This window comes from Microbacterium testaceum StLB037 (genome assembly GCF_900104345.1).
GTDB classification, from domain to species: Bacteria; Actinomycetota; Actinomycetes; order Actinomycetales; family Microbacteriaceae; genus Microbacterium; species Microbacterium testaceum_A.
In genome coordinates this window covers 1-115,343 of record NZ_FNJN01000005.1, presented here as the reverse complement: position 1 = coordinate 115,343, position 115,343 = coordinate 1, and the positions used below count along the sequence as shown (strand labels likewise).

The 115,343-nt window shown below is 67.6% G+C and carries 97 protein-coding genes, 4 tRNA genes and 1 pseudogene (1 of these 102 running past the window's edge); 59 read left to right on the top strand and 43 right to left on the bottom strand.

Annotated elements, in window-relative coordinates; all coding sequences use genetic code 11:
• Nucleotides 1–605: the end of an FHA domain-containing protein gene (locus tag BLS25_RS11940; protein WP_074696006.1), read on the top strand. The gene continues 802 nt to the left of window position 1, outside the view; the window shows 605 of its 1,407 coding nt (coding positions 803–1,407); its start codon lies beyond the left edge, outside the window; its stop codon occupies nt 603–605.
• 110 nt (nt 606–715) lie between these two features.
• On the opposite strand, the gene BLS25_RS11935 is transcribed toward BLS25_RS11940, so the two are convergent.
• The 11 genes from BLS25_RS11935 to BLS25_RS11885 all read right to left on the bottom strand — a co-directional run bounded on the left by BLS25_RS11935 (nt 716) and on the right by BLS25_RS11885 (nt 10,806).
• Nucleotides 716–2,044, bottom strand: coding sequence for a S8 family serine peptidase (locus BLS25_RS11935; RefSeq protein ID WP_081349810.1), 1,329 nt, complete (start codon nt 2,042–2,044; stop codon nt 716–718).
• Nucleotides 2,041–3,369, bottom strand: a complete 1,329-nt coding sequence (gene eccB / locus BLS25_RS11930) for a type VII secretion protein EccB (protein ID WP_074696001.1) — start codon at nt 3,367–3,369, stop codon at nt 2,041–2,043. Before eccB ends, BLS25_RS11935 begins: the two co-directional genes overlap by 4 nt.
• 3 nt (nt 3,370–3,372) lie before the next feature.
• Nucleotides 3,373–4,707: a type VII secretion integral membrane protein EccD gene (gene eccD / locus BLS25_RS11925; protein ID WP_056225862.1), complete on the bottom strand. Its 1,335-nt coding sequence runs from the start codon at nt 4,705–4,707 to the stop codon at nt 3,373–3,375.
• 77 nt (nt 4,708–4,784) lie between these two features.
• Nucleotides 4,785–5,072, bottom strand: coding sequence for a WXG100 family type VII secretion target (locus BLS25_RS11920; protein ID WP_056225865.1), 288 nt, complete (start codon nt 5,070–5,072; stop codon nt 4,785–4,787).
• Nucleotides 5,069–5,389 (bottom strand): WXG100 family type VII secretion target, encoded by a 321-nt coding sequence (locus BLS25_RS11915; protein ID WP_074695998.1) that lies wholly within the window; start codon nt 5,387–5,389, stop codon nt 5,069–5,071. The genes BLS25_RS11920 and BLS25_RS11915 overlap by 4 nt, the downstream gene beginning before the upstream one ends.
• 224 nt (nt 5,390–5,613) lie before the next feature.
• Nucleotides 5,614–6,864, bottom strand: a complete 1,251-nt coding sequence (locus BLS25_RS11910; protein ID WP_176786367.1) for a S8 family serine peptidase — start codon at nt 6,862–6,864, stop codon at nt 5,614–5,616.
• An 86-nt stretch (nt 6,865–6,950) separates the two neighbouring features.
• Nucleotides 6,951–8,360, bottom strand: a complete 1,410-nt coding sequence (locus tag BLS25_RS11905; protein WP_143017938.1) for a hypothetical protein — start codon at nt 8,358–8,360, stop codon at nt 6,951–6,953.
• The gene (locus tag BLS25_RS11900) at nt 8,357–9,643 is read right to left on the bottom strand and encodes a S8 family peptidase (RefSeq protein WP_074695993.1); all 1,287 of its coding nucleotides are present in this window, start codon (nt 9,641–9,643) and stop codon (nt 8,357–8,359) included. Before BLS25_RS11900 ends, BLS25_RS11905 begins: the two co-directional genes overlap by 4 nt.
• 5 nt (nt 9,644–9,648) lie before the next feature.
• Nucleotides 9,649–10,047 carry a hypothetical protein gene (locus BLS25_RS11895; protein ID WP_143017937.1) on the bottom strand — a complete coding sequence of 133 codons (399 nt, stop codon included), beginning with the start codon at nt 10,045–10,047 and terminating at the stop codon, nt 9,649–9,651.
• 130 nt (nt 10,048–10,177) lie between these two features.
• Nucleotides 10,178–10,465, bottom strand: coding sequence for a WXG100 family type VII secretion target (locus tag BLS25_RS11890; protein ID WP_225310219.1), 288 nt, complete (start codon nt 10,463–10,465; stop codon nt 10,178–10,180).
• Nucleotides 10,466–10,494: 29 nt separating this feature from the next.
• A complete protein-coding gene (locus BLS25_RS11885; protein ID WP_055831852.1) occupies nt 10,495–10,806 on the bottom strand; it encodes a WXG100 family type VII secretion target in 312 nt (103 codons plus the stop codon).
• A gap of 291 nt (nt 10,807–11,097) precedes the next feature.
• Between BLS25_RS11885 and BLS25_RS11880 the strand changes: the two genes are divergently transcribed.
• From BLS25_RS11880 to BLS25_RS11845, 8 genes are all read left to right on the top strand, one after another.
• Complete coding sequence (locus BLS25_RS11880; RefSeq protein WP_176786366.1) at nt 11,098–12,462, top strand: hypothetical protein; 1,365 nt, start codon at nt 11,098–11,100, stop codon at nt 12,460–12,462.
• The gene (locus tag BLS25_RS16960) at nt 12,459–13,466 is read left to right on the top strand and encodes an RDD family protein (RefSeq protein WP_074695988.1); all 1,008 of its coding nucleotides are present in this window, start codon (nt 12,459–12,461) and stop codon (nt 13,464–13,466) included. Before BLS25_RS11880 ends, BLS25_RS16960 begins: the two co-directional genes overlap by 4 nt.
• A 47-nt stretch (nt 13,467–13,513) precedes the next feature.
• Nucleotides 13,514–17,467 (top strand): type VII secretion protein EccCa, encoded by a 3,954-nt coding sequence (gene eccCa / locus BLS25_RS11870; protein ID WP_256335583.1) that lies wholly within the window; start codon nt 13,514–13,516, stop codon nt 17,465–17,467.
• A gap of 95 nt (nt 17,468–17,562) precedes the next feature.
• Nucleotides 17,563–19,602 carry a DNA helicase RecQ gene (gene recQ, locus BLS25_RS11865; RefSeq protein ID WP_074695983.1) on the top strand — a complete coding sequence of 680 codons (2,040 nt, stop codon included), beginning with the start codon at nt 17,563–17,565 and terminating at the stop codon, nt 19,600–19,602.
• A gap of 223 nt (nt 19,603–19,825) precedes the next feature.
• Complete coding sequence (locus tag BLS25_RS11860) at nt 19,826–21,928, top strand: acyl-CoA dehydrogenase family protein (protein ID WP_056225898.1); 2,103 nt, start codon at nt 19,826–19,828, stop codon at nt 21,926–21,928.
• A gap of 99 nt (nt 21,929–22,027) precedes the next feature.
• Complete coding sequence (locus tag BLS25_RS11855) at nt 22,028–22,600, top strand: DNA-3-methyladenine glycosylase I (protein ID WP_074695981.1); 573 nt, start codon at nt 22,028–22,030, stop codon at nt 22,598–22,600.
• Nucleotides 22,601–22,786: 186 nt separating this feature from the next.
• Complete coding sequence (locus BLS25_RS11850) at nt 22,787–24,334, top strand: DEAD/DEAH box helicase (RefSeq protein ID WP_074695979.1); 1,548 nt, start codon at nt 22,787–22,789, stop codon at nt 24,332–24,334.
• A 161-nt stretch (nt 24,335–24,495) separates the two neighbouring features.
• On the top strand, nt 24,496–26,835 hold the full coding sequence (locus tag BLS25_RS11845; RefSeq protein WP_074695976.1) for an ATP-binding cassette domain-containing protein: 2,340 nt from the start codon (nt 24,496–24,498) through the stop codon (nt 26,833–26,835).
• 190 nt (nt 26,836–27,025) lie between these two features.
• On the opposite strand, the gene BLS25_RS11840 is transcribed toward BLS25_RS11845, so the two are convergent.
• The 8 genes from BLS25_RS11840 to BLS25_RS11805 all read right to left on the bottom strand — a co-directional run bounded on the left by BLS25_RS11840 (nt 27,026) and on the right by BLS25_RS11805 (nt 35,696).
• Nucleotides 27,026–27,502 carry a dehydrogenase gene (locus tag BLS25_RS11840; protein WP_074695974.1) on the bottom strand — a complete coding sequence of 159 codons (477 nt, stop codon included), beginning with the start codon at nt 27,500–27,502 and terminating at the stop codon, nt 27,026–27,028.
• 528 nt (nt 27,503–28,030) lie between these two features.
• Nucleotides 28,031–28,783 carry an SDR family NAD(P)-dependent oxidoreductase gene (locus BLS25_RS11835; protein ID WP_056225915.1) on the bottom strand — a complete coding sequence of 251 codons (753 nt, stop codon included), beginning with the start codon at nt 28,781–28,783 and terminating at the stop codon, nt 28,031–28,033.
• Between the two features lie 94 nt (nt 28,784–28,877).
• Nucleotides 28,878–30,632 (bottom strand): cation:proton antiporter, encoded by a 1,755-nt coding sequence (locus BLS25_RS11830; RefSeq protein WP_081349808.1) that lies wholly within the window; start codon nt 30,630–30,632, stop codon nt 28,878–28,880.
• A gap of 83 nt (nt 30,633–30,715) precedes the next feature.
• The gene (locus BLS25_RS11825) at nt 30,716–31,969 is read right to left on the bottom strand and encodes a kynureninase (protein ID WP_056228213.1); all 1,254 of its coding nucleotides are present in this window, start codon (nt 31,967–31,969) and stop codon (nt 30,716–30,718) included.
• A gap of 22 nt (nt 31,970–31,991) precedes the next feature.
• Nucleotides 31,992–32,930, bottom strand: coding sequence for an amidohydrolase family protein (locus tag BLS25_RS11820; protein WP_056225918.1), 939 nt, complete (start codon nt 32,928–32,930; stop codon nt 31,992–31,994).
• Nucleotides 32,931–32,940: 10 nt separating this feature from the next.
• Entirely contained in the window at nt 32,941–33,198 is a 258-nt protein-coding gene (locus tag BLS25_RS11815; protein WP_056225922.1) for a glutaredoxin family protein, read from the bottom strand.
• 41 nt (nt 33,199–33,239) lie between these two features.
• The gene (locus tag BLS25_RS11810) at nt 33,240–34,367 is read right to left on the bottom strand and encodes a glycosyltransferase (RefSeq protein ID WP_056225925.1); all 1,128 of its coding nucleotides are present in this window, start codon (nt 34,365–34,367) and stop codon (nt 33,240–33,242) included.
• Between the two features lie 174 nt (nt 34,368–34,541).
• Entirely contained in the window at nt 34,542–35,696 is a 1,155-nt protein-coding gene (locus BLS25_RS11805) for a polysaccharide deacetylase family protein (protein WP_074695972.1), read from the bottom strand.
• Nucleotides 35,697–35,804: 108 nt separating this feature from the next.
• On the opposite strand from BLS25_RS11805, the gene BLS25_RS11800 reads away from it, so the two are divergent.
• The 3 genes from BLS25_RS11800 (at nt 35,805) to BLS25_RS11790 (ending at nt 39,683) form a co-directional block, all read left to right on the top strand.
• Nucleotides 35,805–36,761, top strand: a complete 957-nt coding sequence (locus tag BLS25_RS11800; RefSeq protein WP_074695970.1) for a Gfo/Idh/MocA family protein — start codon at nt 35,805–35,807, stop codon at nt 36,759–36,761.
• 41 nt (nt 36,762–36,802) lie between these two features.
• On the top strand, nt 36,803–37,996 hold the full coding sequence (chrA, locus tag BLS25_RS11795; protein ID WP_081349807.1) for a chromate efflux transporter: 1,194 nt from the start codon (nt 36,803–36,805) through the stop codon (nt 37,994–37,996).
• 103 nt (nt 37,997–38,099) lie between these two features.
• Nucleotides 38,100–39,683 carry an AMP-binding protein gene (locus BLS25_RS11790; protein ID WP_074695967.1) on the top strand — a complete coding sequence of 528 codons (1,584 nt, stop codon included), beginning with the start codon at nt 38,100–38,102 and terminating at the stop codon, nt 39,681–39,683.
• 82 nt (nt 39,684–39,765) lie between these two features.
• Here BLS25_RS11790 and BLS25_RS11785 read toward each other — a convergent pair whose 3' ends face one another.
• From BLS25_RS11785 to BLS25_RS11770, 4 genes are all read right to left on the bottom strand, one after another.
• Nucleotides 39,766–41,772 carry an MDR family MFS transporter gene (locus BLS25_RS11785; RefSeq protein ID WP_074695964.1) on the bottom strand — a complete coding sequence of 669 codons (2,007 nt, stop codon included), beginning with the start codon at nt 41,770–41,772 and terminating at the stop codon, nt 39,766–39,768.
• 485 nt (nt 41,773–42,257) lie between these two features.
• Nucleotides 42,258–42,330, bottom strand: a tRNA-Phe gene (locus BLS25_RS11780).
• Between the two features lie 64 nt (nt 42,331–42,394).
• Nucleotides 42,395–42,468, bottom strand: a tRNA-Asp gene (locus tag BLS25_RS11775).
• A 30-nt stretch (nt 42,469–42,498) separates the two neighbouring features.
• Nucleotides 42,499–42,571 (bottom strand) — tRNA-Glu (locus tag BLS25_RS11770).
• Nucleotides 42,572–42,785: 214 nt separating this feature from the next.
• Here BLS25_RS11770 and BLS25_RS11765 point away from each other — a divergent pair.
• Nucleotides 42,786–44,219: a peptidoglycan DD-metalloendopeptidase family protein gene (locus tag BLS25_RS11765; RefSeq protein ID WP_074695962.1), complete on the top strand. Its 1,434-nt coding sequence runs from the start codon at nt 42,786–42,788 to the stop codon at nt 44,217–44,219.
• 58 nt (nt 44,220–44,277) lie between these two features.
• On the opposite strand, the gene BLS25_RS11760 is transcribed toward BLS25_RS11765, so the two are convergent.
• Nucleotides 44,278–44,811: an inorganic diphosphatase gene (locus BLS25_RS11760; protein WP_056225941.1), complete on the bottom strand. Its 534-nt coding sequence runs from the start codon at nt 44,809–44,811 to the stop codon at nt 44,278–44,280.
• A gap of 203 nt (nt 44,812–45,014) precedes the next feature.
• Between BLS25_RS11760 and tilS the strand changes: the two genes are divergently transcribed.
• The 13 genes from tilS (at nt 45,015) to lysS (ending at nt 56,804) form a co-directional block, all read left to right on the top strand.
• Complete coding sequence (gene tilS, locus BLS25_RS11755; protein ID WP_074695959.1) at nt 45,015–46,013, top strand: tRNA lysidine(34) synthetase TilS; 999 nt, start codon at nt 45,015–45,017, stop codon at nt 46,011–46,013.
• A gap of 22 nt (nt 46,014–46,035) precedes the next feature.
• On the top strand, nt 46,036–46,587 hold the full coding sequence (gene hpt / locus BLS25_RS11750; RefSeq protein ID WP_056225947.1) for a hypoxanthine phosphoribosyltransferase: 552 nt from the start codon (nt 46,036–46,038) through the stop codon (nt 46,585–46,587).
• Nucleotides 46,588–46,736: 149 nt separating this feature from the next.
• The gene (ftsH, locus tag BLS25_RS11745) at nt 46,737–48,740 is read left to right on the top strand and encodes an ATP-dependent zinc metalloprotease FtsH (protein ID WP_056225950.1); all 2,004 of its coding nucleotides are present in this window, start codon (nt 46,737–46,739) and stop codon (nt 48,738–48,740) included.
• 6 nt (nt 48,741–48,746) lie between these two features.
• Nucleotides 48,747–49,334: a GTP cyclohydrolase I gene (gene folE, locus BLS25_RS11740; protein ID WP_074695956.1), complete on the top strand. Its 588-nt coding sequence runs from the start codon at nt 48,747–48,749 to the stop codon at nt 49,332–49,334.
• Entirely contained in the window at nt 49,331–50,122 is a 792-nt protein-coding gene (gene folP / locus BLS25_RS11735) for a dihydropteroate synthase (protein ID WP_056225957.1), read from the top strand. Before folE ends, folP begins: the two co-directional genes overlap by 4 nt.
• Nucleotides 50,122–50,487, top strand: a complete 366-nt coding sequence (gene folB / locus BLS25_RS11730) for a dihydroneopterin aldolase (RefSeq protein WP_056225960.1) — start codon at nt 50,122–50,124, stop codon at nt 50,485–50,487. Before folP ends, folB begins: the two co-directional genes overlap by 1 nt.
• Nucleotides 50,484–51,011: a 2-amino-4-hydroxy-6-hydroxymethyldihydropteridine diphosphokinase gene (gene folK / locus BLS25_RS11725; protein WP_074695954.1), complete on the top strand. Its 528-nt coding sequence runs from the start codon at nt 50,484–50,486 to the stop codon at nt 51,009–51,011. The genes folB and folK overlap by 4 nt, the downstream gene beginning before the upstream one ends.
• Nucleotides 51,008–51,493, top strand: coding sequence for a DUF3180 family protein (locus tag BLS25_RS11720; RefSeq protein ID WP_056225966.1), 486 nt, complete (start codon nt 51,008–51,010; stop codon nt 51,491–51,493). The genes folK and BLS25_RS11720 overlap by 4 nt, the downstream gene beginning before the upstream one ends.
• The gene (locus BLS25_RS11715; RefSeq protein ID WP_081349806.1) at nt 51,447–52,052 is read left to right on the top strand and encodes a PH domain-containing protein; all 606 of its coding nucleotides are present in this window, start codon (nt 51,447–51,449) and stop codon (nt 52,050–52,052) included. Before BLS25_RS11720 ends, BLS25_RS11715 begins: the two co-directional genes overlap by 47 nt.
• A complete protein-coding gene (locus BLS25_RS11710) occupies nt 52,049–53,635 on the top strand; it encodes a PH domain-containing protein (RefSeq protein ID WP_074695952.1) in 1,587 nt (528 codons plus the stop codon). Before BLS25_RS11715 ends, BLS25_RS11710 begins: the two co-directional genes overlap by 4 nt.
• Nucleotides 53,632–54,354 carry a DUF2520 domain-containing protein gene (locus tag BLS25_RS11705; protein ID WP_056225974.1) on the top strand — a complete coding sequence of 241 codons (723 nt, stop codon included), beginning with the start codon at nt 53,632–53,634 and terminating at the stop codon, nt 54,352–54,354. The genes BLS25_RS11710 and BLS25_RS11705 overlap by 4 nt, the downstream gene beginning before the upstream one ends.
• Nucleotides 54,351–55,205, top strand: coding sequence for a pantoate--beta-alanine ligase (gene panC, locus BLS25_RS11700; protein WP_074695950.1), 855 nt, complete (start codon nt 54,351–54,353; stop codon nt 55,203–55,205). The genes BLS25_RS11705 and panC overlap by 4 nt, the downstream gene beginning before the upstream one ends.
• A gap of 78 nt (nt 55,206–55,283) precedes the next feature.
• On the top strand, nt 55,284–56,804 hold the full coding sequence (gene lysS / locus BLS25_RS11695; protein WP_074695948.1) for a lysine--tRNA ligase: 1,521 nt from the start codon (nt 55,284–55,286) through the stop codon (nt 56,802–56,804).
• On the opposite strand, the gene BLS25_RS11690 is transcribed toward lysS, so the two are convergent.
• Entirely contained in the window at nt 56,755–57,918 is a 1,164-nt protein-coding gene (locus tag BLS25_RS11690) for a DUF4192 family protein (RefSeq protein WP_074695945.1), read from the bottom strand. The genes lysS and BLS25_RS11690 overlap by 50 nt on opposite strands.
• A gap of 133 nt (nt 57,919–58,051) precedes the next feature.
• On the opposite strand from BLS25_RS11690, the gene BLS25_RS11685 reads away from it, so the two are divergent.
• The 3 genes from BLS25_RS11685 to BLS25_RS11675 all read left to right on the top strand — a co-directional run bounded on the left by BLS25_RS11685 (nt 58,052) and on the right by BLS25_RS11675 (nt 60,576).
• Entirely contained in the window at nt 58,052–58,249 is a 198-nt protein-coding gene (locus tag BLS25_RS11685) for a hypothetical protein (RefSeq protein ID WP_056225986.1), read from the top strand.
• Nucleotides 58,250–58,313: 64 nt separating this feature from the next.
• Nucleotides 58,314–59,780, top strand: a complete 1,467-nt coding sequence (gene cls / locus BLS25_RS11680) for a cardiolipin synthase (protein WP_056225989.1) — start codon at nt 58,314–58,316, stop codon at nt 59,778–59,780.
• A 73-nt stretch (nt 59,781–59,853) separates the two neighbouring features.
• Nucleotides 59,854–60,576 (top strand): hypothetical protein, encoded by a 723-nt coding sequence (locus tag BLS25_RS11675; RefSeq protein WP_074695943.1) that lies wholly within the window; start codon nt 59,854–59,856, stop codon nt 60,574–60,576.
• Between the two features lie 39 nt (nt 60,577–60,615).
• Here the strand turns inward: BLS25_RS11675 and BLS25_RS11670 are convergent, their stop codons facing one another.
• Complete coding sequence (locus BLS25_RS11670) at nt 60,616–60,849, bottom strand: helix-turn-helix domain-containing protein (RefSeq protein ID WP_074695941.1); 234 nt, start codon at nt 60,847–60,849, stop codon at nt 60,616–60,618.
• The gene (locus BLS25_RS11665; protein ID WP_074695939.1) at nt 60,846–61,469 is read right to left on the bottom strand and encodes a hypothetical protein; all 624 of its coding nucleotides are present in this window, start codon (nt 61,467–61,469) and stop codon (nt 60,846–60,848) included. Before BLS25_RS11665 ends, BLS25_RS11670 begins: the two co-directional genes overlap by 4 nt.
• 190 nt (nt 61,470–61,659) lie before the next feature.
• On the opposite strand from BLS25_RS11665, the gene BLS25_RS11660 reads away from it, so the two are divergent.
• From BLS25_RS11660 to BLS25_RS11650, 3 genes are all read left to right on the top strand, one after another.
• Entirely contained in the window at nt 61,660–64,185 is a 2,526-nt protein-coding gene (locus BLS25_RS11660; protein WP_074695936.1) for an ATP-dependent Clp protease ATP-binding subunit, read from the top strand.
• A gap of 71 nt (nt 64,186–64,256) precedes the next feature.
• Nucleotides 64,257–64,766, top strand: coding sequence for an amino-acid N-acetyltransferase (locus BLS25_RS11655; RefSeq protein ID WP_056226007.1), 510 nt, complete (start codon nt 64,257–64,259; stop codon nt 64,764–64,766).
• A 60-nt stretch (nt 64,767–64,826) separates the two neighbouring features.
• Nucleotides 64,827–65,501 (top strand): hypothetical protein, encoded by a 675-nt coding sequence (locus BLS25_RS11650; RefSeq protein ID WP_176786365.1) that lies wholly within the window; start codon nt 64,827–64,829, stop codon nt 65,499–65,501.
• A 51-nt stretch (nt 65,502–65,552) separates the two neighbouring features.
• Here the strand turns inward: BLS25_RS11650 and BLS25_RS11645 are convergent, their stop codons facing one another.
• Nucleotides 65,553–67,091: an amino acid permease gene (locus BLS25_RS11645; RefSeq protein ID WP_074695933.1), complete on the bottom strand. Its 1,539-nt coding sequence runs from the start codon at nt 67,089–67,091 to the stop codon at nt 65,553–65,555.
• 146 nt (nt 67,092–67,237) lie between these two features.
• Here BLS25_RS11645 and BLS25_RS11640 point away from each other — a divergent pair, with 146 nt between their 5' ends.
• The 6 genes from BLS25_RS11640 (at nt 67,238) to BLS25_RS11615 (ending at nt 72,946) form a co-directional block, all read left to right on the top strand.
• Nucleotides 67,238–68,593, top strand: coding sequence for a glutamine synthetase family protein (locus tag BLS25_RS11640; RefSeq protein WP_074695930.1), 1,356 nt, complete (start codon nt 67,238–67,240; stop codon nt 68,591–68,593).
• A complete protein-coding gene (locus BLS25_RS11635) occupies nt 68,574–69,365 on the top strand; it encodes a gamma-glutamyl-gamma-aminobutyrate hydrolase family protein (protein WP_074695928.1) in 792 nt (263 codons plus the stop codon). Before BLS25_RS11640 ends, BLS25_RS11635 begins: the two co-directional genes overlap by 20 nt.
• Nucleotides 69,362–70,717, top strand: coding sequence for an aldehyde dehydrogenase family protein (locus BLS25_RS11630; RefSeq protein ID WP_056226019.1), 1,356 nt, complete (start codon nt 69,362–69,364; stop codon nt 70,715–70,717). The genes BLS25_RS11635 and BLS25_RS11630 overlap by 4 nt, the downstream gene beginning before the upstream one ends.
• 137 nt (nt 70,718–70,854) lie before the next feature.
• Nucleotides 70,855–71,634, top strand: a complete 780-nt coding sequence (locus BLS25_RS11625; protein WP_074695925.1) for a 3-oxoacyl-ACP reductase — start codon at nt 70,855–70,857, stop codon at nt 71,632–71,634.
• A 25-nt stretch (nt 71,635–71,659) separates the two neighbouring features.
• On the top strand, nt 71,660–72,376 hold the full coding sequence (locus BLS25_RS11620; protein WP_056226024.1) for a FadR/GntR family transcriptional regulator: 717 nt from the start codon (nt 71,660–71,662) through the stop codon (nt 72,374–72,376).
• Between the two features lie 159 nt (nt 72,377–72,535).
• Complete coding sequence (locus tag BLS25_RS11615) at nt 72,536–72,946, top strand: hypothetical protein (RefSeq protein ID WP_056226026.1); 411 nt, start codon at nt 72,536–72,538, stop codon at nt 72,944–72,946.
• 278 nt (nt 72,947–73,224) lie between these two features.
• On the opposite strand, the gene radA is transcribed toward BLS25_RS11615, so the two are convergent.
• Both radA and BLS25_RS11605 read right to left on the bottom strand, forming a co-directional pair.
• Nucleotides 73,225–74,592, bottom strand: coding sequence for a DNA repair protein RadA (gene radA, locus BLS25_RS11610; protein WP_074695923.1), 1,368 nt, complete (start codon nt 74,590–74,592; stop codon nt 73,225–73,227).
• Nucleotides 74,593–74,764: 172 nt separating this feature from the next.
• Nucleotides 74,765–75,718, bottom strand: a complete 954-nt coding sequence (locus BLS25_RS11605) for an L-lactate dehydrogenase (protein ID WP_074695920.1) — start codon at nt 75,716–75,718, stop codon at nt 74,765–74,767.
• 127 nt (nt 75,719–75,845) lie between these two features.
• On the opposite strand from BLS25_RS11605, the gene BLS25_RS11600 reads away from it, so the two are divergent.
• The 4 genes from BLS25_RS11600 (at nt 75,846) to BLS25_RS11585 (ending at nt 80,155) form a co-directional block, all read left to right on the top strand.
• Nucleotides 75,846–75,935: transfer RNA gene (locus BLS25_RS11600), tRNA-Ser, on the top strand.
• 447 nt (nt 75,936–76,382) lie between these two features.
• Entirely contained in the window at nt 76,383–77,429 is a 1,047-nt protein-coding gene (locus tag BLS25_RS16695) for an HNH endonuclease (protein ID WP_143017936.1), read from the top strand.
• A 1,169-nt stretch (nt 77,430–78,598) separates the two neighbouring features.
• Nucleotides 78,599–78,928 carry a hypothetical protein gene (locus BLS25_RS11590; RefSeq protein WP_074695916.1) on the top strand — a complete coding sequence of 110 codons (330 nt, stop codon included), beginning with the start codon at nt 78,599–78,601 and terminating at the stop codon, nt 78,926–78,928.
• A 24-nt stretch (nt 78,929–78,952) separates the two neighbouring features.
• Nucleotides 78,953–80,155 carry a helix-turn-helix domain-containing protein gene (locus BLS25_RS11585; RefSeq protein ID WP_074695913.1) on the top strand — a complete coding sequence of 401 codons (1,203 nt, stop codon included), beginning with the start codon at nt 78,953–78,955 and terminating at the stop codon, nt 80,153–80,155.
• Between the two features lie 100 nt (nt 80,156–80,255).
• Here the strand turns inward: BLS25_RS11585 and BLS25_RS11580 are convergent, their stop codons facing one another.
• Complete coding sequence (locus BLS25_RS11580) at nt 80,256–81,743, bottom strand: amino acid permease (RefSeq protein ID WP_143017935.1); 1,488 nt, start codon at nt 81,741–81,743, stop codon at nt 80,256–80,258.
• 37 nt (nt 81,744–81,780) lie between these two features.
• Complete coding sequence (locus BLS25_RS11575) at nt 81,781–83,274, bottom strand: aminotransferase class I/II-fold pyridoxal phosphate-dependent enzyme (RefSeq protein WP_074695908.1); 1,494 nt, start codon at nt 83,272–83,274, stop codon at nt 81,781–81,783.
• Between the two features lie 73 nt (nt 83,275–83,347).
• Here BLS25_RS11575 and BLS25_RS11570 point away from each other — a divergent pair, with 73 nt between their 5' ends.
• Complete coding sequence (locus tag BLS25_RS11570; protein WP_074695906.1) at nt 83,348–84,277, top strand: LysR family transcriptional regulator; 930 nt, start codon at nt 83,348–83,350, stop codon at nt 84,275–84,277.
• Here BLS25_RS11570 and BLS25_RS11565 read toward each other — a convergent pair.
• Nucleotides 84,257–85,969, bottom strand: a complete 1,713-nt coding sequence (locus tag BLS25_RS11565; protein ID WP_074695903.1) for an amidase — start codon at nt 85,967–85,969, stop codon at nt 84,257–84,259. The genes BLS25_RS11570 and BLS25_RS11565 overlap by 21 nt on opposite strands.
• A gap of 100 nt (nt 85,970–86,069) precedes the next feature.
• Here BLS25_RS11565 and BLS25_RS11560 point away from each other — a divergent pair, with 100 nt between their 5' ends.
• Nucleotides 86,070–86,645: a TetR/AcrR family transcriptional regulator gene (locus BLS25_RS11560; protein WP_256335582.1), complete on the top strand. Its 576-nt coding sequence runs from the start codon at nt 86,070–86,072 to the stop codon at nt 86,643–86,645.
• A gap of 96 nt (nt 86,646–86,741) precedes the next feature.
• Here BLS25_RS11560 and BLS25_RS11555 read toward each other — a convergent pair whose 3' ends face one another.
• Entirely contained in the window at nt 86,742–88,064 is a 1,323-nt protein-coding gene (locus BLS25_RS11555) for an ArgE/DapE family deacylase (protein ID WP_074695898.1), read from the bottom strand.
• Nucleotides 88,061–89,410, bottom strand: a complete 1,350-nt coding sequence (locus BLS25_RS11550) for an MFS transporter (protein ID WP_074695895.1) — start codon at nt 89,408–89,410, stop codon at nt 88,061–88,063. The genes BLS25_RS11555 and BLS25_RS11550 overlap by 4 nt, the downstream gene beginning before the upstream one ends.
• A gap of 105 nt (nt 89,411–89,515) precedes the next feature.
• Here BLS25_RS11550 and BLS25_RS11545 point away from each other — a divergent pair, with 105 nt between their 5' ends.
• Complete coding sequence (locus tag BLS25_RS11545; RefSeq protein WP_074695892.1) at nt 89,516–90,637, top strand: PucR family transcriptional regulator; 1,122 nt, start codon at nt 89,516–89,518, stop codon at nt 90,635–90,637.
• A gap of 30 nt (nt 90,638–90,667) precedes the next feature.
• Here the strand turns inward: BLS25_RS11545 and BLS25_RS11540 are convergent, their stop codons facing one another.
• A complete protein-coding gene (locus tag BLS25_RS11540; RefSeq protein WP_074695890.1) occupies nt 90,668–91,240 on the bottom strand; it encodes a hypothetical protein in 573 nt (190 codons plus the stop codon).
• 810 nt (nt 91,241–92,050) lie between these two features.
• Between BLS25_RS11540 and BLS25_RS11530 the strand changes: the two genes are divergently transcribed.
• From BLS25_RS11530 to BLS25_RS11495, 8 genes are all read left to right on the top strand, one after another.
• Complete coding sequence (locus BLS25_RS11530) at nt 92,051–92,830, top strand: hypothetical protein (RefSeq protein ID WP_143017934.1); 780 nt, start codon at nt 92,051–92,053, stop codon at nt 92,828–92,830.
• 514 nt (nt 92,831–93,344) lie between these two features.
• Nucleotides 93,345–94,397: a LacI family DNA-binding transcriptional regulator gene (locus BLS25_RS11525; protein ID WP_074695882.1), complete on the top strand. Its 1,053-nt coding sequence runs from the start codon at nt 93,345–93,347 to the stop codon at nt 94,395–94,397.
• Nucleotides 94,394–95,992 carry an FAD-dependent oxidoreductase gene (locus BLS25_RS11520; RefSeq protein ID WP_176786363.1) on the top strand — a complete coding sequence of 533 codons (1,599 nt, stop codon included), beginning with the start codon at nt 94,394–94,396 and terminating at the stop codon, nt 95,990–95,992. The genes BLS25_RS11525 and BLS25_RS11520 overlap by 4 nt, the downstream gene beginning before the upstream one ends.
• A gap of 11 nt (nt 95,993–96,003) precedes the next feature.
• On the top strand, nt 96,004–97,290 hold the full coding sequence (locus tag BLS25_RS11515) for an ABC transporter substrate-binding protein (RefSeq protein ID WP_074695881.1): 1,287 nt from the start codon (nt 96,004–96,006) through the stop codon (nt 97,288–97,290).
• Nucleotides 97,287–98,255 carry a carbohydrate ABC transporter permease gene (locus tag BLS25_RS11510; RefSeq protein WP_218128178.1) on the top strand — a complete coding sequence of 323 codons (969 nt, stop codon included), beginning with the start codon at nt 97,287–97,289 and terminating at the stop codon, nt 98,253–98,255. Before BLS25_RS11515 ends, BLS25_RS11510 begins: the two co-directional genes overlap by 4 nt.
• Nucleotides 98,245–99,087, top strand: a complete 843-nt coding sequence (locus BLS25_RS11505) for a carbohydrate ABC transporter permease (protein ID WP_074695879.1) — start codon at nt 98,245–98,247, stop codon at nt 99,085–99,087. Before BLS25_RS11510 ends, BLS25_RS11505 begins: the two co-directional genes overlap by 11 nt.
• Before the next feature lie 214 nt (nt 99,088–99,301).
• A complete protein-coding gene (locus tag BLS25_RS11500; RefSeq protein WP_081349804.1) occupies nt 99,302–100,261 on the top strand; it encodes an ROK family protein in 960 nt (319 codons plus the stop codon).
• A 332-nt stretch (nt 100,262–100,593) separates the two neighbouring features.
• Complete coding sequence (locus BLS25_RS11495) at nt 100,594–103,437, top strand: polysaccharide lyase family 8 super-sandwich domain-containing protein (protein ID WP_074695877.1); 2,844 nt, start codon at nt 100,594–100,596, stop codon at nt 103,435–103,437.
• A 178-nt stretch (nt 103,438–103,615) separates the two neighbouring features.
• Here BLS25_RS11495 and bioB read toward each other — a convergent pair whose 3' ends face one another.
• The 5 genes from bioB to BLS25_RS11470 form a co-directional block, all read right to left on the bottom strand.
• On the bottom strand, nt 103,616–104,680 hold the full coding sequence (bioB, locus tag BLS25_RS11490; RefSeq protein WP_074695875.1) for a biotin synthase BioB: 1,065 nt from the start codon (nt 104,678–104,680) through the stop codon (nt 103,616–103,618).
• Nucleotides 104,677–105,273, bottom strand: a complete 597-nt coding sequence (locus tag BLS25_RS11485; protein ID WP_074695870.1) for a biotin transporter BioY — start codon at nt 105,271–105,273, stop codon at nt 104,677–104,679. Before BLS25_RS11485 ends, bioB begins: the two co-directional genes overlap by 4 nt.
• 531 nt (nt 105,274–105,804) lie before the next feature.
• Nucleotides 105,805–106,458 (bottom strand): 2'-5' RNA ligase family protein, encoded by a 654-nt coding sequence (locus tag BLS25_RS11480; RefSeq protein WP_074695867.1) that lies wholly within the window; start codon nt 106,456–106,458, stop codon nt 105,805–105,807.
• A 71-nt stretch (nt 106,459–106,529) separates the two neighbouring features.
• The gene (locus BLS25_RS11475) at nt 106,530–107,675 is read right to left on the bottom strand and encodes a substrate-binding domain-containing protein (protein ID WP_176786362.1); all 1,146 of its coding nucleotides are present in this window, start codon (nt 107,673–107,675) and stop codon (nt 106,530–106,532) included.
• Between the two features lie 69 nt (nt 107,676–107,744).
• Nucleotides 107,745–108,461, bottom strand: a complete 717-nt coding sequence (locus BLS25_RS11470) for an MgtC/SapB family protein (RefSeq protein WP_074695862.1) — start codon at nt 108,459–108,461, stop codon at nt 107,745–107,747.
• A gap of 120 nt (nt 108,462–108,581) precedes the next feature.
• Here BLS25_RS11470 and BLS25_RS11465 point away from each other — a divergent pair, with 120 nt between their 5' ends.
• From BLS25_RS11465 to BLS25_RS11440, 6 genes are all read left to right on the top strand, one after another.
• The gene (locus BLS25_RS11465; protein ID WP_176786361.1) at nt 108,582–109,499 is read left to right on the top strand and encodes a carbohydrate ABC transporter permease; all 918 of its coding nucleotides are present in this window, start codon (nt 108,582–108,584) and stop codon (nt 109,497–109,499) included.
• Nucleotides 109,496–110,314 carry a carbohydrate ABC transporter permease gene (locus BLS25_RS11460; protein ID WP_074695854.1) on the top strand — a complete coding sequence of 273 codons (819 nt, stop codon included), beginning with the start codon at nt 109,496–109,498 and terminating at the stop codon, nt 110,312–110,314. Before BLS25_RS11465 ends, BLS25_RS11460 begins: the two co-directional genes overlap by 4 nt.
• Nucleotides 110,311–111,654: an extracellular solute-binding protein gene (locus BLS25_RS11455; RefSeq protein ID WP_074695852.1), complete on the top strand. Its 1,344-nt coding sequence runs from the start codon at nt 110,311–110,313 to the stop codon at nt 111,652–111,654. The genes BLS25_RS11460 and BLS25_RS11455 overlap by 4 nt, the downstream gene beginning before the upstream one ends.
• Before the next feature lie 62 nt (nt 111,655–111,716).
• Nucleotides 111,717–112,706, top strand: coding sequence for a UDP-glucose 4-epimerase GalE (gene galE, locus BLS25_RS11450; protein WP_074695850.1), 990 nt, complete (start codon nt 111,717–111,719; stop codon nt 112,704–112,706).
• Complete coding sequence (galT, locus tag BLS25_RS11445) at nt 112,706–113,905, top strand: galactose-1-phosphate uridylyltransferase (RefSeq protein WP_081349837.1); 1,200 nt, start codon at nt 112,706–112,708, stop codon at nt 113,903–113,905. The genes galE and galT overlap by 1 nt, the downstream gene beginning before the upstream one ends.
• A 284-nt stretch (nt 113,906–114,189) precedes the next feature.
• The gene (locus tag BLS25_RS11440; protein WP_074695848.1) at nt 114,190–114,510 is read left to right on the top strand and encodes a hypothetical protein; all 321 of its coding nucleotides are present in this window, start codon (nt 114,190–114,192) and stop codon (nt 114,508–114,510) included.
• Between the two features lie 218 nt (nt 114,511–114,728).
• Here the strand turns inward: BLS25_RS11440 and BLS25_RS16690 are convergent, their stop codons facing one another.
• Together BLS25_RS16690 and BLS25_RS16950 are read right to left on the bottom strand one after the other, a co-directional pair.
• A complete protein-coding gene (locus BLS25_RS16690; RefSeq protein ID WP_143017933.1) occupies nt 114,729–114,998 on the bottom strand; it encodes a hypothetical protein in 270 nt (89 codons plus the stop codon).
• A gap of 65 nt (nt 114,999–115,063) precedes the next feature.
• Nucleotides 115,064–115,343 (bottom strand): annotated as a pseudogene (locus BLS25_RS16950) (hypothetical protein); the annotation flags it as partial.

The window sequence follows — 115,343 nt, the reverse complement described above, 5'->3', positions numbered from 1 at the left end:
GCGCTCCGGCGGAGACCCCTGCTCCCGAGCCGGACGCGGACCCCGCGTCGACGGCGGCGGCTTCGCCGTCCCCCGCCGCCGCCGTGCCGCCCGCCGAGGCCGGACAGCGGGCTTCCTCGGCTCCGGACACGACCCCCGCCGTCGACGACACCGGCGTCGACCGGGTGGGCGAGACGACGGATGCCACGGCGGCTCCCCGAACAGACGGTGACGCCGCCCCCGCTGCCCCCATCGACGAGCTGACGCAGACAGCGCGCCCGCGCTCGCGGCGACGGGGGGAATGGACCCTGGCCCTCCCCGACGGCAACCAGGTCGCGTTGACCAGCCGCACCGTGATCCTCGGACGCAAGCCCGGCAGCGGAGAAGACGCGGTGCAGTACGTCGCGGTCGCCGACGACACGCGCACGATGTCGAAGCAGCATGCGCGCCTCGAGTGGACCGTCACCGGCTGGAGCATCACCGACCTCGACTCGACGAACGGCGTGACACTCATCCACGACGACGGGCGTACCGAACGGGTCGGCGGCGGGGCGACCGCGATCGCGACCTCGCGCTTCCGCCTCGGTGACGCGAACATCGAGTTGCGGCCGGCATCGGTGGCCTGAGCGCTCGGTCCGCGACGGTGTCGCCGTTCGCTGAGCCGTCGCGCTGTTCGCGCTGACGGCCGGCGCCGGATCTCCACGCTGACGGGCTGCCGGCGCGGCGCGGGCGCTGGCTACTCCTGCTCGTCTGGCCCGTAGAGGCCGCGGCCCGTGGGTGCTGCGCGGCGGGGAGCTGTCTCTTCGCGGCGACGGCTGACGTAGATCGCCAGAGCCCCGATCGCGCCGAGGGCGATCAACCCGGCGACGCCGATCCCGGTCGCGGTCGTGATGGCCGCGGCATCCGGTCCGGGTCCGATGACCACGGCGACGGCCTCGGGCGTGGCGCTCGGCGAGGCGGAGGGGCTCGCGGCCACGAAGGGGCTCTTCGGACCGCGCAGGCCGGTACCCGGAACCATCACGATCGCGTCGTAGGGCTGCACGACGCCCCACCCCGAGACGTTGGAGCGGGTGTCGGGCTGCGCGCGGACGGCGGTCGCCTCGAGCCGGTATGCCCACTGCGCGGGGGTTTCGGAGGGATGAGCGGATGCCACGAGCGCCGCGGCCGCAGAGACGTACGCCGTCGCCCAGCTGGTCGCCGGCTCGTCAGCGCCGACGACGCAGTCGCCTCCGAGCGGCCACGACGAGGCGATGGCCTGGCCGGGCGCGGACAGGCTCACGTGGGGGCCGTGGATGCTCGCCGTGGTGACGACTCCCTCCGACCCGACCGCGGCGACGCCGATGACTCCGGAGAAGCCCGCCGGGTAGCGCGCTCCGTCCTTGTCATCCTGCTCGGGGGAGTCGTTGTTCGTCCGGTTGCCGGCGCTGGCGACGACCAGACTGCCGCGCTGCTGCGCATAGGCCACGGCATCCGCGAGGGTGGCGTTCTTCTCGCTCGTGCTGATCGAGACGTTGATGATCTGCGCGCCCTGGTCGGCGGCGTAACGAATTCCCTCAGCCAACCGTGCGGTGTTCGGCCCGAAGCCCGCCTCGACGAGCTGCTTCTCGACACCGGCGTAGACACGAACGGGCAGGATCTTCGCGTCGGGGGCCAGGCCTTCGACGCCTGAGCCGGAGATCAGCTGGGCTGCGATCTGGCCCGCGATCACCGTGCCGTGCGCGTAGTTGTCGGTGCGCCCCGCCCCATCGGTGCCGTCGGGCACGAGGTTGACGCCCGGGAGCACGATCCCGTCGAGGTGGGGATTCGCGGCGACACCCGAGTCGACGATGGCGACGGTGACACCCGCCCCCTTGGTGAGCGGCCAGGCCGACGAGCTCTGCAGCGAGGAGAGAGCCGCCGGGGTCTCGGGGACCCGCGTGGAGGCCGTGCACTGGCTCTGCGTGGTCGCCGCCACGACGGTTTTCGAGGGTCCGGCGGCGGACGCGGGGGAGGGGATCCCGATCAGCAGGATCCCCGCGGCAGCCGCGACGGCGGCCACTCGCGCGGCGCGTGAGCGCAGGGTCACTTCGTCTCCGGCGTCTGCTGCGCGGCGCTCTCACTGAGGGAGGGACCGGTACGCAGGAGCGCGGTCCACCCGTCGGGGATCGAGCCGACGTCGTTCGTCGAGTAGCCGAGGCGGGCGATGGTGTCGTCGGTCGCTCCCGGGAGCGGGAAGGCCGTGCCCGTGGCATCCACCAGCGTCAGGATGCTCGTGTTGTCGTCACCGCGGCCTCCCGCTCGGACGAGAGCCCCGTGGCTGGGGTCGACGCGCACGCCCGCGGTGACGGCCGTGGATGACGGTTGCGTGGCGAGGGTCGTCGTGGCCTGGCCCTCGCCGCCGGTGAGCACAGCGCAGGGGCGCTGGCCGGCGGCGACGGTCTCGAAGCCGACGGGGGGCCACTCGTCGCCGAGACCCTGCTTGGCTGTGGCGAGCCCGCGGATCTCGTCGGCCGTCACCTCGGTGACCTTGCCCTTCAGCGCTTCGCCGCTGCCGAGCTGGTAGAGCTGCCATGCGAGGGGCGAGAGCGATTCGAGCACTCCGCCGGTCTGCACGAGGAAGCGCTCGTCTTCGGGGGCGCCCGCCTGACGGATGACCTGGCCGACGCGCAGGGACGTGTTCGCCACGGGCTGGCCGTAGTTCTTCAGAGTGATCGGGGTGAGCGCCGTGCCGGCGGTGAAGAGATCGAGCCAGGATGCCGGGACGGTCACGGGCGACAGCGAAGAGATCCCGGCTGCGCGCAGCACCGCGTCGGCGACCTCGCTCGACACGGCGAAGCTGCGGCCGCCCTGCACGACGTGGAGGATGCCGTCCACCGACACGACGACGGCGCGGTCGGTGGCGGGGGTCGGGCCCGCGGCGGACGAGATGCGCACATCGAGACCGGCGTCGTCGGACACGCAGGCGCTCCAGCCGGTGTTGATGAGGCCCGACACCGGGGGCAGCTCGTCGGGCGCGCCGGTGATACCGAGGGTGTCGCCGACGGGGGTTCCGCCGAGGGTGGACGAGTCGGTCGAGATCACGCCGTACTCGTTCGCCGGGAGCAACAGCCGGGCGCTGGCGGTGTTGATCACGGGGTGGAGCACGCCGTCGACCGTGACGAAGCGGGCGCCCGTGTCGGAGACGAGGACGAGCTTGCCGTTCTCCCAGCCGGTGGGCAGGCCGGGGCGGATGAGGCCGTAGAAGACGCCGACGAGCACCACGATGATCGTGAGCGCGATCGCGGCGATGACCGCCCGCAGGGGCGAACTCGGCTGAAGCTCTTTGCCTCCCGGGGCGCCGCTGACGAACGCGGTGAGGAGGCGTCGGCGCGAGAAGTTCTGCGCCTCGATCAGATCGCCTTTGGTGGCCATGCGTCAGGCCAGACCGGACGAGATGACCGCGAGGGGCAGGAGAGCGGCCAGCACGAGGAGCTCGGCCGTGTCGGCGAGACGGATCAGCCGCAGCCGCGTCTTGGGGGCGAGCAGCGTGACGGTGACGACGCAGACGGTGGCCACCGCGAGCACGACCAGGATGCCGACGCGCAGGCCCGGCTGCGCGAGCGAGGCCACGACCCCGGCGACGACGAGCCCGATGATGCCGGTCGCCATGACGGTCAGTACTCCGGAACGAGCGAAGGTCTGGCGCGAGGGGAACATCATGCCCGCGAAGGCGAGAGCGCACACGAGGGCGCCGGTCGCGTTCTGCGCTGCGACGAGAGGCGTCGCCACGAGGACCGCCGCGGCGAGGGCGAGGCGCAGGCCGATCAGGATGCGCTTGCCCTGGGCGACGCGGGCGGCGATGTCGTCGGCGTCGATCGGCTGGGGGTCGGCGAACATCTCGGCGTCGCTCTGGGGGGAGACGACCCGCAGTCGGGTCGTTCCGAGAGCGAGCCATGGCAGCGCGCCGCCGAGGGTGGCGATGACGCCGACCATGAGCGTCCAGACGGCGGCCGCCGGGAAGAACGCGGCGAGGGTTCCGGTGACCCCGATCGCGCCTCCTGCGACGAGGGGCGCGAGCTGGAGCTCGGCGCGGTCGCGGGTGAGGGCGAGCGAGACGCCCGCGATGAGGAATGCGCCACCGCCTGCCGCGGCCATCGGCCATCCCCACATGGTGAGCGAGGCCGGGACGGCGATGAAGCCCGCGACGGCAGCGAAGATGGATGCCGCCATCCCCAGCCCCTGACCGGCTTCACGCTGGCCGAGTCGCGACACGACGGCCGAGACGACGAGCAGGACGACGGCCCCGCCGCCCGCGACGAGGGCGCCGAAGGGAAGGGCGCGGCCGGCGGCGAGGAGGAGGACCGCGCAGACGCCGAGGAGCGCCAGGCTGACCGCGAGGGCCGTGCGCGCGTTGTCGCGCGTGGTCCACGGGCGATTCTGCTGGGTGGTGGCGTCGATCACGGCCTCGACGATGTCGTCGTAGACGCGCGGTTGCGCGACGAGCCCGCCGCGGACGAGGGTGAGGACTTCGCCGTCGACGATGCCCTGCGCGGCGGCCCCGCGCGAGGGGTCGACGCTGGTTCCGTCGGAGCGCTGGAGCGCGTAACCCGCCGAGGTCATCGACGGGTCGAGCACGCCGAGGGACCGGGCGAAGCCCGGCAGGAACTCGATGACCGGCACCTGCGCGGGAATCGCGATGTCGAGTCGGCGTCCCTCGCTCTGCACCGACAACCGCAGCAATGCTCGTGTCGCATTCATGACGTCAGCCATCTGCGGCCCCCTCTTTCCGGACCGAAGCCCCCTGCGGTCAGACCCCGAAATCCTATCGGTGGGTCAGGGGTCGGATGTCAGTGGAAACGCGCCGCCGACGCGCGATCGGCGGAAACGTAGTCGTCCGCGATCGAGTCGGTGGCGTTCGAAATGCGCTGGAGCACGTCGCGCATCTGCTCGAGCGTGGCGCTCCACTGCTGCTGGGCGTTGTTGTACGCCGCCTGCGCCGCGCCCTCCCACTGTCCCCGCAGACGAGTGACCTCGCTGTCGAGACCGCTCAGGGTCGAGTCGATTCGCGCACTCTCGGAGCGGAGTCGAGCAGCCGCAGCGTGCAGCGACTCAGGGGTGACGCGGAAGTCGCTCATGATTGGCCTCCCAGCATCGTTCCGAGACCATGGATGGTCGTGCGGTGTTCTTCTTCGACGGCTTCTTGGTCGCGGGCCGTGGCCTGAAGCGCGGCGCTGAGGGTGATGAGCACGTCGTTCAGCTTCCGCGCTCCCGCCGTCCACTCCTCGACGAGGATGCCGTAGGAGCTTGCTGCGTCGCCCGACCAGTTGCCGCGCAACTCGTCGAGTTCCGCGAGCACACGCCTGGTGCTGTCGGCGATGTCGGCGTGAGCGCCGTTCACCACCTCGGAGCCCCGGGCAAGGGCTCCCTCTTCCGCGGAAATGCGGTCAGACATGTCGTCTTCTCCTGTCGGAACAGTTTGGTGTGGGCGCCGGACAGCATTTCGCTGCACGGGACGTAGCTGAGGGTGACATCTAAACCGTTCTATGTTCGGTCGTCGAATTCAAGGTGGATTTTGTCAACAGTTCACGTCTTCCCTGGCAGGGAGCGGAGTCGTTCGCGCGTGCGGGCCAGGCCGAACCCGTGAGCGACCGACGAAGCGGCGTGCTCGTGATCTGGTCACGACACGACCCCCTTCTTGTCCTTGCGCCGCTGAAGGACGATGACTGCGATGGTGACAGCGGCGGCGAACAAAACAAGGGCGACGATTCCGACGACGATCCAGGGGACCACCGAAGAGATGTCGAATCCCTGCTGCGGCACGTCATCCAGGGTCTTGTCGAAACTCCGCCCTCGCGTGGCGGGGACGAAGCCGTCCGTCCGCGCCGTCGAGATCTGCTCGGCCGTGGGGAAGCCGGCGGCTTTCTCCATCAGCGGCGTCTCATCGGGGTAGGACGATGGGTCATTTTCGAGAAGAGTGGGCAACCAGGCCGCGCCGTAACCGTAGCCGTCGCTCGACTGCACACGCTCCTTTACTTCACCGTTGGTCGTTGCGATCAGGGAGTGCACGAGCTGATTGCCCGTGGCCTCGGGGTACTTCTGTGCGGCCAGTGCGAGCATGGCGGCGACGATCGGCGCCGAGTTCGAAGACCCCGTGCGGGCGGCCGTGCCGTTCCAGTCGCCGAGGACGCCTACTGATGGAAGGTCGAATCCCGCGGCGACCACTGTGGTCTGCGGCAACGCGAGGGGTTGCCCTGCCTCGGACTGGAGATTGCCGTTCTCGTCGATAGCAGTCACACCGACGACCCCATTCATCGCGTCGTAGCCCTTTTTGTAATCGACGAGCCCTTGGCTCGGATTGGGCGTCGCTGCGACGATGGCGACTCCGCGAGCTAAAGCGTAAGCGATGACCGGGCCGTCGTTCGCATACGCAGTCGCGCCTACGGATGTCGTGATGATTTTGGCACCGTCATCGACCGCTGTCTTGACTGCGTATCCGAAGACCGAAATGTCGTCCGTGGTGTTCGGATCGCATATCGGGCCCCCGTCATCGGGACCATAGCCGTAGAATGTTACATCTGCGTCGGGGGCAATACCTCGGACCGACCCGCCACCCGTACCGTTGCCGATGATGAGCGCGGCCATGGCGGTCCCGTGGAGAGAACTCTTCGTGGCGTCGTTCGACACGGGGTTCGTCGGAACTTTGCAGAGCTGCGTGGTGGAAACCTTGAGATCGCGACCAGCGAAGACAGGGAGATCCGGGTTTATCTGCTCGTCGATGACCGCGACCTTCACCCCGGCCCCCGTGATGCCGGCCGCGTGGGCAGTGTCGACTCCGTATTGCGCCCACCAACGCCCCAAAGTGTCCTCGCCCGCAGCTTGGGCCGTGGAGGACACGGCGGCAGCAGGCAGCGCGGTGGCGATCGCCACCGCGACTAAGAGCCCGACCCGGAGACGCCGTCTTCTGTCACCTTCTGTCCGCGTGTCTTTGCCGCGGGCCATGACGTGAGCTGGGATCACTCGTCGCGTCCGCCAGCCTGGGCGTTCTCGGAGCGGGGGCCGATCTCTTCATCGTCCTCCATGCGAGGAGCGATGGGACCGCCGAGCCCACGGGATGCTTCGTCGCGACGGTCGGAGCGAGAGCCGGGCCCGCCCATTCCGCCGACGCCACGGCTGCCGGCACCGGCGCCGCGAGCCCCGCCGCCAGCGGCTGCGCCGCCCGCCGAGCCTCCGCCGCCGACGCCGCCGGCTCGCATGCCGGCACCCTTCGCCGTCGATTGTGCGGGCGCGCCGCCTCCGGCAGCACCGCCCATTCCGCCGACGCCGCGAGTACCGAGACCTGATCCGGCCGCGGCGGTCTTACCGAGCAGGCCACCGGAGCGACCTGCGGCACCGGAAGTCGCCGTTCCGCCGGCACCGCTGAACAGGCTGCCGCCCGGAGCGCCCGCGCCACGCGCAATGCTGCCGAGTGCGGCCGCACCGCCACCGCCGGCGATCAGACCCGCGCCGAGACCCGAGCCGATGCCCGCTCCCGCGCCGCCGGAACCCCCGAGAAGTCCTCCTCCGGGCGCCGAGGGGATGGCCCCGGGCAGGGTTGGATTGCCGATGATCGAGCCGTCCGGAGTGGGCTCGGGCTTGATGTTGTCGAGGTCGACGATGGGGAGGTCGCTGTGGATCGGGCCATGCGGTCGCGGCCCGATCTCGGTCGGCAGCGGCAGCGTGTGGTACTCGGGCTGCGGCTCTCCGCTGTCGTTGCCACCGGGGTTCGTCACGGTGGGGTTTGGGTTCCATTGGGGGTACTGCTCGATGCTGCGGCCACCGGAGCGCCCACCGCCGCCCCCGGTGCTGCCGCCCTCGCCGCCGCCTTTGACTTCCTCTTTGGGGGGCTTCGGCTCTTCGAAAGACGGGGCGTCGAACTTTGGCGGACTGGCAATCTCGACTTGGTCCAGCTTGTCCGAAGCCGTGGTCAGAGCGTTCTCAGCCGCGGCCTCGCGCTGCTGAGACATCCAGGAGTTTGCGAGACTGACGGCGCCTTCGCCGGCAAGGAAGGAAATGGGGCCAAGCAAGATCGTCGTGCCGATCGCCGCCCCGCGCACGAGTCCCTCCTGCTGCCCTGACAAGCTTCCGGCGGGCAGGGCCGCGAGCGCCTCGCGGGCTTGTTCACGAATCCGGTTTGCTTCGTCGATCTGCTCTTTGAGTGGACCGCTGAGGTAATCGATCTGTTGCTGGATCTCCCCTGCGGCGTACTGAAACTTGGATACGGCAGCATCGCCCGCCAAGCCTGCAATACCGGGCTCGTTGGCCACTCGACTGACGACCTGCTTGAGCGTTGCTAGCGCGCTGTTTAGTTCCTCGTAGCTCGGCAGCCCCCACGGAACGGTGGGCTCGGCCAATTCTCGAAGACTTTCTTCCCAAGGTCCGGTCATGCTGCCCGCTCCTTACCCGCCTTGCGGCGCTGACTGACGACGATAATGACGGTAATGACGATTGCCGCGACGACGAGAAGGCTGAGTCCAATAGCTACCCACAGCGCGATGGGGGCCGCATCGGATTGAGAAGCCCCGTTCTGCTCACGGTATTTATCGATCGAACTCGATCTCTCGTCGGGCGAGTACCCATTCGCTTTCGCCTGCGCGATCTGCTCTTCCGTCGGGAAACCCGCAGGCTTTCCCATGAGGGGAGTCTCGTCCGGCAACGTTGTGGGGTCGACGGTGAGCAGGGAAGGAAGCCATGCCGCTCCGTACCCGTACCCGTCTTCCGTGCGTGTCGGTGTGTGCTGTGCGCCGTTCGTTGTTGCGACGAGTGCTTGGACCAGCTGATTGCCTGTAGCTTGTGGCGACCTCTGTGCGGCCAATGCGAGCATGCCCGCGATGATTGGGGGAGCGAACGAAGAGCCTGTGGCTCCCACGGACGTGCTCCAATCGCCCGTGCTTCCTACTGCCGGCATGTCGACGCCGGCGGCGACGACGGTCGTCTGTGGAATGACGAACGGTTCGCCGTCCTCTGTTTGCAGGTTGCCGTCTCGGTCGATTCCGGTTGCCGACACAACGCCGTTGAAAGACCCGAGGTCGTCATATCTCGCCCCCAGCACGCCCGGGTTGATTGAGGCTGCGATGACCACTGCGCCGTGGGAGATCGCATAGGCCACGGCGGGAGCGTCGTCTACACGCGCTGTTCCCCCGATGCTCGTGAAGATGATCTTCGCGCCGTCATCGGTCGCTTGCTTGACACCCGCAGCAAACTCCGTGATCTGTGCACCGTCAGCCGTGTTACATGAGGGCCCGTCATCTTCGCCGTATCCGTAGAACGTCACGTCGGCGTCGGGAGCAATCCCTCGGACGCCCCCTGCCCCCGTCCCATTGCCGATAACGTACGCAGCCATTGTGGTTCCGTGGACGGAGGCGCTCGTCGCTTCCGTGGTGGCCACGGTTGTCTTGTTGACGCATAGAGGCTGATCGAAGACCTTCAGGCTCCGACCTTCGAACACCGGAAGATCGGGATTGATTTGCTTCTCTAGGACTGCGACCTTTACGCCCTTCCCAGTTAGGCCTTGTTGATGGGCATTGTCGACTCCGTATGCGCCCCACCAGTAGTCGAGATTCGCCTGGGCGGTCGACTCGTTTGCCGTTGCGGCCGCCGCGGGCGCGACCGTGCCGGTGAATATGGCGGCTGAGGCTAAGACTGCGGCGCAGAGCTTGATTACGCGCATAGTCCTCACTGAGGTGCCCCAGGAAGCACCCCGCGGACGCCTGCGGCGCCACCGGAAGTGCCGGCGGATCCGGCCAGGGAAGGTGCTGTTGCGGCGGTCTCAATGAGCGACGTCGTCTGCGCAGCCTCGGACGCGCTCAACTCATCTCGTTCACGGAGCGTGTTGACGGCTGCGGAAAGGGCCTGCGCATTCTCGTGCACGTACTGCTGAACGCGTCCTACTTCAGCAGCCAACTGCTGTGCCCGTGTCCGGAGGTGGCCCATGAAATCAGCCGCCGTCGCACCCTGGGACGGGCCCTCGACCTGGCTCACGCTCGCCTGAGGCGGCAGCTCGCTCGCCACTGAGGTGACTAACTGCGCGTTGTAATTGGCAAGGTCGCCGTCGAGACGGATCACGTTGGCCATGAGGATCACTCGTTTCTTCGCGATCGAGAGGGTGCGGTCAGACGGCTGACGCCGCCGAAAAAGATGTGGGGCGGCCCGAACGGGCCGCAAGAGCCGGCGGCCGCCTCAGCGACCGCCGGCTCGAGGCGACTCAGACGAAGCGGCCGGCGGCGGACTTGTCGGTCGAGGTGTAGCCCTGGGCGATCTCGTCGGTCTTGCCGGCGATCTGCTGCAGGAGCTCGTTCAGGCGGGTGATGGACTGGGTCCACTGGGCCTGAGCCTGGTCGTAAGCGGTCTGCGCCTCACCATCCCACGAGGAGCGAAGGGCGTTGACCTGCGACTCGAGCTCGTCGAGGCGGGTGCGGATGCCGGAGGCACCGTTGCGGATCTGACCCGAGAGCGCGATGACCTGCTCGGGACGAACGGACATGGACTGCATGAGAGTTCCTTCTTTCGTGTCGAGCGGGGTCAGCCGAGCAGGGAGCCCAGGTTGCCGATGGTCTGCTGGTGCGACTCTTCGGACGCGGCCTGGTCGCGCTCGGTGCCGCGGAGGGCATCCTCGAGCGTGACGAGCACGTTGTTGAGCTTGGTGGTCTCTTCGTTCCACCGCTGCATGAGCTGCGTGTACGAGCCGGCTGCGGCGCCGGTCCAGAAACCGGCCACCTGGTCGAGCTCGGTGCGAACCTTGCGCACCTGCTCGTCGATGCCCGACTTCGCGGTGTTGACCGCCTCGGCCCCTCGACGAAGCGCACCCTCCTGGGCTGCGATGAGATCTGCCACTGTGTCTCCTCGATGTTCCTCCGGGCGCGCCCGGGCGTTGCGGATCGAATACGCGCACGGGGATAGATGACCCGCGCACGGCGTCGATGGAGGAACCGGAGCCCCCCACCGGACTTCGAACTTACGTAAAGCATCCCCCCGGTTCAAGCCTCTTGCGCAATTTGAAAGATGACAAAACTCTCATCTTTATCCCCGGTGAACGGTGGAAAGGCGAACACGGGTCCGCGCGGGACGGATACGCTGGTGCGGTTGCGGCCTGCGGGTCGGAGAGCGCGAGAACGAGGGGGACCGTTGAGCGCAGAGGTGATGCAGGGGCGTCGTGTGGCGCTCATCGATGGCGAATCCCGGTTCGACCTGGTCGTTCCTCTTCGCGCCCGCGTCGACGACGTCCTCCGCGCGGCCGGTTCCGACACCGCCCGCGGCGCCCGCGTCGTAGGAATCTCGGGCCGCGAGATCGACCGGTCGACGGCGATGACCTCTCTGGAAGACGGAGTGGTCCTCGTGCTGGTCGACCCCGGCGCCTCTCTTCCCGACGCTGTCGCCCGCGCCGCTGCGGCGCCGAGCGCGATGCGCGTCTCGGCCGCGTGGTGGGTACTCGCCGCGGGCGGTGGCATCCTGGCCCTCCTCCGTCTTGTCGGAGGCGATGGCCTTCCGGTCTCTGTGCGCGGGCCCGTCGCGGTGCTGGCGCTCCTCGCCGCTCTGTCCGCGGGCGCGGTGTTCGCGCTGCGCGCCCGTTCGCGCACGCCGATCCTCGCTCCCGTGGTGGGGGTGATCGGTCTGGCTTTCGGCGGCGGTGTCGCGGTGGTCCCCGGCCTCCCCGCCTCCGCCCCGCTCGTCGCGATCTTCACGGGTCTTCTGTCGGGGGCCGTCGTCGCCGGCGTCGTCGGCGTGCTCGGTGCCACCGAGACCTTGCGGGCGCAGAGTCGCACGGCGACGATCGTGCTCGCCGTTCTGGCCGCCGTCTGGGGCCTCTCGCTGCTGATGCACCTCGACCCGTCGGCGCCGGCCGCCGTGACCCTCGGTTTGGTCCCGGTGGCGCAGCGCGTACTGCAGTCGAGCCTCGTCGACGTGGCCCCCGGTACCTTCATCGACTACGGCCGTTTCCAGAGCACGCGCTGGACGGTGCGCCAGAACCTCCCCGACGAGGTCCGCACCATCGAAGCCGACGACGCCGACGCGCTGGTCGAACGCTCCACCGCCCGCCTCACGATCGGTGTGGTCTTGCTGATCGCCGCCGGCGCGGCCAGCGCGTTCACCGCCCTGCCGTCCTTCGACACCGACAATCCGGTCGTCCTCGGTGGGCGCATCGCTCTGGCGGCGACCGTCGTCCTCGCCCTCCTGCTCAGCTCCCGCCGCAGCACGGTGCCGTTCCTGCGGTGGGTGGAGCGCCTGGGGGCGGCCGCCGTGGTGGTCGCCGTCCTGATGGCGTTGCTGCCGAGGGTCTCTCCCGACATGCTGGTGGTCTTCGCCGGCATCCTGCTGGTGGTCGGTCTGGGTTCGGCCCTTCTGGTCGTCCCCGTGGGTCGCGGATTGCGTTCTCTGGGCTGGTCGCGAACCGGCGACATCTTCGAGGCGCTGGCCACGGCACTGTCTCTTCCGGCGGGCATGCTCGCCGCCGGAGCAGTGGAGATCGCGCGTGCGATGATGGCGACATGACGCAGCTGACGCCGTTCGGCGCGCCCGCGACGGTGGGGGTGCGCGTAGGAGCCTTCAGTGTCGACGCGGCCCTCGTTGTCATCGCCTCGGGCGTGGCATCCCTTCTCACTTCTCCCGTGCTGGGAGCGGCGGTCGCCGCCGAGGCCCTGCTCGGCCTGTGGATCCTCCAGGCGCGACGTGGCGTCACGCCGGGGGCCCTGCTGTTCGGGCTGCGCACCGCTCGCGCCGAGGAGCCCGTCGTGCCAGGTGCCGGCCGCGCCTTCGTCCGGGGCCTTCTCGTGGTGCTGGGTGGCTTCGTCCTCCTCGTGGGCGCGTGGGTCGTCGTCGCCTCGGCGGCGTTCGACACCTCGGGGCGTCGGCGCTCCTGGGCCGATCGCGCCGCGGGAACGGTTCTGCTGTCCGTGCCCCGCGGAAAGCAGACTCCGGATGCCGACGAGCCCCGCAGTCTGTCGGAGCCCACCGTCCAGCGCACCGGTGCAGCCCGCGAGCCGCTGCGCATGGATTCGTCGGCGGCGGCCCTTCCGCTCGCGCAGGCGTGGGACGCCCCCATCATCGCGATCGAGGCGCCGAGCGTCGCGGGTGAGCGTCCCGCGACCATCGCCCCCGAGCCCGTCGCCCCGTCGCCGGCCGCTCCCACGCGCACCCCGGGCGTCGGCCGCGCGCAACTGCTCGTCGTCTTCGACACCGGCCAGCGCGAACAGTTCGACCTCCCCGCCGCCGTCAACTTCGGTCGCGCTCCCGTCGCGGATCAGCCGAACGACGTGCTCATCTCGGTCGACGACCCCGACCGCCTCATCTCGAAGACCCACCTGCGTCTCGAGCACGACGGCGAGACCGCGTGGGTCACCGACGCCGGATCCACGAACGGATCGGAGCTGATCGACGACGACGGCACCGTCCACGTGCTGCGCCCCGGTTCCCGCACCCTGCTCGAGGAGGGCACCCGCGTGCGCCTCAGCGAACGCGTCTTCACCCTGAGTCGTCTGATCGGAGGTCCGGTGTGAGCACGGGTCCGCGCATCGCCCCGCCGTCCTTGCCCAATGGGCGGATCGTGCTCCAGCCGCCACCCGAACTCGTGCCGAACGAGGGGGGTAGCGGCATCCTGACCTCCCTCCTGCCGATGCTCGGCAGCGTGGGCGCCATCGTGATGGTGACCATCTCGAACAGCGGACCGACGGGCTTCCTCATCGGTGGCATGTTCCTGCTGTCGTCCCTCGGCTTCGTGGCGGTCAACGGGTGGCGTCAGCGCGCCCAGCGCAATGCGCAGGTGCTCGGCAATCGCCGCGAGTACCTCGCCTACCTGTCCGACCTGCGTGACACCGTGCGCGTCGCGGCTCGCAAGCAGCGCCGCCACGGCGGGTGGATCATGCCGGCCCCGGCCGCTCTTCCGTTCATCGCCGAGGAGCGCTCGCGCGTGTGGGAGCGCCAGCCCGGCGACGAGACGTTCCTCCTCGCCCGCATCGGCGTCACCGACCAGCCGCTCAGCCTCACGCTCGAGGCGCCCGAGCTCCCGCCCCTGGCCCAGCTCGACCCGGTGGCCGCGTCGGCCGCGCACCGCTTCATGCTGACCCACGAGATGCAGCGCGATCTGCCGCTGGGATTCCCCCTCGGCGACTACTCGCGCATCGAGCTCGTGGGCTCCGACGAAGACGCCGTCCGCAGTCTCGCGCGCTCGCTGGTGGCCTCCGCCGCGACCCTGCACGACCCCGAGGACGTCATCATCGCGATCCTCGCCGGTCCCGCGCAGATGCCCGCGTGGGACTGGGCCAAGTGGCTCCCGCACGCGATGTCGTCGCGTGTGCAGGACCGGCTCGGCCCCGCGCGCATGATCTCGGCATCGCTCGACGAGCTCGTCGACATGCTGCCCCCGCAGCTCTCCACGCGTCCGCGCTTCACCCCGGGCGGGGGAGTGACCCCGCACGTGGTGCTCATCGTGGACGGGGTCGAGACCCCCACGAACAGCCCGCTCGTCGGCCTCGAGGGTGCGCAGGGCGTGACCGTGATCGACCTGCCCCCGCGCTGGGACGAACTCGACGACCCCCACGTCGCGCGCGTCGCGCTCGCAGAGGCGCCCGTCGTCGCGCGGGGCCGTCGCGCCGAGTCGAAGCCAGTCGTCGCCCCTGCCGAATTCATCGACGGAGCGGGCCGGGCCCAGACCTTCATTCCGGATGCCATGACCATCGCCGAAGCGGAGGCGACCGCCCGTCGGCTCATGCCCCTGCGGCCGGCGCCCATGGTCGTCGTCGACGCGCCGACCACGCAGGGGCAGCTGGAGCTCACCGAGCTGCTCGGACTGCCGGACGTTCGCACGGTGAACTTCGATCAGGCGTGGACGCGCCGCCTCGAGCGCGACCGCCTGCGTGTGCCGATCGGTCAGGAGCCCTCGGGTACCCCGCTCATCCTCGACCTCAAGGAGTCCGCGTCGCAGGGCATGGGCCCCCACGGCGTCATGGTCGGCGCGACCGGTTCGGGTAAGTCCGAGGTGTTGCGCACGCTCGTGCTCGCGCTGGCGATGACGCACTCGCCCGAGCAGCTGAACTTCGTGCTCGTCGACTTCAAGGGTGGCGCGACGTTCGCCGGCATGGCCGAGATGCCGCACGTGTCGGCGGTCATCACCAACCTCGGCAGCGAGCTCGCGCTCGTCGACCGCTTCCAGGACGCCCTGCAGGGAGAGGTCGTGCGGCGCCAGGAGCTGCTGCGCGCCGCGGGCAACTTCGCGAACGTCGGCGAGTACGAGACCGCGCGCCTCGGCGGTCGGTCCGACCTGGCCCCGTTGCCGGCTCTCCTGGTCGTCGTCGATGAGTTCTCGGAGCTGCTGACGGCCAAGCCCGAATTCGTCGACAGCTTCCTCAACATCGGTCGCGTCGGTCGATCCCTGCACGTGCACCTTCTGCTGGCATCCCAGCGGCTCGAAGAGGGCAAGCTGCGCGGTCTCGACACGTACCTGTCGTACCGGATCGGTCTGCGCACCTTCTCGGCCGCCGAGTCCCGCACGATCATCGGAACCCCCGACGCGTACACGTTGCCGCAGGAGCCCGGAGTCGGATTCCTCAAGAGCGACACCGAGAACCTCGTCCAGTTCCGCGCGGCGTACGTCTCGGGCCGCCCGAAGGGCAACGCCCGTCTGAACGTGGACGACCTGGAGTCCGGGTCGACGGGCCCGGCCCGCGTCGAGGTGTTCACCGCCCTCGCCCAGCCCGACGATGAGCCGGTCGAAGAGAACACGGATGCCACGCCCGCGGCGCTCGCCACCCCGGCCACCGACAAGCGCTCGACCTTCCAGATCGCCGTCGACCGCATGAAGGACCGCGGACCCGAGGCGCACCAGGTGTGGCTGCCGCCGCTGGCCGATCCCGCCCCGCTCGACGAGCTCATGCCCGACCTCGCGGAGGACCCGGCCCTCGGACTCGTCTCGCGTCGTTGGCGCGAAGCGGGAGCGCTCACCGTGCCGATCGGCGTCGTCGACATCCCCCTCGAACAGCGTCGCGATCACCTCACGGTGTCGCTGGGAGGCGCCGCCGGTCACGTGGCGATCGTCGGCTCCCCGCTGAGCGGAAAGTCGACCCTCGCGCGCACCCTCGTCTCGGCCCTGGCGCTGACCGGAACCCCGCAGGAGTTCCAGTTCTTCGTGCTCGACTTCGGCGGCGGTGGCTTCACCGCGATGCAGAAGCACCCGCACATCTCGGGCGTGGCCACCCGCACCGAGCCCGAGGCCGTCCGCCGTGCGATCGCCGAGGTCGAGGCCGTGCTCGACGCGCGCGAGCAGTACTTCCGCCGCAACGCCGTCGACTCGATCGAGACCTATCGCTCGCGGCGGCGCGACGGGCGTCTCGACGACGGGTTCGGCGACGTGTTCCTCATCATCGACGGCTGGTCGACGCTCCGGTCGGAGTTCGAACCGCTCGAGGCGCGAGTGCAGACGATCGCCGCTCGCGGCCTCAGCTTCGGCGTGCACGTCGTCGTCACCGCGAATCGGTGGCTCGAGATCCGCGCGAACCTCAAGGACCTCATTCAGACGCGCCTCGAGCTGCGCTTGGGCGACCCCACCGACTCGGACGTCGACCGCAAGCAGGCGGCCAACGTCCCGGTCGGTCAGCCCGGCCGCGGTCTCGCCGTGTCGAAGTTGCAGATGCTCACGTCCGTCCCGCGCATCGACGGTTCGGACGACCCCTCGACGATCGCCGACGGTGTCGCCGACATGATCGGCAGGATCACGAACGCCTGGCACGGGGAGCCGGGGCCGAAGCTCCGCCTTCTGCCCGAGAACATCTCGCTCGACGCGGTGCGCGCCCTCGCCGAGCCGGGCGATCGCCGGATGCTGCTCGGCATCGAAGAAGCGCAGCTGTCGCCCTTCGGCATCGACCCCCGCGTCGAACCGCACCTGTTCGTCTACGGCGACTCGGGGATGGGCAAGTCGTCGTTCCTGCGCGGCGTGGCCAAAGAGATCCAGCGGCTGTACACGCCCGCCGAGGCGAAGATCTTCGTCGTCGACTACCGCCGTGCGCTCCTCGGCGAGATCCCCGACGAGTACCTCGGTGCGTATCTCACCTCGCACGATCTGGCCACGGGTGGGATGAACGACCTGTCGCAGTATTTCTCGACGCGCATCCCCGGGCCCGACGTCACACCGACCCAGCTGCGGGAACGCAGCTGGTGGAAGGGCGCCGAGGGGTTCATCCTCATCGACGACTACGACCTGGTCGCCACGAGCCAGGGCAACCCGATCGCGGTGCTGCAGCCCTTGCTGGCCCAGGCCGGCGACCTCGGTCTGCACGTCATCCTGACCCGCCGTTCGGGCGGGGCCAGCCGTGCCGCGTACGACCCGATCATCCAGCGCTTCACCGACCTGGGCGTCACCGGCATCCTGCTCGGTGGAAACCCCGAGGAGGGGGCGCTCATCGGTCGAGTGAAGCCGGAACGAGCGGCCCCCGGCCGTGCGCAGATCGTCAGCCGCGAGCAGGGGCTCCTCGCCTCGCAGCTGGTGTTCGCGCCGCCCACGCACTGATCCGACGATCCTCCACAGGAGCGTCTTCCGCCCCGGCATCCCCCGATGGATGCCGGGGCGGTGTGCGTGTCGGTGGCCCGGGTTACCGTTGGGGGGTGACTTATCCCGGCGCCGCATCCGAGTCGTACGCCGACGCGCCGCCCGAGCCGTACGACCTCCCCGACGACCCCTACGCCGGGGCCGACTGGGACCCCGACCAGTTCGCTCCGCCCGAGGACTTCGACGCGCCGCCGCCGCCGGTCGACCCGTCGTCCCCGTTCGCGCGCGCGGTGGCCGTCACCGGCACCGCGCGAGAGCTCCCGGCCGTTCGCGACTTCACGGGCCGGGATCCGCGCGAGGTCCTGCACGAGGTGTACGGGTACGACGCCTTCCGCGGCGATCAAGCCGAGATCGTGCAGCACGTCGTGAACGGCGGAGACGCCGTCGTGCTCATGCCCACCGGCGGCGGAAAAAGCGTCACCTACCAGGTGCCCGCGCTCGTACGCCCGGGCACGGGTCTCGTCGTCAGCCCCCTGATCGCCCTGATGCACGACCAGGTCGAGGCGCTCATCGCCAACGGTGTGCGCGCGGGCTACCTCAACTCCACACAGGCGCCCGCCGAGCGGCAGGCCGTCGAGCAGGCGTATCTCGCGGGTGAACTCGATCTTCTCTACGTCGCGCCCGAGCGGCTCAACGGCGCGCAGACCCTGGCTTTCCTCGCACGCGGTCGGCTCAGCGTCATCGCCATCGACGAGGCGCACTGCGTGTCGCAATGGGGCCACGACTTCCGGCCCGATTACCTCGCCCTCGGCGACCTCGCCGACCGGTTCCCCGATGTCCCACGCATGGCCCTCACCGCCACGGCCACCCCCGCGACCGCGCAGGAGATCATCGAGCGGCTACGCCTGCGCGACGCGCGCGGGTTCGTCGCGAGCTTTGACCGCCCCAACATCCAGTACCGCATCGACGCCAAGGTCGACCCGCGGCGGCAGCTCGTGCAGTTCATCCGCTCGCAGCCCGAGGGCTCCGCCGGCATCGTCTACGCACTGAGTCGCAAGAGCGTGGAGCAGACGGCGGCCTATCTCAGCGCTCAGGGCCTCGACGCTCTGCCGTACCACGCGGGTCTCGACGCCTCCGTGCGCGCAGCCAACCAGTCGCGTTTCCTCCGCGACGACGGCGTGATCATGGTCGCCACGATCGCCTTCGGCATGGGGATCGACAAGCCTGACGTGCGTTTCGTCGCGCACATCGACCTGCCCAAATCCGTCGAGGGGTACTACCAAGAGACCGGCCGCGCCGGGCGCGACGGCGATCCCTCGACCGTATGGATGGCGTACGGTCTGGGCGACGTGGTCCAGCAGCGTCGAATGATCGACCAGTCGCCGGGCGATCGGTCGTACAAGATGCGTCTCGGCCAGCACCTCGACGCGATGCTCGCCCTCTGCGAGACGGTCGGATGCCGTCGGCAGAACCTCCTCGACTACTTCGGGCAGCGATCCGAGCCGTGCGGCAACTGCGACACGTGTCTGACGCCGCCCGACACCTGGGACGGCCTCGTCGCGGCGCAGAAGCTTCTCTCCACGATCGTGCGGCTGCAGCGCGAGCGTGGCCAGGCCTTCGGCGCGGGTCACCTCATCGACATCCTGCGCGGAGCGAAGACCGAACGCATCGCGCAGCAGGGCCACGACCGGCTCAGCACCTACGGCCTCGGCGCCGATCTGTCCGACCAGGACTGGCGCAGCGTCATCCGCCAGCTCCTCGCTCGCGGCATCATCGTCGCGCAAGGCGACTACGGCACGCTCGCCCTCAGCGAGTCCTCGGCCGGCGTCCTGCGCGGCGAGACGCCCGTGCCGTTGCGCCGCGACGCTCTCGGACGCACCGGGGGAGGCGGGGGAGGCAGCCGTCAGCGCAAATCCAGCGCCGACGACGTCGCTGCCGGCGACCGCGACCTGTTCGAGGCGCTCCGCGCGTGGCGCGCCGAGAAGGCTCGCGAGCAGGGCGTACCGGCCTACATCGTGTTCGGCGACGCGACGCTGCGAGCGATCGCGGCCGCGCGTCCGAGCTCGGTCGGCGACCTCGACGGGATCACCGGCATCGGCGCGAAGAAGCGAGAGGCTTACGGCGACGGGATCCTCACCGTCGTCGCCGCGAACTGACGCGACCCGCCGCGCGCCAAAAGGCAGGACGCACTGCGCTCGCACGCGCCGGCACCCACGGCATCCACTCGACGCTCAGCGCACACACGGGAATGTTGACCACCCACAACGACCCGTCGAGACGAGACGCGGCGTTGTTGTCGGTATCGCACAGGGTGTTTGGGCTCGCGTTGTGGGACACCTACCGTGGTTCACGTCCTTTGCAACGTCGAAAGGTGCCGAAATGACCGACGCCGCCGTCCGTCCCACCACGCCCGCCACGAGCACGCGTACGCCCGTCGGGGGTGCCCCGACCGCACCGCACAGTGCCGCGGAGGCCTCCGAAGCCCGCATCGACACCGAGCGTGTCACCGACCTGCTTCTCGGCACCTGGGGCGACACCCGTCGCCAGGCGCGCGAGATGATCAAGGATCCCGCCCTGTGGCGCGACGACAGTCTCGGGATGGACGCGCACCGCGAGCGCACCCTCAGCCAGCTGCACCTGCTCGTCCAGAACAAGGCCGTGCACCGCGCGTTCCCCAAGCGTCTGGGCGGTGAAGAGAACAACGGTGCCAACATCGCCGGCTTCGAGGAGCTCGTCGCCGCCGACCCGAGCCTCCAGATCAAGTCGGGGGTGCAGTGGGGCCTGTTCGGCTCGGCGGTCCTCCAGCTCGGAACCCGGGAGCACCACGACAAGTGGCTGCCGGGCATCATGAGCCTCGAGATTCCCGGCGCCTTTGCGATGACCGAGACCGGCCACGGATCCGACGTCTCGGCGATCGGCACGACGGCGACCTACGACCCCGAGACCGAGGAGTTCGTCATCCACACGCCGTTCCGCGGCGCCTGGAAGGACTACCTCGGTAACGCCGCCGTTCACGGCAAGGCGGCGACGGTGTTCGCCCAGCTCATCACCCAGGGCGTGAACCATGGAGTGCACTGCTTCTACGTGCCCCTCCGCGACGACGACGGCAACTTCCTTCCCGGTATCGGCGGAGAAGACGACGGCCTCAAGGGTGGCCTGAACGGCATCGACAACGGACGCCTGCACTTCGACCAGGTGCGCGTGCCCCGCACGAACCTGCTCAACCGCTACGGCGACGTCGCCGCCGACGGCACCTACTCGAGCGACATCGCGAGCCCGGGTCGCCGGTTCTTCACCATGCTCGGCACGCTCGTGCAGGGTCGCGTCTCGCTCGACGGCGCCGCCGCGTGGGCCTCGGCCATCGGCCTCATCATCGCGATCACGTACGGCAATCAGCGGCGCCAGTTCGACTCGGGCAACGGCACCCCCGAGGTGACCCTGCTCGACTACGGCAAGCATCAGCGTCGCCTGCTCCCGCGTTTGGCGACCACGTACGCGCAGATCTTCGCGCACGACGAGTTCCTGCAGAAGTTCGACGGCGTCTTCAGCGGCCGCCTCGATACGGATGCCGACCGCGAAGACCTCGAGACCCTCGCCGCCGCGCTCAAGCCGCTGTCGACCTGGCACGCCCTCGACACCCTGCAGGAGTCGCGCGAGGCATGCGGCGGACAGGGCTTCCTGTTCGAGAACCGCCTCGTGGGCCTGCGCGCCGACCTCGACATCTACGTCACCTTCGAGGGCGACAACAACATCCTGCTGCAGCTGGTCGGCAAGCGACTTCTCGCCGACTACGCCAAGCAGTTCAAGGGCAAGGATGCCAAGCAGCTCGCCGCCTTCGCCGTCGGTCAGACCGCCGGCAAGCTATTCCACGGTGCCGGGATGCGTCAGCTCGGGCAGGCGGTCAGCGACTTCGGGTCGACGGCGCGCTCCGTCGAGAAGGGGCTCCGCGCCGAGCAGCAGCACGAGCTGCTGGCGGGACGCGTCCAGCAGATGATCGCCGACATCGCCGGGCGTCTCCGTCCGGCATCCAAGCTCTCCCGTGAAGATGCCGCCGCGCTCTTCAACGAGAACCAGGCGCAGCTGATCGAGGCCGCGCGAGCTCACGGCGAGCTGCTCCAGTGGGAGGCGTTCACCGATGCGATCAACCGCATCACGGACCGCGACACCCTGACGGTGCTCACCTGGCTGCGCGACCTGTTCGGCCTGCAGCTCATCGAGAAGCACCTCGCCTGGTACCTGATCAACGGACGCCTGTCGACGCAGCGCGGCGCGGCCGTATCGAGCTACATCGACCGCCTCTGCACGCGGCTCCGTCCGCACGCGCAGGACCTCGTCGACGCGTTCGGCTACGGCCCCGAGCACATCCGTGCCTCGATCGCGTCGGGCGTCGAAGACGACCGTCAGAACGAAGCCGCGTCGTATTACGCGGCGCAGAAGGCCGCGGGCACCGCTCCGATCCCGGAGAAGAAGCCCGCCAAGTGACGCGCGAAGCGGGCGGCGGTCGGAAGGGGGGCGCCGCCGTCCGCTTCGCGTCTCTTCGCGCTGCCGCGCCGTGTCGGTGGTCGGCTCTAGCCTGAGGTGATGAGCGACGTCCTGATCGGTCTCGACGGCACCGCCCGCTGCGCGTGGGCCGGCGCCGACGCCGAGTACCAGCGGTATCACGACGAAGAGTGGGGTACCGCCCTGCACGGCGACCGTCCGCTGTTCGAGAAGATGAGCCTCGAGGGCTTCCAAGCGGGGCTGTCGTGGATCACGATCCTGCGCAAGCGTCCGCGCTTCCGCGAGGTGTTCGACGGGTTCGACCCCGCCGCGGTGGCGGCGTTCGGCCCCGACGACGTCGAGCGATTGATGCAGGATGCCGGCATCGTCCGCAACCGCGCGAAGATCGAGGCCGTGATCGGGAACGCCGGCATCGTCGCAGAGATGGCCGAGGGTGAGCTCGACACGCTCATGTGGTCGTTCGCGCCGGCCACGCACACCCCGCCTCGCCTGTTCGCCGACGTCCCCGCCGTCACCCCCGAATCGACAGCTCTCAGCAAGGAGCTCCGCCGCCGCGGTTTCCGCTTCGTCGGCCCGACCACGATGTACGCGCTCATGCAGTCATCGGGCATGGTCGACGACCACGTGGCGGGCTGCTGGCGCGCGGCCGCGTGACGCACCGCTAGACTGGACTCATCGGGAGCATTCGCTCCCTGCGTCGTCGAACGCACCGGCCCCCTTTCGTTGGGCCTTTGACCTTCACGGCGAACGGATGCGCCACCCGGCGCCTTCGCCCCCTGCAGCCGCAGCATCGCGGCATCCCGAACCGCCGTGCGCGCGTGCGCCGCGGCTGGAGTATTCATGACCTCCCAGACTTTCGCCGACCTCGGCGTGCCCGCCCCCCTCGTCGACGTTCTCGCCTCGCAGGGCAAGAACGACGCGTTCCCCATCCAGGCAGACACCCTGCCCGACACCCTCGCCGGCCGTGACGTGCTCGGCCGCGGCAAGACCGGCTCGGGCAAGACCCTCGCCTTCTCTCTTCCCCTCGTCGCGCGCCTCGCCGGCAAGAACGACCGCCGTCGCGGCCGCAAGCCCCGCGCCCTCGTGCTCGCTCCCACCCGCGAGCTCGCCAACCAGATCGACGAGGTCATCAAGCCCCTCGCCGCGGCCTACGGCCTGGTCACCACCACCGTGTACGGCGGCGTGAACCAGAAGCGTCAGGTCGACGCGTTCAACGGCGGCGTCGACATCCTCGTCGCGTGCCCCGGTCGCCTCGAAGACCTCATCGGTCAGGGCCACGCGAGCCTCGACGACGTCGAGATCACCGTGCTCGACGAGGCCGATCACATGGCCGACCTCGGCTTCCTCCCCGGTGTCACGCGTCTGCTGTCGCGCACGCCCGCCAACGGCCAGCGCATGCTGTTCTCGGCCACCCTCGACAACGGTGTGGACAAGCTCGTCAAGCGCTTCCTGCGCAACGAGGTGCTGCACTCGGTCGACGAGGCGCACTCGCACGTCGCCGCGATGACCCACCACGTGTTCGCCCCCGCCGACGCCGACGCCAAGAAGGAGCTCGTGCAGACCCTCGCCTCGGGCACCGCGCGCCGCATCCTGTTCATGCGCACCAAGCACCAGGCCAAGAAGCTGGCGAAGGCCCTGACGGCCGCGGGCATCCCCTCGGTCGACCTGCACGGAAACCTGTCGCAGCCGCAGCGCGACCGCAACCTCGCCGCCTTCGGCGATGGCCGCGCCAAGGTGCTCGTCGCGACCGACGTCGCCGCCCGCGGCGTGCACGTCGACGGTGTCGAGCTCGTCGTCCACGTCGACCCGCCCGTCGAGCACAAGGCGTACCTGCACCGCTCGGGCCGTACCGCCCGTGCCGGCACCGCCGGTGACGTCGTCACGATCATGCTCCCCGAGCAGCGTCGCGACACCCTCGACATCCTTCGCAAGGCCAAAATCTCGGCCACGCCCACGGCCGTGACGCCGACCTCTCCCGAGGTCGTCGCCCTGGTCGGCGAGGTCGCCCCGTACGTCAAGCCCGAGCCGATCGTCGCGCAGCCCCAGGGCGGCGGACGCTCGCAGGGCGCGAACGCCCAGCGCAAGCGCGCTGAGCGCGCCCAGGGTGCGGACGCCGCATCCGCCGGCGGCGGACGTCGTCGCCGTGGCCGTGGCGCCGGCGGCCCCTCGGCCGATGCCCCCGCCGCCGCGGGCCACGCGCCCCAGGGCGGCCGCACCCAGGGCCAGCGCTCCGGTGCCGGCCGCGGCCAAGGTGCCGGTGGCGGACAGCGCGCCGGAGCGGGCGCCTCGCGTTCTCAGGGCGCGGGCCGCTCGGCATCCGGAACCCCCACGACCGGTATGGTCGTCGGCGCGCGCAGCCCCCGCACGAACCGTCGCGCCCAGGGCTGATCCACGTCACGAGGCCCCCGCAGATCCGTCTGCGGGGGCCTCGTCGTTTCGCGGAGTCGTCCACCGTCGAGGCGGGTCGGGGGTCGAGCGTCCTCGCGCGGGCGCGTCTCGCGGATGTCGGAGGTCTCCGCCACACTAGGGGGCGACCCGAGGAGCTGCGCATGAACGGTCCCGACACCCACGACGTCATCCGTGTTCGCGGTGCACGCGAGAACAACCTGAAAAACGTCGACCTCGACGTGCCCAAACGTCGGCTGACGGTTTTCACGGGAGTCAGCGGGTCGGGCAAGTCGTCGCTCGTCTTCGGGACGATCGCGGCGGAGTCGCAGCGGCTGATCAACGAGACGTATCCGACGTTCGTGCAGCAGTTCATGGGTGAGCTGTCCCGTCCCGACGTCGACGCGCTCGAGAACCTCAGCGCCACCATCCGGGTCGATCAGGAGCGGATGGCCGCCAACGCGCGCTCCACCGTCGGCACGGCGACCGACGTGCACGCCATGCTGCGTGTGCTCTTCAGCAGGCTCGGTCAGCCGCACGTCGGGTCGTCTCAAGCCTTCTCTTTCAACGTCCCGTCCATTTCGGGCGCAGGTGCCGTGACCATCGCGACCGGCGCCAAGAAGGGGCAGAAGGAGCGCCGATCGTTCGAGATTACGGGCGGGATGTGCCCCGACTGCGAGGGTCTCGGCCAGGTCAGCGACATCGACCTCGACCAGCTGATCGATCCGAAGCTCTCGCTCAACGCCGGGGCGATCCTGGTGCCGGGTTACACCGCCGACGGATGGATGGTGCGCGTCTACAGCGAGTCGGGCTTCGTCGACGCCGACAAGCCGGTGGGGGAGTTCAGCGACCAGGAACGTCGGGACTTCCTCTACAAAGAGCAGACCAAGGTCCGCATCGCCAACACGAACATGACCTACGAAGGCCTCGTGCCCAAGGTCACCAAGAGCATGCTGCAGAAGGATCGCGACGCCCTGCAGCCGCACATCCGCGCTTTCGTCGATCGGGCCGTCACCTTCGTGGCGTGCCCGGCGTGCGGGGGTACCCGCCTCAACGAGGGCGCTCGCTCATCGCGGATCGGCGAGGTCAACATCGCGGATGCCGCGGCCATGCAGATCACCGATCTCGCTGCCTGGGTGCGCACGATCGACGACCCGATGGTCGCTCCCCTCATCCAGGGTCTGCGCGAGACCCTCGACGCCTTCGTGCACATCGGGCTCGGGTATCTGTCCTTGGATCGCGCGAGTGGCACGCTGTCGGGCGGCGAGGCGCAACGGACGAAGATGATCCGGCACCTCGGCTCGAGCCTGAGCGACATGACCTACGTGTTCGACGAGCCCACGGCGGGGCTGCACCCGCACGACATCCAGCGCATGAACGAGACCCTGCTGCAGCTGCGCGACAAGGGCAACACGGTGCTCGTCGTGGAACACAAACCCGAGGTGATCGAGATCGCCGACCACGTCGTCGACCTCGGTCCGCGCGCGGGGCGCGGCGGCGGGACCATCCAGTTCGAGGGTGACGTCGCCGGCCTTCGGGCCTCCGCGACGTTGACGGGACGCTTCCTCTACCATCGAGCCCGGCTGAAGGACGCCGTCCGGACGGCGACCGGGGTCCTGCCGATCCGCGGCGCCTCCCAGCACAACCTGCGTGACGTCGACGTCGACGTGCCCACGGGGGTCCTCACCGTCGTGACGGGCGTCGCGGGATCGGGAAAGTCGTCGCTCATCCACGGCAATCTGCCCGCGTTCGACGATGTGGTCGTCGTCGACCAGACCGCCATCAAGGGGTCGCGACGCAGCAGCCCGGCGACCTACACCGGCATCCTCGATGCGGTGCGCGCCGCCTTCGCCAAGGCGAACGGAGTGAAGCCGGCCCTGTTCAGCGCCAACAGCGAGGGGGCATGTCCGGCCTGCAAGGGGCTCGGTGTCATCGTCACCCAGCTGGGTTTCCAGTCGACGGTCGAGACGGTGTGCGAGCTGTGCGGTGGCACCGGCTTCTCGGACGACGTGCTCGAGTACACGCTCGACGGAAAGAACATCGCCGAGGTTCTCGCCATGTCGGTCGATGAGGCGGCGGAGTTCCTGGTCAAAGGCCCGGCGGCGGCCGTCCTGGGGCGCCTCCGCGATGTCGGACTCGGGTATCTGACGCTCGGCCAGTCCCTCAACACCCTGTCGGGTGGAGAACGCCAACGGCTCAAACTCGCGATCTCGATGGCCAAGACGGGGGCCGTGTACGTCCTCGACGAGCCCACGACGGGGCTGCATTTGGCGGACGTCGACACCCTCTTGCGACTGCTGGATCAGTTGGTGGATGCCGGCAACACGGTCGTCGTGATCGAGCACCACCAGGCGGTGATGGCGCACGCCGATTGGATCATCGATCTGGGGCCGGGTGCGGGCCGCGACGGCGGCGCGATCGTCTTCGAGGGGACGCCGGCCGATCTCGTCGCGAAGCGGGAGACGCTCACCGGCGAGCACCTCGCCCGATACGTCGGGGTCTGACCGCCGACTCCGCGGTCAGGCGCACGGGCGCGGTCCCGTCATGGGGCCGAGGCCGTCGCGCGGCACGAGGGCAGGTGCCACCCCCGGGCCCGGTCGGGTCGCCGCCCTCGCGCCGGGCCGTGGTTCAACGCGTCGCGAGCGCGGTCACCGCGCCCGTCGGCGCCGCTCACCGACTGCCGGCAGGAGTGCCTCAGCCGCGTGTTGGAAGGGTCGCGTCGTGCAGGTGGCGATCGCCGTGAGAGAGGACTTTGACCATCACGCCGCGTCGACGAAGGTCCGCGACGGCGCGGGTCTCGTCCTCGCGCGTCAGCCCGAGAGCGTGCACGCTCGCGACGACGAGCACGTCACCGCGCGTCAGCGTTCCGAAGAACCGGTCGAGTCTGTTGGACCATCCCTCGAGGGTCTCGGGCGCCGGGTGACGGAAGCCCTCGATCGGCACGCCGAAGCGCGTGAGATCGTCGCGCTGTTGCTTGACGGTCTCCATGTCGGGGCGTGAGACCACGAGGCCGACCAGCCGCGAACCGGCGGGGCGCGCACGCCACCAGTCGCGATCGCTCTGCAGTTCGGTGAAGCACTTCGGGCACTCGGCCGCCGCGTGCACGAGTGGCACGGGGCTGGTCCCGGCGGCATCCGCAGATGACGGCATCGTCGGGATCGGATCGCTCATGGAAACCTCCGCAACCATTCTGCCGCACGACCCTGCGAAACGCCCCGTTCCGCCCGCGGCCTGGCGTCCCCCCTGTGTCGAGGCGCGTCCCAGAAAGTGCTGTCTACTGCCCCCTCAGGCACCCAAAAGTGGGACATGGTCTGGGGGCGAGCGACCCGCATCTCCCCTCGCATCAATCCGTGTCCCAGAAAGTGTCGGGGCATGTCCCAGAGAACGCTGTCCGCCATGGCCCCAGGCAGCCAAAAGTGGGACATGGTCGGGGCCGCCAGCGACCCGCGGCCCGCCCGCATCTACCCATGTCCCGGAAAGTGTCGGGACATGTCCCAGAAAGTGCTGTCTGCTGCCCCCTCAGGCAGCCAAGAGTGGGACATGGCCCGGCGGCCATCGACCCTTGTCCCACTTCGCGTCGGGGCATGTCCCAGAAAGCGCTGTCTGGCGCCCCGCACCGCTCAAGCAGCCTCCTGGCCATACCCGCGCGGCCCCGGCAGGCAGCACCGGACCCGCCGCGGCGGGCCCGGTGGGTTCGCCTCAGTGGGCGGAGTATCCGCCGTCGACGAGGTGGTAGCTCCCCGAGATGAACGACGCGTCGTCGCTCAGCAGGAACAGCGTGAGGGCGGCGACTTCGTCGTCCGTGCCGAGGCGGCCGGCGGCGTGCTCGTTCTCGAGGTGGGTCAGCGCCTCGGGCGACAGGCTCGCGCGCACCAGGGGAGTGTCGATGAATCCGGGGCCGACGGCGTTCGTGCGCACGCCCTGGGCGGTGTACTCCAGCGCAGCGACCTTGGTCAGCCCGACGAGGGCGTGCTTGGCCGCCACATAGGCGGAGCTCTGGGCGATGCCCACCGAGCCGAGGACGGATGCCATGTTCACGATCGCTCCGCCACCGGAGGCGACGATGGCGGGGAGCTGGAACTTCAGCCCGTAGAACACCCCGTCGAGGTTGATCGCGCGCACGCGGTCCCACGACTCGATGTCGTAGTCGCCGATGGTCGCGGCCTGACCGCCGATGCCGGCGTTGTTCACCGCCAGGTGGAGTCCGCCGTAGGTCTTCTTCGCGAATTCGACGGCCGACTCGGAGTCCTGCCACTTCGCGGTGTTCTGGGCGAACGCGGTGGCGGTGCCGCCGACGACGGTGATCTCCTGGGCGACGCGTTCGGCGGCCTCGAGGTTGATGTCGGTGACGATCACCGATGCGCCTTCTTTGCCGAGCTGCCGCGCGATGGCGGCTCCGATTCCGCTTCCTCCGCCGGTGACGAGGGCGACTTTCCGGGCGAACCTGCTCATGGGGTACTTCTCTCCCGCCGTCGAGTCACCCCGACTCTCGCGGTGACCGCATGCGCGCGAGGAGAAACCGAAACCCCGGTCCTGGTATTCCTCGTCAGTCGTCCGCGCCGTCGTCGATGCGCAGCTCGAGACTCAGCTGGTCGGCGTCCAGCTCGGCGAGGGCGTGGCGCAGCGCCGCCGTGCTGAAACGCCCGTCGCGGCTCAGCTCGCCCAGGCGCTTGCGCATCGCCTCGATGGAGGCCAGACGCAGCTCCAGCAGGTCGCGCACCCGTGCGTTCGCTTCATCGTCGTCGTCCGGCGGCTGCACGAGCCGGGCGCCGGCGCGCTCGACCAGGTCGGCGGGGAAGGGCTCGCCGTCGCGCCGCGCGAGCGAGCCCGACTGAACGGCCGTGATCGCGGCATCCCGAAGCTCCGAACTCAGGGCTCGCTGCTCGTCGCGCGTAGGTCCTTCGCCGCCGTCGCCGCTCAGGCCCACGCCGCGCACGACCGGCGACAGCGTCAGTCCCTGCAGGACCAGGCTGAACAGTGCGACGAGGAAGGCGACGAAGATCAGCAGCGGACGTTGCGGGGTGTCCACCGGGAGCGTCTGAGCCGCCGCGAGGGTCACGACCCCGCGCATCCCCGCCCAGACGATCACGGTCCCGTGACGGGCGGTCAAGGGCGAGTCGCGGTAGTAGTCGAGATCGGCCATCGTGCGCGAGATCCGCGAGCGCATCCACCCGATGCGGCGCTCGGTGCGGGCGGGGTCGGCACGCCCCTCGCCGAACTGCTCGGGTGCCTCCCGGTACGCCTCTTCGAAGCGGTCGAGGCGCTGCTGCGCGCCCTCGATCCGGTCCTGGTGGCGAACGTGCCGTCGGCTGCGCCGAGCCTGCACCGCGATCAGCCCAGTCACGTACAGCGCCCGCACGAGCAGCACGATCCCGAGCGCGGAGAGGGCGAGCCACGTTCCGTGCCAGAGCCCCTCGTGCTCCCTGAGGTTGGCGACGACGATGTCCTTCAGCTCGAGGCCGAAGACGAGGAACACCCCGCCCTCGAGGATCAGCTCGACCGTGCGCCAGTTGAGCCGGTCGCTGATGCGCTGCTCCGGGGTGAAGCGCCGCGCCGCGCCCTGGCCGGTGACGATGCCCGCGACCACCGCGGCGACCAGACCGGATCCGCCGAGGTGCTCGGTCGGGAGGTAGGCGAGGAAGGGGATGGTGAAACTCAGCGCTGTGTTCGCGGCGGAGTTCGAGACGCGCTCGCGCACGCGCAGGTTGGCCCAGCCGACGACCGCGCCGAACACGAGGGCGATCGCGACGGCCCACGCGAAGTCGGCGAGGGCATCGCCGAACGCGAATCCCGAAGCCACGGCCGCCACGGCCGTGCGCAGGAGCACGAGAGCGGTGGCGTCGTTGAGCAGGCTCTCGCCCTCGAGCATCGTCACCACGCGCGGCGAGATCCCCAAGCGTTTGGCGATCGAGGTGGCTACGGCATCCGTCGGGCTGAGGATCGCGCCCAGGGCGATGGCGAGAGCGAGGCCGAGACCGGGGATGACGGCCCAGAAGAACAGACCGAGGACGAGCGAGCTGAAGACGACGAGCAGCACGGAGAGCCCCGCGATAGGGGCGAAGTCGCGGCGGAACTCGATGGCCGGAAGCTGCACGGCCGCCGAATAGAGCAGCGGGGGCAGAACCCCCACGAGGATGACCTCGGGGTTCACCGAGAACGGTTCGACGAAAGGGAGCAGGCTCACTCCCGCGCCGACCGCCAGAAGGACGAGCGGGCCGGCGACGTTGAAGCGCGGCCCGATCACCGTGGCGAGAGCGACGACCACCACTCCGGCGAGGACGAGGAGGAGGGGATCGATCACCCTTCGAGGCTATCCCTCGGGCTTCGCTCGGCGGAGCGGCACCGGGCGACGAGATGAGCGGGGTCCTCGATGCCGCCGGGCCCTCAGCTCTCCGCGCGCACGGCGGCGGCCACGGCCTGCAGTCCCGCCAGGGTCTCGGCGAAGCTCGTCGACAGGGGCGAGAGTCCGATGCGCAGCCCGTGCGGGTCGCGGTAGTCGGGGATGACGTCGTCGCTCCACAGGCGGGCCGTCACCGCCCTCATCGCGGGGTGCGAGAGCGTCACGTGTCCGCCGCGTTCCGCCGGGTCGCGCGGAGAGGCGAGCCGCACGCCGAGCGGACTCAGGATGCCGTCGGCCACCCGCACCGCGAACTCGGTGAGAGCGATCGATTTCGCCCGCACCGCCTCGATGCCGGCTACGTCGAGAAGGTCGAGGGTGTCCTGCATGGCGACCATGGCCAGCACCGGGGGTGTGCCGGAGAGGAAGCGGCGCATGCCCTCGGCGGGGCGGTACTGCGGCCCCATCGAGAAGACGTCGGCGGCCCCCATCCATCCCTGGACCGGCTGGGTCAGGGTCGCGTGATGACGAGACGCGACGTACGCGAACGCGGGGGAGCCGGGCCCGCCGTTGAGGTACTTGTAGGTGCAGCCGACCGCGAGGTCGGCGTTCCACGCGTCGAGCTCGACCGGCACGGACCCGGCCGAGTGGCACAGGTCCCACAGCACGAGCGCTCCGGCTCGGTGCGCGATCGCGGTCAGCTCGGGTCCGTCGGCGAGGAAGCCCGACCGGTACGAGACGTGGCTCAAGAGCACCACTGCGGTGCGCGGTCCGACCGCGGCGCGGAGGGAGTCGGCATCCACTCCGCGTGCGGTGTCGACCTCGACCCAGACCACGCGCGCTCCCCGTTCTGCCGCGATCCCCTCGACGAGGTAACGGTCGGTGGGGAAGTCGTCGCGCCCGACGACGATCTCGACGCGTTCGGGATCGCGTGCCGTCTGGGCGTCGAGGGCGGCGCGCAGCATCTTGTAGAGCAAGACGGTGGTCGAGTCGCCGATCACCGTCTGACCGGATGCCGCGCCTAGCGCCAGGGCACCGATCCGGTCGCCGATCACGAAGGGCAGTTCCATCCACGTCTCGTCCCACCCGCGGATGAGACGTCCACCCCACTCGTCGGTGACGAAGCGTGCGAGCCGATCGGCGGTGGCGCGGGGAGGCCGCCCGAGCGAGTTGCCGTCGAAGTAGATCAGCGACGTCTCGCTGCCGACGAAGGCGTCGCGGTGGTGCGCGAGGGGATCGGCCTCGTCGAGGCGCCGCGCCTCGGCGGCGAAGGAGTGGGCCGGGGCCTCGAGCCGGTCCACGGAGCCGAAGTCGGGGGAGGGGTCAGTCGACACGGGTAAGCTCCTCGGTCGGAACGACGGTCGCCCGGCTGAGCCAGCTCGCGACCTCGTCGTCGTCGGTGGGGGCGGCGCCGGCGACGAAGGTCGAGACGGCGTCGAGGGGCCGGGCGCGGGGCCAGGGGTCGGTGAGGGCGGTCACGAGAGCGTCGCCGCGCACGCCCGCCTCGGTCAGGGCGAGCAGCTCGCGCCGATTGACGCCCACGGGCAACGAGCCGTTGCCGAGGTCCGTGCCGTAGAGCACGCGGCCGCCGCGCGCGGCGAACGCGCGGAGATTCGAAATTGCGCGCTCGCGATCGGCCCCGCGGTGGATGTCGAGCGTCGAGATCCACGCTTGGCCCGCGGCGACGGCGCGCGCCACCTGGCGTCGAGAGACGGCGGCGTCGAAGGGGGCGTGAGCGAGGGCGGCGACGCCCGCATCGATCGCCCGGTCGACCTGACCGGGGCCTTGGGCGTGGGCGACGACGGGGAGGCCCCGCTCGGACGCCGAGGCGACCACGGCGGCGAGGGCGGCGTCGGACAGCACCGGACCGGCGTCGGCGTGGAGCGCGACCTTGATGAGTGACGCTCCGGCATCCGCCTGCTCATCCACCGCGGTGCGGGCTCCGCCCTCGACTCCCGGATGACGCGAAGGATCGGTGACGAACCGGACGATCGACGGCGGAGCCCACGAGCGACCGTCGGGGTACCCGCCGGGGACGGTGAGGAAGGCCCCGGCGAACGCGGTCCGCGGCAGGCCGGACGGCCGCCGCGCGAGGGCGAAGGGATCACCGCCGAGGTCGACGACGGCGGCGATCCCTCGACGCCCGAGGGCCGCGGGATCGATCAGGTGCAGGTGCACGTGGTGATCGACGAGCGCGGGCAGCGCGCTTCCCGTTTCAGCGGTGAGCGCGCGCCGCACGGGCCACGCGGCGGAGAGGATCACGCCGTCGCGATCAGATCAGCGACAGCTCGCGGAGCTTGCTCTCGACGTCGGCGTTCGACGGCTCGACGTGGTGGCTGGAGTCGGGGTAGACGACCACCGGGATGCTGGTGCGCCCGGAGATCTCTTTGGCGACGTCGGCCGCGGCGGGGTCGGCCACGAGGTCGATGTACTCGTAGTCGATGCCGAGCTCGTCGAGCTGCTTCTTGGTGCGGATGCAATCGCGGCACCAGTCGGCGCCGAACATACGGATGGTTGCGTCGGAGGACATGCCTCCAGCGTACGCCGCAGCGCGACGGTGAGCGCCGGGGGTCAGGCGGTGACTTCGTCCTCGAGGGGCTCGATCGCACGGACGGCCTTGCCGACACGGCTCTTCTTGGGCGCGTAGACCACGAGGGCGTGGAAGACGAAGCGCACCACGAAGGCGGCGATGAGCGTGAGGGCCGCGGCGATGACGCTGGGCATGTGGGCCTGGCTCACGAGAACCCAGATCACCGGAATGCGCACGATGGCCTCGACGCCGTTGAACGTGAACGACTTGATGAAGCGATGCCGCATGAGGCCGGACTCGGCGCGCATGTCGGCGAACACGAGGTACTCGAGCGCGATGAAGTTCGCGACGATCGTGACGATGCTGGCGATGACCGCGGCGACGAGGTACTGAACGCCGAAGGCCTGCAGGGCCCACATGATCGCGAGGTTGGCCACGGCTCCCAGCCCGCCGACGAGGGCGAACGCCGACATGCGTCCGAAGCGGAGCATGGTCAGCTGGGTGAGGAAGCGCATGCCCTGGCTGAAGGTCGCCTTGGACTCACCGGCGAAGCGGGGGGCGAACGAGAACGGCACCTCGGCCACGCGCATCTGCTTGCGCGCGAGGATCTCGAGCAGGATCTTGAAGCCGCGCGGCTGCAGGGTCTCGATCTCGAGCGTGCGGCGGTCGACGAGGAAGAAGCCCGTCATCGGGTCGGTGCAGTTGTTGAGCTTCTTGGGGAACATCGCCTTGGTCAGCAGCGTCGACGCGCGCGACACGGTGGTGCGCACCGCATTGGCGAGACCGTCGGAGGTACCGCCGGCGACGTAACGCGAGGCGACGACGACGTCGGCGTCGCCGACCTCGGCGCGCGCGAGCATGTCGGCGATGACCTCGGGCGGGTGCTGCAGATCGCCGTCCATGACGACGCAGCGGTCGGACTCCGCGGCACGGATGCCCTCGACCACGGCGCCGCCGAGACCGCCCACCGGGTTGTCGCGGTGGATGAGGCGGACCGGGATCTCGGATGCCGCGGCGACGGCCCGGATGATGTCAGGGGTGTCGTCGGTGGAGTCGTCGACGAAGATCACTTCGACCGTACGACCGAGCAGCGCGTGTGTCGTCCGTCGGACGAGCTCGGCGACGTTCGGACCTTCGTTGAAGGTCGGAACGATGACGGAAAGGTCCATAGAAGCTCGCGTTTTCTCGGTAAGACAGAAGTGAACAGCGCAGAGCGGTCGGCGCGTGCCCGGTCTGAAAGTCTGGCGTACTTACCTGAGAGATCACGGATGCCCACCTCGGTGGGCCATGAGCGACTGCTCGTGAGCGGGTGTTCCCGCCGATTCTCTCCGGCAGGGGGAGGGTCAGCCGATCTCCTTCTTGAGATCGTCGACCGTCATTCCGTAATTCATGCGGATGACGGGCAGGGCGAGTTTATCGGTTCCGATGCGCACGTATCCGTGTTCGATCGTGCGACCCAGCTCGAAGCCGGCGCGACGCAGTCCCTCCTTCGTCGTGTCGTTGTAGTGCCCGAAGGGGTAGGCGACGACCTCTTTCGCTCCGAGGATCTGCGCCGACCGTTCCAGATCGGCGGCGATCGTGTCGGCGTCCTCGTTGACCATGCGCCCCTTGCCGTTCGCTCCAGCGCGGTGCATGTCGTGGGTGTGCGACCGTTGCAGGACGAAGGGGTTGGGTGTGCCTTCCGTACGTGCCGAGGTGATGACGAACGAGGTGGTCAGGAGCTTCCGGTCGCCGACGATCGGGGCGGCCATCTCGAGCCAGGTGCTGTCGGCGTCGTCGTCGGTGATGACCACGGAGTGCTTCGGCAGGAAGAGCTTTCCGTCGATGAACGCGCTCAGCTCGTCCCAGGTAGGCAGGTAGAAGGCGGACTGCTGGATGTGGGCCATCTGCGCGTCGAAGTCGCCGACGTAGGTGTAGTTCAGCCGCAGCCAGTTGTCTTCGCCGTTCGGGTTTCGCGTGAACTGGTGGTACATGAGGATGGGGATGCCGGCGGCCTCGGCTGCGTTCGCCTCGGGGGTCGTCCACCCGGCGTTGAGCGTCCGCTGCCGGTCGGTGCAGGCGACGAGGTCGGCGCCGTTCAGGCGCGCGGTCTGCGTCATCGCCGAGGCCGCGGTCGCGTCGTCGTACCACCCGGCGAAGACGCGGCCGTCGGCGCGCGGGATGGGCAGGTTCTGGTAACGAGCGCCCTGCGTCTGCAGCTGCGGGTCGAGGGCGATGCCGTCCCCGGCGAACGAGACGGCGCAGGCGTGCGGGTCGGTCGAGCCGGCGAGCAGCGCTTGCGCGGGCGTCAGGGGCGTCGCCGTCGGGGTCGGCGTCTCTGTGGGTGTGGCGCTCACGGAGGTGTCGTCGGCGACGAGGGGAGCCTCGGGGGCGCGGGTCAGGGCGATCGCGACGACGCCCGCGCCGATCAGGGCGACGGCGATGACGGCGCTGATCGTGCGGCGCCGACGGGTACGGCGGGCGGCGCGGCGACGCTGCTCGGCTCGGGTGGTGTTCATGGTGCCTCGGGCTTCGGACGGGTGATTCGGCGCGATCCTATCGACGTGAAAAGCCACACCCGTGAACGAGGGGACCGTGCGGCGCGGCGTTCGCGGGAGGATGAGGGCATGATTCGCATCGGCATCGTCGGGACCAGTTCCATCTCCGAACGCTTCGCGGACGCGGTCGCCGTCGTCGCGGGCGTCGAGGTCTCGCGGGTGGCGTCTCGAGACGCCGAGCGCGCCCGGGCCTTCGCCGACGCGATCGGGGCGCCACGCACCGCGGTTGGCCTCGCGGACCTCCTCGCGGCCCCCGACGTCGACGCCGTCTATCTCGCCAGCCCCAACGCGGTGCACGCGCAGCAGGTGCGCGAGGCGGTGGATGCCGGCATCCCGGTGCTCGTCGAGAAGCCCGCGGTGCTGTCGGCGGAGGAGTGGGATGCCGCGGTGTCGCACGCTCGCGAGCGCGGCGTCGTCCTGCTCGAGGCGATGCGCTCGGGGTACGACCCGGGACTCGACGTGGTCCGCGCGCTGCTGCCGCGGTTAGGCGTGGTACGCCGCGTCTCGCTGCGATACGAGAAGCGCTCGGCGCGGTACGACCACGTACTCGCGGGCGAGCAGACGAACATCTTCGATCCGGCGCTGGGTGGGAGCGCCCTGCGCGACCTGGGGGTGTACCCGCTCCACGCGCTCGTGCGGCTCTTCGGCGCGCCCCGCTCGATCGACGGCGTGCGCGTCGGGATCGCCTCGGGGACGGACGGGCTCGGGAGCGCGATCGCCGCATACGACGGGTTCGTCGCCGACGTCGCCTGGTCGAAGATCACCGATAGCGCCCTGCCCAGCGAGATCCAGGGGGAGGACGCGTCGCTCTCGATCGACGCGATCGACGCTCCTCGCCGGTTGGTGCTGACTCCGCGCTCGGGGCCGGCCGAGGTCATCGAGGTGGACGCTCCGGCCAACCCGATGGTCGGAGAGGTCGAACGTTTCCGCGACGCGGTGGCGGGGGCCGACGTCGCCGATGATCAGCGCGTGACCGGCGTCACCCTGGCGCTGGTGGACGCGCTGCTCCGTCCTCGTCTGGTGTGACGATTCACCCGTCGTTTCCCCCGCTGCGCCAGGATGGGTCGGTGCAGCGGTCCGGTTCCGTCCGCGAGGTGTTCCTCGCCTTCCTTCGTCTCGGCCTCACCTCGTTCGGTGGGCCCGTCGCGCACCTCGGGTACTTCCGCGACGACCTCGTCGTGCGCCGGAAGTGGATGGACGACCGGGCGTACGCCGATCTCGTGGCGCTCTGCCAGTTCCTCCCCGGTCCGGCCTCGAGCCAGGTGGGCTTCGCGATGGGGCTCCAGCGGGCCGGAGTGTTCGGCGCGCTCGCCGCATTCCTCGCTTTCACCCTTCCCTCCGCCGTCCTTCTCGTCGCGTTCGCCGGGGGAGCCGCCGTGCTCGGCGGCCCCGTCGCCGCCGGCGTGATCTCGGGTCTGCAGGTCGTGGCGGTGGCGATCGTCGCCCAGGCCGTGTGGGGGATGACCCGCACGCTCGCGCCCGACGCCCCGCGGGCGGGTATCGCTGTCGTCGGCCTCGCCCTCGCGCTGCTCCTTCCGGGGGCTCCGGGGCAGCTGGGGGCTCTCGCCGTCGGGGTGCTCGGTGGGCTCGCGCTCCTGCGCGGTGTCGTCGAGCCCTCTGCGCCGGCGCTACCGTCGTTCGGCGTGCCCCGCGTCGTCGCCGTGACCTGTCTGGTCCTCTTCGTGGGCGGGCTGGTGGGCCTTCCCGTGCTCGCGGCGGCTACCGGGTCGGGGGTGGCCGCCCTGATCGACGCATTCTTCCGTTCGGGTGCCCTGGTGTTCGGCGGCGGCCACGTGGTGCTGCCCCTGCTGCAGGCGGGGGTGGTCGAGACCGGGTGGGTCTCGCCCGAGGCGTTCCTCTCGGGGTACGGCGCCGCCCAGGCGGTGCCCGGCCCGCTCTTCACGTTCTCCGCCTATCTCGGTGCGGTGTCCTCCGTCGGTCCCGGGGGGATTGCGGGCGCGGCCCTCGCGCTCGCCGCGATCTTCGTGCCGGGCTTCCTCGTGCTCACCGGCGTCCTGCCGTTCTGGGATGCGGTGCGGTCCAAGCCCCGCGTGCGCGCCGCGATGCGCGGGGCCAACGCGGCCGTGGTCGGCATCCTCGGTGCCGCTCTCTACGCTCCCGTCTTCACGACCGCCGTCACCGGTGCGGGATCGTTTCTGCTCGCGGTGGTCGGATTCGTGTTGCTCACCGCGTTCCGCGTTCCGGCGTGGGCGGTCGTCATCGTCGGGGCCGTCGGGGGCGTGGTGCTTGGCTTCACCTGAGCGGGCGCCGAGAGCCGGTCCCGTCCGGGATGACACCGCGTCCCACGGATGCCAGGATGAGCGAACGGCACCGTCGCCGCGGCAGTTTTCGAGGGAGAGAACCGTGTTCCAGAGCCCGTACCCGAGCATCGAGATCCCGGACCAGAGCATCTACGACTATCTCTTCGCATCGCTCGAGGAGTCCGATCTCGATCGCGTCGCGCTGGTGGACCCCGCCGGGGGTGCCGAGACCACCTACCGCGCCCTCCGCGCCCAGGTCGACGCGTTCGCCGGGGCCCTGGCCGCCCGTGGTGCCGACACCGAGACCGTCGTCGCGATGCTGTGCCCGAACGTCCCCGCGTTCGCGACGGTGTTCCACGGCATCCTGCGTGCGGGGTCGATCATCACCACGATCAACTCCCTGTACACGGCGAACGAGATCGAGAAACAGCTGAGGGATGCCGCGGCCACCTGGCTCGTGACCGTGTCGCCGTTGCTGCCGCAGGCGCATCAGGCCGCGCGCGCCGTCGGCATCCCGGACGAGCGCGTCATCGTGCTCGACGGCGCGGAGGGGCACCCCGATCTGCGCTCGCTGGTGGGCGAGGGCCGCACCCCGCCCGAGGTGAGCTTCGACCCCGCGACCCACATCGCGGTGCTGCCGTACTCGTCCGGCACCACCGGGGTCCCCAAGGGCGTCATGCTCTCGCACCGCAACCTCGTCGCGAACGTGCACCAGTGCCGGGCCGTCATCGAGATCGCCCGCGACGATCGGGTGCTCGCCGTGCTGCCCTTCTTCCACATCTACGGGATGACGGTGCTGTTGAACCTCGCGCTGCGCCAGCGCGCGACGCTCGTCACCATGCCGAGGTTCGACCTGATGGAGTTCCTGCGCACCGTGCAGGATCACCGGTGCACGTTCCTCTTCATCGCCCCGCCGATCGCCGTCGCCCTGGCCAAACACCCCGCCGTCGACCAGTTCGACCTCTCGAGCGTGCACAGCGTCTTCTCGGGAGCGGCTCCGCTCGACGGCGAGACCGCCGAGACCGCCGGGCGGCGCATCGGCGCGCGTTTCTATCAGGGCTACGGCATGAGCGAGTTGAGCCCGGTGTCGCATGCCATCCCGGCGGGTACCGACATGCCGGTCAGCTCGGTGGGCGTGCTCATCCCGAACTGCGAGGGGCGGCTCGTCGATCCGGAGACCGGAGCCGACCTCGAGGAGCACGGCGACGACGGCCTCACGGCACCCGGAGAGATCTGGGTGCGCGGCCCCAACGTCATGCTCGGTTACCTCAACCGTCCGGACGCCACCGCCGAGACACTGGATGCCAACGGCTTCCTGCACACCGGAGACATCGGCGTCCACCACGTCGACGGGTACTTCACGATCGTCGACCGGCTCAAGGAGCTCATCAAATACCACGGGTACCAGATCGCTCCGGCAGAGCTCGAGGCCCTGCTGCTGTCGCACCCGAAGATCCAGGATGCCGCCGTCATCGGCGTTCGCGGCGACGACGGCGAGGAGATCCCGAAGGCGTTCGTGGTGGCCGCCCCCGAGGCCGGTCTGAGCGCCGACGACGTGATGGCCTTCGTCGCCGGCGAGGTGGCCCCGCACAAGAAGGTGCGCCGCGTCGAGTTCATCGACGTCATCCCCAAGTCGACCTCGGGGAAGATCCTGCGCAAGGACCTGCGAGCCCGCGAGACCGTGTGAGGTCACCTCGTCCCGTGGCGGACGCGAGAAGGGCGGGGCGTCTCACGACGACCCCGCCCTTCTTCTTCGGAGTGATCGCCGCTCAGGGAGCGATCAACGCGCCGGTCTGGGCGGCGGCCTCCTCGGCGCGCTCGTCCTCTTTGTCCTTGCCGCGGCGCTCGTCGGCGGCCTCCTGCAGGGCCGACTTCGACCGCAGCGGCGGGGTGCGGAAGAACAGCGACAGCACGAAGGCCAGCAGCACGACGCCCATCGCGGTCCAGTACACCGTCGTCGCCGAGGAGTTGAAGCCGACGAGGAACGGCTTGGTCAGTCGCGCGTCGGCTTCCACGAGGAACGAGGTGTCGTCGAGCGTCGAACCGCCGATCGAGGTGTTCTCGTCACCCGCGGTGAACTGGTCCTCGATCGTCGTGGCCGCGGTGTCCACGAAGGCCGCACGCTGCGCGGCATCCGAGAAGTCCAGGCTGACCGTGCCGTCGGACGAGACGCGCGCGACCGGCACCTGCTGCTGGATCTGCGTCGTGGCCGCGGTGATGGCCTGGGCGACGGCCGCCTGCGTGGCGGCGGCCTGCGCCGACGCCGGGATGCGACCTGCCGCGACCTGCTCCGTGACGGCCTGGGTCGCGGCATCCTGAGCCTGCTTCACCCCGGCCTGCAGCTGCGTCGTGGTCCCCTCGACGATCTTCGACACGATCGGGGTGTAGATGCCCGACATGATCTTCTCGTTCGCGGGGGCCGAGGCCACGGTGGGGTCGAGGGCCGCGTCGAGAGCATCGGTGAGCGTCGCGCGGTCGGCGAAGGAACCGATGATGTTCGTCGGCATGAGCGTGAACAGCAGCGACAGCAGCACCGCGGTGCCGAGCGTTCCACCGATCTGGCGGAAGAACGTCGATCCGCTCGTGGCCACGCCCATGTCGCGCAGGCCCACCGAGTTCTGGCTGGCGATGGTCAGCGTCTGCATCAGCTGGCCGAGGCCGAGGCCGATGACGAGCATCGCGATCGCGACGTGCCAGTAGGGGCTGTCGTACTTCAGGAACGTCAGCAGGAAGAAGCCGACCGACATCAGCGCCGTGCCCAGGATCGGGAACATGCGGTAGCGACCGGTGCGCGCGATGATCTGACCGCTCGCGATCGAGGCGATCATCAGGCCGAGGATCATCGGCAGCATCTCGAACCCGCTCTGCGTCGGCGAGGAGCCGAGCACGAGCTGCAGGTACAGCGGCAGGGTCAGCATCGCTCCGAACATGCCGAAGCCGACGAGCACACCGATGATGGTCGCCATCGAGAACGTCGGCGAGCGGAAGAGCTTCAGCGGGATGAGCGCGTCGTCCTTCATCGCGGTCTCGGCGATGACGAAGGCCAGGATGCCGAGCGCGCCGATGACGTAGCAGGCGATCGCGATCGGCGAGCCCCAGCCCCACTCGCGACCCTGCTCGGCCACGAGGAGAAGCGGGACGAGCGCGACGATGACCGTCGTGGCGCCCCACCAGTCGATGCGCACCGAGTGCCGCGGCTGCTTGGGGATGTGGAGGAAGCGCCAGACGATCGCAAGCGCGACGATGCCGATCGGCACGTTGATGAGGAAGACCCAGCGCCATCCGGTGATGAAGAGGATCTGGCTGGCTCCGGCGAACAGACCGCCCACGAGCGGGCCGATGACGCTGGAGATGCCGAAGACGGCGAGGAAGTAGCCCTGGTATTTCGCGCGTTCGCGCGGGGCGAGGATGTCACCCATGATCGCCAGCGGCATCGACATCAGTCCACCGGCGCCGAGGCCCTGGATGGCGCGGAAGGCGGCGAGCTCGACCATCGAGGTCGAGAAGCTCGCGAGCACCGATCCGATGATGAAGATGAGGATGGCGATGAGGAACAGTGGGCGCCGACCGAAGATGTCGGAGAGCTTGCCGTAGATCGGCGTCGAGATGGTCGACACGATCAGGTAGGCCGTCGTCACCCAGGCCTGAAGACTCAGGCCCTGCAGGTCGTCGCCGATCGTGCGGATCGAGGTGCCGACCACGGTCTGGTCGAGGGCGGAGAGGAACATGCCGGCCATGAGGCCGAAGATCACGAACATGATCATGCGGTGGGTCATGACGGTGTTCGTGCCGCCCGTGGCGGGGGGCGGAGTGTGGGCGCGCCTGGTTCGAGTGGTGATGTCTGACATCGGGGCCTCTTCGTGAGAAGGCCTGGCGGACGGCTCGGGAAAGCTCAGTCGAGCGCCAGGTGTTTGCTAAAAGTCAACAAATAGTAGCGCTGTCTGACGGCGTCCGGAACCACTCGCGGCTGTGGGGACGCTATGCGGGCGGCGCCGCGCGGCACGCCGCGGGTGCGGCGCCGGGGCCGGTTGCGGGGAGCGGGGCCGTCACGAGAGCACGGGACGCCAAGGGAACAGGGCGTCATCGCGGAGAACGGCCTGTTCTCGACGCGTGTCCTGTTCTCGGTGCGGCATGAGACGCCGGCTCGCGAGGCGGAAGCGAGTGAGGGAGGCCGACGCAGAGCGGCATCCGGGAAAAGCAAAACCCCCGCCATGTAGAAGCTAGGCGAGGGTTTCTGGGATGACTGTAATGATCATCCGTGTGGCTCCGACGGGCGTCGATCCCGTGACCTCACGATTTTCAGTCGTGCGCTCTACCAACTGAGCTACAGAGCCGAGCGGCATGTCTGCCGCTTCCTAGACGAAAGGCCTCCTCGAAAGAAGGCCCGTCGCTGTGGAGCGACCCTGACGGGACTTGAACCCGCGACCTCCGCCGTGACAGGGCGGCACGCTAACCAACTGCGCTACAGGGCCATGCATTTTCAATTGTACTTCACCGGAAAGTGACCCCAACGGGATTCGAACCCGTGCTACCGCCGTGAAAGGGCGGCGTCCTAGGCCGCTAAACGATGGGGCCGGATGAGCCTGAAACCTTGCGATTTCATCCTCGCTTGCCGACGACCGAGCCTACTTCACATCTTCGGAGATTGCCAATTCGGGGCGTGGCGTGCGGCTCCCGCGCGTGTCGAGGGCGCAGGATGGGCCGCGGCAGCGGGAACTCGCCCTGTTGTGCGTGTGACTCGTGTTGCTACTGTTAGCCGAGTTGCGACCCGGTGAGATGAGGTAGTCCCGTGACGCTCGTGCCCCCTGATAAGACTGACGACTGCGGCTGCGCCCCCACGGCGAGCGAACAGCGGCGTTTGTGGCCCACCTTCGACCGGCGCAGTGCGCTGAAGTACGGCGCCCTCGGCGCTGTCGCTCTGGGTGCCTTCGGCGCCGCGACGTCCGGCTTCGCCTCTCCCGCCGTCGCCGCCGACTACCCCTCGTGGGATGACGTGCAGGCGGCCAAGGCCAACGAAGCAGCGAAGGCCGGCGAGATCTCGCGCATCCAGGGGCTGATCCAGGGCTTGCAGTCCGAGGTCGCCCGCACGCAGGCCGAGGTTCAGGCCCGCTCCGACGAGTACTACGCCGCACAGCAGGCCTTCCAGGATGCCGACTACCGGGCCCAGCTGATTCAGCAGCAGGCCGATGCCGAAGCGGCGAAGGCGACGGATGCCGCCAGCAAGGCCGGGAAGGTCGCCGCGCAGCTGTACCGCTCCGGCGGCGACGACACCTCGCTCGACCTCTTCTTCTCGGGCTCGGCCGCATCCGCGGACGACCTGCTCGCCAAGCTCGGCACGATGGACAAGCTGCTCGAGCGGAACAAGTCGGTGTACGCCGCGGCCGTCTCGGCGCGCGACAACGCGAAGAACCTCAGCAACCAGGCCAACGACGCCCGGGCCGAGCGCGACCGTCTGCAGAAGATCGCCGAAGAGAAGATGGCCGCCGCTCAGCAGGCGGCCCAGGCGGCCCAGGAGGCCCTCGCCGCGCAGCAGGCCAACCAGGCCGTGCTCGAGGCGCAGCTCGCCGCCCTCCAGGACACGACCGCCAAGACCGTGGCTGATTACCAGGCCGGCGTCGAAGCCGAGCGCAAGGCACGCGAAGAGCGCGAGCGCAAGGCCCGCGAAGAGGCCGCAGCCCGTGACGCGGCCGAGCGTGCCCGCCGTGAGCAGGAAGCCCGCAACAACCAGAACAGCGGTGGTGGCGGAGGCGGCGGCGGAGGCGGCGGTGGCGGAGGTGGCGGTGGCGGCGGAAGCGTCGGCGGATCCGGCTGGGCTCGTCCCTCGTCGGCCTACACGTCGTCGGGCTACGGCCCCCGCTCCGGCCAGTGCAACTCCAGCTACTGCGCCAGCACGTGGCACCTCGGACTGGACTTCGGCGCCAGCTGCTGGTCGCCCATCTACGCCGCGGCCTCGGGTCGAGTGACCTACGCCGGTGTCAACGGTGGTTTCGGAAACTACATCCGCATCCAGCACGACGACGGCTCGGGAACGGGCTACGGCCACATCGTCAACGGCGGCATCTACGTCTCGTACGGTCAGCGCGTCTCGGCCGGTCAGCAGATCGCCGCGACCGGTCAGACCGGCAACTCCTTCGGCTGCCACCTGCACTTCGAGGTCTACCCTCCCGGAGGCGGCACCACCGACCCCGCGCCCTGGTTGCGCGCCCGCGGCGTCTCGGTCTGACCGAGCCCACGAGAAAACCCCCGGTCGATGGACCGGGGGTTTTCTCGTCTGCAGAAGATCAGAGGGTGTTCGGCGCCTCTCCGGATCCCTGCGTCTTGGTCTGAGCGTCGTGCTCGTCGAAACGCGTGAAGGCCTCGGCCACGAGACGCTCGGCCTCAGCGGCATCCGCCCACTCGTCGACCTTGACCCACTTGTTGGGCTCGAGGTCCTTGTAGTGCTCGAAGAAGTGCGAGATCTCCTTCTTGGTCCACTCGTCGATGTCGCCGACGTCCTGGATGTGGTCCCAACGCGGGTCCTTCGCGAGCACGGCCACGACCTTGTCGTCGCCGCCGGCCTCGTCGCTCATCTTGAGCACGCCGACCGGGCGCACCTTGGCGAGGATGCCGGGGTGCAGGTCGCGGTCGAGCAGCACGAGCACGTCGAGCGGGTCGCCGTCTTCGCCGAGGGTGTTCTCGAAGAAGCCGTAGTTGGCGGGGTAGCCGAACACCGTGTAGAGGATGCGGTCGAGGTAGACACGGCCGGTGCCGTGGTCGACTTCGTACTTCACGCGGCTTCCGCGGGGGATCTCGATGACGGCGTCGAAAGCGCCCATACTCGTGCTCCTTAGATCTGTGGATTTCCGCGGCCCAGCCTAGTCCGGCGGGCGCGTGACGCCCACGCGGAGCCACACGGCAGGAGTTCGCGGTCGGCGGGCGGTGACGAGGCGCAGCGGCGAGGCGTCGCCGCGGGAAACTCCTGCGTCGTGTCCGGGGGCGCGCAGGCGGCGGCGTCGCGGCCCGGCGATAGCGTGGAGGCATGGATCACCGCTCCGGCCTGGACCCCTCCGTCGCCGAGGTGCGCCGCGCCGTCCGCGCCGCGCTCCCGCGGGCCGGTGGCCCCGTCGTCATCGCCCTCTCGGGCGGCCCGGATTCGCTGGCGCTGGCGGCGGCGACCGCTTTCGAGGCGCCGCGTGCCGGCATCCGTGCCGTCGCGATCGTGATCGACCACGGCCTGCAAGCGGGATCGGATGCCATCGCGGAGGCCGCCGCGAACGCGGCGCGTGGTCTCGGTCTCGAGGCGCGGGTCGTGCGGGTCGAGGTGGGCTCGGTCGACGGGCCCGAGGCCGCGGCGCGTGCGGCTCGATACGCCGGCTTGGCCGAAGCGGCGGCCGACCTCGGCGCCGAGCTCGTCCTGCTCGGACACACCCTCGACGACCAGGCCGAGACCGTCCTCCTCGGGCTCGCGCGCGGCTCCGGCGCGCTCAGCCTGGCGGGCATGCCCGCGCAGCGGAGGGATGCCACGGGCCCGGTGTGGGTGCGCCCCCTGCTGACGGTTCGCCGGCGCACCACGGTCGCGGCGTGCGCGGCCGCGGGGCTCGACCCCTGGACCGACCCCCACAACGCCGACCCGGGGTTCGCGCGCGTGCGGGTACGCGATCGCGTGCTGCCGGTGCTCGAGGCCGAGCTCGGACCGGGCGTCGCCGAGGCGCTCGCGCGCACCGCCGAGCAGCTGCGCGAAGACGCCGACGCCTTCCAGGACATGATCGACGAGACGATCGAAGACATCGTCGAGCACGCTGAGGCGGGGATCTCGATCTCGGTCGCCGCCCTCGCCGCGAACCCCGCCGCTCTGCGCAACCGGATCATCCGCTATGTCGTCGACAGCGAGTTCGGCGTCTCGCTCTCGCGCACCCAGACCCTCGAGGTCGCCCGTCTGGCGACCGACTGGACGGGTCAGGGGCCCATCGACCTGCCCGGGTGCCTCGCCCGACGCGTCGGCGCCCGGATCGAGGTCGTCGCGCGTACGGCATCCTGATCCGCCGACGTAGACTTTCCGAATGCGCGCGGCCGACATCTCCGACGACATCAGCGAAGTCCTCCTCACCGAGGAGCAGATCCACGAAAAGCTCGCCGAACTGGCGACGCGGGTGGCCGCCGACTACGAGGGACGCGACGTCGTCCTCGTGGGCGTGCTGAAGGGCGCGGTCATGGTCATGGCCGATTTCGCCCGGCACCTGCCGATGCACGTGTCGATGGACTGGATGGCCGTGTCGTCCTACGGCGCGTCGACCCGCTCGAGCGGCGTCGTGCAGATCCGCAAAGACCTCGACACCGACATCACCGGAAAGCACGTGCTGATCGTCGAGGACATCATCGACTCCGGCCTGACCCTCAGCTGGTTGCTCGAGAACTTCGCCTCGCGCGGAGCGGAGTCGGTCGAGGTGCTCGCGCTGCTGCGCAAGCCCGACGCGATGAAGGTCGAGGTCGACTGCCGCTACGTGGGCTTCGACATCCCCAACGACTTCGTTATCGGATACGGCCTCGACTACGCAGAGCGCTACCGCAACCTGCGCGACGTCGCGGTGCTCGCACCCCACGTCTACTCCTGACGACACGCCGTCTCCACGGCGGAGGGGCCGGTGGCATCCGGAGCCTTGTACGCCCATGACGAACGCACAGGCCCGGCATAGTCCGTGGGCGTTAGCCTGATGCGACCGCATTTCTGCGGAGGATCACGAAAGGGCTGGGCTCGCCCACCATGAATTTCAAGAAGATCACGCGAAATCCGATCATCTACGTTCTGCTGGTCGGTCTGCTTCTCGTCATCGGTTTCTCCCTCATCACGAACCTGAGCGGTGCCCGCCAGGTCTCCACCAAAGAGGGTCTCGACCTGCTCAAGGGCGGCACCGTGACGCAGGTGGTCACCAACGACCCCGATCAGCGCGTGGACCTGAAGCTGTCGCAGCCCTTCGAGGGTGCCAACGACGTGCAGTTCTACTTCAGCCAGGCCCGTGCGAACGAGGTGGCCACCGCGATCGACTCCGCGAACCCCTCCGACGGCTTCAACGACGTCGTGCCCAAGCCCAGCTGGTTCGACGGTCTTCTCGGACTCCTGCTCCCGCTCGTGCTGCTCGGCCTGCTCTTCTGGTGGCTGCTCTCGAGCGCCCAGGGCGGCGGCAGCAAGGTCATGCAGTTCGGCAAGTCGCGCGCCAAGCTCGTGACCAAAGAGACGCCCACCGTCACGTTCCAGGACGTCGCGGGCTCCGACGAGGCGATCGAAGAGCTCGACGAGATCAAGGAATTCCTCAAGGACCCGAAGAAGTTCGAAGAGGTCGGCGCCCGCATCCCGAAGGGCGTGCTGCTGTACGGCCCTCCCGGAACCGGTAAGACCCTGCTCGCCCGCGCTGTCGCCGGCGAGGCCGGTGTTCCGTTCTACTCCATCTCGGGTTCGGACTTCGTCGAGATGTTCGTGGGTGTCGGTGCGAGCCGCGTGCGCGACCTGTTCAACCAGGCCAAAGAGAGCTCCCCGGCCATCATCTTCATCGACGAGATCGACGCCGTCGGCCGCCACCGCGGCGCCGGCATGGGCGGCGGTCACGACGAGCGCGAGCAGACGCTGAACCAGATGCTCGTCGAGATGGACGGCTTCGACCCCAAGGTCAACGTGATCGTCATCGCGGCGACCAACCGTCCCGACATCCTCGACCCCGCCCTGCTGCGCCCGGGCCGCTTCGACCGCCAGATCGGCGTCGACGCCCCCGACCTCAAGGGTCGTCAGCGCATCCTCGAGGTGCACGGCCGCGGCAAGCCGCTGTCGGACTCGGTCGACCTCGAGGTCGTCGCGCGCAAGACGCCCGGCTTCACCGGTGCCGACCTGGCGAACGTGCTCAACGAGGCCGCTCTGCTGACCGCGCGCTCGAACGCCCAGCTCATCGACAACCGCGCCCTCGACGAGGCCATCGACCGCGTGATCGCGGGCCCCCAGCGCCGCACCCGCGTGATGAAGGACAAAGAGAAGCTCATCACCGCGTACCACGAGGGCGGCCACGCCCTCGCTGCCGCGGCGATGAACCACACCGACCCCGTCACCAAGGTCACGATCCTCCCGCGCGGCAAGGCCCTCGGGTACACGATGGTGCTCCCGCTCGACGACAAGTACTCCGTCACCCGCAACGAGCTGCAGGACCAGCTGACGTACGCGATGGGCGGACGCGTCGCCGAAGAGATCGTCTTCCACGACCCCACCACCGGCGCCTCGAACGACATCGAGAAGGCCACGAGCATCGCCCGCAAGATGGTCACCGAGTACGGCATGACCAACGAGGTCGGTCCGGTCAAGCTCGGCGGATCGTCGGGCGAGGTCTTCATGGGCCGCGACATGGGCCACGGCCGTGACTTCTCGGAGCGCATCGCCGAGCGCGTCGACGCCCAGGTGCGCGCGCTCATCGAGCAGGCGCACAACGAGGCCTACCAGGTCATCAACGACAACCGCGAGGTGCTCGACCGCCTCGCGCTGGCGCTGCTCGAGAAGGAGACCCTCGACCACAACGAGCTGGCCGAGATCTTCACCGACGTCAAGCGTCTGACGCCGCGCCCGCAGTGGCTGTCGTCGGGGGACCGCCCCGTGTCGACCCAGCCGCCCGTCGAGGTCCCGCGTCGTCAGCAGCCCGCCGGCATCGCGGCATCCACCGAAGCGGAGTCGCAGGCCGCCGCCAAGGCGCAGCCCCGTCCGAGCGGACAGACGCGCCCGGCCACCGCCTGAGGCGCCGTGGCCGTCGATCGTGGACGCGTCGCCGTCCTGGTGCGCGAGCTCCTGGAGGCGATCGGGGAAGACCCCGATCGCCCCGGGCTCCGCCAGACCCCGACGCGCGTGGCAGACTCCTGGGCCGAGTTCTTCGGGGGAGTGAATCAGGATGCCGGCGCCCCGCTGCAGCACACCATCTCGGTGTCGCGCGGCCCGGCGCCGGACACCCTCCCCTCGGGTGCCGTGATGCTGCGCGACATCGCGTTCCGGTCGATGTGCGAGCATCACCTGCTCCCCTTCCGCGGTCGGGCGCACGTGGCGTACCTCCCGGGTGAGGAGGTCGTCGGACTCGGCGCCCTGCCGCGGGTGATCGACATCCTCGCCGCCCGCCCGCAGGTGCAGGAGCGTCTCGGCGAACAGGTGGCCGACACCATCGCCTCGGCCCTGGACGCGCGGGGCGTGCTCGTCGTCCTCGATGCGGTGCACGAGTGCGTGACCATGCGCGGGGGCCGACAGCCCGACGCCTCGACCGTGACGATCGCCGCGCGCGGCGTCTACGGCGACCCCGTCGCGCGTGCCGAGCTCGTGGCGCTGATCGGAGCACGCGCGTGACACTCATCATGGGGATCGTCAACGTCACCCCCGATTCGTTCAGCGACGGCGGCCGGTACCTCGACCCCGACGTCGCACTCGCCCACGCTCGCCACCTCCGCGCCCAGGGGGCGGAGATCCTCGACGTCGGCGGCGAGTCCACCCGGCCCGGAGCCCAGCGTGTGGCGCCCCGCGTCGAGCAGCAGCGCGTGCTGCCGGTCGTCGAGGCCCTGGCATCCGAAGGCTCCTTCGTGAGCATCGACACCATGAACGCCGCCACGGCGGTCGCCGCCGTCCGCGCGGGCGCACGGCTCGTGAACGACGTCTCCGGTGGGCTGGCCGACCCCGACATGCTCGCCGCCGTCGCCGAGACCGATGCCGACATCGCCCTCGGGCACTGGCGCGGTCCGTCGACGGAGATGTACGCCCGCGCCGACTACGTCGACGTGGGGCGCGAGGTGTCCGCCGAGCTCGCTGAAAGGGTCGAGTCCGCCCTCTCCGCGGGCATCGATCGGTCGCGCCTCGTCGTCGACCCGGGCATCGGTTTCGGCAAGCGCGGAGCGCAGAACTGGCAGACGTTGAGCGCGCTCCCCGAGATCTCGGCACTCGGACTCCGGGTGCTCGTGGGCACGAGCCGCAAGAGGTTCCTCGCGGAGGCGATCGGCGAAGACGCCGACCTGGCTCGCCGTGACCTGGCGACGGCCGTCACGAGCGCCCTGTCCGCCCGCGCCGGCGCGTGGGCCGTGCGCGTGCACGACGTACCGTCCACCCGCGACGCACTCGCCGTCGCCCGCGCTTGGGAGACCTGATGGATGCCGACACGATCACTCTGACGGGGGTGCGTGCCGTGGGTCACCACGGGGTCTACCCCGACGAGAAGCGCGACGGGCAGGAATTCGTGGTCGACGCGACCCTCTCGCTCTCACTGCGGCGCGCGGCCGAGACCGACGACGTGGTCGACACCGTGCACTACGGCGAACTCGCCGAGCGCCTCGTACGGATCGTCGAGGGCGAGGCGGTCGACCTGCTCGAGACCCTCGCGCAGCGACTGGCCGACGCCGTGCTCGCCGACAGCCGCGTGGACGCGGTGACGATCACCGTGCACAAGCCGCAGGCTCCCATCCCCGTTCCCTTCGGCGATGTCGCCGTGACCATCTCGAGGTCGCGCCCGTGAACGTGCGGCTGGCGCACGGGATGGACGCTGCTCCGCGCGCCACGCCCGTCCACGCGGTCGTGGCCCTGGGAGCCAACCTCGGCGAGCGTTTCGAGACCCTCGCCGCCGCGGTCGACGAACTGCGGCGGCTCCCGCTCACCAGCGGGGTCCGGGTGTCCGCTCCGATCGAGACGGTGGCCGTGACGCTTCAGGGTGAGGACGAGGAAGCGCCGCGCTATCTGAACGCCGTCGCTGTTCTCGAGACGCGCCTGGCGCCGGGGGAGCTGCTCGCCTCGCTCCACCGCATCGAAGCCCGACACGGGCGCGTGCGCCGGGAACGGTGGGGTGACCGCACCCTCGATCTCGACCTGATCGCCTACGGCGACGAGCGCATCGATCGCGACGACCTCGTCGTCCCGCACCCCCGCGCGCACGAGCGGGAGTTCGTTTTGGCGCCGTGGCTCGACGTGGATCCGGATGCCGTGATCCCCGGGGTGGGCCGCGTGGCCGACCTGCTCGTCGCGCTGCGGGGAGGACTCTCGTGAGGCGCACGGGCGCGGGCATCCTCACGATCGCCGTCGTCGCGGGCCTGGTGATCGGGTTCCTCCTGGACACCGTCCTCACCGCGATGGGCCGACCGACGTTCGCGCCCGCGGCGAGTCTGCCGACGATCCTCGCTCTGCTGGGGGCCGTGGTGGTGGCGCTCGCCATCCCGATCTACCGGGCGACGCGCGGGCGGAGCCCGCGACGGATCGATCCGTTCCGTGCTGTGCGCATCGCGATGCTGGCGAGAGCGTCGTCGATCCTCGGGGCCGCTGCGGCGGGGTTCGCGGGCGGACTGCTCGCCTTCCTGTTGAGCCGGCCGGTGGTGCCCTCGGTAGGCTCGATGGGATCGATCATCGCGACGCTCGTCTGCGCGGTCGTCCTCGTCGTCGCGGGACTCGTGGCCGAGCAGCTCTGCACACTCCGGAAGGACGACGATGACGACGCCCCAGGGAACACCCCCGCAGGACCCGTCGGAATCTGAGGCCCGCAACGTTGACGACGCCGACCGGACGGTGCTCGACGACGCCACCTACGACCGCATCCTTGAACCGCGCTCGTCACGTCGGCTCCCCCTCGGCGACGGCACCTGGCATCAGCTCGCCCGCGCGTACGTCCGCGTGCAGCTGATTTCGCAGGGGGCGGTCTTCGTGCTCGTGCTCGCGGCCGCCGTGATCGCCCAGATCATCACGGGCGTGCAGTGGCAGTGGATCCCGGCCGGGATCATCCTGCTGATCACCGCCGTCGGCCTCTTCATCACCCCGCGGCAAGCGCGGTCCTTCGGGTACCAGTTGCGTCGCGATGACCTCGTGTTCCGCCGGGGCATCCTGTGGCAGCGGGTCGTGGCGGTTCCCTACGGCCGGATGCAGCTCGTGGACATCACCCACGGCCCCCTCGACCGGGGCTTCGGCATCGCCCAGCTCAAGCTCGTGACCGCCGCGGCCTCCACCGGAGTGACCATCCCGGGATTGACGCAGGAGGCGGCCGAACACCTGCGCGACACGCTCGTGGCCGTCGCCGAGACCCGTCGGACAGGGCTGTGACCGACCCGCACGCGGCGGGACCGCCCCTCGACCCGCCGCCCCGGCCGCAGCGAGCGGTCGTCCGTTCGCCCTACAGCGACGGCGAGTGGCATCGCCTGCACCCCCTGACGCCGCTCCTGCGCGGCGGACTGACCCTCCTCGTGATCATCGGCGTGATCGTCGCGAACCTGCGGGAGCGTCTCGTCCAGTGGGTCTTCCCGGTCTTCACCGAGATCCCCCCGGGGGAGCTCCCGCCCGACCCGGTCGACTTCCTCTTCGCGAACAACCTGATCCTCGTGGCGGGGGGAGCGACCCTCATCGTCCTCATCGTGCTGCTGGTCCTCTTCCGCCTGTCCTGGCGTTTCCACACCCTGCGCATCAGCGATGACGACGTCGAGGTGCGTTCGGGCGTGCTGTTCCGCACTCATCGTCGTGCTCCCCTCGACCGGGTCCAGGGCGTCAACCTGACTCGTCCGATGATCGCCCGCCTGCTGGGGCTCGCGAAGCTCGAGGTGGTCGGAGCGGGACTGGATGCCAACGTCAAACTCGAGTACCTGTCGGGGAAGGACGCCGAGGCCATCCGCGGCGACATCCTCCGTCTCGCCTCGGGCCGGCGTCTCGCCGAGGGGCGGACCGAACCGGGCGCCCGCGCCTCGCTCGCCCGGCAGGCGGCGGAGGCCGTGGGGTCGGGGCTGCAGGGCATCGTCGACGGGGAGGACTTCTCCGACGCCGAGCCGGAGAGCATCGTGCGCATCCCGATCGGTCGGCTCGTGGCATCCCGTGTCCTGAGCGGATCGAGCCTCGTCCTCGTCGCCCTGGTCGTGGGGATCGTCGTCGCGGCGTCGCTGTCGACACTGTGGCTGCTGTTCACCGTGGTCCCGATGTTCCTCGCCTTCGGCGCGTACTACGTGCGCTCGATCGCCCAGGGACTGCGGTACTCGATCGCCCCGACGGCCGACGGGGTGCGCGTGACCTTCGGCTTGTTCACGACGGTGTCGGAGGTGGTGCCGCCGGGTCGCGTGCACGCGATCGAGGTGCGCCAGCCTCTGATGTGGCGTCCGTTCGGATGGTGGACCGTCTCCGTGAACCGACTCTCGGGGCGGTCCTCCACCGACACGAGCAACGATCAGTTGGCCGCGGTGCTTCCGATCGGGACACGAGCCGATGTCGAGCGCGTCCTGCGGATCCTCGTCCCCGACCTGTCGAGCGACGAATGGACACTCGTGTTCCGCGACGGCATCCTGGGTCCGGTGGAGAACGACCCCTACGTGACGACCCCGAAGAGCGCCCGGTGGCTCCGCCCGCTGTCGTGGCGGCGGAACGGCGCGCTTCTGACCTCGGACGCCCTGCTTTTGCGCCGCGGGTGGGTGTGGCGGTCCTTGAGCGTGGTTCCGCTCGCCCGCTTGCAGTCGATCGGCCTGCATCAGGGCCCGTTGGCACGCGCGACGGGGACGGCGACCCTGGTGGCCCACGTGATCGCAGGCACCGTCCAGACCTCGATCGGCGTCCTCGGCCGCGACGACGCCCTCGGGCTGTTCGAGCGGACCGCGCGAGCCGGCGTCGATGCGGCGGCGATCGACCGCACGCACCGGTGGGCCGGATGAGCGCCGGTCGCGACGGGCGCCTCGGCGTCGGGGTGATCGGCGCGGGACGTGTCGGCCCGGTCGTCGCGGCGGCGCTCGCCGGTGCGGGCCACGCCCTGACCGGGATCACCTCCGGCTCGGACGACGATCGCGTGGAGGCGATCCTGCCGGGCCTGCCGGTCCTGACGGCCGACGAGGTCGCTCGACGCAGCGAGCTCGTGGTCGTCGCGGTTCCGCACGACCAGCTCCCGGGTCTCGTCTCGGGCCTCGCCGAGGTCGGAGCGTGGCAGCCCGGCCAGCTGGTGCTGCACACCGACGCCGCGTACGGATCGCGCGTCCTGGATCCCGCCGCGAGGAGCGGCGCCATCCCGCTCGCCATCCACCCCGCCATGGCCTTCACAGGGGTGTCGTCGATCGACCTGCGCCAATTGGCCCAGTCGTATGCCGCCGTGACCGCACCGGCCCCTGTCCTCCCCATCGCCCAGGCTCTCGCGGTCGAGCTGGGGTGCGAGCCTCTCGTGGTCGCCGAGGACGACCGGGCGACGTACGCCGAAGCCATCGCGACGGCCACGGAGTTCTCTCGTTCGATCGTCCGGCAGTCGTCGGCGCTGCTCGAGCGCATCGGTATCGACAACCCCGGCGCATACCTCTCGGCCCTCGTGCGTTCGAGTGTCGATCAGGCGCTCGTCGAGGGCGGGCGCCGTGACGACCTCGACGGCACCGCTACGATCGACGGATGATCCGCTCCCTCGAGGATCTGCGCACCCGACTCGGCGAGATCCGAGGCGCAGATCGATCGGACGCCGGCCCGCGCGTCGCCCTCGTGTCCACCCTCGGCGCTCTGCACGACGGCCACGTCGACCTCATCCGCGAGGCGCGCGAACGCGCGGACGTCGTGGTGGTGTCGACCTTCGTCAACCCGCTGCGCTTCCGCTCCGCCGACGACACCGCGTCCTATCCCCGGTCGCCCGAGTCCGACGCGCGCGTGCTCGGTGAGCTGGGCGTCGACGTCATCTTCGCGCCGGCGGCGGCGGAGTTCCTCCCGGCGGGAACGGCGACGACCCGCGTCTCGGCGGGCGATGTGGGTCTCCGCTACGAGGGGCGTGTGCGCCCCTTCTACTTCGACGGGGTGCTGACCGTCGAGGCGAAGCTCTTCCACCTCGTTCGACCCGACGTGGCCGTCTACGGGGAGCGCGATCGGCAGCGCATCTTCCTCGTGCGCCGCATGGTGCGAGACCTCGACTTCGGCATCGATGTCGCGACGGTTCCGACGGTGCGCACCGACGACGGGCTGCCCGTGTCGAGCCGCGTCGCGCTGCTCGACGACGCCGATCGCCGCGCCGCCGCGGCCCTTCCGCGAGCCCTCGAGGCGGCGGCCTCGAACGCCGATCTGGGGGTCGATGCCTGCATCGCCGCTGCGCAGTCGGCGTTGATGGGCGAGCAGCGCATCACGCTGGAGTACTTGAGCGTCGTCGATCCCGAGACGTTCCTGCCGGTCGACGACGGGCACCGCGGGCGCGCGTTCGCGCTCATCGCCGCCACGGTCGGCGGTCACCGCTTCATCGACAACGCCGAGATCTCGCTGCGCTGAGGGCCCTCGGGCGGCCGGTGACTCCGGGGCGGCCGAGGACGACGAATAGACTGGGGGAGACCCCGAGGAGCCTTCCTGATGACCGACGCGCCCGCGAACGACGCCGCCGAACCGACCGAAGACGAGGTCTTCGAACAGAAGGCGGTGCGCCTGGCCAAGCGCGAGCGTCTGCTCGCGGAACGCTCCGACGCCGCCGGCGGTCCCTACCCGGTGGCCGTGCCCATCACGACGACGATCCCCGAGCTGCGCGCGCGCTTCGGCGATCTCGAGGCCGGGGCCGAGACCGGTGAGACGGCCGGGGTCGCCGGGCGCGTGGTGTTCAGCCGCAACACCGGCAAGCTCTGCTTCGCGTCGCTGCAGTCCGGCGACGGAAGCCGCATCCAGGCCATGGTCTCGCTCGCCAGCGTCGGCGAGGAGTCGCTCCAGGCGTGGAAGGAGCTCGTCGACCTGGGCGACCACGTCTTCGTCTCGGGTGAGGTCATCTCGAGCCGCCGCGGCGAGCTGTCGATCATGGTCGCCGAGTGGACCATCGCGGCGAAGGCCGTCCTGCCCCTCCCCAACCTCCACACCGAGCTCAGCGAAGAGAGTCGCGTCCGCAGCCGCTTCCTCGACCTCATCGTGCGCGATCGCGCCCGCGAGACCGTGCTGGCCCGCGCGAAGGTCAACGCGAGCCTGCGCCGCACCTTCACCGAGCGCGACTTCGTCGAGGTCGAGACGCCGATGCTGCAGGTGCAGCACGGCGGCGCGAGCGCCCGCCCCTTCACCACGCACTCGAACGCCTTCGACACCGAGCTCTTCCTGCGCATCGCGCCCGAGCTGTACCTGAAGCGCGCCGTGGTCGGCGGTATCGACCGGGTCTACGAGATCAACCGCAACTTCCGCAACGAGGGCGCGGACACCACCCACAGCCCCGAGTTCGCGATGCTCGAGGCCTACCAGGCCTACACCGACTACAACGGCATCGCCGACCTCACGCAGACCCTCATCCAGGACGCCGCCGTCGCGGTGGCCGGGTCGACCACGGTCACGTGGGCGGACGGCACCGAGTACGACCTCGGCGGCGAGTGGGACCGCATCTCGATGTACGACTCTCTGTCCGCCGCCTGCGGCCGGTCCATCACCCCCGACACCTCGGTCGAGGACCTCCGCGCGCTCGGAGAAGAAGAGGGAGTCGACGCCCCGCCCCAGGAGACCCACGGCAAGTGGGTCGAGGAGCTGTGGGAGCACTTCGTGAAGGGCCGTCTCACCCGCCCCACCTTCGTCATGGACTTCCCCGTCGACACCAGCCCGCTCGTGCGCGAGCATCGCTCGATCCCGGGCGTCGTCGAGAAGTGGGATCTCTACGTGCGCGGATTCGAGCTCGCCACGGGCTACTCCGAGCTGGTCGACCCCGTGATCCAGCGTCACCGCTTCACCGAGCAGGCGAAGCTCGCCGCGCGCGGAGACGTCGAGGCCATGCCGATCGACGAGGAGTTCCTGCGCGCGCTCGAGCACGGGATGCCGCCCACCGGTGGCATGGGGATGGGAATCGACCGTCTGCTCATGGCCATCACGGGCCTGGGTATTCGCGAGACGATCCTGTTCCCGCTCGTGAAGTAGACCGCTCGAACACCCACTCCGGGAGGCGCCCGGCGTCGATGACGTCGAGCATGAGGGCGCTGAGCCCGTGGTCGGGGTCGATCTCGAGAGCCGTCTCGGCGTACAGGACGGCGTGAGAGGAGCGACCGGTCGCCCACGCGAGCCACGCGCACGCCGACAGCGGGCCAGGGCGACGCTCCCGGGGGAGGACGGACGCGACTCGGCGGCACAGTTCGAGCGCTCGTCGAAGGCGGTCGGGGTCGGGGAGGGCGCCTTCTCCCCACATCGGCCGGGCGAGGTCGTCGGGGAACGGCTTGCCACGGTGGAAAGCGGTCTGCGCCTGCAGAACCGCATCACCCGTGGCGAGATCCGCCACCCACTGCATCAACGCGACATCGCGTAGCGACGGTCGGGCGAGGCAGAAGGCGAGGGCGGCGAGCTGCGCGGGGTCGAGTTCTTCGGGCGGCGTTGCCAGGGCGTCCTCGATCAGGACCGGCGGATCCGCGAGCGCCACGGTGGCCGGATCTCCGGTCGCCGCACGCTTCAGCGGGGGAAGCTTACGGCGTTCCTGCGGGCCTCCGAGCACGCGCTCGATCGCGCGGAGGTCGGTCATCACCCGCCGAGAGACGGCGGCGTCGAGCGGCGGAAGCTCGGCGGCGGCGAACTGGTCGTCGACGACCGGGCCGGTCGGCTCCGCGAGCGTGTGCGCCGCGATGTCGCTCAACGGGTGCGGCATCGACGACGAGGGGGACACGTAGCTGTCCCATCCGTCCGAACCGACGACGAGGGCGTCGACGACGCGGAGGCCGCAGATCTCCGCTCGCCCCATCGCCGCATCGACGAGCGCGCGGTGGGGCGCCGCCGGAAGGTCGGCGAGGACCTCGTCGGCATAGACGACGATCGCCACGGCATCGGTCCGGGCGACCTTGCAGGCCATACCGATCACGGTCGAGGCGACGCTCTCGTTCGCGGAGGCGTCGTCGGCGGCCGGGAGGTCGACGCGCATGGCGCCGAGGGAACGCGACTCGGCGAACGGGACGAGCACGAGACTCTCGCGCGGGGTGCATTCGAGCAGATGCGGGACGAGAGCGAGGAACGCGGAGGACGAGGTGGCGGAGACGACGGTGGGTGTCATGCCTCGAGAGTGGCCGGGCGGGCGGGGCTCGCGCCGGGCGGAATAGCTCGACGGTGGATGAATCCGCATATCCACTGCCTGTGGAGGAGCCCGCGCGAACCGCGCGCCCAGGCAGCGCGGGTATTCTCGGAGCATGGACGAAACCTGGACCGCGATGCTGTGGGCGATCCTGCCGACCCTCGTGGTGTCCGTGGTGTTCTTCTTCATCCTCCGCAACGTCATCCGGATGGACCGGACCGAGCGCAAGGCCTACGCCCGTATCGAGGCCGAGGAGCGCGCAAAGCGCGGCCTCCCGCCGGTCGTCCGCACCGGCGACGGTCCCGCGAACTGACGATCGCACGGCCTCTGTCGGAGGCCGTCGCTACGCTGGGTCCACAACCCGCCCAGGAGGACCCGTGATCAACGCCACGTTCGACGCGAGCTGGCTCGTCATCACGCTCTTCATCGTCGACCTGGTCGTGCGCATCGCCGCGATCATCATCGTTCCGCGAAACCGTCGCCCGACCGCGGCGATGGCGTGGTTGCTCGCGATCTACTTCATCCCCTTCGTCGGGGTCTTCCTGTTCCTGCTCATCGGCAATCCGCGCCTGCCCCGCAAGCGCCGGCGCAAGCAGGCCGCGATCAACGAGTACATCCACGACACGAGCGCGTCGCTCGAGTTCGGCACACTCCGGCCCAACGCTCCGCAGTGGTTCCGCGCCCTCGTGCAGCTCAACCGCAACCTCGGTGCCATGCCGATCGCGGGAGACAACGCCGCGACCCTCATCGCCGATTACCAGCAGAGCCTGGATGCCATGGCCGAGGCGATCCGTCGGGCTCAGCGCTACATCCACGTCGAGTTCTACATCCTGCAGTCCGACGACTCGACGGACAACTTCTTCCGCGCCCTCGAAGAGGCCGCGGAGCGCGGCGTCGTGGTCCGCGTGCTCCTCGACCACTGGGCCAACCGCGGAAAGCCCTTCTACAAGCAGACGCTGCGCCGGCTCGACGCGATGGGGGCGCACTGGCACCTCATGCTCCCCGTGCAGCCGCTGCGAGGGCGCTACCAGCGACCCGATCTCCGCAACCACCGCAAGCTGCTCGTGATCGACGGCGACGTGGCGTACATGGGATCGCAGAACGTCACCGACTCGTCGTACAACCTCCGCAAGAACATCCGCCGCGGCCTGCACTGGGTCGATCTGATGGTGCGCGTCGAGGGCCCGGTCGTCGCGAGCATCAACGCCGTCTTCCTGTCGGACTGGTACAGCGAGACCGACGAGACACTGCGCGACGAGATCGATCTGTTCAGCGTCACGTCGGGTCCGGGAGACCTCGACTGCCAGGTGGTGCCCTCCGGCCCCGGCTTCGATTTCCAGAACAACCTCAAGCTCTTCCTGGGCCTGCTCTTCGCGGCCAAAGAGCGCATCATCATCGTCAGCCCCTACTTCGTGCCCGACGAGGCTCTGCTGCTCGCGATCACCACCGCCTGCCAGCGTGGCGTGCACGTCGAGCTCTTCGTCTCGGAAGAGGGCGACCAGGCGATGGTCTACCACGCGCAGCGGAGCTATTACGAGGCTCTCCTGCACGCGGGCGTCACGATCTGGATGTACCGCAAGCCGTACATCCTGCACAGCAAGAGCGTCACGATCGACGACGAGGTCGCGGTCATCGGCTCGAGCAACATGGACATGCGCTCCTTCGGTCTGAACCTCGAGGTGTCGCTCTTGGTCCGCGGCGAAGAGTTCGTCCGCGACATGCGCGAAGTCGAGGGCGCGTACCGCACCCTGAGCCGCCAGCTCACGATCGAGGAGTGGCGTCGGCAGCCCCTGCGCTCGACGATCCTCGACAACCTGGCGCGCCTCACCTCCGCGTTGCAGTGACGCGCCGCGGCCCTCGCCGCCGGCATCCAGGTATCTCCGACATCATGGGCTCAACTCGCCCCCGGAGGTCCGCATGTCACGTCACCGTCTCGCCGTCATCGGAATGATCGGCGCGTCCCTCATCGCCGCTGGAGCCCTCACCGGCTGCGCCACCGGTGCCCCGGCTCCCGAGGGGATGGCTCCGACTCCGGATGCCACCGCCTCCGCGCCCGCGAGCGAACTCGGCGCCGCGTGGGTCAGCGGCGGCCGTGCCATCGCCCTGGTCACCACCGGCAGCTCTTCGTGCCCGCCGGTGCTGAGCGGCGAGCCGACCGTCAGCGGATCCACGGTGACGGTCGACCTCGCCGAGTCGCCACGACAGGACTGCACGCGCGACCTGGCTCCGCGCGCGACACTCATGAACGTGCCCGCGGGCGTCGACCCGAGTGCGGGCCTCGCCCTCACGGTGACGGGTGTCGCCGAGGGCAAGGTGATGCTCGCGGGGCTGGGCTCCGTTCCCGCCGCCCCCGCGGAATTCACCCCGTCGGCGGGCTGGGTGAACGACTCCCTGGTCGCCATCGTCACGTACGGCAGCTCGACCTGCGTTCCCTCGGTCGAGGCGGTCACCGCGGCCGGCCCGAACGTCGAGATCCAGTTCGCGACGCCGCCGTCCGACCAGGTCTGCACGATGGATCTCGCGCCCCGCGTCACTCTCGCCGACATCGGTCGAGAGGCCGGGTCGGGCGCGGTGTCGCTCGTCCTCACCGGCGGGAACGTCGACGCCGGCGACCCCATCCCCGTGCTCGGCTCCCGCTGACGGCCGCACCCCCGCTCGTGGGGCGGGGGGCGAACGTGGTCAGCGCTCGGCGACGAGAAGCTCGCCCACCTCGCACTCGAGCACGCGGCAGATCGCGGACAGCGTCGAATAGCGGATCGCCCGGGCACGATCGTTCTTCAGCACCGACAGGTTGACCACCGAGACTCCGACGAGTTCGCTCAGGCGGGTCAGCGTCATGCCGCGCGCTTCCAGAAGCTCGTCGAGACGACAGTGGATGCCGGTGGGCCCGTCATCCGTCACCGCCGGGGTCATACGAGACCCTCGGTGTCGCGCTGCAGGCGGTCACCGACCGCGAAGGCGGTGCCCGCGAGCGCGACGACGAAGGCGACGCCGAAGATGGACAAGAGATCGACCGTTCCGACGACGGCGCGATCGTACGTCCCGTCGGACAACAGCGCCAGGGCGCCGTTCACGGCCATGTTGTGGAAGAACGGAACGAAGTACATGCCGGCGATGGCGACGAGGCCCGCCGCCGTGACGAGCGCCGTGTGGGCACGCGAGAAGATCCGCCCGCGCAGGATGCCGAAGCACAGGATGAGGAGCAGGGTCACCACCGTCACCATCGCGACCGCGACCAACACGTGGCTGATGACGAGCGCGCCGAGCGCCGCGGGTTGAAGTGAAGCCACCGTCACCGACGCGGAATCGAGCTGCACGGCGACCGGTGCTCCGTCGGGCCCGAGCGGCGCCTGCGCCTCGGTGGCGACGAAGGGCGCGAGGAGGGTGATGTCGCGGTTGGGTAGGACCTGCGCGATGGCGACGACGGACTGCACCACTGCGGCGACGGCGATCGCCACTCCTCCGATGAGGAAAAGCACGAAGCCGATCGTGTCGCCGCCGGAGAGGACGCGGGGAGGTCGGGGGGAAGCCATGATCGCTCCTTATCGATGATCGTTGTTATCGGTTGTCGATAAGGTAACGACTGTCGATGTGTTCCGCAAGGTCGAGCGCGCAGACGGTATGCCCACGGCGAACACGGGGCTCTGGCATCCGGCCGCTGGTTACTCTCGATGTACGGCGCGCGGAGGCGTGCCTGTCAGCCCATTTTTGGAGGGACTGAGGATGTTCGAAAGATTCACCGATCGTGCTCGTCGTGTGGTGGTGCTCGCCCAAGAAGAGGCGAAGATGCTGAACCACAACTACATCGGCACCGAGCACATCCTTCTGGGCCTCATCCACGAGGGTGAGGGCGTGGCTGCCAAGGCGCTCGAGTCGCTGGGCATCTCCCTCGATGCCGTCCGCGAGCAGGTGCAGGACATCATCGGCCAGGGGCAGCAGCAGCCGACCGGCCACATCCCCTTCACGCCGCGTGCGAAGAAGGTCCTCGAGCTGTCTCTGCGCGAGGCGCTGCAGCTCGGTCACAACTACATCGGCACCGAGCACATCCTGCTCGGCCTCATCCGCGAGGGTGAGGGCGTTGCCGCCCAGGTGCTCGTCAAGCTCGGCGCCGACCTCAACAAGGTCCGCCAGCAGGTCATCCAGTTGCTCTCGGGCTACCAGGGCAAGGAGCCCGCGGGCGTCGCCTCGGGTGCCGGCGAGCAGACCCAGGGCGCTGCCCAGGGTGGATCGGCCGTGCTCGACCAGTTCGGGCGCAACCTCACGCAAGCCGCGCGAGACAACAAGCTCGACCCCGTCATCGGGCGCGAGAAAGAGATCGAGCGCGTGATGCAGATCCTTTCGCGCCGCTCGAAGAACAACCCCGTCCTCATCGGCGAGCCCGGCGTCGGCAAGACCGCCGTCGTCGAGGGCCTCGCCCAGGCCATCGTCAAGGGCGATGTGCCCGAGACGCTGAAGGACAAGCAGGTCTACTCGCTCGACCTCGGTTCGCTCATCGCCGGATCCCGCTACCGCGGTGACTTCGAAGAGCGTCTGAAGAAGGTCACGAAAGAGATCCGCACGCGCGGCGACATCATCGTCTTCATCGACGAGATCCACACTCTCGTGGGTGCGGGTGCCGCCGAGGGTGCGATCGACGCCGCGTCGATCCTCAAGCCTCTCCTCGCCCGCGGTGAGCTCCAGACCATCGGTGCCACCACGCTCGACGAGTACCGCAAGCACTTCGAGAAGGACGCCGCTCTCGAGCGCCGCTTCCAGCCGATCCAGGTGGCCGAGCCGAGCCTGCCCCACGCGATCAACATCCTGAAGGGCCTGCGCGACCGCTACGAGGCGCACCACAAGGTGCAGATCACCGACGGCGCGATCGTGGCCGCGGCGAACCTCGCCGACCGCTACATCAGCGACCGGTTCCTGCCCGACAAGGCCATCGACCTGATCGACGAGGCCGGCGCCCGCCTGCGCCTGTCGATCCTGTCGAGCCCGCCGGAGCTGCGCGAGTTCGACGAGAAGATCGCGAAGGTCCGCGAGCAGAAGGAGCAGGCCTCCGAGGAGCAGGACTTCGAGAAGGCCGCCGCCCTGCGTGATGAGGAGAAGTCGCTCCTCGCCGAGCGCCTGCGCCTCGAGAAGCAGTGGCGCTCGGGCGACGTCGCCTCCCACGCGGTCGTCGACGAGGGTCTGATCGCCGAGGTGCTCGCCCAGGCGACCGGCATCCCGGTGTTCAAGCTCACCGAGGAAGAGTCCAGCCGCCTCATGTTCATGGAGAAGGCGCTTCACCAGCGCGTCATCGGCCAGGAAGAGGCGATCGCGGCCCTGTCGCGCACGATCCGTCGTCAGCGTGCGGGCCTGAAGGACCCGAAGCGTCCGAGCGGCTCGTTCATCTTCGCCGGCCCGACCGGTGTCGGAAAGACCGAGCTCGCCAAAGCGCTCGCCGAGTTCCTCTTCGACGACGAGGGCGCGCTGATCTCGCTCGACATGTCGGAGTTCGGTGAGAAGCACACCGTCTCGCGTCTGTTCGGTGCCCCTCCCGGATTCGTCGGGTTCGAAGAGGGCGGCCAGCTCACCGAGAAGGTGCGCCGCAAGCCGTTCTCGGTCGTGCTCTTCGACGAGATCGAGAAGGCCCACCCCGACATCTTCAACTCGCTGCTGCAGATCCTCGAAGAGGGTCGCCTGACCGATGGTCAGGGTCGCGTCATCGACTTCAAGAACACGGTCATCATCATGACCACGAACCTCGGTTCGTCGGCGATCGCCGGTGGTCCCGTCGGCTTCCAGGTCGAGGGCAGCGCCCAGACCTCGTACGAGCGGATGAAGGGCAAGGTCGACGAAGAGCTGAAGCGTCACTTCAAGCCCGAGTTCCTCAACCGCGTCGACGACGTCATCGTCTTCCCGCAGCTGAACAAGGACGAGCTCCGTCAGATCGTCGGCCTGTTCGTGAAGCGTCTGGCCGACCGCCTGCTGGATCGCGACATGACCGTCGAACTGTCGGACGACGCGAAGGACAAGCTCATCGAGATCGGGTTCGACCCGACGCTCGGAGCGCGCCCCCTGCGCCGCGCCATGCAGCGCGAGGTCGAGGACCGTCTCAGCGAGAAGATCCTGCACGGCGAGCTCGAGTCGGGTGACCACGTCAAGGTCGGCGTCGAGAACGGCCAGTTCTCGTTCGAGACCAGCCCGCGCGGTGAGAAGGTCGCGATCGGTGTTGGAACGGCCGGCGAGATCGCCGCCACCCCCGACACGCTCGCGGGCAACTGATCGCATAGCGAACGAAGGGCCCGGATGCCACGGCATCCGGGCCCTTCGTCGTTGCGGCGTACGCTTGTCGAATGACCTCATCCGCGCCGTTCGTCGTCCGCCCCGCCGGAACCGCCGACGTCCGCCGGATCCACGAACTGCTCGAGCCCTACGTGCAGAAGCGCATCCTGCTGGGCAAGGACCTGGTCGTGCTGTACGGATCGGTGCAGCAGTTCGTCGTCGCCGAGGCCGATGGCGTGGTCATCGGGTGCGGGGCCCTGCACGTGATGTGGGAGGACCTGGGCGAGATCCGCACCCTGATCGTCCACGATGACTGGCTGCACCACGGCGTCGGGCGGGCCATCGTCGAGACCCTTGAGGAGCGCGCGCGGGAGGTCGGCGTCTCGCGCCTGTTCTGCCTGACTTTCGAAGTGGACTTCTTTACGCGCCGGGGCTTCTCCGAGATCGGCGAGCAGGTCGTCGATCCCGACGTGTACTCCCAGCTCGTGCGCAGCCCCGACGAGGGCGTCGCCGAGTTCCTCGATCTCGCGCACGTGAAGCCGAACACGCTGGGCAACACCCGGATGCTGAAGCAGCTGTGAGCCCGCGCTCCTGAGCGTGCCGTGGCGCGAGCGCACAGCCGCGCCGCCTACCCTGGATGTATGACCGATGCCCCCCGTAGGCGGAGGCAGTCCCCGGCGGTCTACCGTCGTCGTCGTCTCGCCGCAGGGCTTCTGGCTCTGCTGGTGATCGGCCTCGTCGTGTGGCTCGTGGCGGCTCCTCCGTGGCGTGCCGCCCCCACCGCCGAGGCGCCCCCCGCTCCCGCTGCGAGCACTCCTGCCGCCGCTGCGTCCGCGTCCGCGCCGGCGGCATCCGAGACCCCCTCCGCCGTTCCGTCCGCGTCGCCGACGGCGACCGCTCCCGCCGGGCCCGTCGAATGCACGGCGTCCGACATCACCGTGGCGGCGCTGTCGGACAAGAGCGAGTACGGGCAGGGTGAGAATCCGCAGCTGTCGATCAAGCTCACCAACACCAGCGCGAACCCGTGCACGATGAACGTCGGCACGAGCGCGCAGTCGTTCACCGTGACGAGCGGCTCCGACGTGTGGTGGCGATCGACGGACTGCCAGGCCGAGCCGAGCGACATGGAGGTGACGCTGGCCGCCGGCCAGGTCGTCACGAGCTCCGCGCCGCTCACCTGGGACCGTACGCGTTCCTCGGTGAACTCCTGCGGCGGGGAGCGGCCGTACGCCCCCGGCGGGGGAGCGACCTATCACCTGAGCGTCTCGATCGGCGGCATCCCGTCGTCGGGGACGGCGTCGTTCATCCTGCGCTGAACATCACGAGGGGCGGATGCCGGTGGCATCCGCCCCTCGTCGTTCCCGGACTCAGGAGCCGGGCTTCGTGCCGAACACCTCGCCCTCCATGGCGTCGTAACCCTCCTGTTGCGGGTGGCCGTGCAGCCCGCCGGACAGGGCGTACTCCTCTTCGGGCGAGAGGACGAGGCGGTGACGACCGTAGACGGCGAAGGCCACGAAGATCACCGCGTAGACCACGATGATCGCGACGATCGCGAGCAGGTAGGCGGGGTTCAGCAGCAGACCGAAGAACACCACGGCGGCGATGATGGCCGCTGAGTACGCCCCGAACAGCCCCCACGGGCTCTTGTACGGGCGTACGGCGTTCGGGAACTTCCGACGGAGCACGATGAACGACACCATCTGCAGGAAGTACGCCAGCACCGCGCCCCACACGGCGATGTTGAGCACGATCGCTCCGGCCGGGCTCGCGTCGCCGCCCGCGGCCTGCACCACCACGAGGGCGACGAAGCCGAGCACGGCGCCGAAGACGAGGGCGACCCACGGGGTCTTGCGCGCGCCGGTGAGCGAGAGCCAGCGGGGGTAGTACCCGGCGCGCGAGAGCGAGTACATGTTGCGGCCGTAGGCGAACATGATGCCCATCAGCGAGGCCAGGAGTCCGACGAGGGCGAGGAGCGACAGGAGGGCCGCGGCCTGGTCGCCGACCATCGCGCGGAAACCGTCGAGGAGGGGCTCGAGCGAGCTGCCGGTGGCGTCGGCGCCGAGCACTCCGGTGTTGAGGAACAGCACGATGAGACCGGTGACGATGAGCGTGCCGCGGGCCCAGAGCCCCGCGCGGGGGATGTCGCGGGCGGGATCGTGCGACTCCTCGGCGGCGAGCGGGAGCTCCTCGATGCCGAGGAAGAACCACATCGCGAAGGGGAGTGCCAGCAGGATCGATCCCACGCCGAAGGGGAGGAACTCGGTGTTGCCGTCGGTGGGGGCGATGTTCCACAGTGAGCCCCCGTCGAAGGCTCCCGTCATGAGCGACATCGCGCCGAAGATCACGATGATGCCGATCGAGATGATCGAGACCACGATGGCGAAGCCGAAAGAGATGTTCGCGCCCGCGGCGTTGAGGGCGATGAACAGCGCGTAGAGGATGATCCACCAGGCGAAAGCGGGCAGGCTCACCCCCGTCAGCAGCTCGAGGGCCGAGTCGGCGTACTGGCCGGAGAAGTAGACCACCACCGCGGTGGTGGCGACGTACTCGATCGTCTCGGCGAGGCCGGTCGCGAGGCCGCCCCACGGCCCCATGGCCGATCGGGCGAAGGAGTAGGCGCCACCGGTGTGCGGCATGGCGGCCGCCATCTCGCCGATCGAAAAGGTGAGCCCGTAGTACATCACCACGAGGATGACGAAGGCGATGAGCATGCCGCCGAAGCCGGCGAAGCCGATGCCGAAGTTCCAGCCCGAGAAGTCGCCCGAGATGACCGCGGCGACGGCGAGGCCCCAGAGGCCCCAGACGCCGGCCGAGCGTTTCAGGGTGCGTTTCTCGAAGTACGAGGCATCGGTGGCCGTATAGGTGGCTCCGGCGACCTTTTTACGGGAGTTGCTCGAGGTGGACATGGGACCTCCAGACGGATGCGGACAGGCTTCGGGGTCGCCTTGCGGGAAATCATGGCCTTCTATTGGTCGACCTGTCTACCTTTGCCGTGTAAGTTCCTCGTTACGTCCTCCGCACGCGAGGGCGTCGACACCGCGAGAGGGAGACCATGGCGGGCAATCTCAGCAGCGAAGAATTGGATGCCGCGATCGAGGCGGGCGAGATCGACACCGTCGTCGTGGCCTTCCCCGACGCTCAGGGTCGACTCGTCGGCAAGCGCGTGGCCGCGCGATTCTGGCGCGACGAGGTACGGGGCCACGGCGCGGAGGCCTGCAACTACCTGCTCTCGGTCGACGTCGACCTCAACACCGTCGACGGGTACGCCATGTCGAGCTGGGAGAAGGGCTACGGCGACATGCTGCTCGTCCCCGACCTCGACACGCTCCGCCGCATCCCCTGGCAGCCCGGGACGGCTCTCGTCTTCGCTGACCTCGCGTGGGAGGACCGCGCGCATGTCAGTCAGTCGCCCCGCGGCATCCTGAACGCCCAGCGTGCCCGCCTGGCGGAGCGCGGCCTCACCGCCTACGCCGGGACGGAACTCGAGTTCATCGTCTTCGACGACTCGTTCCGCGACGCCTGGGCGAAGGGATACACGAATCTCACGCCCTCGACCGACTACAACGTCGACTACAACCTGCTCGCCACCACCCGGCTCGAGCCGCTGCTGCGCGACATCCGCCTCGGCATGGACGGAGCGGGCATGTACTGCGAGGGCGTGAAGGGCGAGTGCAACTTCGGCCAGCAGGAGATCGCCTTCCGCTACGCGGAGGCCCTCGAGACCGCGGACAATCACACCCTGTACAAGAACGGTGCCAAGGAGATCGCCGACCGGCACGGCAAGTCGCTGACGTTCATGGCGAAGTTCAACGAGCGCGAGGGCAACAGCTGCCACATCCACCTCTCCGTTCGCGGCGACGGCGGAGCGGCGGTCATGGCGGGTGACGGCGAGCACGGGTTCAGCCCGCTCATGGGGCACTGGATCGCCGGCATCCTGTCGACTCTGCGCGAGTTCACGCTGCTCTACGCCCCCACGATCAACTCGTACAAGCGCTACGCGAAGGGCTCGTTCGCCCCGACGGGGGTGGCCTGGGGCGTCGACAACCGCACGTGCGCCCTGCGCGTGGTCGGTCATGGTTCGTCACTGCGCGTCGAGAACCGCGTGCCCGGGGGAGACGTGAACCCCTACCTCGCGATCTCGGCCATCATCGCGGGCGGCCTGCACGGCATCGAGAACGAGCTCGAGCTGCCGGCGCCCCTCACCGGCAACGCCTACGCGGCCGGGGTCGACACTCTGCCGACGACGCTGCGCGAGGCCGCGCGCCTCTTCTCGGAGTCGACGGTCGCCCGCGCCGCCTTCGGCGACGAGGTCGTGGAGCACTACCTGAACCAGGCGCGCATCGAGGTCGAGGCCTACGACGCCGCCGTGACCGATTGGGAGCGGGTGCGTGGTTTCGAGCGCCTCTGATCCGAGACGGACCCCCGTCGTGGGGCTCACCACCTACCTCGAGCGCGCGAAGCAGGGCGTGTGGGACGTGCGCGCCTCGTTCCTCCCACAGCAGTACTTCGACGCTGTGACCGCCTCGGGCGCCACCGCTGTGCTGCTGCCGCCGCAGCCACGGCCCGGGCAGGCGGCCGCCGCGGTGCTCGACGGGCTCGACGGGCTCATCCTCACCGGCGGCCTCGACGTGCAGCCCGAGCTGTACGGTGCCGAACGCCACCCGCTGACCGACCCCGCTCGCGCCGACCGCGACGCGTGGGAGATCGCGCTGCTGGCGGGGGCGCGGGAGCGCGGCATCCCGGTCTTCGGGATCTGCCGGGGGCTACAGCTGATCAACGTCGCGATGGGCGGCACGCTGCACCAGCACCTGCCCGAGGCGCTCGGCACCGAGAAGTATCGCATCGGCGGCGGCGTCTTCGCCGAGAACGTCGTGGAAGTGGATGCCGACACCCGGCTCGCCGGGCTTGTCGGGGCCGGGGCGCTCACCGTCCACAGCTACCACCACCAGGGTGTCGACCGGGTCGCCGACGGCCTGCACGTCACCGCGCGCACCGACGACGGGCTCGTGCAGGCCGTCGAGGTGGACGGCGACGACTACCTGGTCGCCGTGCAGTGGCACCCGGAAGAGAACGCCGAGGACCGGCGGCTCTTCCTCGGACTCGTCGCCGCGGCGGCGCGATACCGGGCGTCCCGGCCCGGCGTCCCTGAATCCCCCGAGCACCACGGAGTTCCCGCATGAGCACCTTCACCGTCATCGACCCCTCGACCGGATCGCCGATCACGACCCTCGAGCGCGCCGAGATCGACCACGTGGACGCGGCGGTCGCGAGCGCCGTCCGCGCGCAGCGCGCGTGGGCGGCCCTGGCTCCCGTCGCCCGAGCCGACGCGCTGCGCGCCTTCGCCCGGGTGGTCGAGGCGCACGTCGACGAGCTCGCCGCGCTCGAGGTGAAGAACTCCGGGCACCCGATCGGCTCTGCCCGGTGGGAGGCCCAGCACGTCGCCCAGGTGCTCAACTACTACGCCGGTGCGCCCGAGCGTCTGATCGGGTCGCAGATCCCGGTGGCCGGCGGACTCGATGTGACCTCCCACGAGCCCTACGGCGTGGTCGGGATCATCGTGCCGTGGAACTTCCCCATGACGATCGCCGCGTGGGGCTTCGCCCCCGCGCTCGCCGCGGGCAACGCCGTGGTGCTCAAACCCGCAGAACTGACGCCGCTGACGGCGATCCGCCTCGGCGAGCTCGCGCTCGAGGCGGGGCTCCCGGAGGGGCTCTTCACCGTCGTCGTCGGCTCGGGATCGGTCGTGGGTCAGCGCTTCGTCTCGCACCCCGACGTGCACAAGGTCGTCTTCACCGGGTCGACCGAGGTGGGCACCGAGGTGGCCGCCGGGTGCGCGCGCATGCTGAAACCCGTGACCCTCGAGCTCGGTGGCAAGAGCGCCAACATCGTCTTCGCCGACGCCGACCTCGAGAAGGCCGCCGCGGGCGTCCCCGGTTCGGTGTTCGACAACGCCGGTCAGGACTGCTGCGCGCGCAGCCGCCTCCTTGTGGAGCGTCGCGTCTTCGACCGTTTCCTCGAGATGCTCGAACCGGCGGTCGCGGCCTGGAAGGTCGGCGACCCGACGAACGAGGACACCCAGATGGGGCCCCTGATCTCGGCATCCCACCGCTCCTCCGTCCAGGGATTCCTCGACGGGGCCGACGTGGCCTTCCGCGGGTCGGCTCCCGAGGGCGACGGATTCTGGTTCGCCCCCGCCGTCGTCCTCGCCCAGCCGGGCGACCGGATCGCCCGCGACGAGGTGTTCGGCCCCGTCCTGGCGGTCATGCCGTTCGACGATGAAGCGGATGCCATCCGCCTCGCGAACGACACCGCGTACGGCCTCGCGGGCTCGATCTGGACCGAGAACCTGGGTCGCGGCATCCGTGTCTCGCGTGGTGTGCGCAGCGGGGTGCTGTCGGTGAACTCGCACTCGTCGGTGCGGTACTCCACCCCGTTCGGCGGCATGAAGGCCTCGGGTCTCGGCCGCGAACTGGGACCGGATGCCGCCGAGCACTTCACCGAGACGAAGAACGTCTTCTACGCGACCGAGTGACCGCGCCTCTCCCGACTGCCCGCCGCCCGACCCCCTCGTCCCACCTATGACGGTCCTTGTCCCACTTATGGCTCCCCGAGAGGCTCTGAACCAGCCATAAGTGGGACGAGGTTCGGCTCGAAAGGAACCACCGCACCATGACCATCGACCTCACCCAGCGCCTGCGCGACCGCGTCGCCATCGTCACCGGAGGAGCCAGCGGCATCGGGCTCGCCACCGCCCGCCGCTTCGCCGCCGAAGGCGCCCGCGTCGTGATCGCCGACCTCGACGAGACCACCGGTACGGCGGCCGCCGCCGAGGTGGGCGGTGTCTTCCGTCAGGTGAACGTCGCCGACGAGGACTCCGTGAACGCCCTCTTCGACGGCGTCGCCGCCGACCTCGGCAGTGTCGACATCGCCTTCAACAACGCCGGCATCTCGCCCGCGGACGACGACTCGATCGAGACCACCGAGCTCCCCGCGTGGGACAAGGTGCAGGACGTCAACCTGAAGAGCGTCTACCTCTGCTCGCGCGCGGCGCTGCGGCACATGGTGCCGGCCGGTCGCGGGTCGATCATCAACACCGCATCCTTCGTCGCGCTGCTCGGCTCGGCGACCTCGCAGATCTCGTACACCGCATCGAAGGGCGGCGTGCTCGCGATGACCCGCGAGCTCGGCGTGCACTTCGCGCGACAGGGCATCCGCGTCAACGCGCTGTGCCCGGGACCCGTCAACACCCCGCTCCTGCAGGAGCTCTTCGCGAAAGACCCCGAGCGCGCGCAGCGCCGCCTCGTGCACGTGCCGATGGGCCGGTTCGCGGAGCCGGAAGAGATGGCCGCGGCCGTGGCCTTCTTGGCATCCGACGATGCGTCCTTCATCACCGCGACGGCCTTCGTGGTCGACGGGGGCATCACCAACGCGTACGTCACGCCCCTGTGAACCGGTGACGTGACAGGCTGAGAGGGTGACAGACGCGCCGCTCGACGACCTGCGCCGGGCCGTGTACCGTCCCGTGCGCACCGGCAACGCGCTCGAAGACACCACCGCGCGCATCGTGCAGACCGTTCGGCTCGGGCTCGTCGCCCCGGGGGAGTCGCTGCCCGCGGAACGCGAACTCGCCGCCCTGTACGGCGTGAGCCGCGACACCGTGCGCGAGGCTCTGCGGGAATTGTCGGATGCCGGATGGCTCGAGACCCGGCGCGGTCGCTACGGCGGCACCTTCGTCGTCGACCCCGTGCCGCGGCCGTCGGAACCGGCCGTCGTCTCACCCGCCGAACTGTCGGACGTCATCGCCCTGCGCGGCGTCCTCGAACCCGGAGCGGCGTGGGCTGCGGCGGGACGCTCCCTGTCGGCCGAGGAGCGCGACGTGCTCTGGGCGCGGCACGAAGCGGCCGCGCTCGCCGAGGGGGAGGACTACCGCCGACTCGACACCCTGCTGCACCTCACGATCGCGGAGTTCGCCGGCATCCCCTCGCTCGTTCCGCTCGTGGCCGACAACCGCGCGCGGGTGAACGCCTGGCTCGACACCTTTCCGCTGCTGCCGCGCAACATCGAACACTCGACCTCGCAGCATGCGGCGATCGTGTCGGCGATCCTCGCCGGAAGACCGGATGCCGCCCACGCGGCGATGCGCGACCACCTCGCCGGATCCGAGGCGTTGCTGCGGGGGTTCCTGGCGTAGGGGGTCGCGTGGGGCCGCGCGGACCAGGGGTCTTGGCGCCGCGCTGGCTGCGTTCGGGGCGGGTCCTGCGCTGTGGGGCGAGGATCGTGCGCCCCGAACGGCGAGATCCGCCCGAACCGTCGATGCGGCCCCGGCGCCCCGCGCGATTAGGCTCGGAGGATGGCCGCAGGCAAGAAGCGCAAGGGGAAGAAGCTCGACGTGGACTTCAGGAACACCGCGCTCGTCGACGCCCTGCAGACGCAGGACATGGCCGCGATCGCCTTCGCCCTGCGGCACGGGCCGACGGTCGTGCCGCTGATGACCCCCGGCGACGCCGACAACCCGCTCAGCGTCGGCGAGGTGTGGACCTACCGCGACCCGAATACCGGCCAGCTGGCGCTGTTGCTCTTCAGTGACGCGGCGCACAAGCCCGAGACGCTGCCGCCGCACGTGGCCCTGCAGTCACCGCAGTGGCTGCGCACGTTCCTCGGAACGCATCAGGATGCCATCACCACCGTGTTCATCGACATCGCGGGACCGCACCCAATCCAGGCTTCGCCCGTCGATCTGATCGCTGCCCTCGACGCCTGAACAGCGGGCCGGTTCGAGAGCGGGCGCTGCGAACTCGCGCGCGAGGGCGGCGCGTGTAAGACTCGGAGCCATGGAGTACCTGATCGCCGGTGCCGTGTGCGCCGCCGGACTTGTCATCCCCGCCGTGCTGGGAATGACCTCCCCACACCGCCGTCGCCGGTCGGCGCCTCCCGGTCGCTGACCGGGCAGGGCGAGTCGCCCCGCCGGCCCCGTCCGTCCGCGCCCGCGTGGACCCGTTGATGAATCCCTGAGGTTCGTCTCCCTCGCCGGTCGCGCCGTCAGAACCCCGGTTCGCTGTCGTCGCGCGGCATGCCGCGCACCTGCAGCTCGTTGAGCGCCTGCGCGAGTTTGCGCGACGAGGAGTCGAGCACCGTGTGGTACCCGAGGCGCTTGGCCTCGGACGCGCGCTGGGCGGCCTGCGTGACGTTACGGATCTCGCCCGTGAGGGTGAGTTCGCCGATGGCGGCGAGACGCTTCGAGACCTTGCGGTTCTTCACCGCGTTGGCGACGGCGATCGCGATCGCCAAGTCGGCGGCGGGTTCGACCAACCGCACCCCGCCGACGGTGGAGACGTAGACGTCGCGGTCGGAGAGCGTGAGCCCCATGCGGCTCTCGAGCACCGCGAGCACCATCGCGACGCGCGAGGAATCGACGCCGTTGACGATGCGCCGCGGGTTAGGAGCCGTCTGTCGCACGGCCAGGGCTTGAATTTCCACGGGCAGAGCGCGCCGGCCCTCCATCGCGATGGTGACGCACGTGCCGGGTTCGGGTTCGCCGTGACCGAGGAACAGCGCGCTCGGATCGGCGACCTCGGCGATGCCGGTGCCGGTCATGTCGAAGCACCCGACCTCGTCGGTCGGCCCGAAGCGGTTCTTGAGCGCGCGGACGAAGCGCAACGAGGTCTGGCGGTCGCCCTCGAAGTGGCAGACGACGTCGACGAGGTGTTCGAGGATGCGCGGGCCCGCGATCGAGCCGTCTTTCGTGACGTGGCCGACGATGATGATCGGCAGGCCCCGCTCTTTCGCGACGCGGATGAGGGCGGATGCCACTTCTCGCACCTGCGCGGGCTGACCGGCTGCGCCGTCGCTGTGCGCCGACGACACCGTCTGCACCGAGTCGACGATGAGCAGGCCCGGCTCGACCTGATCGATGTGCCCGAGGATCGTGGCGAGATCGGTCTCGGCCGCGAGGAAGAGCTCGTCGTGCAGGGCGCCGGTACGCTCGGCGCGCAACCGCACCTGTGCCGCTGATTCTTCACCGCTGGCGTAGAGCACGCGTCGGCCGGCGCGGGCGCTCTGCGCGGCGACCTCGAGCAGCAGCGTTGACTTGCCCACGCCCGGCTCGCCGCTGAGCAGGATGGCGGCCCCGGGCACGATGCCGCCGCCCAGCACGCGGTCGAACTCACCGACCCCGCTCGTGCGGCGGGGAGCGTCTTGCGTATCGATCTCGGTGATGCGGCGGGCGACGCGCCCGGCCCCCGGAGCGACCGGCGTGATCGAGCGGACGATGCCCGTCTGCTCCGCCGCCTCGACCACGGTGCCCCAGGATTGGCACTCACCGCAACGTCCGACCCACTTCAGCGTCGTCCATCCGCACTCGGTGCACCGGTAGGGCGCGGGGGCTGCAGCGGGACGTCGGGATGCCATGTGCTCAGGCTACGCGGGGCCTCCGACATCGCCGGTCGCCGGGGTCCCGGCATCCGGACCCGACCCGACCGATGCGGCCGCGCCCGTTGCCATAAACGCCCCCTGCGAGAGAAACGCCGTCGGAGTGCGTTTCTCATCGCGGAGAGCGTTTATCGCGGCGGCGCGTCCTGGCTCAGCCGCGCAGCGACCCCGCGACCGTCGTCAGAGCGTCGGCGGAGCGGCGCAGCAGCGTCAGCTCGTCGGCCGAGAACGGCGTCGCCGCCAGCGGCACCGCCCCGCGCGCCGAGACGATCGAGGGAACGGACAGCGCCATTCCGCTGATGCCGTGGAAGTCGTCGAGCACCGTGCTGACCGGGAGGATCGCGTGCTCGTCGCGCAGGATCGCCTCGACGATGCGGGCACTCGACAGGCCGATCGCGTAATTGGTCGCGCCCTTGCCCTTGATGACCTTGTACGCGGCGTCGCGGACGTCGACGGCGATGGCATCGAGCTGTTCGCGGTCGAAGCGCGTGCCGCCGGGGAGCTCGAACTCGGTGATCGGCACGGAGCCGATCGTCGCGGTCGACCACAGTGGGAACTCCGTGTCGCCGTGCTCGCCGACGATCCACGCGTGCACGCTCGAGGTGGCGACCCCCGCGCGCTGGGCGAGCTTCCAGCGCAGACGCGAGGTGTCGAGGACCGTGCCGGAGGCGAAGATGCGGCGGCTGGGCAGCCCCGTCGCCTCTTGCGCGAGGACCGTGAGAACGTCGCAGGGATTCGTGACGATCACGTAGATCGCGTTCGGGGCGACCTCGAGGAGCTTCGGCATCATGTCGCGGATGATCGCGGCGTTGGTGGCGGCCAGCTCGGTGCGCGTCTGGCCGGGATTCTGCTTTGCGCCCGCGGTGATCACGACCACGTGCGAGCCCTCGGCGACCGCTACGTCGCTGCCGCCGGTGATGTCGCTCGACCCGGTGAACTGGGTCCCGTGCGCGAGGTCGAGCACCTCGGCCTCGACCTTCTCGGCGGCGATGTCGTAGAGCGCGACGTGTCGCGCGGACCCGCGGATGAGCGCGGCGTACGCGACACTCGCGCCCACGCTGCCTGCTCCCACGACCGTCAGCTTCGAGTTCTCGATCACGCTCATGGCTCGATCCTGGCAGTGGGCGAGGGCGGCAACCAGTGGGGTCGTTCGACGGTGGATGAACGGATGCCGGGGCCCGGCGCGAGGCGCCGATTCGCGGCATCCGCAAGTCTGTCGTAAGCTATTCGGCGGTGACGTGTCCGAGCGGCCGAAGGTGCAACACTCGAAATGTTGTGTAGGTTCACCCCTACCGTGGGTTCAAATCCCACCGTCACCGCCACCACGAAGGCCCCGGATCCCGCAGAATTGCGTGGATTCGGGGCCTTCTTTTCTGCCCATCTGTGGTCTGCGGTAACACCGCGGTAACCGGTTCGCAGAGACTGCTTGTTGGGTTGTGCGTCGCGGTATGTCTTCGCGCCTGCCGTATCACCGCTGCGACCTCCGAACACCATGCGTCCCGCGAGCTTCTAGCAAGCCGCGGATGGATACTTCCCGACCGCGGTGTCGACAAGCCGGCTTCGTCCGCCGAACCTCGGGTTGACGTGAGGCGATAGCAGTCTGGCGGTGCGCGGCGCCTACCATTGGGACAATCCCCGGGGAAGCGGACGTCGAGTGTGCTCGGTGCCAAGTCACGGCTGCTCGATTCCGCGAGAATTTCTCCGGCATCGAGGGGGTTAGAGAGCCTCCCTGGATCCATGCATCTTCACACGAGCGCACAGGAGTGCTGATGGTCAACGCAACGGTCGAAACCCGCAAGGTGCTTTGGTCGAGCGCCGCCAACCGTTGCGCCTATCCACCATGTGAGCAACGGCTCGTCGCGGACTTGCGCAACCCGGAGGACGCTTCCGCCACCATCGGACGGGTGATAGGTGAGGAGGCGCACATCAGGTCATCGAAACCATCCGGTCCGCGCCATGATCCGAAATACACGCGTTCGCTCGACGCGTACGACAATCTAATCCTGCTCTGCCCGACACACCACACAGCGATTGATAAAGACAACGGGAGCGCCTGGAGCGTGGAGGACTTGCTCCAACTGAAAGCCGACCACGAGCGACGCGTGGACGCCCTGCTCAATCCCCCGGTCGCCAGCGGGAGAGTCGAAAAAGAGGCAGTGCTAACGCGCGTTGCACGATGGGAGGAAAGCCTAAATGTCGACGCCTGGGACGAGCTGACACGGCGACTCAACAGCACTGTTCCTTTTGTATCCCACAAACACGCAATGATGCTCAGCGAGACGGCAACCTGGGTGGCGGGGATTACATGGCCCTCCAAATACCCCAGATTGTCCGCCGCCTTCTCGACGCATGGTGCGCTGCTACACGTTCTCGTTCAGCACATCGACACATCCTTCCTTTTCAAGGAGGACCGGTACGAGGTGCGCCGCCGACACAAGGAAACGTGGTTCGTCGGGCGGGACAGCGAGAAGCAGTACGACATCGCACTATCTGAGTACCTCCTGAATTCAGAGATAGTCGCGGTGTTGATCACCGAACTCACGCGTACGGTCAACCTGGTGATCACCGCGGTGAACGACGAAGTCGACCCTCTATACAGGTTCGAAGAAGGCGCAGTCCGCATGACTTCTGGCGACGTCTTCTGGGGATTGACCACCTCGCACCCCCGGTTCGAGGTTGCCGACTGGAGCGGCTTCCCAAGAGAGTACGATCTCGCGGACATAAGATCACGCGTTGCATCGGAGATAAGCGGCGGCGACCCCAGAGCTAACTGGACCTTAAACATTACGACATTCGACGCAAGCGTTAACCGTTAAATCGCTGTCGCAGCGTCAATGCCCTCACCGACGGAACGCCACGCGTGGGCGCGCCTCGAGAACGGGTGATCATTTATGTGCCGTCTTCTGCGCCAGATTCCACCTCCGCAGAGCCCGGGCTCGCGTGTCGGTCGCTCGGCCAGTAGTCGCGCCACTTCTTTGGTATGAGATAGGCCGTAGCCCCTTCAGCATTATCGGGGAGTGTGCGACGCCGATTCCGAGGTTGATCGGCTCGTCGTCCGCCTCGAAGAAATTGCCGTCTACTTCTTCCGACCGCAGAGAAACAACCTGATGCGCGGTACACCAACCCTCCTTCAGGAGCAGGATACGGTCGCCGACCTCGAGTCGCCCACGGTCCACGACAACGCCGACGCATTTGCTCCAGCGCTTCACCACTGTACCCAAGGGGACCATGCGGGAATTCACCAGACGCGTAACGAGATCAAGTTGAACTACACGAGCCAGCGAATAGAGATAGCTCCCCACCAACTCTATGTAAGTGCTTAGCAGGTCCGAAGAGAGCAGGTCCTGGACTCGGAAGCTATGAGCTAGCTGATTTCTTCTTTCAATCAAGTCCTTAAGGAAGGACTCGTAATTTGCGAACCCCGCTTTCTCTAGAAGGTCGAGGGGTGCACCTACATTGATACCTTTGGCGATATCCACAGAAAGACGAGCAGAGAGATTGAGTATATGCGAAGCGGTAGTTTGATGACGCGTAGGTGAAGACCGCGGACACGAGGCGTGCGCGCTCCGTCGGCCCCGGCCTGAGGGCGTCCAAGATCTCGTTCTCTTCGACGCGGCCCCGTATTCGCGCCGATTCTCCGTCGCGGAGGCAACTTATGAGTAGAGACCGGTACTCACTTCGAACACTCGAAGGCAAACTGTCTAAGGAGTCGTAGATTTCGTCGTATGCCTCTGCGACTCCTATCAATATGTCGTTCACCGTTTGCTCAATCAGTCCATAGCAGCCGACGATTATATTCGCGTACGTGGAGCGCTTCGCACCCCGGTCAAACTCGCGTGTCGCGACGGGAGCGCGTGATCCAAAGTCTGGAAAAACTTTACGATGAGAACTCCTCAGACTTTGATGGACGACGAACCGACCCGAAGGATCTGGAACGGAGAGACGAGCTCGTCGAAACTATGCTTCGCAAGATAGTTGCCGGAAAATGATGCAGGCCGAGCGTCACCTCGATAGCTTCCGTGTCCGCACGGACGACTCATCGTCGTGGGGCGAGGTGGATGAGGCGCTGCTCGAGCCCGACTACCCTTATGTCTTCGGCTACCTCATCGAGGTATCCGGCCTGCCGACCTTCTTCGTGGCCCCGGTCCTGCAGGTCACCAGCAACTCGGGTGAGCTCACGCTCGGCAAACCAATCCTGCTCGGAGCGAGCACCCAACCGGACTTCAGCCGCTTCGAAACGGACCTCGACGAAGACCTCCCTGGTTTCGGCGACGAGGAGGACTTCGGGGAGGAAGGCCGGGCCCTCGACGCGTAGCCGCTGATCGGAAAGGATCCGCACATGAGTGAGGACACTCGGGTCGGCGACCGTCTACTCCGCCTACGGCTTGGGAACGGTCTCGGCCAGCAAGAGCTTGCCGAACGAGCGGGTATCGCGGCCGGCTCCATTTCCATGGCTGAGCGCAACCTCAGCTGGTTGGACCCGCGCGCTCTCGACGCGGTCGCCGCCGTCTTGGACGTCACACCGGCGTACTTCCACCGCCCCGGCGCGGAGCCCACCTTCACCACACCACAGCTGCGCGCGTACGCAGACGCGTCCCAGCGCACTGTTGACCGCGTCCTCCACGACAGTCGTACCGCCCTCGACGCATTCGCCACACTCGGTCTACGGCGAGTGGTGGACACTTTGCCCATCTTCGACGGCGACCCCAACGACGCGGACGAGATCGAACGCGCAGCGGCCGACGTCCGAACCCTCGCGGGCATCAAGGAGGGCGCCCGCGTTGGCAACGCTGTGCGCGCTGCCGAACGCCTCGGAGTCGTTGTCCTTCCCATGGACAGCGAACTGGGCCGCCATCTCGGGATGTCGCTTCGGATCAACGACGTCCCCGTCATACGGGTCAGCCGATCCTCCACCTCACCCGAACATGCCGTGCCCGGCGACCGCCAGCGGGTCACCGTCGCGCACGAGCTCGGGCACCTCGTCCTGCACGCCGGGCGGTCTCAACCTGTATCTGCGCCCGACGCGACTAGACGCGAGAACGAAGCGCACCGTTTCGCCTCCGCTTTCCTTGCACCCGGGGATGCCGTCATCAACGACCTTGCAGGGGCACGCGTCTCCCTCACCGCTCTGACGAGGTTGAAGGAGAAGTGGGGGTTCTCCGTCAAGGCGTTCGTGACCCGCTTCCGCCAACTCGGTGTGATCGACGACGATCATGCTCGCAGCTTGTTCAAGCAGATCTCCGCGCGGCGATGGAATAAGCAGGAGCCTATCGAGGTGGGCAACGAGTCTGCCGTCTGGCTGCAGAAGACCCTGACGCAAGGAACGCAGCCGACGTTCGAGCGGAACGTATCGGCCGTCAGTACCTCCATCGGACTCAGCGCGGCGTACTTCCATCGCTGGCTGGATTGGTCGCCGGCCGCGGCTTCGACAGCCGAAGCCACGGTGAGCGTCCTCACCCCACGACCGTCGAGCCGTCAGCAGCCGACACGCCCCGTCGCACCCGTTCACCGCCTGCCCGTGCGCCACGTCGCCAACGACTGATCCGCGCGTGCTGCGCGCGAGCCACGATGCGGCGGCCACTGATTGTGGACGCCGCATCGTCAGACTCAGGCGTGCCCGCCCTGCATAGCGAGGACAGCTTTTATCTGATGTCGCTGGGCGGCACAGAGCGCGCCGGTGATCGCTCATCGTCCAGGGGGTGGACGGTCACCGGGATGCTTCGGGTGATCGGGCGTCCTTCCCGTGCGAGGCGGCGCTTCCTCGCGACCCACGCGACGGCAAGAAGGCCAAACCACACCGGCGCCGCAATGACTGCTGCGCGGGTGTCCTCACCATAGAGCAGCGCGCCGATGATGAAAACGAAGAACGCCAGCACGACCCACGGTGCGACGCGTCCCAAGGGGAGCTTGAAGCCGGACTGGGTGTGACGCTCCGGATAGCGACGTCGGTAACGGATGTAGCTGACGACGATGGTGCCCCATGTGAACAAGATGAGGGTGGCGCACACGGAGGAAACGAAGGTGAAGGCCGTGACGACCCCGTCCCCCGCGTACAGAAGAGGTATAGCGGTGAACAGGAAGACGCAGGTGAGAAACACCGACTTGCGGGGGACGCCCTGGGGAGTGAGGAACGTGAGTTTCCTGTGAGCGTGACCGTCCAGCGCGAGGTTGTAGAGCATCCGGGATCCTGAGTAGATCCCGGAGTTCGCACTGGAAGCCGCGGAGGTCAGTACGACCAGGTTGATGGCGGCGGCGGCAATTCCGAAACCGGCGTAGGCGAGCGTGGTGACAAACGGGCTCTTGTCAGGTGCGAGCTGGTCCCAAGGGGTGATGGACATGATGATGACCAGGGAGCCGACGTAGAACACCAGGATGCGGGCCACGATGGAGTTGATGGCCTTCGGCAGGGTCTTTCGTGGATTCTCCGTCTCGGCGGCGACTGTGCCCACGAGTTCGACACCGATGAAAGCGAAAATGCCCATCTGGAATCCGAGGATGAAGCCGCTGGCGCCGAACGGGAACATGCCACCGTGGTCCCACAGATTGGCGAAGGTCGCCCGAGTCCCACTGTCGGGGTTGGTGAAACCTGTTGCGATCAGAACCACCCCGGCGCCGATCAGGGCGAGGATGGCGATGACCTTGATGAGGGCGAACCAGAACTCCGTTTCTCCGAAGAACTTCACCGGTTGCAGATTCAGTAGGGTCAGGGCCACCGCGGCGATGAGCGCAGGGATCCACGGAGGAATTGAGGCGTTGAAGAAGGACACGTAGCTGGTGATGGCGATGATGTCCGCGACGCACGCCACCACCCACCCGAGCCAGTAGGTCCAGGAGACGAAGAAACCGGCCCACGGGCCGATGAGGTCTTTCGCGATGTCCCCGAAGGTCTTGTAGTGCAGGTTGGAAAGTAGGAGTTCGCCCAACGCTCGCATGATGAGGAACACCATCAAGCCGATCACCATGTACACGAAGATGACGGCTGGGCCGGTGACGCTGATCATCTTCCCGGATCCCATGAAAAGTCCGGTTCCGATAGCTCCGCCGATGGCGATGAGCTGGAGATGGCGGTTCTTGAGCCCTCTCGTGAGCTCGGGACTTTCAGTTTTTACAGAACGTTCTTCGGTCGACACAATCTGTGCTCCTTTGCTGATGTGTGCGATGGCGTCGTCAGGCGACGACGCGGAAGGTGTCGAGGCGGGGGTCGACGGCGCCGCGGACGAAACCGCTGGGCGCTGCCGCCATCGCTCGCAGGTACTCGACTACGTCCTTCGTGAGAATTTCGCCGGGTAGGGAGTTCGGTACGCCAGGTGGGTAAGCCGCAAGAGAGTCGGCGGAGACGCGACCAATGGCATCGTCGGCTGAGACGATCTCGGTACGACTGAGGAACGCTTCCTGGACGCCGAGTGCGCGGGGAGCGGGGGCGGGTAGTCGCAATCCGGGCACGGCTTTCGAGTGCAGGGTGGGCAGTGCTTCGAGCGCCGTGAGGAGGCGCTCCGGGTCGGCCGGCGAGGTCGCTCCGATAAGAAGTAACAAGGAGGTCGGCGTGGCGAGCTCCGCATAGATGCGGTGGTCGCGGATGAGGACGTGCTGGGCCTCGTTGCCGGTGATTCCGGCCGCGCGCATGTCGATGACCACTTTCAACGGATCGGTCGCGGCGCTGGCATCGTGCTTCGAAAGCTGCGGGGTTGCGTCGGAGTATCGGCCGGACTCGCCGATTCGCGCACGTATCGTGTCGGCCGAGGCGATGGCCTCCGAGATTGAGCTCTGACCGGCGGTCATGAGGTGGCGCCGAGTCTCGTCCAGGGACGCCAGCAGCAGCGCGCTCGAGCTGGTCGATTGGAACGACCGCACCACGCGGTCGACGAGGTCTTCGATGCTGTGGGACTGTTCGCCGTGTCCGAGGTGCAGCATGGCCGCTTGAGTGAGTGCCCCGGCACCTTTATGCGTGCTGGAGACGACGAGGTCGGCACCTAGCCGCGCAGCGTTGACAGGAAGGTCCACGTGCACCCCGAAGTGCGCTCCCCATGCTTCATCCACGATCAGGGGCACGCCGTGACGGTGCGCGACATCCGCAATCCCGCGGATGTCGGCCGCCGTACCGAAGTAGCTCGGGCTCACGATGAACACGGACGCGGCGTCCGGGTGCTCGGCAAGCGCCTGTGCGACCTGGGCGGGCGTGACGCCGAGGGCCGCGTTGAGACCGTCGTCAACCGCGGGTTGTAAAAAGTGGGGCGTCAGACCGACGTGAGCGATGCCGTCGATCACACTCGAGTGGACGCTTCGTTGCACGATGGCCTGTCGACCGAGGGCACGGGCAACCATCGTGGCGACATGATTGCCGCCGGACGCGCCGTTGGTGAGGAACCACGTTCGCGTCGCCCCCCAGGCATCTGCGGCAAGCACCTGAGCGGCGCTTAGAGGGGTGGGGCTGCCCGTAGCGGCCGAGCGCCACGTCCGTTGGTCTATCCCGACGATACTCATGGGAAAGTCCAGAGTCAGCGCCTGCGCACCGACAAGTGCCGCGACACCGGGAGCGTTTGGTTCGTGACCCTGGTGCGCGGGGACATGGAACCGCTGCCAGTCGTTTGCCACGAGTGTCCGGAGCGCATCCACGTATGGCGCCCGAGCGTGATCGAAAGCGTCTTCAAGCGGCTGGGGCATGGGTTGAAGGTATTGAGCTTGAGATGACGATGGAATACCACATCCACTGCATCAGCGTCATACCCTGTATGACGTGCTCTACCCACAGCAGCTCCGGGTTTTGGTCGCCATCAGAGACGGGGGTTCTCTCAGTGCGGCAGCTCAGTCGATGGGCTATGGAGTGCCGACCATCGCTCACCATCTCTCGGCACTCGAAAACCAGGTACGTGCACCCCTGGTGGAGAGAAACCGGCGTGGGGCTCGACTGACACCCCTGGGGCTTTCGCTTGTGTCCGAAGCGGAGCAGATTCTCCGGAGGATTGAACAGGCGGAGCGGATGATCGTCGCCGAGCGAGATGCCGGGCTGGCGACGCTGAGGATTGGCGCTTTCGCGTCCATCGGATCGCGTCTGCTTCCTTCCGCCATCCGCGAGCTTCGCGATAGTGCTGCAGTGCGAGTCGAAGTCGTCGAGGCTGAGCCCACGGACGTAGTCGGGATGCTGAGCGCGGGCGAACTGCACGCGGGGATCATCTACGACGTCGCCGAAGACCCGGCTTTCGTCTCCAGCGACATCACGGCGACGCTCCTCTTCGAGGAGCCCTACCAGGTGCTTGTCGGAGGAGGCAGCTCCTTCGCTGACGCTGCGCCGCTTGAGGTGGGGGAACTGGCGGACGCGGATTGGATCTGCGCGCGAAACGATGGCGAGGCATCGAATCGAATCCTTAGGCGCGTGTGTCACGCGGCCGGTTTCGATCCGCGCCTGCTGATGCGCACCGACGATCTGAACATGATCCATGGGCTCGTTGCCGAAGGTCTCGGGGTGACGCTCACGACGGCAACAGCGTTTGACTCGCGCTTTGACGTGCGCCTCCGTCCGACGTTGGCAGACTTCGGTCGGAGGCGCACGTCATTCATTCACGGTACGGAGACACCACCGCCGGCGGTCGATCTCCTCCACCGCATCCTCCTCGACCGCGTGGCGATGTTCCGCCCGGCCACCCCATCAGAGTCGAGGCGTGCGTGAGGGTTCGATGCGGCGCGGGCCGAGCGCCTCAAACGCTGATCCGAAGGTGAGGAGGGCGACGTCGTCATAGGCCCTCCCCGCGATGGTCAGCCCCACGGGCATTCCGATGTCCTCCGCGATGCCCATCGGAACGGTCACCGTCGGGATGCCAAGGTGGCGAATGGCGAGGTTGCCGTTGGCTACCCACACCCCATTGCGCCACCCCGCGTCGGCCGATTCCGGGTTCACATCCATGTCAGCGGGGGCTACGTCTGCAACGGTCGGCATGACGACGGCGTCCAGGTCGTGGTGAGCCATCCATTCGTCGAGATCGAGACGACGGGTCTCGTCCAAACCGTTCAGTCCCGCAGGCATGGCGGTGAGGTTCTCCAAGCGCGCATTCGGATTGTCTCGGACCCAGGCGGGGTATTCAGCGATGTCGTCATCGAAGCCCGTGTAGCGGTCTGGGAGAGCGCCTTCCGGCTGGGGGAAGATGGTGGCCCCGTCGATGGCTGCCAGCGAGTCCAACCACGGGTCCGCGTTGTCGCGGAGAAACTGCTCCCACGCCCATGCGCAAAGGTCGAGGATCTCCTGGCGCAGGTACTCCGGTGATACGAGGCCACGGATGGCGATGGTTGACGCCCCGACGCGATCCCCTTCGTAGTTCGACACAGCCGGGAAGTCGACTTCGACGACAGTTGCTCCGGCCTCCTCGAGAGCGCGGCGCGTCTGTTCCCACAGAGCGATGATCGACGGGCGTGTCCGGATCGGTTGTCCGGTGGGTCCACCGATGCCGGGGGTGGGGCCGGTGCCCGCGGCGGGGTCTGCGTTGATGAACATGCGGGGGATGCCGAACCGGCGACCGGCGAGGACCTCGCGCGGGTTCGCGGCAGCGGACAACGCCGGGTAGGACGTGGGGCGGATGGCGGATGTCCGAGGAAGCTCCACCCAAGGCTGCGCCCGCCAGAAGTCGGCGTCCACAACCTCGTCGTCTGCGACGATCACGTCGAGGACTTCGAGAAGGTCCTCCATCGTGCGAGTGTGCGGCACGGGAACGTCCTGGGTTGGCACCAACGGCCACAAACCTCGGCAGGAGATCAGTCCGCGGGTGGGGGTGTACGCACAGAGGCCGTTGTTGGAAGCGGGACCGCGCCCGCTCGACCAGGTTTCCGAGCCCAGCCCGAACGCGGCGAAGCTGGCTGCTGTTGAGGTCCCGGAGCCATTCGACGACCCTGATGCGAACGGTGCGGTGAGGAAGTCTGCGTTGTAGGGGCTTTCGGCGCGCCCGTAAAGGCCGCGCTGCATACCACCGTTCGCCATAGGGGGCATGTTGGTCAGCCCGATGCAGATGGCGCCCGCACCGCGCAGCCGCTCGATGATGAAGGCGTCGTGCTGCGCGACGAGTTTGGCGAAGGCTGGGCTACCGGCCGCGGCTGTCAGTCCCCGGACGAGGTAGCTGTCCTTCGCGGTGTAGGGGATGCCGTCGAGGGGGCCGCGGGACTCCCCGCGTGCCCGCCGGTCGTCGGATTCCTGCGCCTCATCACGAGCGGCGGGGTTGCGGACCACGACGGAGGCCAGCGCGGTCTCAGTTCCTGCCGCGTCGTATGCGTCCAGGCGCGCAAGGTACGCGTCGACGAGGCCAACCGCGGTGGCTTGCCTAGAGCTGAGTCCGGCACGAAGATCGGCAATGGACGCTTCCACAACATCGAACACAAGAGCCCCTTAGAGTCGTTTTGAACAGCTGTTCAAAACGAGAAGGTACTGAATGCCCAATTCCTCGTCAACCCGAGTTCACCGCTCGTCTGCGGACCGCATGTTGGAGATCCAGGACGCCGCTCAACGAATCGCCCTGACGGACGGCCTCCTCGCGGTGACCGCTCGCTCAGTCGCGGCCGAGATGGGCGTCACAGCGAGTCTCGTGGTGCACTACGAACGCAACATGGAGGAGCTGGTGGCTCGGACGTTCGACATGATCGTCACGCGCGAGCTGGACGAGGTGCGGGCCCTTGTCGCAAAGGAGGCGTGCCCCACCGACCGGGTTCGCGTCCTCTTGTCCACGCTCCTTGCCGGTGGGCGGGACGCCATGGCCTTGGTGTGGGTGCAGTCGTGGGGGATAGGGGGACGGAACGAGGCCCTCGCAGGTTCGGTCCGCACGCAGATGGATGCGTGGGAGGGTTTCGTCGCCGAACTGATCGAGGACGGCGTTAAGGCGGGAGAGTTCACGTCGGACAACACCCGCGCCGTGGCGGCGCAGATGGTCGGGATGATCGACGGCTTGAACGCGCACTCGCTCATCAGGTGGCACACTCCGCGTGACCGTCGAGCGCTGATGGCGCGATCCGTCGAGCCGCTGCTACAGCTGACACCGGGTGCGTTGGGCGAGCGCTAGCGCGGCACAGACGCGCACTGCGCGGGCGAAGGACCCGACGGCCCCCCGCGGTGAACGGTGAACTTGTGGTGCACCGTCCACCGCGGGTGATGGCGGTCAGTGCTTCGCGGCCGACCCGTTTTCGATCACGCCACACCACTCAGCTATGAACAGCGCAATCGAACCGGTGATCCTGCGGACCGATTCGATGCTGACTCGTTCGTCGTAGCCGTGGATCGCGTCTGAGATAGGCCCGTACACGAGGGACGGCGTCCCGGCGTACTGGGTGAACACACGTCCGTCCAGGTATCCCGGGGTCGTGAATGTGCGGAGCTCTTCGCCGAAGACGCGCTGATGCGCGTCTCGGAGCACCTGCTCAGCCTCCGTGCCTTCGGGGAGGACGTACCCCTGAGCGAAGAACCCGTTGCGGGTGGCCGTGGCTTCGATGGAATGGCCGTGCTCGTCGTTGGTCACAGTGGCGAGGTGTTCGGTGATCTCCGCCCAGGCATCCTCGGCTGTGATCCTGGGGTACAAGGCGATGCGGAGGTCGACCTCGCACCAGGCGGGGACGCTGGATGCCCAGTCGCCACCGGAGATCATGCCGAGGTTCAAGTTGATCGGATGTTCGAGGTCCTCGAAGTAGCGGTGGGATGCCTTGTCTGCGTTCCACCGCTCCTCGAGTTCGCGCAGGCGGGTGACGACGTGGTGCGCGGCGTCGATGGCGTTGAACCCGGCGGACATCTCCCGCGGGTGGGTGGGGTTGCCGGAGACGCGCACCTTGAACCAGATGACCCCGACGTTCGCTCGGACCAGCATGTCCTCTTCCGGCTCGGGGATGACCACGGCGTCCGCGGTGTAGCCCCGCTGCAGCGCAGCGAGAGAGCCGTTCCCCGTACATTCCTCCTCGACGACGGATTGGAAGTGGATCCGGCCGGCGGGGCTGAGTCCGGCTCGACGGAGCGCGTCGAAGGCGAAGAGGTTGGCGACGAGCCCGGCCTTCATGTCGCCGCTGCCGCGGCCGTAGAGCCAGTCACCCTCGATTCGCGAGTCCCACGGCGAGGTGGCCCATTCGCTGTCGGGGCCGGTCGGGACCACGTCGATGTGTCCGTTGAGGATCAGCGAGCGTCCGGTCTCGGTGGTCGGTCGGTAGGTGCCCACGACGTTGTCGACGTCGTCGTAGGACACGTCGATGATTCCGGCGCCCGGGTGCGAGGCGATCTCCTCCGGGCTGAGCTCCCATCGGTCCATCTCCAGGCCGCGATCCTGCATCGCGGAGTACATGAGGTCTTGAGCGCTTGCTTCCTGAGTGCGGAGGGAGGGATGACGCACGAGCTCCTGAGTGAAGGCGAGCTGGGCGTCGAAACCTGCATTCACGGCTCCCAGGATGCGGTCCCGGGTGGCTGCGTCGAGAGTGCTTCGAGGGGTGGTGTCGAGTGTCATGCAACTGACCTTTCGGGGGTGGTGGGGTCGGAGGTGACGACGGCGTCACGGATGCGCAGTCGCTCTCCGATAAGGCCGCCGAGGGCGGTGATCAGCGCGACGGCGATGAGCAGCAATGCTGCAGACCATGACTGGTTGCCGCTGGCCGCGAGGAAGGCGGTAGCGATGAGCGGGAGGAATCCGCTGATCGCGCCGGCGAGGTTGTAGCCGAGAGCGACACCGCTGTACCGCAGGTGCGGGGGGAACAGGTCGGTCAGGAGTGCGCCGGTGACGGCGTAGGCGAGGGTGATCAGGAGGATGCCGAGCGTGACGGCCGCGATGACGCCGATGGGGTTGTGGGTGTCGATGAGCCAGAACAGCGGGAATGCTGCGATGGCGGTGAGGAGGGAGCCGACGAGGGTCATGCGTCCCGGTCCGAAGCGTTCGGCGAGGCGGCCGGCGTAGATCGTCATCGGGATCTGCGCGACGGCGGCGATGAGGGTCGCGTTGACCATCAGCCCGCGGTCCAGTCCCAAGGTGTTGGAGCCGTAGCTGACGACGAAGGTCGTCATCATGTAGAACCCTCCGACACCGAGCAGTGCGGCGGCGATGGCTACGAGCAGTCGCCCCCATGCCTTGGTGAACACCTGCAGCGCCGGGACTTTGACTCGCTCGTCCTGCTGAACCAGCTGGGTGAAGACCGGAGACTCCTCGACCTTCATACGGATGTAGAGCGCCACGGCGAGCAGCGGGAACGCGGCGAGGAACGGGATACGCCAGCCCCACGCGTCGAACGTCTCGGGAGGGAGCATCAGCACCAGCGCGAACGCGCTCGAGGACAGCAGCGTCCCCACCGGTGAGCCGATCTGGACGAGGGCGGCGTACCGGCCCCGCTTTTCGATGGGGGCGTGTTCCACGGCGATGGTGACCGCGCCACCCCACTCCCCGCCGACGGCGAGTCCTTGCACGAGGCGAAGAACCGCGAGCATGATCGGGGCTGCCACCCCGACCGCGAGGTAGTCCGGGAGGACACCGATGAGGCCGGTGGCGACGCCGATCATCACGATGGTGACCAGCAGCGCCGGTCGTCGCCCGAAGCGGTCGCCGATGACGCCGAAGACGAAGGCGCCGATGGGGCGTGCCGCGAATCCGACGCCGAAGGTGGCGAACGCGGCCAAGGTGGCCGCGGTGGCGTCGAGGTTGGTGAAGAAGAGTCGGTTGAACACGAGCGCCGCTGCTGTGCCGAAGAGGAAGTAGTCGTACCACTCCAGTGCTGTGCCAACGAAGGCTGCGCCAGCAATACGGCCAGCATCCTTCAAACTGACGTGGACGGGAGAAGCGGAGCTCGGAGATGGACTGTGCGTCATGGGTGTCTCCTGGTCGGGAATGAGTTTGTGCGCTCCCATGCTCCGAGGGCACCCGCCCGTTCACAATGCGGCACAGTCGCGGTTTCAGGGGCTTATCGTGTGCATATGCACACTTCGGCGTTACAAGACATTGCGGCCAGATGTCGTAGCCAGCTCGTTGTCATCGCCAGCCAGTATGCGGCCGAGGTGCAACAACTACCCGGATACGATTCAGCGGCTGTTTCCGATGAGGAGCTCTATCTCACGGCGCAGCAGGTCCTCGACCTGCTCATGCAGATGCTGGCGGGGATTGAGGTGCGCGGTCAGCTAAGGGCAGTATCGGAGCGTATCGGCCGACGACGCGCACAGCAGGGCCTCGCGCTGGACTCCCTGCTACGTGCGGTTCGCATGGATTTTCGGTTCCTGTGGAACGTGCTCCGCCACGAGGTGAGAGAGCAACAACTACTTGCTCTGTCGGAGGACGTAGCGACCGTGTGGGAAGCGGTCGAACTGCACACGAGCCACATTCAGGCGGCCTACATCGACGAGCTCGTCGCAATGAATCGCCAGCTCGAAATAGAGCGGGCGTCGCTGTTCAGACGTCTGCTTCTCGGCGAGACCCGCGACACCACACAGTTGGCGCATCTTGCTTCTGCCTTGAACCTGGCGGTGGATGCGCCGTACGTGGTGGTCGTTGCAGCCGCTCAGTACTCAGATGCGTTCCGTCGATGGACGCGCGCTCACGCACGCAACAGTGAACTTCTCGCCATCGACGGGACCCAGTTTGTCCTCTTGGATACGGGCTTGCCGGGTGCGCCGTCGATGGAAGACATCGCCACAGCCCCAGCCGGCGTCTCGCCTATCCTCAATGGGCTGTCAGAGGTGGGGGCCGGGTGGAATACCGCGCGCGATTTGAGCAACGCGGTAGACAGCCCGAACAGGGCGGCGACGCTGCAATCGCACTGGCCCACCCTAGTGAAAAGCGGGCTCGGCGAGAGCTGGTCGATGATGCGACGCTCCCTCACCAGCAACCTGGATGCCCTTCCACCAGGGAAGCGCGCCGCCATACTCGAATCCGTTCGCGTCTTTATGGCCAACGGCTCCGTCGGCGAGACGGCGGCTGCCCTTTTCATTCATCGCAATACGCTCCTGAAAAGGTTGCAACGGTTGCAGGAACTCACCGGCCTCGATGTCACTGTTCCGAACGACGCGGCCCTCATTGCCCTCGCAATCGAACAGAGCGGGTGAGCTGGCGGAATTCGACCCGTACAGTCGCGGTCAATAGCCGCCAGCATCGCCCTGTGAGCGGAGGGCAAGGTCGCGCGGTCGCACGCGACGCCACCTGCGCTCCTGAACGAGTTGGCCGTTCACCGCGTCCGCGAGGTGCTGTCTCGTGAGGACTTCCCGGTCTCGCTTCGGGACCAGCGGCGAAGGGTCGACCGCATCGGGGCCATTGAGCTCGACGACGTAGAAGAGGCCGTCGTGGGCGGCTTCGAACTCCTCGAGCGCGAGCTGCCAGGCGTGGAAGTGTCGCGCGACAGAGGTGGAGGCGTACGCGCTGACGATGGCTCGCGCGCGTACACGAGCGGTGCGACTGGGCGTCGGGGTGCGACGGAGCGGCATGGTCGCGGGAACATCTTCCTGGGACGCCTCAAGCAGATCGTAGGTCTCATCGACAACCCACAGCCCGTGCTCCTCAACGAGAGCGATCAGCTCGAGATATCGCTCGCTCCGCACAGCCCGGTCGTCGCGGAGCCGCTGCTGCCTACCGGAGAGCGCGGGCACGATGACGGCGAGGAGTGAGATCACCACCGCTGCCCCCGACAGCGCCGTAGAGGTGAGCTCGCTCATTCCATCAACGTACGCCAACCGAGAACCCCCGCGCGTCTAGGAGGTTCATCTCACCTGAGCGCCGTGGCGCATTCCCCGGGTGTCCGCCGCTCGTCCGGCTCGAGGCCCTGCAAATACGGCAGGCACCCGTCATGTTCGCCGTGAACTCGCGCGCGGCGACTGCTGCTCAGCAGTCCGTCGGGGTCGAGCGACCGCGCCACGAGGCCCCAGCGGGTACGGGGAGCTCCTCAGGTCGTTGACGGCCTGGAGCGTCAGCACGGCGGGGTGAGATCCGTCGCCTCGAGCCGGGCCAACGCATCCGCAGGCCAACTCTGGCCCGCACCACGGGCACCGCACGTCGGTTTGACGAGGACTGCCCGCCCCCTCGGACTGGGGCGGGCAGACCCCATCCAGAGCGGAACGCCGAATTCAAATCCGCCTCGTTCTGCGATTCGATCCACGAGGAAAGCGCACCCGAATCCGTCGACGCGGGCAGGCGACCATGCTCGCGCGCGAAATCCTCCACGACGCGCGCGGCGGCGCACCATCGACGGGGAGCCGAGTTTGGGGTCAGACCGTCGAGGTCGTCGATGAAGGCGATGTAGAACCTGAGGGAGTCACGTTCGTCTTCGTTCAACTCGTCTTGCCTGCGGTGGAAGAGCATGGCCGTGGCCGTCCAGTAGTCGTGCATAGCGGGGGCATGCGCGGCTCACGGATGCACCCTGTCTGGAGCGCGGAGAGTGGAGCGGACCGTCGGGCTCATCGAGGTCACGGCCGCCCGAAGCGATATGCCCCGCCGTCGAAGCCGACGACTCTCAGCCCCTCGCTCAGATGGGCGAGGAAGTCTTCCCGGACCCGCCTCCGCCACTGCGCCGCTTCCGCCGGGGACTCCGACCGAACCTGGGCGATATCCGCAGGCACAGCCACCCGCGCGCGGATGAGCCCGGGATCCACAGGCCCTCCGGGGCTGTCGGCGAGGACCCATCGCGCGAGGAGACGGTCGCTGGCGTCGCCGCGGTTGAGCCCATCCGCCATTGCCCCGTAATGGTCGACGAGGTACTCCGCGACCTCAACGCCGAGCACGTTGATGTTGAAATGGGCGTTGCGGGCGACGAGGGGGCCCTCGCCGCGCCCCTCACGCCCTACACCGCTGACGTCCTCATCGGGAGAGCCACCCAGTACGTGGCCTGGTGCGTCAGTAAGGGGTGGAACCTCGACGCTGAGACCATCTGGTCGCGCTACGGCATCGACCTCTACCTCGCCGACAAGAGCCTCCCCCTCGGACCCGACACCCGGAGGAACTACCGGGCGTGGCTGATGCGCGTGGCGCAGGTCCTGCAGCCGGAGGAGAACGGTGAGCCGCGCGAGACCATCCGCGCCACCCCCGGGAGCATCGCGCCGTACAGCGCCGCCGAGATGATGGAGTTCCGCCGTCCACCGGATGGGAGACACGCTCTAGTGCACGATCAAGCGATTCACGAACCCCCGATCGAGCCTCACCACTTCTCACATCTCGCGCTGCTGGTGTCGCGAAGTAGCACGGGGCTCGATCTTCCCAAGGAGAACACCACGGCATTCGTGGTCGTTCCCAGGCCTGGCGCCAGCCGATAGTCCTGATAACCGAAACTATCGAGGCCTTCGTGGCAGGGGGGTGAAGTGAGACGAGGCTGAGCAACGAGAGCCGCGTGACCACGCGGAACGATCTCTTGGGATTCGTCGGGATGGACAAAACGCAGCCCGGTGGCCGGCTGGCTGGTGGCGTGTTGGCCGTGCCTGCGGAGTGCAGTTTTCCCCGGCGCCCGTTTGAAGCGGCCTGTCCAACAATCCAGAGCCGTCTTGCTCAGCAAGGGCGGAGAGACTAGGCGATCGGGGTGGCCCGAAGCCACGGTCCGCAATGTGTCCGCTGACGGATTCAGGTCGGCCGGAGTAGACACTGGCCTCTGCATCGAGGCGAGAGTCCACATTGTCAGATGCGAACTCTCCTAGACGTTGCGCGCAACGAGCCTGAGGGCAGTACGCACATGCACCGACCCACTTTCAGCGTTGCATCGAGCGCTAATGCGTATTAATGTATTCACATCGCGCTGATAATCCGCATAACCGGCGCGCATGTCAAGGAGGACCGATGAGCCGCACCGAAACGCGCCGCGTCACGCAACGCCAGATTGCGCAACTAGCCGGGGTGAGCCAAGCAACCGTGTCGTTGGTGCTCAACGGGCGAACGGGGGAGGGGGTCCGAATCCCCGAAGAGACCCGTGAGCGTGTCCAGCGTGTGATCGAAGAGACGAACTACGTCGCCGACCCTTCAGCCCGCCGCTTGGCAGGGGTCGACAACCGGATCCTCGGCGTCTTCACCTACGAGCCAGCCTTCCCAACGCGAAGCTTGGACTTCTACACCCCCCTCCTCAACGGCATCGAGGCCGGCGCGGAAAAGTTGGGCAGTGACCTGCTGCTGTTCACGAGCACGCCCGTCACCAACGGCCGCCGCCGGCTCTTCCATGAGCGGAACCGACTGCGTCTCGCTGACGGCGTCCTGCTGCTCGGTGTGGAGATGGACCCGAGCGAGCTGGCGCGCTTGGTGGAGGAACAATTCCGGGTGGTCGCGGTCGGTCGTCGCGACACACCCGCCATTCCCTATGTAGGAATCGACTACACGGCCGCAACTGCTGAACTTGTTCGCCGCGCGATCGCGATGGGTCACTCCCGCATCTTCTACCTTCGCATCGACAGTGAAGGTGAGTCGGTGCGCGACCGATTCGACGGCGTCCGAAAGGGCGTCGTGGGAACCAGCGCCGTCCTGGCAGACCGCATCAGTGACGGAGGATCCCTCGAAGCTGATTGGGCAGCCGTAACAAACTTTGAGCCCACCCTGCTGATCGCCGAGTCCCCGGACGTCGCTGAGGCCCTCCACGAGCGCGCAATCGAAGACGGATACTCCGTCCCCGGCGACCTGAGCATCATCACGCTTGCCTCGTCTCCCAGGCTCAGTCCGGGAGATGTGAACTTCACGCGCCTGAACCCCCCGCGGACAGAACTCGGCGAACGTTCCGTGAACCTGCTCGCCCGGCTGCTTTCCGACGAGGACTATCCCTCGGAAAGTGAGCTGCGCACCCTCATGCCCTGTCCCATCGTTGACGGCGCGACCTTGAGCGCGCCCACCCAGGAGGCCCGCGCATGAGCGCACTGCATACAGAAGTTCTCGTCGTCGGCGGTGGAATGGGCGGCGTCGCAGCCGCTCTTGCCGCATCTCGCCAGGGTCGCCAAGTCGTTCTCACCGAGGAGTTCGAGTGGCTGGGCGGGCAGCTCACAAGCCAGGCAGTGCCGCCGGACGAACACACGTGGATCGAGCAATTCGGAGCGACTGCAAGCTATCGCGAGCTCCGCGACGGCATCCGTGACTACTACCGGCAGTGGTACCCCCTTACTGCTGCAGCTCGTAAGGAGATCGCGCTGAACCCCGGGGCAGGTCTCGTTAGCCGTATCTGCTCCGAGCCTCGTGCAGGCGTCGCTGTCATCGAGGGCCTTTTGGCGCCTCATATTTCGGCGGGGCGTTTGCGCATCATCCGCGGGGTACGCCCCGTCGAGGCGCTCCGGGAGGGCGACCGCGTCGAGGCGATCGACTTCGCTGACGAGAAGGGTGTTCGCACCCGAATCGTCGCTGACTACGTTCTCGACGCGACCGAACTGGGTGATCTCCTTCCGCTCGCAGAGGTCGAGCACGTCACAGGGTTCGAGGCTCAGACCGATACCGGCGAGCCCAGCGCTCCGGTGGAGGCGCAGCCTGAAAACCAGCAAGCCTTTAGCTGGTGTTTCGTGATCGACCACGTCGATGGCGACCACACCATCGAAAAGCCCGCCGACTACGACGAGTGGCGTGCCCGCCAGCCAGAGTTCTGGGGCGCACCCATGATCTCTCTGACCGGACCTCACCCGCGCACACTGGACATCTTCACGCGGACCTTCACCCCCACCATCGACGGTGACCCCCTGGCGATGCTGGCCGACCAGCGTGCCGGCGGGGGCGACGAAGAGTTGTGGACCTTCCGCCGCATTCTCGCTAAGGGACTGTTTGAACCTGGTGCGTTCGATAGTGACGTCGTCCTCGTCAACTGGCCGATGATCGACTACCTCGACGGCACCCTCACCGGGCCGGACGCGGAAGCTCATCGCCAGGCCGCTAAGCGTCAATCCCTGGCAATGTTCTATTGGTTGCAGACCGAAGCCCCCCGACCCGACGGTGGTCGCGGGTGGCCCGGACTCCGCCTCCGCGGAGATATCACGGGCACTGAAGACGGCTTCGCTCAGGCCCCCTACATCCGAGAGTCGCGGCGTATCAAGGCGGAGTACACCGTCGTCGAACAAGACCTCTCCATCGAGGTTCGAGGAAACGCCCGCCCCGCTCAGTACCCGGACACGGTCGGCATCGGCATGTACCGAATCGACCTGCACCCCACAACCGGTGGCGACAACTACCTGGACGTCGCCTCCGTCCCTTACGAGATCCCGCTGGGGGCCATGATCCCCGTTCGCGTGAACAACTTGCTACCCGCAGGAAAAAACCTCGGCACCACCCACATCACCAACGGCGCCTTCCGACTCCACCCCGTGGAGTGGAACGTGGGCGAGGTAGCGGGCACTCTCGCTGCATTCTGCCTCGAGCACTCGATCTCACCCCGCAAGGTGCGAGCTGAGGCCGACCTTCTCGCCGACTTCCAGAACCGCCTGACCCAGCAGGGCGTCGAGCTGCACTGGCCCGACGTCACTGGTTACTAAGGAGCATTCACATGAAATCAGCAAAGTTGCTGAGCGCTACCGCACTGGTCGCCGCAGCCTCCCTCACCTTCAGCGCCTGCAGCGCGTCCGACCCCAGCGCCGACGAGCCCGTGTCGCTGCGGATGACCGTCTGGACCTCGAACGAAGGACAGCTCGCGCTGTTCAACGAGATCGCAGATGCCTACAAAGCAGAACACCCCGAAATCTCGAGCATCACTTTCGACCCTCTCGACTTCGACAGCTACACCACCACCCTCACCACCCAGCTCGCCGGTGGAAACCCCCCGGACATGGCATGGATGCTCGAAAACTCGGCACCCGACTTTGTCTCCTCCGGCGCCCTCGTGCCCCTAGATGACACCCTGTCCGCAACCGATGGCTACGAGCTGGATGACCTCTCCGACGCCGCAACGAAGCTGTGGCGCAACGAGGACGGCCAGCTTGCTGCATACCCGTTCTCAACGTCGCCCTTCGTCGTCTTCGCGAACGACGACCTCCTCGCAGCCGCGGGTCAGCCCACCGCTTCCGAACTGCAAGCGTCGGGCAAGTGGAACTGGGACACCGTCTCCGACATCGGCTCCAAGGTCAACGCCGCAACAGGCAAGGCCGGGTTCATCGTCCGGGACTTCGAGTACACGCAGTGGGACTACCTATCCACCGTCTGGAACGGGTGGGGTGCCGCACCCTGGTCCGAGGACGGCAAGACGTGCACCATGAATTCGCCCGAGATGGTCGATGCCTTCACATTCCTTCACGACGCGGCATTCAAGAACAAATCGATGCCGGGACCGGGAACGACAGCAGACTTCTTCGCCGGGGATGCCGCCTTCACCGTCACCCAGATTTCCCGCGCGTCTCTGCTAGCTGAGTCCGGCATCACGTCGTGGGAGCTCCTGCCCCTGCCGGAGGGGCCGGATGGCGAGTACTCCGTCATCGGCCAAGCCGGCCTCGGAGCTCTCGCCCAGGGAGCACACCCGGAACAGGCCGCCGACTTCATCGCCTACTTCACGAACCCGGAGAACTCCGCGAAGCTCGCAAAGTACTTCCCGCCGGCACGTACCTCCCAGCTGACGGCGGAGACACTCAGCGCAGCCAATCCCGTGCTCACCCAAGCGCAGCTCGCCGACGTCGTCGTGCCCGCCATCTCCACCGGCCAAGTCCGTCCGTCCCACACCGGCTCCGCCGAGATCCAGCAGGAAGTCCGCTCTGGTCTCGACGGACTGTGGGTGGACAACCCTGACATCGCGGGGACGCTCGATGCGGTTTGTGATTCCGTCGCCCCCCTCCTCGAGCAATGAGTAACGTCATAGATGACGCTCCCGTCGTCCTGGCCGCTGGCGCATCACCGCGCGCGGCGGCCAGGCCGGCGGCCGGCAAGCGCCGCCGGAAGCTGTCCCAGGGTGACGCTCTTATCGGGTACCTCTTCGTGGGCCCCCAGGTTCTGGGGATCCTCCTCTTCGTCATCCTGCCGCTGGCGCTGATCCTGTACTACAACTTCCACGAGTGGAACGTGCTCGCCAACACCTTCCGGTTCGTCGGCACGGAGAACGTGGAACGCCTCTTCTCCGACCCGAAGGTTGCCCCGGTCCTTGGCGCCACCGCGATCTTCAGTGTCGGGCTGGTCATTGGGAACCTGGGTCTCGCCCTACTCCTCGCCGTTTTGCTGAACCGGAAAGTGCGGGGAATCACGTTCTTCCGGACCTTGTTCTTCTCCCCGGTTGTCGTCTCCCTCGTCGCCTGGACGATCGTCTGGGGGTTCCTGCTCCAGGACAACGGCGGCATCAACGGGCTCCTTTCGATCATCGGCATCGATGGACCCAACTGGCTACGCGAGGGGCCCACCGCAATGGTGAGCGTGATCGTTGTTCAGGTCTTCAAGAACGTCGGCCTGAACATGATCCTGTTTCTGTCGGCGTTGCAGGGCGTGCCGCGCGAGGTCACGGAAGCCGCATCGATCGATGGTGCAGGCAGAGCTGCAACTTTCGGGCGAATCACCTTGCCGCTGATCTCACCCACGATTCTGCTGACCACGATCATCACCATCGTCGGGTCCCTCCAGGTCTTTGCCCAGATCGCGGTCCTCACGCAGGGAGGCCCCGGGATCTCAACAACAGTCCTCGTCTACTACCTCTTCCAGCAGGCGTTCGAGTTCCACCGCTTCGGCTACGGCTCAACGCTCGCGCTCGTGCTGTTTGTCATCGTCCTGCTCCTGACCATCGTTCAGTGGCAGCTCCGCAAGAGATGGGTCTTCTATGAAAACTGAGCGGCGACCCGCCCTCAGGGTCCTCTTCTACGTCGGGATGGCGCTCCTCGCGATCCCCTTCGTCTTCCCGACGTGGTGGATGATCACCTCGTCATTCAAGCCAATCGGTGAGATCTTCTCTTTCCCACCGACGCTGTGGCCGCAGAGCCCCACGATCCAGCCGTACATCGACGCACTGACCATGCAACCGTTCCTCCTGCAGTACTGGAACAGCATGTACATCGCCGTCGTCGTGACGGTCGCGACGATGGCTTTCTCCGCGATGGCGGGTTACGCCTTCGCTCGGATCAAGTTCCCCGGGGCGAACTTCCTGTTCGTCATCGTGCTCATCGGGTTGCTGGTCCCCTCCGAAGTCACCATTGTCCCGCTCTTCCAAATGTTCAATCAGCTAGGCCTTGTGAACACCCACTGGCCGATCCTTCTGGTGTCGACGTTCGGCGCGCCCAGCGTGCTGGCAACCTTCATCATGCGTCAGTACTTCGTGACGCTGCCGGTTGAGCTAGAAGAAGCGGCACGATTGGATGGTCTTAACAGGGCAGCGATTTGGTGGCGCATCGCGATGCCGCTCGCGAAGGCCTCCCTCGGGGCCGTGGCCATCTTTACGTTCCTGCACACGTGGAATCTGTACCTGGAGCCGACGGTCTATCTACAGAGCCCTGAACTGTTCACACTGCCGCAAGCACTGACGCGGTACACGGATGCGTACGGCGGACAGATGTGGAACGTGCAGCTCGCCGCAGCGACTATGACCGCGGTCCCGGTTCTGATCGTCTTCATTTTCGCTCAGCGTCAGTTCGTTGAAGGACTAGCGCAAACCGGGCTCAAAGGCTGATCGGCCCAGCCGCGTAGCACGTTGAAGGTCGATTCGGGGCGCGGTGGGGCGCGCCCCGAACGAGAACATGCAAGGGACTCGCCTGAGTGGGCGGCCCGGTCCAATTGATGAGCCCGACTGCGGGTAGCTGCGTATCAAGCTATGTGGTCTGCGGCGCTCGCCCATGCGATGGAACAGCACCCGGTATCGGGTCAGAGCCAGAAGGACATGAAAAATGACCGATCCAGTTGCGCCAAAGAACCTGATTCTGGGTTTAGAGACAGGTGGCACGAAAGTGCTGTGCGCGGTGGGGGCGGTGGGCGATCCCACGGCTGAGGTTGCACGATGGTCGACCTCGACCCGTTCTCCGCAAAGGGTGCTGGCAGATATCGCTGAGTTCTTGGCGCCACTAGCGGGAGCCATCCGGGGCGTGGGTATCGCGGCATTCGGACCACTAGACCTGGACTGCAGCTCATCTAACTATGGGGCAATTACCACTTCTCCGAAGACCGGCTGGGACGGATTTGCGCTGCTGGCAGCGGTCCAAGACCTTCTGCCCGGTGTTCCCTGTTTGATCACGACGGACGTTGCAGGTGCTGCTTACGGTGAGGCGCAGCGTGGGGCGCTCAGGGGGGCGCGTGATCTGGCGTACGTCACTATCGGAACAGGTGTGGGACTGGGGTTGTTGCAGCGCGGCGAACTGATGGTGGGGACAGGGTGGCCTGAGGCCGCGCACATTCCCGTACAACGCCATCCGGATGACGCATTCGCAGGAGTGTGCCGTTTTCACGGCGATTGCCTCGAGGGACTCGCATCGGGTCCCGCCATCGCCGCTCGCAACCTCGAACTGCAACAGACTGGTGTGCTGCGGTCCGCAAAACAGGACCTCGACGTGACGGCGTTCTACATCGCGCAGTTGATCGCCACACTGTATTACTGCTTCGGCTCTGAGCGGGTGGTGCTCGGAGGTGGTGTCATGAAGACCTCCGGTCTGATTGAGACAATCCGATGGGAACTAGCCAAACGGGTTGGCCCGCCGGGTTCGCGCGGATCATCACGATCCCTGTCTGTGGAATTGACGGCTCTGGACGGCGAGGCCGGTCTCGTCGGAGCTCTCTTGCTCGCCGGCGAAGCCGCGGAGCAGACCCACAGGACCGAGTCTTTACATGCTCCGCTGCCTTTTGGGGCCCGCTGATGATCCATCACTAACCGTCCCTACCGGGTCTCAGCGCAGGCCGAGACCTGCAACGCGGGCCGTGGTTCCGTCCCCGTCGCCTCCGACTCCGACACCGTCAATCCCGTGGGCATGAAGCGGCTTGGTGGCGCCCAGGTGGCAGGCGACCAGGCCACGATCCGCACCGCTGTCGCAAGAGGGCTTACGAAACGTCCTATCGGTGAGGCCGGAGGACCCCATGTAACCGACATCGGGGTCTGGTCTTCACAGAGCGGGCGCCGTCTCAAGATGCGTTGACACCACGAACAAATGGTCGTCAGCGTTCCACCCAACCGAATACGAAAAGGACAACGATGTTCAAGATTGCTACAACGAGGGTGGCGGCTGCCACCGCACTCATAGTGTTCACTGGCGCGTCGGCCTTCGTGCCAACCGCCGCCCACGCTCACACGATGCCTGTTTCGGCCCTCGGTGTGACTGCAAGCGCCTCCACGGCGGCCGAGGAGTTCGACACTCTCCGGCAGAAGTACGTCACGATGTTGACCGGCGGGGCGTCCTACAACGCGTCGGACCCGGACATCGTGTCCCGCGTCGCGGCTATTACCGCTGATGGTCAAACGTCTTGGGACTCCTTAAAGAAGGTTGCTGACCGCAACCGGCTCTGGGACGACTCACCCTTGGGTAACGACTCGGCCAGCGTGACCCGCTCCTACCAGCACCTTCGAGATATGGCCCTCGCGTACACCACTGCCGGGTCGACGCTGCAGGGCAATGCTCAGCTGAAGACAGACCTCGTCGACGGACTCGATTGGATGCACTCTCGCGTTTACTACAGCGGCGCAAAGATGTATCAAAACTGGTGGCATTGGCAAATCGGAGCGCCGCTCGCGCTCAACGACATCATCGCGCTGATGTACAACGAGCTCACCAGCACACAAATCTCCAACTACTTGGCTGCCATCGCCTACGCCCAGCCGACCGTCGCCATGTCGGGCGCAAACCGACTGTGGGAGAGCCAGGTCATCGCAATCTCGGGGATCAATGGCAAGGACGCCGCCCGCGTGGCGGCCGGCCGAGACGGGCTGAGCGCTCTTTATCCCTACGTGCGGAGCGGGGACGGCTTCTACCAGGACGGATCCTTCGTCCAACACAACTCCTACGCCTACAACGGCGGGTACGGGGCGTCGTTGCTCTCCGGCATCGCCGACCTGATGTACGTGCTGGACGGGTCGAGTTGGGACGTGGCGGATCCGAACAGCGTCAACGCGTTTCAATGGGTGTACTCCGCGTACGAGCCGTTCATCTATAAGGGCAACCTCATGGACATGGTTCGAGGTCGCGAGATGAGCCGCTACGGGATTCAGGATGACGACGCCGCAGTGAGTGTGCTGTCATCGATCATCCGACTGTCCTCCGTTGCGCCGCCTGCCGATGCCCTCGCATTTAAGAGCATGATCAAGGGATGGCTGGCGTCCGACGTTGACAAGACGTTCCTGTCGGCAGCGCCCGTAGATCTGATCGTGTCGGCGAAAGCGATCTTGGACGACGTCTCGGTAACGCCGCGTGAGGAGCTTGTCAGCAACCGGCAGTTCACGGGCATTGACCGCACCGTGCATTTGCGCCCGGGCTTTGGTTTCGGTATCAGCATGGCGTCGAGTCGGATTGGCGCGTTCGAGTCGATCAACTCAGAGAACAATAAGGGGTGGCACACCGGGGACGGCATGACCTATCTCTACAACGACGATCTCAGCCAGTTCCACGACGACTTCTGGCCCACCGTCGATAGCTATCGCTTGCCGGGGACGACCGTGCTGAAGAACACCACGCAGACCCCGAACACGCGAACGGACAAGTCCTGGGTGGGTGGTGCGAGCATTCAGGGTCAGTACGGTGTGACGGGCATGGAGCTGCACCCCATCGGTCGCAATCTCGAGGGGAAGAAGTCCTGGTTCATGTTCGACGACGAGGTGGTCGCACTCGGGGCGGGCATCACGAGCACAGACGGGATCGACACCGAGACCATCGTCGAGAACCGCAAGCTAAACGACGCCGGCGACAACACGCTGACGGTGGATGGCGCGACAGAGCCTTCGACTCAGGGGTGGTCTGAGGTCGTCACGGACGTGACCACGATGCACCTCGCCGGGAGCGTCCCCGGGTCCGACGTCGGCTACTACTTTCCTGGCGGGGCGACGGTTGATGCGCTTCGGGAACAGCGCACGGGCACCTGGAAGCAGCTGAATTCTTCATCAGCCTGGGCGAACAGCACATCTATCAGTAAGAACTATCTCTCACTTGCATTCGATCACGGGGCGAATCCGACCGGTGCGGGCTACTCGTATGTCTTGCTGCCGAATAAGACGAGCGCGCAGGTGGGAGAGTACGCCGCGACCCCCGACGTCGACATTTTGGTTAACTCGGAATCGGCCCAAGCCGTGCGAGAAAACGGACTGGGAGTGACCGGGATCAACTTCTGGAAAGACGAGCCGACCTCGGCCGGCGGCGTCACCTCTGACAAGAAAGCCTCGGTCATGGTCAGTGAGAGCGCCGACAGCGTCGAGCTCTCGGTCGCGGACCCGACCCAGAAGAACACGGGACAGATCTACCTCACGCTCGACAGGGCCGTGACCGGCGTCATCTCGAACGACCCCGAGGTGACGGTGCTGCAGTACGCGCCCACGGCGAAAGTGAAGGTCAATGTCAACGCCGCTGGCGGCAAGGACTTCAACGTGAAGTTCTCGCTGAGCGGCGCGCAGCAGGACAATCCTGGTCCGGTTGCGGTCCCGAGCGTGTATGAAGCAGAGTCTCTGCCGATCAACACGCTCTCCCGTTCTGTGACGCCCTACACCGACGCGAACGCGAGCGGCGGCAAGAAACTCGGACTGAACAACAACGCTGTAGGTGAATACGTCGAGTTCAGTGTCGACGTCCCGCAGGCGGGCACCTACGACCTCACGACACGTGCGTTCAGATCAGGGGCCAACGGGATATACCAGCTGTCCGTCAATGGGACGAACGCAGGTACACCTCAGGATCTGTACTGGACAACAAGCGTCAACCAAAAGGACGTGCTTTTCGGGTCGTACACGTTCCCTGCGCCGGGGAGCTATCTTGTGCGCCTGACTACGACGGGAAAGAACGGCAGCGCTTCCGGTTATCGGGCCTTCCTCGACTACCTGAAACTCACACCCGCCTGAACCTGAAGTGACCTCGTCGGCGGGGCGCGGCCCACGCCCCGCCGACGGATCTCGACAACCTGGCAGAGCTGGAGCTCGGCGGTCGTCTAGCCATCACTCCGGTCAGTCGACGAGGTGACCTTTCGCGATGTCAATCACATCTCGAACTGTCGGTGTTGCTCACTGCTGGGGCCTGCTGTCATGCGTTGGGCGGGATCGCGGTGCCGGCACCGCGCCCGCGTATATCGATCGTCGTCAAGTACGAACGCGGTGGTGCCTGCGGCGTAACCGGATTCTCGATCGTGAAGCCGTTGTCTCGGATCAGTTCAAGGTCTGCCGCGGCTGCTTGCCCTTCCGCAGTGAGGTAGTCGCCAAGGAAGATCGAATTGGCGAGGTGCAGCGCCAGCGGCTGCGCAGTGCGCAGGTGCAGTTCCCGGCCCCCGGCGAGACGGATCTCGACATCCGGGTGAATGAGGCGTGCAAGCGCGATGATGCGGAGGCAATGAAGGGGGGTGAGCTGCCAGCGGCCTTCCATGACAGTGCCGTCGAATGGTACGAGGAAGTTGATGGGGAGCGATTCAACCTCGAGCTCTCGGAGCGCGGCGAGGGCCTCGACGATCTGTTCGTTGGATTCTCCCATCCCCACGATGAGACCGCTGCATGCGGAAAGACCTGCCTGGGCGGCCAGCGTGATGGTGTTGATGCGGTCCGCGTAAGTGTGTGTTTGAACAATCTCGTGGTGGTAAGACTCCGCCGTGTTGATGTTGTGGTTGTACGCGTAGGCTCCGGCGGATACAAGGCGCTCTGCTTGACCCGCACGCAGAAGGCCTAAACATGCGCACACTTCCACGTGGGGGTGGGAGTTACGGATTTGCGACGTGATATCGCAGACGCGGTCGATGTCGCGCGGGAGCGGTCCGCGGCCGCTGGCGACCAGGCACACGCGACTGGCGCCACCTTCCACCCCAGCTGTTGCCTGTGCGAGAGCGTCTTCGGCGCTCAGCCAGGAGTACTTCAGGATTGCCGACGTCGAACCGAGCGCCTGGGAGCAGTAATTGCAATTCTCCTGACAGAGTCCTGACTTGAGGTTGACCAGGTAGTTCAATTTGACCCGGTTCCCAAAGTATGTCCGTCGGATTTTACTGACGGCGGCGACGAGGTCTATCACGTCTGGGTCCGGCGTTCGAAGGATATTCACGGCATCGGCGGGGGCAGGCGCGATCCCCCGGAGGCTTTGTTCCACCAGCGTGTCGAAGTCACTCACTTCGTGCCCCGGTGGTGGTCTTCAAGCATGGCGAGTAGCTTCCAGGCGCCGGGTAGCACTGCGCTCAGCGCCAGAATTTTGATGGCGTCGCCGATGACGAAAGGCACGACTCCGAGCATCACGGCCATTCCCAGGTCGACGCCGAGCGACAGGGCCAGCCACGGGACACCGCAGACGTAAAGAATGACGGTGCCGACGGATGCGAGGAGCAGGGTGGACATGACTTTTCGGCCGGCTCCTTGTCCCGCGAGTCGACCCACGACGGCGGCTGCGACGACGAAACCGACGATGTAGCCGAACGTCGGGAAGGCGACGCCCGATTGACCATACGAAAAGACCGGTGCGCCGGCGGCGCCGAGGAGGAGGTAGAGAAGGGAGCTGAGCATTCCGCGTAGCGAGCCCAGGGCTGCGCCGACGAAAAAGACGGTGAATGTCGAAAGTGCTATCGGTACCGGCGTGAACGGGAGTGGAATGGTCATGAGCGCGGACAGGGTGATGAGGAGTGTTCCGGAGAGGACGAGCGCGGTGTCTCGTGCGGCGGTGCGCGGCCACCTGTCTGCCAGGTAGAGCCGAGGGGCGAGCGTGGATGACATAGGAGCCTCCTGAACGGTGTTCATTGAACGGTGTTCATGAGACTAGAAGGGCCGTCACCGTCCAAGGGTGTGGACTTGCGACAGTGATGGTTGCGACACCTTGTAGACGGTCGGGAGGGCGATCTCGGCCTGCGGGTGCAAGGTTCCAGCTTCGGGAGGGTTAGCGGAGTTACCCCAGGCCGGGGCTACGATGCCTGAAAGTCCCCGACGCGGACTCATGGGATGAACGCGACGGCACCTCCGCCGACGCATGCGTCCGCGACGCCCAGGCGGGTGTAGCTCAGAGGCGCTGCGCGATTGATCTGACGCCGGGCCCGCATGTGCTGGCAGCCGGGCGCATAAGCAGCGAATACAGCCGCTCCAGGGGTGTGTTTGAAGCGTGCGCTGGTTGGGATATCCGGGCAGCTGAAGCTGGGACCGGTGATCGACATGCTCGCATGCCCCGTTGACGGGGCGGCCGAACTGAGCTCGCCGCCTAACGTCTCGCCGGCGACCACAGTGCCGGCCTCAGGCCGCGGATGGACCGGCTGCTCAGTTTGACTGCGAAGGCGCCTCGGTGGTGCTGCCGAGCGTCCAGGAGCGCAGGTGCCACCAGCGGAGATCTTTCCACCACTTGGCCGTCCAGTCCGAGCTGTGGAAGCGGAAAAGAGTGACGGTGTCGGCGATGAAGTCGGATGGAGCCGTGTGGGGGAGTGCACGGAGGAAGGCTTCGACTTCAGTGCGGAGGTGAGGCGTTTCTTCGAGGTCATGAGATGCCAGGGAGAGATGGGCGCGAAACCCGTCTGCGTCGAAGGGCTTCATGCGGAAGCCTTCGCCGTGTCCGCGGAAGGGCTCGAGGGCGCTGTTGACGGCAACAGCGAGGTCTTTGATGGCGTCGTTTTTCGCTCCGCTGATTGTCTTGTCGACGTCGAAGGTCACGGCGATGTTGTGGCGTGCGATGCCGGAGTTGTGGACGGCGATGGGCGCTGCGGAGCGCAAGACGGGGTCCAGTGCATCGATAAGGTCAGCCTCGTCGGCGTCACTCGGAACAGCGCCAGCCAGAGTCGCGTGCGGCGGGAATGCGGCCGCGGACACAATCCCGAACTGCTTCTTGAGGAGATCCGTAAAGTCGACGACAGCTCGACATGTGAGGGGGTCCGGCCGGAGGTAGACACCGTAGGTGAACCCGTCGATTGCGACACTCATGCAAAACTCCTTCGGCGCAGGGAACGTTCCCTACTATACCGACTGACTCCTCTGAGTCGAGGCGTCCTCCGTTAGGGGAGGGGTTTCGTCGTCGTGCCGACGTGCAGGTGGCCCGGTATTGCGAGATGGCTAACGTCTTCGTCCCGGTGGGTGATGAGGTGCAGTAGTCGCTCTACGGCGTTCGAGCCGATGTGCGCAATGGGCTGACGCCATGTGGTGATGTTTATCAACGCGCTCGCGAGACCACCGACGCCGTCGAATCCCGTGATGGAAAGAGGTCGCGTTGAGGTGCGCGATTCAAGAAGTGTCGCTGCGGCGTAGCGATCGTTTGGGCACATAACCGCGGTGACGTGGGCCGCGAGTCGGGCGTGAGCTTCCCGGGCCCGCTCGGGGGAGGGGGTGGACACAACGTGCGCATGGACGCCGCGGGCAGTGAGCTGGGCTCGCATGATTTCCGTGCGGCGATGCAGGATTGGTGAGGTTTGCTGCGGGGGTTGAAAGACAGCGACCTGACGATGTCCAAGGTCGGTCAGGTGGTTCGCGAGGGCACGGGCCCCCTCGTCCTCGTCCCCATACACACTGTTGACGGAGGAGTCGATGTCAGGTCTACCCGCTACGACGACGGGAAACTTTGCGGAGAATCTTTTGACTTCTTTTAACGGTAGCCGGCCGCTGCAGACGATGAGTCCGTCGACGCGCAGAGCGATGAGGTCTTCGAGGGCGCGCCGTTCGTCGTTGTTGTCGAGGGCTCCTGAGGTGATGAACACCCGCTGCCCGAGCGATGAGCCTCTTTTCTGGAGGGCGGACTGCATCTCGCCATAGAAGGGGGCGGAGGCGTCGCGGACGAGCACACCGATGGTGTTCGTGCGGTAGGCGCTGAGGTTTTGCGCAGCCGCGTTCGAGACGTAACCGAGCTCTTTGACCGCGGCTGTGACACGAGCCTGGGCGTCGGGACTCACCCCGTATTGGCCGCGAAGCGCGCGCGAAACCACGGACTTTGACAGACCGCTGTGCTCGGCGAGGTCCAAGATTGTCGCCTGTTTCCCTCTCCGAGTCCGAGGCTTGGCGTCGTTCGTTTCCTTGGTGGCGCCCACCCAGCGACGGAGGCGGTCCGGCGGGATGTTGAAGTGCTGTGCCGTGTCCTCGAGGGATGCGCCAGCCGCCACGCGGGATAGGGCAGCTTGGCGGGGGCTTGGTGTGCTCTTCACGTCTGTCATCGTCTCACCTGAGTGCGGTCGCATGGAGGTTACTCGAGACCCGCGAGACCGACGCGGGGCGAGCTTCGCTCATGTGGGGTCGCTGTCGGAGGCGGCTTCCACGCGTTGCACACCTTTGACCTCGGTGAGCGCTTCGACGAGGTTGTCGATCGAGGTGCGACCTCTGTTGAAGCGAAGACTGGCCGCGACGATTGGGGTTGTGCGGCCAACTTCCTCTCGATGCGTGCCGGTGAGAGCCACTTCGAAACCCAACTCCGAGGCGCGTTCGAGGACGGCGCGCAGGGCTCCTCGGCCGTCCTTGTAGTGGACGACGAGGTCACGCCCGCGCCCCGCGAGAGGAACTTTCCGGGCGAGCCGGGACATCACCGTGACAGTGGTGAGGTGCAGTGCCGTACCGAGGACGGCGAGGACGGGCATGCCGGCGCCGCATGCCATTCCGATCGCGGCGACGACCCAGATGGACGCCGCGGTCGTGAGGCCCGAGACGATGTTCTGTCGCACGAAGATTACGCCGGCGCCGAGGAACCCGATGCCGGACACGATCTGCGCGGCGATTCGTGAGGGATCGAGCGTGACGTCAGTTCCGATCACCATCGTGAAGCCGTACGCCGACACCAGTGTGAACATCGCGGATCCCACTCCGACGAGGGTGTGCGTGCGCAGGCCAGCGCTTTTGACCTGACGATGCCGTTCGATTCCGACGACGGCGGACAGCACGAACGCGAGGAAGAGGAGGACGACCTCGGTCAAGGTCGAGGCGCTGATCCACTCGATGCTCAGAAACATGTATTCACCCAATCTTTCGCCTCTCGGCATCCGGCGGACACGTCGGGGACGATGACGGTTGCAATAGTAGGGAACGTTCCCTACACTCTCAACTGCACCGATCAAACGGAGATAGACATCGTGGTTGACACTTCCGCTCGCGCAGCGACGCGCCCCCGCCGCGGGCGGCGTGGACCCCATCTGTGGGCAGTTCTCTTCTTACTTCCGAGCCTGATCGCGATCGTTTCTTTCGACTATTGGCCCCTGCTGCGTACGGGCTTCCTGTCGATGCAGTCGACCAATCTCTTCGGGCAGCCGAATGGCTTCGTCGGATCCGACAACTTCGCCGCCATGTTCAGCGACCCCGACTTCTGGCGCACGCTAGGCATCACTGTCCTATTCATGCTGGGCTCCGTTGCGGGGAAAGTGATCGTGGGGCTCGCCATCGCGCTACCCGTATCGCAGCGCGTGCGGGGCACAGGGGTGTTCAGAGCCTCCGTGCTCATCCCAATGGCTGTGTCGACGGCTGTCGCGGGTCTCGCATTCCGTGCGTTGATGACCCCGTCGACGGGCCTCTTCGATGTCATCGCCCGGGCCCTCGGTGGCGACAATGTGGGATGGCTGACCTCGACGAACGTGTCGTTGCTGTCGGTCATCATCGTCGACGTGTGGACCGCCATCGGGTTCACGGTGCTTCTGTTGCTGGCCGCCCTCGATTCCATCGATAAGCAGGTCTTCGAAGCAGCAGACGTCGACGGGGCCCGTTTTTGGCGTCGAACGTTCAGCATCACATTGCCGTTGATCACGCCGACGTTGTTTTTTGTCGTCGTGACGCAATCCATTCAAGCGCTGCGTGAGTTCACCATCATCAACGTCCTCACAGCGGGCGGACCGGCTGACTCGACACGCACGCTCGTCATCGACATCTATCAAGCAGCGTTCGGGGGAACAGCGGACTATGGGGCCTCGTCTGCTCGTTCCATCATCCTTTTGGTGTTGATCCTCGCGCTCACTGCCATCCAGTTCGGTGTTCTCGAGCGAAGGGTCAACTACCGATGAAAAAGCCCGTCGCGCACATCGCGCTGTTCGCGTACCTCGCCGTTGTAGCGCTCGTCATCATTCTGCCGCTGGTGTATGTCCTGTTCGGTTCGATCCGGCCCACCCCCGCAATTACGGGAACCTTGTGGGACCTCCTCCCCACCGGGTTTACATGGGACCACTTCGCATCTGCTTTCAACCGGGCGCCGATTCTCCGCCAGATGCTGAACAGCGCAATCGTCGTGGTAGCGCAGACCGGTCTCCAGGTGCTGACGAGCGTGCTCGCCGCCTACGCCATCGTCTTCGGAAATTTCCGACGACCGGGTCTGATTCTCGGGGCGTATCTCGTCACGATGATGATCCCAAATGAGGCGACCGTCGTCGCCAACTACCTCACCATCCGCCAGCTTGGGCTCTTCGACACCATCGTCGCGGTGTTCATGCCTTTCGTGGCATCGGCCTACTCGATCTTCTTGCTGCGCCAGACGTTCCTGGGCTTCCCGACGGAGATCAAGGAAGCAGCAACGGTCGATGGCGCGGGGCCCATGCGGTTCCTTTTCCGCTTCCTTCTGCCCCTCACCAGACCCACGGTCATGACGGTCACCCTCGTGTCCGCCATCGCCGCATGGAACGGATATCTGTGGCCCCTGCTGGTCACCGAGTCCCCGACCGCCCGAACCGTCCAGGTGGGAGTGAAAGCGCTCTTCGACGAAGCGGACACGGACTTCGGCGCGGGCCTTGCCGGCCTGATCGTCGTCAGCATCCCCACGATCATCCTCGTGATCGTCGGACAGAAGTTCCTCGCCCGAGGACTAACCGAAGGAGCAGTCAAGTGATTCGCACACGCAAGGGGGTGGCAGCGGGCGTCACCCTGGCGGCCGTCGCGTCCCTGATCCTGGCCGGATGTTCTGGTCAACCACAGCCGCAGGAAACCGTCGCCGCCGATGGCCCTGTCAGCATCGACTTCTGGTACTCCGTGGGAGGCTCATCCGCCGACGCACTGATGAAGCAGGTGGATGCGTTTAACTCGAGTAACAGCTTCAACATCACCATCAACCCCATCTACCAGGGTGACTACACCGAAACCGCGGCCAAGCTGACTAACGCGGTCCAAAGCGGCGATACCCCCGTGCTTCTGCAAGGCGGCGACACGTTCTCCGCCTACCTGCACGACAGCGGCCTCGCAACCGCTCCTGAAAGCGTCGCAACCTTCGACGGCCAGGCCTACAACGGCGACGGAGTCGTCGCCGCCGCGGCCAACTACTATACGTTCGACAGCAAGCTCTGGGCCGTGCCGTTGATGGTCTCTCAGCCTGCCGTCTTCTTCGACGCGACCAAGCTCCAAGCCGCAGGTCTGAGCGGCGAAAACCCGCCCAAAAGCATCGACGAGCTTTTCGACTGGGCTGACAAGATCTATGCCGCAACCGGCGCTGCAGGCCTCGTCTTTCAGCAGAACGAATGGTGGAACGAACAGTTCAGCGCCCTCAACAACGTCGTCTACTGCACCCCGGACAACGGCCTCGGATCAGAAGCTGCCACCGCCTTCGACTTTGTCAACGACGACCTCGTAAATGTGTGGACGCACTACCAGAAGTCGCTCCAGGCAGGAGCCATCGTCAACGTCGGAAGCGACGGGGTGGCAGCCCAGAACGCATTCAGTGTGGGCCAAGCCGCCATGCTGCTTGCTTCGTCCGCGAGCCTGGGCACGACCACGGCCGCGGCAGCGTTCGACATCAACGCATTCGCTCTTCCTGTCGCAACCGAAGGCGGGGGAGCAGTCCCTGGCGGTAGCGCTCTGTGGGTACTCGGCGAAGGACACAGCGATAACGAGAAAGCGGCCGCCGTCGAGTTTGCCCGGTTCATGGGTTCCGCTGATGTGCAGCGTCAGATCTTCGAAGACAGTGGGTACCTTCCGAGCAACCAGGAGGCGCTCGATGGACTCCTCACTTCTGAGACCAGCCAGCCCAAGCTTGCCTTGCTGAAGCAACTAACGGCCACGGCGAAGACCTCCGCTACGGGCGGTTGCCACAACGGCGCCTTTGGACAGAGCCGCGCCGACGTACGCAGCGCCATCCAGGCCATCGCCGGCGGGGCGGATGTCCAGTCCTCCCTTGAGAACGCCCAGTCCAAGGGCACCGACCAGCTCGCCGACTACAACAAGCGCGCGAGCAAGTAACCGTCAAACGGCACGAGGGGGCAGGTCGCACAAGACCCGCCCCCTCCTTCGAGAGGTTCATCATGACTTGGCTCGTCACCGGCGGCGCCGGCTACATCGGCGCACACGTCGTTTCCGCTTTGCAAGCGGCCGGGCTAGACCCTGTCGTCCTGGACGATTTGTCGACAGGGAAGCGTGAGTTCGTGCCATCCGACGTCGACTTCGTGCAGGGCAATATTTTGGACACCGCCCTGGTCGAGGAAACGCTGCGCGGCACCATCGCCGAAGGAGTGATCCACGTTGCCGGGTACAAATACGCCGGCGAATCCGTCACCCGTCCCCTCCATGCCTACGCTCAAAATGTGGACGGCACACGAAGCGTGCTGGAGGCGATGCGCCGTGCCGGCGTCGCGCAGATCGTCTTCTCCTCAAGCGCCGCGGTTTATGGCACACCCGATGTCCCCACCGTGACCGAATACACCCCGAAAAAGCCGACCACCCCATACGGGGAATCAAAACTCATCGGAGAGTGGCTCCTTCGCGACGTTGCTGAAGCGACGCGATCAGAACCGCGACCGTTGCGCCATACGTCGCTGCGGTACTTCAATGTCGTAGGTTCCGGTCGTCCTGACGTTTACGACTCGAGCCCGTTCAATCTCTTCCCCATCGCCTTCCGGGCTCTGACAGCGAGGCGCACACCCTCCATTTACGGCGTCGACTACGCCACGCCGGATGGAACCGCTGTTCGAGATTACGTACATGTCAGCGACATCGCGGCGGCCCACGCTGTGGCCGCCCAAAGACTTAGCGCCGGTGACTCGCTACAGCCGGCCTACAACCTCGGGTCGGGAATGGGAATCTCCGTGCGGGAGATCATGTCTGCGCTGCGCATGTTCACCGGCATCGATTTCGACGCGACGGTCGAGGCCCGTCGCGCCGGCGATCCAGATCGCATTGTTGCGAGCGGAGTGGCGGCTGCCCGTGATCTCAACTGGGCCATGCGGCACAGCATTCAACAAATGGTGCAGAGCGGGTGGAAAGCCCACCTTCGCCAACTGGGCGAGGCTGTGTGATGGACGGGGTTTCGCTCCAAGCGGGCGTCGTGAAGCGGGTTACGCACCTAGCCGACGGACGCGAGCTCATCTACTTCGACGACCCTGACACAAGCCTCCCAACGGATAGGCGCGCCGACCTGCGCGAGCTCAGAGACCGCCCCCCGACAGCGCAGATGCGCCAGGACGTTCTTACCGGCGACTGGATCACTTTCGCCACTGCGCGGCAAAACCGTGCCTTCATGCCTCCCGCACATCAAGACCCCCTCGCCCCACAGACGCCGTCCAACCCTTCTGAGATTCCCTCGGCCTATGACGTTGCGGTGTTTGAGAATAAAACTCCGGCTTTCGGCCCGGCGCTTGAACTCGACGAGGTTCCACACCCGGCCTCGTCGATCCACCCTTTGTTCCGGGAAAGGCCATCTGCCGGGCGGTGCGAGGTCGTCTGTTTCAGCCCTGAGCATGAGGGATCATTCGCGTCCCTTACCCCCACTCGCGCGAGGACCGTGATCGAAGCATGGGCCGACAGGACGGGTGCCTTGTCGGATATCGCCGATGTCGAACAGGTCTTCATCTTTGAAAACCGGGGGGCTGAGATCGGGGTTACTTTGCCGCACCCGCATGGCCAGATCTACGCATACCCTTATGTCACTCCTCGGACGCAGGGCCTGCTGCGTTCTCTTGACCGTGAAGGCCCGGACCTTTTCGAGCGCGTGGTGAAGGCTGAGTCGCAAGGACCAAGGGTCGTCTTAGACACGGAGCACTGGCTTGCGTTCGTGCCTTTTGCCGCGCGTTGGCCCCTCGAGGTGCACATGCTCCCGAAACGTCATGTGCCGGATTTCGCCGCTACCTCCTCGGCAGAAAGAGACGACCTCGCAGACAACTATCTCCGTTTGCTGAACGCGGTCGACCGTCTGTACGACACCCCCACGCCCTACATCGCCGCCTGGCACCAGGCGCCGACACGGACTGCGCGCGCCACGGCCCGACTTCACCTGCAACTCACCTCCCCCCGGCGGGCCGTAGACAAGTTGAAGTACCTGGCGGGATCCGAAGCTGCAATGCATGCATGGGTTGCGGACATCGCCCCCGAGGAGTCAGCCGAGCGTCTCCGGACGGCTCTGCCATCGGCCGCGCCCAAAGGCTCTCGGGTGGGAGGGTGCCTGCGCACGGCGCTGGCATCGGCTGCGATCGCCTCGGGAGAGAAGAGCGTCGAATGAGGTTTGCCGCCTCCGGTCTCCGCGCATGGGACGCGGCGCCGTCGCTCTCCGCGCTCGCCTAACGCAAGCTGGCCGACTTCGATCCGGCGGACCCTTTGTTCCGGTTCGTGTTTGCGGCGCCCGAGACATGGGGGGGGGGTGACGACACGATCGTCGCACTCGGCACAGCCGACCGATCGCAGCGACTGGGCGTGCGTACCTCACGCGGCGACGTCGTCGGCGACGGGCGGAAGGCGACCTAGGTCACTGCCTCTGTTCCGGACTTCCTTTTCTTCCTGACGCGGATGGCGGAGTTCCGGGCGCTGTCCAGCGAGCTCGATCCCGATCCGCTGTCGGTGCCCCTCACCGTCGCGGAGTCGGACCACATCCTCGCCCGGTTCGAGCGGGGCGAGCTGCGACCGCGCGGCGACCGGGACCAGCGTCGACGGAAAGAGGTGGAGCTCGAGCGCGCGCTGCGGACGCTCCGGGGCGACCCGCGCGGTCGGGATCCGCGGGCGGTGCGCGCATCCAGCTGGCGGGGAGCGATCATTCATGAGTTCGCCGATGCGCTGCCGGGAGCAGGAGCATCCCTCGAGGTATCCCCGCATACGGTCGCGGTTGGTTGATGCCTCGAGAGATGAGCACCTCTGACCCGTCCGAGCTCGCCTGCGTCTTCAGCAGGGGGTATCTTCGTCACGCTCATCGCCGGGGTCATGCCCGGGGGTTAAGGCAGTGACCGGTCCCACTACTCAAGGTGTGGGACCGGTCGTCTTCGCTGACACACCCACGCGTTATGCGTGCGTGGGCGCTGGTGGCGCTTATGTGCGCGAGAGTCGCGACTCGCTCAGTTCCACCACAGGCGCGTGTCGTAGTAGGCCATGCCTTTTCGGATGCTCTTCACGCAACGGGTGGAGCTGCTCAGCATCTTCTTTCCCTCCGCAGCCACCGCCGCTTCCTTCAAGGCCGTCTTGGCGACGCACATGACCTGCGAAGGGGTGCTGAAACCCCATCCGTTTGGCACCGCTGCTTGGGCCGGCGAAGCCACCAAGACGGATCCCATAACGACTGCGCCTGCGAATCCCACTGCGGCCATTTTCTTCTTGAAACGGTTCATTTCGTTGTCCCCCCTGGAAACGGTTTGACACCGATCCTGTCGAGGCAGCAGTCGTTTCGCAACGCCTATCCGAATGCGGTGGTGACGCCGACCGCCCACGAGACCAGGTACCACACGAGAGCCGCCGCGGCGATGTACCCCGTTACGAGGCCGACGATCGCGAGCTTCCGGCCGACGCCCACCCGGCGGCTGGCGCTGAACCCCAAGTGGCCGAGGAGTATGGCGGCGATCGCGCTGAGAATGGCCAACGGCAGGAACAAGAGCCCCAGGAGCGGCACGATGTTGAATGCCGTGAAGACGAGAGCGACCACTCCGAGGACTGTTGCCGAGGTCGCGAGACCGTTT

What these genes read in the sequence shown, in the direction of transcription:
- BLS25_RS11675 (WP_074695943.1), top strand. Translation starts at nt 59,854, where the DNA reads ATGTCACGTCACCGTCTCGCCGTCATCGGAATGATCGGCGCGTCCCTC.
- panC (WP_074695950.1), top strand. Translation starts at nt 54,351, where the DNA reads ATGATCCGCTCCCTCGAGGATCTGCGCACCCGACTCGGCGAGATCCGA.
- BLS25_RS11560 (WP_256335582.1), top strand. Translation starts at nt 86,070, where the DNA reads ATGTTGGAGATCCAGGACGCCGCTCAACGAATCGCCCTGACGGACGGC.
- BLS25_RS11575 (WP_074695908.1), bottom strand. Translation starts at nt 83,274, where the DNA reads ATGCCCCAGCCGCTTGAAGACGCTTTCGATCACGCTCGGGCGCCATAC.
- BLS25_RS11485 (WP_074695870.1), bottom strand. Translation starts at nt 105,273, where the DNA reads ATGTCATCCACGCTCGCCCCTCGGCTCTACCTGGCAGACAGGTGGCCG.
- BLS25_RS11860 (WP_056225898.1), top strand. Translation starts at nt 19,826, where the DNA reads ATGACCGACGCCGCCGTCCGTCCCACCACGCCCGCCACGAGCACGCGT.
- BLS25_RS11805 (WP_074695972.1), bottom strand. Translation starts at nt 35,696, where the DNA reads ATGAACACCACCCGAGCCGAGCAGCGTCGCCGCGCCGCCCGCCGTACC.
- BLS25_RS11920 (WP_056225865.1), bottom strand. Translation starts at nt 5,072, where the DNA reads ATGAGCGACTTCCGCGTCACCCCTGAGTCGCTGCACGCTGCGGCTGCT.
- BLS25_RS11495 (WP_074695877.1), top strand. Translation starts at nt 100,594, where the DNA reads ATGTTCAAGATTGCTACAACGAGGGTGGCGGCTGCCACCGCACTCATA.
- BLS25_RS11520 (WP_176786363.1), top strand. Translation starts at nt 94,394, where the DNA reads ATGAGCGCACTGCATACAGAAGTTCTCGTCGTCGGCGGTGGAATGGGC.
- galE (WP_074695850.1), top strand. Translation starts at nt 111,717, where the DNA reads ATGACTTGGCTCGTCACCGGCGGCGCCGGCTACATCGGCGCACACGTC.
- BLS25_RS11665 (WP_074695939.1), bottom strand. Translation starts at nt 61,469, where the DNA reads ATGGCTTCCCCCCGACCTCCCCGCGTCCTCTCCGGCGGCGACACGATC.
- BLS25_RS16690 (WP_143017933.1), bottom strand. Translation starts at nt 114,998, where the DNA reads ATGAACCGTTTCAAGAAGAAAATGGCCGCAGTGGGATTCGCAGGCGCA.
- BLS25_RS11645 (WP_074695933.1), bottom strand. Translation starts at nt 67,091, where the DNA reads ATGTCCACCTCGAGCAACTCCCGTAAAAAGGTCGCCGGAGCCACCTAT.
- BLS25_RS11525 (WP_074695882.1), top strand. Translation starts at nt 93,345, where the DNA reads ATGAGCCGCACCGAAACGCGCCGCGTCACGCAACGCCAGATTGCGCAA.
- ftsH (WP_056225950.1), top strand. Translation starts at nt 46,737, where the DNA reads ATGAATTTCAAGAAGATCACGCGAAATCCGATCATCTACGTTCTGCTG.
- BLS25_RS11475 (WP_176786362.1), bottom strand. Translation starts at nt 107,675, where the DNA reads ATGACAGACGTGAAGAGCACACCAAGCCCCCGCCAAGCTGCCCTATCC.
- BLS25_RS11905 (WP_143017938.1), bottom strand. Translation starts at nt 8,360, where the DNA reads ATGACCGGACCTTGGGAAGAAAGTCTTCGAGAATTGGCCGAGCCCACC.
- BLS25_RS11555 (WP_074695898.1), bottom strand. Translation starts at nt 88,064, where the DNA reads ATGACACTCGACACCACCCCTCGAAGCACTCTCGACGCAGCCACCCGG.
- folB (WP_056225960.1), top strand. Translation starts at nt 50,122, where the DNA reads ATGGATGCCGACACGATCACTCTGACGGGGGTGCGTGCCGTGGGTCAC.
- BLS25_RS11500 (WP_081349804.1), top strand. Translation starts at nt 99,302, where the DNA reads ATGACCGATCCAGTTGCGCCAAAGAACCTGATTCTGGGTTTAGAGACA.
- radA (WP_074695923.1), bottom strand. Translation starts at nt 74,592, where the DNA reads ATGGCATCCCGACGTCCCGCTGCAGCCCCCGCGCCCTACCGGTGCACC.
- BLS25_RS11915 (WP_074695998.1), bottom strand. Translation starts at nt 5,389, where the DNA reads ATGTCTGACCGCATTTCCGCGGAAGAGGGAGCCCTTGCCCGGGGCTCC.
- BLS25_RS11605 (WP_074695920.1), bottom strand. Translation starts at nt 75,718, where the DNA reads ATGAGCGTGATCGAGAACTCGAAGCTGACGGTCGTGGGAGCAGGCAGC.
- galT (WP_081349837.1), top strand. Translation starts at nt 112,706, where the DNA reads ATGGACGGGGTTTCGCTCCAAGCGGGCGTCGTGAAGCGGGTTACGCAC.
- BLS25_RS11715 (WP_081349806.1), top strand. Translation starts at nt 51,447, where the DNA reads ATGACGACGCCCCAGGGAACACCCCCGCAGGACCCGTCGGAATCTGAG.
- BLS25_RS11705 (WP_056225974.1), top strand. Translation starts at nt 53,632, where the DNA reads ATGAGCGCCGGTCGCGACGGGCGCCTCGGCGTCGGGGTGATCGGCGCG.
- BLS25_RS11615 (WP_056226026.1), top strand. Translation starts at nt 72,536, where the DNA reads ATGGCCGCAGGCAAGAAGCGCAAGGGGAAGAAGCTCGACGTGGACTTC.
- BLS25_RS11630 (WP_056226019.1), top strand. Translation starts at nt 69,362, where the DNA reads ATGAGCACCTTCACCGTCATCGACCCCTCGACCGGATCGCCGATCACG.
- hpt (WP_056225947.1), top strand. Translation starts at nt 46,036, where the DNA reads ATGCGCGCGGCCGACATCTCCGACGACATCAGCGAAGTCCTCCTCACC.
- BLS25_RS11650 (WP_176786365.1), top strand. Translation starts at nt 64,827, where the DNA reads ATGACCGATGCCCCCCGTAGGCGGAGGCAGTCCCCGGCGGTCTACCGT.
- BLS25_RS11855 (WP_074695981.1), top strand. Translation starts at nt 22,028, where the DNA reads ATGAGCGACGTCCTGATCGGTCTCGACGGCACCGCCCGCTGCGCGTGG.
- BLS25_RS11760 (WP_056225941.1), bottom strand. Translation starts at nt 44,811, where the DNA reads ATGGGCGCTTTCGACGCCGTCATCGAGATCCCCCGCGGAAGCCGCGTG.
- BLS25_RS11470 (WP_074695862.1), bottom strand. Translation starts at nt 108,461, where the DNA reads ATGTTTCTGAGCATCGAGTGGATCAGCGCCTCGACCTTGACCGAGGTC.
- BLS25_RS11890 (WP_225310219.1), bottom strand. Translation starts at nt 10,465, where the DNA reads ATGCAGTCCATGTCCGTTCGTCCCGAGCAGGTCATCGCGCTCTCGGGT.
- BLS25_RS11800 (WP_074695970.1), top strand. Translation starts at nt 35,805, where the DNA reads ATGATTCGCATCGGCATCGTCGGGACCAGTTCCATCTCCGAACGCTTC.
- BLS25_RS11440 (WP_074695848.1), top strand. Translation starts at nt 114,190, where the DNA reads ATGGCGGAGTTCCGGGCGCTGTCCAGCGAGCTCGATCCCGATCCGCTG.
- BLS25_RS11815 (WP_056225922.1), bottom strand. Translation starts at nt 33,198, where the DNA reads ATGTCCTCCGACGCAACCATCCGTATGTTCGGCGCCGACTGGTGCCGC.
- BLS25_RS11540 (WP_074695890.1), bottom strand. Translation starts at nt 91,240, where the DNA reads ATGAGCGAGCTCACCTCTACGGCGCTGTCGGGGGCAGCGGTGGTGATC.
- BLS25_RS11685 (WP_056225986.1), top strand. Translation starts at nt 58,052, where the DNA reads ATGGACGAAACCTGGACCGCGATGCTGTGGGCGATCCTGCCGACCCTC.
- BLS25_RS11515 (WP_074695881.1), top strand. Translation starts at nt 96,004, where the DNA reads ATGAAATCAGCAAAGTTGCTGAGCGCTACCGCACTGGTCGCCGCAGCC.
- BLS25_RS11640 (WP_074695930.1), top strand. Translation starts at nt 67,238, where the DNA reads ATGGCGGGCAATCTCAGCAGCGAAGAATTGGATGCCGCGATCGAGGCG.
- BLS25_RS11850 (WP_074695979.1), top strand. Translation starts at nt 22,787, where the DNA reads ATGACCTCCCAGACTTTCGCCGACCTCGGCGTGCCCGCCCCCCTCGTC.
- BLS25_RS11845 (WP_074695976.1), top strand. Translation starts at nt 24,496, where the DNA reads ATGAACGGTCCCGACACCCACGACGTCATCCGTGTTCGCGGTGCACGC.
- BLS25_RS16695 (WP_143017936.1), top strand. Translation starts at nt 76,383, where the DNA reads ATGGTCAACGCAACGGTCGAAACCCGCAAGGTGCTTTGGTCGAGCGCC.
- BLS25_RS11510 (WP_218128178.1), top strand. Translation starts at nt 97,287, where the DNA reads ATGAGTAACGTCATAGATGACGCTCCCGTCGTCCTGGCCGCTGGCGCA.
- eccD (WP_056225862.1), bottom strand. Translation starts at nt 4,707, where the DNA reads ATGGCTGACGTCATGAATGCGACACGAGCATTGCTGCGGTTGTCGGTG.
- BLS25_RS11900 (WP_074695993.1), bottom strand. Translation starts at nt 9,643, where the DNA reads ATGCGCGTAATCAAGCTCTGCGCCGCAGTCTTAGCCTCAGCCGCCATA.
- eccB (WP_074696001.1), bottom strand. Translation starts at nt 3,369, where the DNA reads ATGGCCACCAAAGGCGATCTGATCGAGGCGCAGAACTTCTCGCGCCGA.
- BLS25_RS11835 (WP_056225915.1), bottom strand. Translation starts at nt 28,783, where the DNA reads ATGAGCAGGTTCGCCCGGAAAGTCGCCCTCGTCACCGGCGGAGGAAGC.
- BLS25_RS11670 (WP_074695941.1), bottom strand. Translation starts at nt 60,849, where the DNA reads ATGACCCCGGCGGTGACGGATGACGGGCCCACCGGCATCCACTGTCGT.
- BLS25_RS11530 (WP_143017934.1), top strand. Translation starts at nt 92,051, where the DNA reads ATGGGCGAGGAAGTCTTCCCGGACCCGCCTCCGCCACTGCGCCGCTTC.
- tilS (WP_074695959.1), top strand. Translation starts at nt 45,015, where the DNA reads ATGGATCACCGCTCCGGCCTGGACCCCTCCGTCGCCGAGGTGCGCCGC.
- BLS25_RS11480 (WP_074695867.1), bottom strand. Translation starts at nt 106,458, where the DNA reads ATGAGTGTCGCAATCGACGGGTTCACCTACGGTGTCTACCTCCGGCCG.
- BLS25_RS16960 (WP_074695988.1), top strand. Translation starts at nt 12,459, where the DNA reads ATGACGCAGCTGACGCCGTTCGGCGCGCCCGCGACGGTGGGGGTGCGC.
- BLS25_RS11550 (WP_074695895.1), bottom strand. Translation starts at nt 89,410, where the DNA reads ATGACGCACAGTCCATCTCCGAGCTCCGCTTCTCCCGTCCACGTCAGT.
- BLS25_RS11585 (WP_074695913.1), top strand. Translation starts at nt 78,953, where the DNA reads ATGAGTGAGGACACTCGGGTCGGCGACCGTCTACTCCGCCTACGGCTT.
- BLS25_RS11840 (WP_074695974.1), bottom strand. Translation starts at nt 27,502, where the DNA reads ATGAGCGATCCGATCCCGACGATGCCGTCATCTGCGGATGCCGCCGGG.
- BLS25_RS11505 (WP_074695879.1), top strand. Translation starts at nt 98,245, where the DNA reads ATGAAAACTGAGCGGCGACCCGCCCTCAGGGTCCTCTTCTACGTCGGG.
- BLS25_RS11625 (WP_074695925.1), top strand. Translation starts at nt 70,855, where the DNA reads ATGACCATCGACCTCACCCAGCGCCTGCGCGACCGCGTCGCCATCGTC.
- BLS25_RS11545 (WP_074695892.1), top strand. Translation starts at nt 89,516, where the DNA reads ATGCACACTTCGGCGTTACAAGACATTGCGGCCAGATGTCGTAGCCAG.
- BLS25_RS11810 (WP_056225925.1), bottom strand. Translation starts at nt 34,367, where the DNA reads ATGGACCTTTCCGTCATCGTTCCGACCTTCAACGAAGGTCCGAACGTC.
- lysS (WP_074695948.1), top strand. Translation starts at nt 55,284, where the DNA reads ATGACCGACGCGCCCGCGAACGACGCCGCCGAACCGACCGAAGACGAG.
- BLS25_RS11590 (WP_074695916.1), top strand. Translation starts at nt 78,599, where the DNA reads ATGATGCAGGCCGAGCGTCACCTCGATAGCTTCCGTGTCCGCACGGAC.
- BLS25_RS11690 (WP_074695945.1), bottom strand. Translation starts at nt 57,918, where the DNA reads ATGACACCCACCGTCGTCTCCGCCACCTCGTCCTCCGCGTTCCTCGCT.
- BLS25_RS11785 (WP_074695964.1), bottom strand. Translation starts at nt 41,772, where the DNA reads ATGACCCACCGCATGATCATGTTCGTGATCTTCGGCCTCATGGCCGGC.
- BLS25_RS11655 (WP_056226007.1), top strand. Translation starts at nt 64,257, where the DNA reads ATGACCTCATCCGCGCCGTTCGTCGTCCGCCCCGCCGGAACCGCCGAC.
- BLS25_RS11895 (WP_143017937.1), bottom strand. Translation starts at nt 10,047, where the DNA reads ATGGCCAACGTGATCCGTCTCGACGGCGACCTTGCCAATTACAACGCG.
- BLS25_RS11460 (WP_074695854.1), top strand. Translation starts at nt 109,496, where the DNA reads ATGAAAAAGCCCGTCGCGCACATCGCGCTGTTCGCGTACCTCGCCGTT.
- BLS25_RS11660 (WP_074695936.1), top strand. Translation starts at nt 61,660, where the DNA reads ATGTTCGAAAGATTCACCGATCGTGCTCGTCGTGTGGTGGTGCTCGCC.